The following is a 115,343-nucleotide window of genomic DNA, read 5'->3' as shown; positions in this document are numbered from 1 at the left end:
TGCTACTGTACTGGCTCAGGCCATCTACACAATTGGTGTAAAGAACGTAGCCGCTGGTGCTAACCCAATGGACCTGAAGCGTGGTATTGACAAGGCTGTTGCTACTATCGTAAGAGATCTCGAAGGTCAAAAGAAAAATATCTCTACTTCTAAGGAGATTGCCCAGGTGGCAACTATCTCTGCCAACCATGACGAAGAGATCGGTCAGATGATCGCTCAGGCCATGGAGAAAGTAGGTAAGGAAGGTGTTATCACAGTGGAAGAAGCCCGTGGTACCGAAACCGAAGTGAAGACTGTAGAAGGTATGCAGTTTGACCGTGGTTACCTGTCACCTTACTTCGTAACCAACACTGAGAAAATGGAAGTTGAAATGGAGCGTCCTTTCATTCTCATCTCTGAGAAGAAAGTATCTTCCATGAAAGAACTTCTTCCTGTATTGGAGCAGGTAGCTCAGACCGGCCGTCCTCTGCTGATCATTGCTGAAGACGTTGACGGTGAGGCGCTGGCTACCCTGGTTGTTAACAAGATCCGTGGTGCCTTGAAAGTGGCTGCCGTGAAAGCTCCTGGCTTTGGTGACCGTCGTAAGGCTATGCTGGAGGATATCGCTATCCTGACCGGCGGTACAGTGATCAGCGAAGAGCGCGGTTTCAAATTGGAAAACGCTACGCTTGACTACCTCGGTACCAGCGAGAAGCTTATCGTTGACAAAGACAACACTACTATTGTTAACGGTAGCGGTAGCACTGAAGACATCCAGTCACGTGTGAACCAGATCAAAGCTCAGATCGAGAATACTACATCTGACTACGATCGTGAGAAGCTGCAGGAGCGTCTGGCTAAGCTGTCAGGTGGTGTAGCTATCCTGTACATCGGTGCTGCTACCGAAGTAGAGATGAAAGAGAAGAAAGACCGCGTTGATGATGCTCTGCACGCAACCCGCGCTGCCGTTGAAGAAGGTATCGTAGCGGGTGGTGGTGTAGCTCTGATCCGTGCTGCCGCTTCTCTGAATGATCTGAAAGGTAACAACGAAGACGAAACTACGGGTATCAATATCATCCGTCAGGCTATCGAAGCTCCTCTGCGCACCATCGTATCTAACTCAGGTGGCGAAGGTTCAGTAGTGATCCAGAAAGTGAAAGAGGGAACTGGTGCCTATGGTTACAACGCCAAGGACAACACCTTCGAAGACTTGCTCGAAGCGGGCATCATCGATCCTAAGAAAGTAACTCGTCTGGCTCTCGAAAACGCGGCTTCAATTGCCAGCCTTCTGCTGACAACTGAGTGTGTGATTGCTGATGAGCCTGAAGAGCACAGTGCTCCTTCTATGCCTCACGGCGGTGGAATGGGCGGCATGATGTAATACCAGCATCTGTTCATAGAGAAAGCACGGGCCTGGCCCGTGCTTTTTTTGTTTGTACCCCTTCTCCCCTTCCCTTATAAAATTCTTCCTAAACTATTTGCTTTTTGTACCAGTTTATGCTATTCTTAACAATAATTTAATATTGAGATAACATTATAGTAATATAGATATGAAGAGAGCGTTGGTACGAAAAAGTCTGGCAGCACTGGTAGTTGCTCTGATCGCGTTGGGAAACAGTACAATGGCTCAGCAGGTGTCGCTACCGGCTTTACTGGAACAAAAGCAGGTGTGGAACGAAAAGCTAGTCATAGTATATGCTCCCCAGGAACAGCAGCACCTGGTTAAGCAACAAATGGATGCCCTGCACCCCTACGTACAGACCTTACGTCAGGAGAAAATGGTAGTGGTACACATTCCTACCCGCCTCAGCAAAGCCGACCGTACCTACCTCAATCACAAACTACACTACCAGCCTGAGCGCTTTAATATCTGGGTGATTGACGAAAAAGGCACACTGCGTATGTCGGGTACCAAACCCGCACAGGCCAGTCAGCTATTACGGATAATCAATGTACAGGAACGCCCCAATGCGGTGGCCAAAGCACAGCTTTTCTGGTAAACTGCTACCTGATCCCATAAAAAAGAGCCGCCTGAACAGTCAGGCGGCTCTTTTTTTGCTACGATACCCACCACTGAACCCAACAAAACTCCTACTTTTGAGCCAGGAGTTCACCAATCCAGTGTAACTAGGAGGCTTCCACTACTCCTGCATACGTGATTAATACGAGTTTTTCTTTTTGAATATTAATGAATAGCCTGCTGATTAACGACGATTTTGATGTGATGCACTTTCAATCCATTCTGGAAGAAATTAAAGGAGTGATTGCCGGGGAACAGCCGGAAGGACAGGTAGCTCAGTACATCCCTGAGCTTGCTAAGGTTAACCCCGATAAGTTTGGTATGCACCTGAGCTGTCTGAGCGGCGAGCAGTTCTGGATTGGTGATAGTGACGAGAAGTTTTCGCTGCAGAGTATTACCAAGGTACTTACCCTTACCCTGGCTATTTCGCTGATTGGGGATAAGGTATGGGACCGGGTTGGGGTGGAGCCATCCGGTAACGCCTTCAACTCCCTCACGCAGCTTGAGTTTGAAAACGGCAAGCCCCGTAACCCACTCATCAACTCTGGCGCTCTGGTGATTGCCGATATACTGGTAAGCCACCTGTCAGACCCCAAGAAAGATTTCCTGCACTTCGTCCGAAAGCTAGCCGGTAGTGCCGACATCCACTATAACTACCAGGTGGCTCATTCAGAAAAAGAATGGGGCTACCGCAACGCGGCCCTCCTGAACCTGATGAAGTCTTTCGGGAATGTAGATAATGACATTGATACCGTACTGGACCTGTACTTCCACATGTGCTCCACCGAGATGACCTGTGCCGAGCTGTCACGTACCTTCCTGCTGTATGCCAATGGTGGCAAACTGGTGGATTCGGAGGAGCGCATTCTATCCGGCAGTCATACCAAGCGTGTCAACGCCATCATGCAGACCTGCGGGTTCTACGACGAAGCCGGCGAGTTCTCGTTCAAAGTAGGACTACCCGGTAAGAGTGGTGTGGGTGGAGGTATTGTAGCTATTCATCCCGGGCAGTATAGTGTAGCCGTCTGGAGCCCCCGGCTCAACCGGAAAGGCAACTCGGCGCTGGGCATGCTGGCGCTCGAGCGCCTTACCTCGCTCTCCGGTCTGTCGATATTTTAGATGTTAGGTATCTCCCCTTCCATGAGTCCGTCCCGCATGGTCAGGCGGCGGTCGGCCATTTCGGCCAGGTGCTCGTTGTGAGTGACGATGACAAAGGTCTGATCCAGTTCGTCGCGTAGCCTGAAAAACAGGCGGTGCAGGTCCTCGGCATTTTTGGAATCTAGGTTACCACTGGGTTCGTCGGCCAGTACCATAGCCGGCCGGTTCATCAAGGCGCGTGCAACGGCTACCCGTTGCTGCTCTCCCCCCGAAAGCTGGGAAGGCAGGTGATCCATGCGGCCGGGTAGTCCCAGGAGATCCAACAGCTCGGCGGCCCGCTTCCGGATGGCCTCTTCGCTTTCTTTCCCCCCTATAAATGCCGGCATACATACGTTTTCTAACGCTGTAAACTCAGCTAACAGGTTGTGAAACTGGAAAACAAAGCCAATACGCTCGTTTCGGAACTGAGCCAGCGCCTTGTCGTTCAGTGATGATATATCCGTTCCCTGTATCCTGACGGTACCTTTATCCGGACGATCCAGGGTACCTATGATATGCAGCAGAGTACTCTTTCCCGCTCCCGAAGCCCCCACAATAGCGACGATCTCTCCTTTCCGGACTTCCAGATCTATTCCTTTCAATACTTGTAATTCACCGTATTTACGGGCTATTCCGTTGGCTTGAAGTAAGGTCATAGTCAAATATAGTAAGCGTAACGCCGCCGCGGTATCAGAAGCCCCTTAGGTACTTCCATTAGATAATAAGACAACCCCGCCAGACTCCTCGGTACAGGGCTGGAACTCATCCGGTTTTGCTTCAATAAATTAGTTGCGCCGGCTTTTGTTTACGAGTCGGCAAAGGCTTTCTCGACAAAAGCTTTGCAAAACTACCCGGCGTTTTGAATAATTCGTTAATTTGCCGTGAAAATACCAATTTACTATAACACTCATGAATATTCACGAATACCAAGCCAAAAGCATCTTAAAGAAATACGGCGTACGTATCCAGGAAGGAGTCGTGGCTGATACGCCCGATAAAGCCGTAGAAGTGGCACGTGAGCTTAGCTCTCAGACCGGTACCAAATGGTACGTGGTAAAGTCGCAGATTCACGCGGGTGGACGCGGTAAGGGTAAAATAGTTGGTAGCGAACAGCGCGGTGTAGCCCTTGCCAAGTCGGTAGAGGACGTACGTACCATTTCAAAGAATATTCTGGGAAAGGTACTTGTTACGCACCAGACTGGCCCTGAAGGCAAGCGCGTAAACAAAGTACTTATAGCAGAAGACGTGTACTACCCCGGCGCTAGTGAGCCAAAGGAGTTTTACCTGTCTATTCTGCTTGACCGTGCTAAAAACTGCAACGTGATCATGGCCTCTACCGAAGGAGGTATGGATATAGAAGAAGTAGCTGAGCATACTCCTGAGAAAATCATGAAGGAGTGGATCGACCCAACCGTAGGCTTACAGGGTTTCCAGGCCCGCAAGATCGCTTTTGCACTTGGTCTGGAAGGTGAAGCTTTCAAGGAGATGGTGAAGTTCGTATCGGCACTTTACAAAGCATACATTGAAAGTGATTCGTCGATGTTCGAGATCAACCCGGTTCTGAAAACATCTGACAATAAGATCCTGGCGGTAGATGCCAAAGTAAACCTGGACGACAACGCCCTGTTCCGTCACTCTGAACTGGCCGAGATGCGTGATACCAACGAGGAAGATCCTCTGGAAGTAGAAGCAGGTGCCAGTAACCTCAACTACGTAAAACTGGACGGTAACGTAGGTTGTATGGTGAACGGTGCGGGTCTGGCGATGGCTACCATGGATATCATCAAGCTGTCGGGTGGTGAGCCTGCCAACTTCCTGGACGTAGGAGGTGGAGCGAACGCCAAAACCGTAGAAGCTGGTTTCCGTATCATCCTGAAAGATCCTAACGTTAAGGCCATCCTGATCAACATCTTCGGAGGTATTGTACGTTGCGACCGCGTAGCAGCCGGGGTGGTTGAAGCTTACAAAGCCATTGGTGAAATACCTGTTCCGATCATCGTTCGTCTGCAGGGTACCAACGCCGAAGAAGGAGCTCGCATCATCAACGAGTCAGGTCTGAAAGTATACTCAGCCATCGAGTTCAAAGAAGCAGCCGAGAAGGTATCTCAGGTACTTAAGGAGCTTGGATTGTAATATTCAATCTGTATATATTCTAAAGGCGGCCCAATGGGTCGCCTTTTTTACGTATAGATCTGATAAGGTACCTCAGACAGAGCGTCTATTTCATCAATATAAATGGACGTTGATTATCGCCTGTCCATTTGTACTTATAGAGTGTACATTGTTGTTGTCCGTCTTTGTCCTTGCTATTATGAGATATATAAAAGGATCCATCGCCCAAAGGACACAACCCGGTAGCTCCCCACTTAAAGTTCCAGCCCCGAATACCTGTTGCAGGATCTTTGGGACCGGCTTCCAGCAAAGAGAGTGTCTTGACTTTAACCCTCTTATTGTCAGACGTTATATACCCTTCTGTGGGCTTCTTTTTGCCATCAATGACAAACAGGTCATAGTTAGGAAAATGCGCTTTCGCTCCCCGGTATACAGCCGCAAACAGATTTCCGGTGGATGGATCATAAGCCAGATTCTGGATGCCATACCGCGTGCTGCCCGTTTTTACAAAGTATTTTTCCAACGGCTTTTCCGGTCCGGAATGGTGCAGGCTATCCTGCGATAGTTTCTGTGCATACCTGTCCCAATCGCTTACATCGTATTTCAAGATAACCTGATGGTCATTATCCGTTCTTGCCGTATCACCATACACACCATAGGCCACGTAAAGAAACTTCCTGGTACCCTGTGAGCTTCCCATAGCGGGTGCAAAGGCAACTCCGTCTATTCCTGAACAGGCAAACCGGTGCGGCCTTTCTTCATGGCCATCTTTCACCTTTGCGGCATAATCAGTTACGGCCTCCCGGATATACACCGTACGTAACACATCTTCTTTTTCCGCATTCATATCCGGACGTACAATCCGGGATCCATCGAATATGGCTATATAAAACCCATCCTCATTGCTAGTCTTAACTCCCAGCTCTTTATGTATGCCCTTACCTATTGCATCATTTTTATATTCTAATGATCCATATATCTTCCCATCGTCCGTAATAGCCAAATCGCCAAGATGCCCAACAAAGCCGGTTACACTACCTATCAACTTACCCGAAAGATCCGTTTTTACCAACCTATCAGTAAAAGAAAAGTAGACATATGCGTTTGCTTTATCCACCACAACGCCCTGCACATGCAATCCACCTTGTTTACCTGAATAAATAGAATCAGGAAGGCTAACCTTTTGAGACTGGGACGGCAGTGATAGTAACGTAAAAGCAAGGAGGCATATAATGAATTTATTCATCCTTTGTATAGCTAATTTGAATTAGCCAAATATACTTGTTCCTGGATTAAACACTGTGGATGGAGTAAAAGCAAAAGTATTTAAGTATCTGTAGTAGTATCCTTTCCATAGAGAGTCTCATTCTTATATAGTTTGATTCTCTACTCATTCTGCCAATGCCCTTGAAAAGCCTACTGTCTCGCGGTAAAGCTGGGGGGATACATCCGCCCTGTTTTTGAAGAAGCGGCTGAAATAGTACTCATCCTCGTAACCCAATTCCCAGGCAATCTGCTTTACGGGCTTGTCGGTCAGATACAGCTCCCGCTTGGCTTCGATGACAATACGCTCAGCTATCAGGTCGGTGAGGGTTTTATTAAAATGTGTTTTTGCCAGCTTTGCGAGTGCTTTAGGCGAAATATTCAGGAGCCCGGCATAATCGCTGGCCGTATGGAGACTCTTGTAATGTACTTCAATGTAATTTTTTAGGTTTTGTAAAATGAAAGGCTCCTGGAGTTCCTGCTCTTCAACCGCCGCCCCTTGCTGTTGACCTGTTTTCTGACGGGTAGCGGTAATCAGAAAAATCTTCAGGTACGAAATCAACAGGTCGTGATGGGCCAGAGCCGGAGTTTGCATCTCGTCACGGATTTGGGAAAGTACCATTTCGAACGTTCGTTGGGTATGCTCATCTACCGAAATATAAGGCGCCTGATAGATATTGTTGAACAACACCCCATGGCAGGCTATTTCCTGCTGGTGCTTATGGATGCAAAAAAAATCAGGATGAAACTGGAGTACCGTACCGCTTACTCCGCCCTCCATCTGAAACATAAACGGCTGGTAAGGTGAAAAGGCAAATAGCATTTGGTCACCTACCGGATAGTCAGCAAAATCGGCCGTAAGGGTACCTTTTCCCTCTTTTATCCAGATGAGCGAATAGTAGTTGAGACGCTGCAGATGATCAAAATGGCCACCGTCATTAAACGAAAACAACTTGAAAGCCAGGTGGCCCGTCTGTTTGTTTATAAGCGTAAAAGTAGTAGAGTGAGTCATGGAGGGAGCGTATTAGTGCAGCTTTCGTTCATTTTCCAGAATGGGTAGATCATTGATACTGGCGTAGCGTTTGGTCATTACCCCCTGCTCATCAAACTCCCACAACTCATTGCCATAGCTACGGTACCACTGCCCGTCGGCGTCATGCCATTCGTATTCAAACTGAACGGCCATTCGATCATTCCGAAAACCCCACAACTGTTTCTTTAGTTTGTAGTCCTGTTCTTTCTCCCACTTCCTTTTCAGAAAGCTTTTGACCGCTTCCCGTCCGTTTATAAACTCCGCGCGGTTGCGCCATTCCGTATCAACAGAGTAAGCCAGACAAACCCGCTCAGGGTCACGGGAGTTCCAGGCGTCTTCGGCCAGTTTGACTTTTTGCAGAGCGGTTTCTTCGGTAAAAGGAGGAACAGGAAATCTTACTTCAGTAGCCATACGTGTAATGATATAGTGTAGAAAGGTGCATCCAGAACCAAAAGGTCCGGATGCACCGAATAGATTTAAGAAAGTGTTGGAGCCAGGGGGAAATCTACCGGAACCTGGGTCAGGTTGTGAAGGTAATTCATGGCTATTTTATCGCTGATCTGTAGGATGAGGTCCACCAGGTGTTCCCGGGTATATCCTTGCTCAAAGAAAGCGGCTACCAGCTCAGGCGATACATAGCCCCGGCTTTTTGTTACATCAGCGGCCAGAGCCATCAGCGCGTTCAGCTTAGAGTTTGCGCTTTTACCCCGGCGTATATCCAGAAGCTGCTCATCGGTAAACCCGTTCATCTTGCCGATGACGGTATGGGCGCTCTGGCAGTACACACAGCCATTCACCTGGCTCACCACCAGGTTGATGGCTTCTTTCTCCCGGTTGGAGAAGGAGGTTTTTGCATTTTGATACGCCAGGTACCGTGCCAGGCCATTGCCAGAATAGGCAATGGTGGCGTACAAATTAGGGACGAATCCCAGAGCACTTTGCAGATTGTCGAAGATAGCCTGATTAGCGGGACTTACTTCCTCACGGGTGGGTACTGAAAAAGTGATACCTGGTGTTTTGGTTAGATGATCCATGTTTTCGATTAACTTGTGATGTCAATATTGACATGACAAAGGTGGGCTGATTAGGCCCCGGCTAACATGGAAGATTCACGCCATCAGATAGACGATTTTTCCCTCACACCTATACTACACTACAGTACTCCCAGCACCGCCTCATCTCCCTGTAGCGCATTGGCCGGACGCGGATGAGCCTCATCGAACACCGCCAGTACTTTCCGGTCCAGTACCTGCACCCGGCTTTCATCCACCTGCTTCTCATCCAGCTTGAGGTACTTTGCCATGAAGGGGTACATAGCAGCCCGCTTGTTGGGGCCGAAGTCGTGCTTCTCATTAGCCAGGTGAACATTCGAGACTTTATCCTTGGCATTATATAGTGTATATATATTCTGGATGTGGGGGTACTCTACCTGGGGAGTGTTCTTGGTCCAGTCGCCACCGTCGGAGATCAGCAGCATAGGGCGGGGAGCGGCCAGAGCGGCTATCTCCACGTTGTTGGTCTGGAACTCGCCTTTCTTATGGATAGGCATGCCGCTCTCGCAGGTACAGCCCCCAAAGAAGTAAGACGACACCATCACAGTAGGCGCCGCCACCTTCACCCGTGGGTCCAGAGCCGTAAGTACAAAGGTCTGGGTACCTCCACCCGATTCACCTACTACCGCGACCCGCTCAGGATCTACACTGGGTAAGGCCAGCAGAAAATCCAGCGCCCGGATGTTGTTAATGGTCTGCAGCTTCAGCGCCTTGCTCAGCTTATGCTCACACTGCTTCGAGTCGCCCTGTCCGATCATATCAGGAGCAAATACAATGGCTCCCATTCGGGCCAGGGTACCACAGCGCTTCTGAGTCTGCTCGTGGAAGCGCATGTCAGGACCGTGCCCGTGAGGACTCAGGATGACCGCATACGACTTTAACTTCTGTGCAGGCCGGTACAGATTACCCGTTACATAGATACCGGGCATACTTTCGAAAGCTACATTCTCTACCGTATATCCGTCCATCTCCCGACGGCTGTGGATGATCGGAACCGAGGTAGGCCGAGCGGGCATAGAGCGTAGTTCCATCCCATCCAGAACCCGGTCTTTAACCAGCTTTGACCGGCTTTGCCAGTCCGCCAGCGACTTAGGTACCTGACTTTGCAGAAAGGTTCGCCCCTGCTCTTCCGTGAAGTAAGGCCCCTGACAAAGCTCTTCCTGGGCAAAAAGCGATGTATTTAACACTGTCAGAAAATATAACAGTAATAATGGAGTGTGTTTCATAGTAGTGCTGTTTTTAAAAGCTCTCAGAGTAAAGTACAGACGGCACTTCTACTACTTATTCGCTGTCAGCTAATTGTACAGCAGCTCACTTCTACCTTTCTGCTCATTCTTCACAATTTTTTAAAACTGGAGGTACAATGAAGCCTACCAACTAAATTCGCCGCTCGAAACTTGTGTTTATTCTATGCGTAAAAGTTACAAAATGATTATTTGGGTGGCTTTGGCTCTGTCTACTCCAGTGGGGGCGCAGACCGTACCAGACACTGCCCAAAAGCGTGACAGTATTCACCGCGACGGTGTTCACCGGGACGGCGGTACCTTTAATGAAATAATTGTATCGGCTTCGCGTACGGCGGAGCGGGTGATGGAAACACCCGTTACCGTTGAGCGTATCAGCGGAGTAGAGATACAGCGCCTGCCGGGCACCGAGCTAATATCCAGTCTCTCCCGCTACAAAGGCGTTGATGTCAATCAGTCGAGCTGGCTCATTACCAGTTTTAGCACGCGTGGCTTTAACAGCTCCAAGGCTGAGCGCGTAGTACAACTGATCGACTACGTAGATGTTACCTCCCCCACGGCTTCCCTGTACTACGGCAACTGGATGGGCGTACCGGAGCTTGATCTGGAAAGTGTAGATATCATTCACGGAGCCAACTCGGCCCTCTACGGCTCCAATGCGATCAATGGCGTACTCTTACTTAATACCAAAGATCCTTTCAGGACTCCCGGTCTGGCGGTGTCGCTGCGTGGGGGAAGCCGTAGTATGCTGGATGGTCAGGTACGCTACGCCAAAGTATTGGGCGACCGGCTGGCCTTTAAACTTAACGCTAACTACTTCACCGCGGATGAGTTTATCGCATCCAGCGAAGCAGCCATCAAGCGAGTTACTGCGGGCGGACTGGCCGGAGCTGACCCTATCAATAACCCAACCGGCTCCCCGCTGGGCTGGAATGCCATCAACCGCTACGGCGATGCCGGTTCAACGGTTACCAACCCGGCACTAACGGCGTTAAATAACGGAACGCCCTACCGAATCTACGCTCCCGGCTATTCTGAGGCCGAAATGCTCTGGGCCAATGCTCCCGGCGACCTGTTCAGCCTGGGTGGCAATCAGTACAAAGCCGGCAACTTCCGGGTCAATCCATCGCTGCACTGGAGGATCAACGACCGCATGAAGGCCGTGTACGAGTACCGGTATTCGTTCAGCAATGGCGTATTCCAGAGCAGCAGCCGCTACGCCCAGCGCGCCATGCAGTACGACCTGCACCGGGCCGAGCTCAGCGGCAAAGGCTGGTTCCTGCGCGCCTATACCATGTTTGACTATGGCGGCAAAGCCTACGACCTGAGCTCCCTCGGTAATGGGATCATGGGCGCACCGATAGCAGCCGGTACCCAAGCCAATGGTACCCGCTACCCTACCTTCTCGCAGAACTACTTTACCCTCTGGAACCAGCTATTCAGCGCTGCCCGTACCGGCGGACTACCCTCGGGAGCATCGGTAGCCGGTGTGTACCTACCCAATCCTAACGGTGGTCTGCCTTCTACCTATACCCTGCCCCAGGCGGTACCCGGAGGACTGGGTATCGAGGAAGCGCAGCGCCTGGCGTCGCAACTGGCCGCCGGTGTACAACTACCGGCCGGAAGTCCGCTCTTCAACCAGATGCGTGAGCAGATCGTGAGCGGTGTAGGTACTATAGATGTCAACGGTACCCGCACGGTACGTGGAGCAGCCTTTGCCAACACGGCCCGTTTCTGGGATATCAGCGGTCAGCGGGAGTGGCAGCTTACTCCCAAAACCAATGTAGTAGCGGGAGCATCCTACCGTACCCATTTTCTACAATCGCAGGGTACTCTGCTGGCGGACGGTGATAAATCACCCATCAAACCGGGTACCGGCGAAGTACAGCGTCGGGATAAGATCGTCAACTGGGAAGGGGGCGCCTACGCGCAGGTACGTCAGGACCTGCTCAACGACCGCCTGCGCCTGGCCTTCGCCGGACGCTACGACCAGTTCCGTAACTTTGGTGCCCGCTTTTCACCCCGTATTTCGGGAGTACTGTCGCTGGGAGAGAACCGTGAGCACAACATCCGTCTGAGCTACGCCCAGGCGTATCGTCAGCCGGCCCAGCTGGACCAATTCATCTACCTCGACTTTGGTACGCTGCTGGTACAGGGCAACATTGACAACGGCTACGAAGGATTGAATGCCGTTTCGACCCTACCCAACGGACAGCCCAACCCCAACTTCCTGAAACCACAGCGAATCAACAACCTCTCTCCGGAAAAGGTAAATACCTGGGAAATAGGATACAAGGCTCAACTGGTTAAAGGACTTTATGTAGATGCCAGCTACTACCGCTCCAGCTACCGCGACTTCATAGGTACCCTGCGCTTCTACGGACGCGAAGATGGACTCCCCGTGACGGGTGCGCCTCTGCCTACCCCCACGGGTGACTTTGCCAAGCCGGCTACGGACCGTACCCGCGGACGACTCATTCAGGTATGGGCCAACGCCGACCAGCAGGTACAAACGCAGGGCGTAGTACTTTCGACGGAGTACTTCCTGACCAGAAGCCTGCATCTGTATACCAATTATACTTGGTCGCACATCAACGAATCAGATGTACCGGGGCTGATCCTCGGGTTCAATACCCCTGAGCACAAGTTTAACGTGGGGCTGGATGGTCAGCACAAGCAATTAACGTATAGTATCAACTACCGCCGCCAGACCGGCTACACCTTCTTTATGCCTTTCGACGAAGGCCATATTGGGGCTTTCGGGACGGTAGATGCCCAGCTAGGGTACCGGATCCCATCGCTGAAGAGTACCCTGAAGCTGGGAGGTACCAACCTCACCAACTCCAACGCTATCTACGCCTACGGCTCGGCCCCCATCAGCCGGGTAGTATACGTAGGATGGGTATATGGATTGTAGTATATACCTATACGTTTATATCGAGAGCCGCTCCTCAGGGAGCGGCTCTCGCTGCTTTAGACCATCGCTATCACCGTTAAATGCTACTTTTAATAGGGGTATAGTACTTGTGGCTAAAAAAAAGCCAATTTTATCGCATTTTTTTATTGAAAAAACGTTAGAATGTGGAATATCCTTCTTTACTTAGTAAATAAAATATTTTAATAAATCGATGAAAAGAAGATCAGCCCTTAAAAGTATGGGTTTGGCTTTGGGCGGTTTAGTAAGTTTGCCTGCCTGGGCTACTAACTGGACACCCGAATCCATTGGCCGTACGTCTACCCTTTCCGAAAATCAGGAAGTCCTCCTGTCCGAGATTGTTGAAGCCATTATTCCAGAGACTACTGCCGCGGGAAAAGTATCACCGGGTGCCAAATCTCTGAAGGTGCACCAGTTTGCGGCACGCATGATCAATGATTGCTATCCGGCCACCGCTCAGGCAACCTTACAGAAGGGGCTGGTCGCTATTGACGAAGCATCGAACAAGGCCTACAGCAAATCATTTACAGCGCTGGCCCCTACAGAGCGTGTAGCCGTACTAACGACTATGAGCAACGCATCTGACACTACCGAGAAGCAGTTCGTGAATATGATCAAGAACCTGACTATTCAGGGCTATACCAACTCGGAGTACTATATGAACAATGTACTCAAGTACAACATGGCTCCCGGCTTCTACCACGGCTGTGTACCCATAGCATCATAAGTGATCATTGAGTGATTGAGTGAATGTATGATTGAATGAAAATTAAAACAATCACCGCATTTGCCGTTCATCGCTCAATAGATTATTCCTAATTCAATATTCCTAACTCAGCATTAAGAATTCAAAAGACATGTCTTATTTCAATATAGATTCAATCAAAGAGCGCACGTTCGATGCCATTGTGATCGGCTCGGGAATCAGCGGAGGCTGGTCGGCCAAAGAACTGTGCGATAAGGGACTCAAAACCCTGGTACTTGAGCGTGGCCGCGATGTACGCCACGTAACCGACTACCCTACTACCATGATGCAGCCCTGGGAGTTTGAGCACAACGGACAGATCACCCGCGAAGTACGGGAGGCAAATCCGATTGCTACCAAGTGCTACGCTTTTCACGAAGGTTCGCAGCAGTTCTTCCTGAAGGACTCCGAGCAACCTTATATTCAGGACAAGCCTTTCGATTGGATCCGGGGTAATCAGGTAGGTGGTAAGTCACTGATGTGGGCGCGGGGTACCCAGCGCTGGTCACAGTACGACTTCGACGGTCCCGCGCGGGATGGCTACGCGGTAGAGTGGCCCATAAGCTATAAAGATATTGCGCCCTGGTATAGCTACGTTGAGAAATTTGCGGGTATATCTGGTAATAAAGACGGCCTGGCCCAACTACCCGACGGTGAGTTCCTGCCACCGCACGAGCAGTCGTGCGTAGAGAAGCACTTCTCTAAGGAGATGGCGAAGCACTACAAGGGTGCCCGCCCAGTGATCATAGGCCGGGCAGCGCACCTGACCAAGCCGCAGCCTATCCACCTGAAGCAGGGCCGTGGTCAGTGTCAGCATCGTAACATCTGCGAGCGGGGCTGTCCTTTCGGAGGGTACTTCAGCAGTAACTCAGCCACCCTACCCTGGGCTGAAAAGACTGGAAACATGACCCTTCGCCCCCACTCGGTAGTACACTCGATCATCTACGATGAGCAGAAAGGAAAAGCTACGGGTGTACGGGTGATTGATGCCAATACCAAGGAGATGACTGAGTACTACGCCAAGATCATTTTTGTAAATGCTTCTACGCTGAACTCTAACCTGATCCTACTGAACTCGATATCGAACCGCTTCCCTAACGGGTTGGGCAATGACAATGGTCTGCTGGGGAAGTTTGTCGCTTTCCATAACTTCCGGACTACCATCTCAGCGGAGTATGAAGGCTTCCTTGATACGACCACGGCGGGTATTCGTCCTAACGGTAGCTACATTCCACGTTTCCGCAACATGTTCAAGCAGGATGAAAATGCTGACTTTATCCGTGGCTATGCCGCCGGATTCAGCGGTAGCCGTATTACCTACAACGACCGCAATGGCTTCGGTGAAGAATTAAAGTCGAACCTGATGCAGCAGAAGCACGGCAACTGGCGCGTAGGCTCACACATGATGGGCGAAACCATCCCGAAGGAGACCAACTTCGTAGCGCTGGATAAAGATCTGAAAGATCCGTACGGTCTGCCGCAGCTCCGCATTAACGTAGGCTACGACGACAACGACGAGAAGATGATCAAGGACTTCCACGAGCAGATGACCGAGATGCTGACGCTGGCGGGCTTCAAGAACATCAAGACCCACGATAAGCCTGATAAGGCTCCCGGTCTGGATATCCATGAAATGGGTGGTGTACGTATGGGTAAAGACCCTAAGACGTCGCAACTGAACAAGTGGAACCAGCTGCATCAGGTAAAGAACGTATTCGTAACGGACGGGGCCTGTATGACTACCAACTCCACTCAGAACCCGTCGCTGACCTTCATGGCTATCACAGCCCGTGCGGCTAACCATGCGGTGGAAGAACTACGCAAAGGAAACCTATAAGACCTGAGCTATAAATACAAGAAAGCCCTGCGACTACATCGCAGGGCTTTCTTGTTAGAAGTACTACTATTACATCCCCCCTTTACGAGTAGGAGCACGTTGGGAAGGCCAGGACATGGGCGCTCCGTTAGGTCCGAGGGGTACCCGCACCTCCTTATTGGTCGCTTCGTCTTCACTGGCCATATACGTCAGTATGGCGGTCAGAATTACATTACTGCGTACATCGTCGAAGACAATTTTATCATAGGTATCCAGGTTTGTATGCCAGGTGTAGGTAGAGTACGCCCAGCTCAGTGAACTCAGTGAAAAAGCCGGTACTCCCGCCGCCAGGAAGGAAGCATAGTCCGAACCTCCCCCACCCGGATTACCGGGGAAGGTATACTTGATATCCTTCGTAATCTCATTAGGTACTTTGGCTAACCAGCGCCCCAGGAAGTCATAGGCATGCACAAAGCCCTGACCCGAAATATTGGCTACCCGACCGGTACCATTGTCCTGATTGAACAGGGCCTGTATCTTGGGCATCATCTCAGGGTGGTCCTGCACAAAGGCTCGTGAGCCATTGAGCCCCTGCTCCTCACTTCCCCAGTGCCCGACGAGTATAGTCCGCCGTGGATTGGGATACACCTTTTTCAGGATGCGCATGACCTCCATCATCATGATGGTACCGGTACCATTGTCGGTGGCTCCCGTACCACCATCCCACGAGTCAAAATGGGCTGAAAGCATCACGTACTCATCCGGTTTCTCACTGCCCCGGATCTCGGCGATGGTGTTGAAGGTAGGTACCATTCCCGTTTCTTTGGACTCAGCCACCAGATTAATGGTCGGCTTCTTTCCACTCTCGGCCAGTCGGTACACCAGACCATAGTCTTCCAGACTGAGATCAATGGTAGGTACTTTTTTGGTGGTGGCGTTGAAGATCTTATTGGCCCCGAAGCCCTGCGACCAGTAGCAAGTCACAATCCCCACAGCTCCGGCCCTCTCCAGGGCTAGTGGCAGCGTCCAACGGTCTTTACCGGTTTTCCGCAGGCGCTGCGCCCAGGCCTGGTTCATCTCCTCCCTTTCCTTTCTCATTTTGGCAAAAGACTCCTCCGTGGCGTACTCCTTCCAGTTGTAGTCGGGGCGGCCGGTGGGCTGATTCATCGAAATCATGACAAACTTGCCCCTGACTGTAGGCAGCCACTGCTGAAACGCCAGCGAATCAGCAAACTCGGGCAGTATCACTACTTCGGCCTTAACGCCCCCCTTTGGGGTAGCCGGACTCCACGCCAGTTGGGTACCCGACAAGGTTCTTACCCAGGGGCTGATGAGATCAATGTGGGTGACGCCCCGCTGCCACCCCCGCCATTCGCCCCACTTCTCGTTACGGGCGGGTATGCCCCAGTCTGCGTACTTCTGCACGGCCCACTCGTGGGCTTTCTGCATCTGCGGACTGCCCACCAGCCGGGGACCAATGCCGTCCATCAACTCGTGCGCGATGGGTTCGAGTTGGGAGTTAGCGTTAGCCTCTTTGATGATGTTGTTGATAATTTCATCCTGCGCCTGGATTGTAGCCGTCTGCCAGACCAGCAGGAGGAAGAGTAGGATATTTCGTTTTATCATGGGTTAGAGTTATTTGAAGAGTTAAATATATCTGCTCCTCGTGAGACTACCATATTTTCCATGGATTTAGACTATGCTGCTGGCCTGTTCATCCTTACTTTCAGCCTCAGACCGGTGCCACGCTTGTAACCGTGGCACCGGTGGATCCATTCTTTTAGTTTACGATTTCAAAGCTGAAAATATGCGTGGCTTCTCGAAAAATTTGTACCTTCAACCCATTAAAATCTCTCTGTAACATACAATCCTCCGGCGGCCGTACAGGCTGCCCGCGCTTTTACTCCAAAAAGCGCTGTGAATCTTTATATCATTATTTCAGAGAGAACAATGAAACAACCTACTACGATTGCCGTACTGGGTGGTGGAGGTAAAACCGGCACCTACCTGGTACAAGAGCTCCTCCACCGCGGTTACCAGCTCAAACTACTTCTCCGCCAGCCGGACACATTATCCATCAGTAGTCCTTCCATCTACATCTGTAAAGGTGATGCAATCCACTACGAAGACATACGAGCATTGGTCCGGGGCTGTGATGCCATTATTAGTACCGTAGGCCAGCGCCCCAATGAGCCCCTGGTAGCCAGTCAGGTTACGAATCATCTACTCCGGGTGATGGATGAGTTTCAGATCCGACGGTACATATCCGTAGCCGGGCTCAACCTGGACACCCCTACTGACCAGAAAAGCGCCCGAACCCAAATGGCTACCGACTGGATGAAGGCTACCTACCCGACTATACACGAAGATCGGCAGAAGGCTTATAAAGTCCTGGCACAAAATCCGGTGGACTGGACGCTGGTCAGGGTACCCTTCATAGAATTTACGGATAGTAGTGGGGCTACTGAGGTGGATCTGGTGGATTGTCCGGGGGAGAAAGTCCGGGCCACGGACCTTGCCTCCTTTCTGGCAGACCAGCTAACAGATACCCGTTATTACCGGCAGTCGCCTTTTGTGGCTAGTCTATAAAAAAACAGTCCCCGGTGAAGCTACCTGGCCTCTCTTACTTTGAATAGGCAAATTGGTAGTTCAAGCCACAGGGGGTTGTAGTATGGACCGGTGCCACGGTTGAAACCGTGGCACCGGTAGTCACATACATTATAGTCCTGCCACCAACCCTCTGGTGAACTAACTACCACGCATACTCAGGTAATTATATTTTGTGACCCATTATTCAAAAACAAGCCTCCATTAAAGCAGCTGTTTTAATGGAGGCTTGTAATTTTCTGAAGATCAATTACTAAGCAACTCACGTAGCCCCACTACACACCGTTCCACTTCCTCCCGGGTATTGTAGTGGGAAAGACTGATGCGGACTACACCATCGTTCAAATCCTCCACACCCATGGCTTCGAGCAGGCGGTAGGCGTAGAAATGACCATTCTTGGCAGCGACATCATACTGTGCCAACCCATCCGCCAGGGCTTTTGAGCTTACGGTGGATGAAGTAAACACAATATTGGCTTCACGTTGTTCGGTAGTAGGTCGACCAAATATCCGGACGGGTAGCTCGCGCAGGTGGTCCAGCAGGTAATGGCATAGTTTCATTTCGTGCTGGTGCATCAGGTCCGCTACTTTGCGCGCCTTCACATGCAGTGGTACCGCCTCCGCTCCGAAATGATGCTCATATACGGTACTGAAGTAGTCGCCTAATCCCGCCAAGGCAGCAATCGCCGCGTGATCGGGACCGGCCGCATCCAGGCGCTTGTTCTTGTAAGGTACATTGAAAAAATGGCTCTGCGGCTCGAGCTCTTCCAGAAAATCCTCCCGTACTACCATCACCCCCTGGTGGGTTCCGTAGGTCTTGTAGGTACTGAATACGTAGGCATCTACATCCAGCTCATCCAGGTTGGGCCAGTAGTGCGGAGCGTAGGATACGCCATCTACTACCACCCGGGTATTAGTACGGCGAGCCAGCGCGGCAATATCATTGATGGGGTTAAGGGTACCAATGATGTTGGAGCTTTGGGTCACGCAGAGTATTACCGTCTGAGGAGTCAGTAGTGCCTCCAGATCATTCAGATCCAGTTCACCGGTCTTGGGGTCCACCTTCCAGAATTTGAGCGTAGCCCCCTGCCGCTGACACAGCCTTTCCCAGCCACCTATATTCGACTCGTGGTCCTGCTCCGAAACGATTACCTCTGTCCCCCTTTTCACCAACGGCGTACAGGCTATGGTGAGGGTATTGAAGTTCTGGGTGGAGGAAGCCCCCAGCGTAAGCAGATCCGACGGTACATTCAGCAGGGCCACCATGGTACTTCTCCCTTCATCCATCGCCACCCCGGCCCTGTTAGAAATGGGATTGGCGCCGTAGGGCTGTACTTTGTAGTTGGTATAAAAATCAGTGAGGCGGTCAATAACGGCTCCGGCTACGTAACTACCCCCGGCATTATCCAGAAAACCTACTTTACGCCCTAAGTCGGTATTGAATACCGGAAACTGCTTTCTGACAAAATCTATGTCTAATTCTTTCATGCGATGCTGGCTCTTGGTTTATCGATGAGCAATGAAGCGGCCAAAATAGTAAAAGATTGTCTACTGCTACTACTCAATTTTTTTGCCTCCGATTATACTATATATAATTTATTTATATATTAACAAAAACTTTATCTCTCACCCTTACTCCCACTGCACCTATGAAAGCCAACCTACAACTCCACGTTGCCTTATGTATCAGTCTCCTGCTTATTACTTCGTGCAGCCGCATACAGGACACGTTATATGACGGAGATGCTGCTGCCGTAGAGGTAGACTTAATGAGAATCCCGCCTCAGGAAGCGAGTGAAATGGTCATACATCCCCCGCAGGAAGAAGCCATGCCCGCCTCACCCGCGCAAGGTCCACGAAAAATAGAACGGAAGATCATCCGGAATGGAAGAGTGTGGTTTGAGACAAACGACGCCACCCGTACCCGTCAGCTCATCGAAAAGAGTATCAGAGACTACAAGGGCTATATCTCAAATGAAGAAGTTGATAAAAGGGAGGATAAGGTCAACTACTCCCTGACGGTCAGGGTACCGGCTACTAACTTTGAGGCTTTTTTTGCATCCATTTCAACAAGTACCTCTCTGTTTGTGAGTAAGAGCGTAGACGCAAAGGATGTCACAGAAGAGTACATCGATGTAGAAGCCCGACTCAGGACGAAGAAAGAACTGGAAAGCCGGTATAAGGTACTTCTTCAGCGGGCCGGCGATGTAAAGGAGGTCCTGGCCATTGAAAAGGAAATGGGTACACTGCGCACCGAGATAGAATCCATAGAGGGGCGCTTCAGGTACCTCAATGACCGGATTGCTTTCAGTACAGTGCAGATCGAGTACTACGTAGTAACCGGACAATCCCTGGCCTTCCTATCTCAGGTAGGATCAGCGTTTGGTGAAGGCTGGAACAACCTCCTGACGTTCCTGCTGTCCCTGATCAGTGTATGGCCTTTCGTGCTGGCCGGACTGGTACTGGTGATCACTTTTATCAGTTACAGAAGGAGTAGTCGGGCTAAGCAAGCTATTCAGGGTTTACAATCGTAAGCTTCTGAGTAGTTGTATTTTCCTCCGTCGGTTTGTGATAAGCAGGTATAAGAAGTCTGGGATATAGCTGGCGGTTACCTACCTTTGCCAGTCGCTACCTGATCTATCACCTGTAGATTCGTTAACGGCCCTAACATCGTGTAGTAAACCCCAACCATAACACCCATGGAAGTAAAGGATAGTAACGGCAACCTGCTCAAAGAAGGCGATTCGGTAACTCTGATCAAAGACCTGAAGGTGCGAGGCTCATCGGCCGTACTCAAAAGAGGTACCCTGGTCAAGAATATACGCCTCACTGATAACGAGGAGGAAGTAGAAGGCAAGGTAGAGCGTACCGTGATGGTACTTAAAGCGGCTTTTCTGAAGAAGGCCTAACACTTTACATCGTTAGTACCACTACAAAAGGAGAAGTCCGGGCCTCACGACCCGGACTTCTCCTTTTAACTTATCTAAGAGTAACTACTGCTTCCGCAGGCTTGAAAGGAACTCCACCACATCGCGGATCTCACGCTTGGACATGATGTAGCCCATTGGAGGCATACTTGATGGCATGTTCTCACGCTTGGCAATACGAGATACCGCTATTTTCAACGGCTCGGCTTCGGATGTCTTCAACTCAAGCTCCTTATCCGACTCGTGTATCAGCGTACCGGTGACGGTTTGTCCATCTTTCAGCGTAAGTGTAACCGTACCAAATCCGGGGGCCAGACGAGCACTCGGCTCGATCAGCGCCTGCAGGAGCTGATCACGGGTCAGCACATCGGCAACGGAAGACAGGTCAGGTCCTACGGCGCCACCACGTCCACCAATCGCATGACAGCGCACACACTGCCCGGTAGAGTTGGTGAAGAAGTACCGGGCTCCCTGCTGCCGATTCCCTCCGAAAAGGGCCTCCTGAAACTCCGCCACTCCAGTACCGGCCGGCTTGAAGGCAGCCAGTCTAGTTTTGAGCGCTTCCGAATGCGTAGAATCTACCGCTTCGGCCAGTTCCAGGTTCAGGCTGGGCGAAAGCTCCTTATTACCCATCCGGGTCACCAGACCTTCCAGGATACGTTCTGTCTTGGCAGCCGGCATGGTACTAAGTACCCGCAGCATCTGCTGCTGCTCCTTGACGGTACCTTTGTCAAAGATAGTTTTTACTACTTCACCCAGCGTCTCCTGCGAAGGATTCAGACCACTAACCAGACCCAGAGCCGTCGTACGTACATCTTCGTCCTGATCGTTCATGCCTTTCTTGATCACCGTCTCCATATCGCTGTACTTCTGCTTGTACAGGGCAGTCAGCAGGGCTGAGCGTACTTCGGGCGCCTTGTGCTCATTAAGTACCCGCACCAGGCTGGTGTTGCTCTCTGGAATGTTGAGCTCTCCCAGCATCTGGGCCGTAGCTACTACTACCTCGTTGTTCTTGTCCTGCAGCAGGTCATTGATGTGCGGCATTACCTTGGCTCGTACGGCCACGGGATCGCGGGTGATCACCCCACGGTAGCGACCATCAACCCGGTCCAGTACCGAAGGATTAGCCCAGGTACCCAGGGTAGCCAGTGCCTCGGCACGCAGTTCTTTGGATACATCCGTACGCTTGGCAAAAGCAACCAGGTCATTGAGCTGCTCTTCACCACCTACACGCAGGGCCGCGTTGATCGAACGACGCAACAGCGGCTCGGAAGTGAAACGCTTCTCTTTGAGCGTGGCGGCCAGAGCCGGTAGTGCAGTAGGGATAGACTCATCGTCATTGATGGCGCGAGCGGCTTCGGCAACGATGTACTCATCCTTATCCTGCAGGAACAGGGAGATTCTATCATTCTTGAGCTGACGCAGTACCAGTACCCCAGCCAGACGAAGTGCCTTATTGGAATTAGTAGCCAATGCTACTATAGGCTCTACTTCACCGATGCGAGCCAGCGCCGTTACACCCGCGTGACGCAGGTATACATCCTCATTGTTGTTGGTTTCAATCATTTGCAACAGGGGATTTACCGCATCCTTGTAGCCAATACGTCCCAAAGCCTGCGCACCGAAGAACTTCACCCTGGGGTTAGGGCTTGTTAGCAAAGATACCAGTACCGAACCTGCTTCCTTGATGTCGGCATCGCCGATCACTTTAGCTGCCTGAGCTACTATTTCCGGATCAGAATCTTTTAACAGGGGAAGTAAGGTACCCGCGTAGGATTTATCCTGACGGGCCAGCTGCCCCAGCCCCCAAATACCATGAATACGAGCCATCTGATCACCGGTCTGAGCGGTGGCTTTGCTCAAGATCAAAGAACCTTTCTTGCCCCGCTTCGCCAGTTCAAACTGAGACTTCTGACGGATGCGCATATCCGGGTAGGAAAGCAGAGTGAGTAGCTTGTCCTCTGACTGTGTCGAATAGTCCTGCTGCATCAGTTGTTTGGTCTGGGCACGCAGGTCCTTCAGATCGTTTTTGTTATCCGTTACATCCAACCGCCATACGCGACCGGCATCTTTAGTACCCCAGCCGTTGATCCAGTCGGCTACGTACAGGGCTCCGTCCGGACCAAAACGAATACCGGTAGGCAGTATACCTGTCAGTACTTCTTTCTCTTTGTCCAGCACAAAGGAGGCTCCTTTAGGCTTCAGGCTAAACGACCAGATGGGCGAACGAGCCGGGTTACCCACGAACTCCACCAGGAAGAACTTGTTCTTCCACTCAGAGCCAAGGGCGGTACCGGGGTTGTATACCATACCGGTAGGTCCATTATGGAAGTTCTGAATGGGAGGCAGTATGTAGGCAGCCTGGCCTTCCCAGCGCGGCGTGTACAGCTTTTCGTCCATCCATACCTTGTACGAATTGTTACGGGGATCGGTGTACTTACCGAACTGCCAGTTGGTACGCCAGCCGGTATCGGAGCCATCCACCAGGTGTACCAGACGCTCGCTCTCGCCGGGGTGGTCACCATCGTTGTCAGAAGTAATCAGGTTGCCGTACTCATCAAACACAAATTCGTGGGTATTGCGCAGGCCGTGGGCAAATACTTCAAAGTTGCTACCATCTGGGTCTGAGCGAACTATGACCCCTTCGTTAGAGTACTTATGGTTGACACCTTCCTTTGTAGTGATGTTGGCACCGATATCACCAATACCCCAGTAGATACGTCCATCGGGACCTTCGATGGCACCGGACATACCGTGTCCACCAAAACCAATGTGTACCCCGTAGCCATGGCTGATGGAGGTTTTCTGATCCATCACTCCGTCGCCGTTGGTATCCTTGAGGCGCCAAAAATCAGGCGCAATACCTACAAACATATCCTCCGCACGTACCAACAGGGCACCGGCTACGTCAGTCACCTCAGTGAAGAAATCGCTCAGGATACGCATGGATACATCGGCCAGGCCATCGCCATCGGTATCATCCAGGCGCCATACCTCGTCTTTCTCTACGGCCAGGTCGCGCCAGTCGTGCGAGCCGTCTTCGTTCAGGTCTTTGACCCACTCATTCTCCTTACTCTTTTCAGGAGCGAAGGTACTGCGCAGAAAAGCCCGGCGGTCCTCTACTGACTGCAGACCAATGGAGGGCGTCATCCAGTTGCTGTGCCCCCGGATATCAAACTCGGAGTTTTTCTGGCGGTTGGTACGGGTCAGGTATACCCTGCCCTTGTCATCGATTGACATAGCGATCGGGTCCGGAGCCAGTGAGTCAGTCGCCCACAGGTCCAGTTTGAGTCCATCCGCTAGTTTGATAGGTGTATTATCCCTTATCTCTTTGGCCCGTTGACGCGCCTGAGCGGGATCTTCCTTGACGATGAGCGCCGAAGATTTGGATCCCGAAGGCGAAAGCTTCATACAGGATACCACAACCATGGCCGTTAAAGCCATAATGGGTATCGGTTTTCGTAGTACTTTTTTAGAAATCATGGATGATTACTTTAAAACCGGAACGTTACAGATAAACAGAGCGAAAATATGTGTTTTTTTACTATAAAATCGGCAGATTTTACCTTTCTACCTATCTGAAAATTCCTGAAAGACTTGCCCTATCTCAAAGTAGACGTATTTTTGAGTCTCTTACCTCTCTGCTGGTTACTAAGGAGGGCTATAAAGACAGGAGCATTAAAGAAATGGGGCTAAATGCTCAATAAATCATTGTTTCTACCATGGATAAAATAACTATCGCTGATAAACTGGCTCTGTTCTCCGATCATTGGAACCCTCGCCTGGTAGGCGAGCTCAATGGACAACACGTGAAGCTGGTGAAGTTCAAGGGGGAGTTTGTGTGGCATAAGCATGACCACGAAGATGAGCTCTTCTACGTACTGGAAGGTAGCTTTCGTATGGAGTTCCGGGACCGGACAGTCGAAGTAAATAAGAACGAGTTTCTGATCGTCCCCAGAGGAGTCGAACACCGGCCGGTTGCTGAGCAGGAAGTATCAGTAATGCTGTTTGAACCGGCCACCACGGTGAATACCGGAGACACCCGGGGAGAACTGACCCGAGAAACACTGGAAAAAATATAGTACTGGGGCTACCGAGCTAAACTGTCTGCGGCTCTGGTATGGCTATTGACAGGAGTTGGGGGACCATCTGTGCCGTTACTTTCCGGACCTGTCCTTTGTATTCGCCATCAATCTGAAAGTCCACCTCCTGGTCCAGACATTCGATTTCGGCGTAGGTCACCGAAAACATAGTCACCACCTCCGGATCAAACTCCGTACTACCCGCTATGAGCTTGACCAACTCGATCACATCCCACCGCTTGGCTATAACTACCTCAAACAATCCATCAAGGATATTTCCGTAGGGATTGATCGTAACGCCGGTACCATACTTCTGGGCGTTAGCAATAACTACCATAACGGCCTCCGTTTCCAGTACTTCCTCTGCGGTACGGATCCGGACTCTGAATGTTTCGTGCTCAGTTAAAGTCTTGATGACCTCCTTAGCGTAGCCCATTTTACCGCGGGTATCCCCCTCTTCAAAGTTCTTAACCAACAGAGCATTCAACCCCAGATCACTCAGGTGCAGACTGATTTCACCGTTAATCCTTACGCCATCAATACGGGCTACATTACTGCTAAGTGCCACTTCAAGGGCTTCCATAAAATCAGCAGGGACATTGAAGCTGGTAGCCAGTCCGTTGGATGAACCAGCCGGTAAGATCCCCAGAATAGCCTCTTTGCCTTCAAGAGCCTGGGCAACCATAGTAATAGTACCATCACCACCCGCTACCAATACCCGCGTTGGTTTGTATTCGTCCAGTAGTTTCACGATGGTCTGCAGGTCGTTCTCTCCGGTGGTTGAATATACTTCCAGCTTCAGTTCGGAAGCTTTACATCTATTTTCGATCAAATCTACTACATCCGCTTTTTCAAGACTACCCGAAATAGGATTGACAATCAGCAGTACCCTCTCTTCCGATGGCATATTCTTTTTCGATTATGTTTGTTATCAAATAATGACTGGTATACATGAAACAAGTTGAACTCAAACTTTACCGTGGTTACGCTAATCCAAACGAACTGGTGGTCTTTGGACATGCTTTTCGGAGATACCCTTCTGCCAAGGACCTGTACGACCGGAAGGGGTTCAAGTACATTAATTCTATTCTACAACTGTTTACTATAAAAACCATTGCCAACGCCCGCGTCATTCTTCATTATGGTGATATGACAGTAGAAACACGTACGCTCAGCGATGGTTTTTTTGAGTTTAATATACCCCTTCAGAAGCCTCTTGACTGCGGATGGCATACCTACGAAGTCAGTATTGATCATCAGTTAGAGGGCAATCACTACAACTTCACCCGTACCGGCGAATTTCTGGTACCTTATGAAGGTGCTTATACAATAATCTCCGACATAGATGATACGTTCCTGATTTCGTACAGTGGTCATCTGTTGAAAAAACTCTACGTAATGCTAACGAAAAATGTGGAGTCACGTATGCCCTTTGAGGACGTTGTTAAACACTACCGGCTCCTTAGTTTTGCCGGACGGGATAAGAGTACTACCGAAGGCAATACATTTTTCTTCGTATCGAGCAGTGAGTGGAATCTGTACGAATTTATAGTCAGGTTTACGCACTTTAACGGTCTACCGAAGGCGGTACTCAAGCTCAAAAGCGTCAAGGACAGCCTGGGGGACTTTCTGATGACGGGCCGGGGGTCTCACGATCACAAGGAGCGGAAGATCCGGAATATCATCAAGTTTTATCCGCACCTGAAGTTCATCCTGCTGGGTGATGATTCGCAGCGCGACCCGCACATCTACGAAGTAATCTGCAAGACGTTCCCGATGAGTATTCAGGCGGTATTTATTCGCCAGACCGGCTCTTCGCAGAATCACGAAGCCCTACGACTCATGGAAAACATGAGCGGACTGGGCGTCGATACCTGCTACTTCCGCCACAGCAGCGAAGCTATACTACACTCCGTGAAGTCAGGAATCATTACCCAGGATCAGGTGATGGAGTTTGAGCGAAAGGAGGCTGAGCTGCAGATGTAATACATCACACGCATTTCCTTAGAGTTCACTACGAAGATTATATCAGGCTTGGCTATCTTGCAGACCGGGGAGTCGCTGGTACGGCTCCTAAACCTGTTAACCACTAACTCTGTCAGCACCTATCCGGCATGGACCTTTCGTATATTATCAATGAACTGGGCGAAGACCGCTCCAGCTACTTCAATGCAGTGGCCCCACCTATTATCCAGACCAGTAACTTTACCTTTAACTCCTTTGCGGATATACGCGCGGCATTTCAGGACGAAATGTCGACCTATCTGTATTCAAGAGGGGTTAATCCTACCGTAAATATACTCCGTAAGAAACTGGCGGCCCTCGACGAAGCCGAAGACGCGCTGGTGTTTAACAGCGGAGCCTCTGCCATATTCTGCGCCGTGCTGGCCAATGTCAAAGGGGGTGATCATATCGTATCGGTACAGAAACCCTATACCTGGGCCTACCGGATGTTCGATAACATACTACCCCGCTTTGGCGTAAGTACTACCTACGTGGATGGTACCCGCATCGAAAACTTCGAAGGAGCCCTGCGTCCCGAAACACGCCTGATCTACCTGGAGTCGCCCAATACCCTTACCTACGAGCTACAGGACCTGGAGGCCGTAGCTAGGCTGGCAAAGAGCCGGGGGATCATCACCATCATTGACAATAGCTACTGTACGCCTCTGTACCAGAAGCCCCACCAACTGGGTATAGACCTGAGCCTGCAGTCGGCCACGAAGTACATTGGTGGCCACAGCGATACCGTCGCGGGAGTGCTGACGGGTACCAAAGAGATGCTGGCGAAGATATTCAACGAGCAGCTGCTCAACACCGGCTCGGGCATCATGCCCTTTAACGCCTGGCTGCTCCTGCGTGGCCTCCGTACCCTCCCCATGCGCCTGGACCGCATCAGCCAGACCACCCAGAAGGTACTTACCTACCTCAAGCAACACCCCAAGATTGAACGAGTATTCTTCCCGCTGGATGACGATTTTCCGCAACTCGAACTGGCCCGCAGGCAGATGACAGGTGCCTGTGGGTTGCTAACGGTGCAGCTAAAAGCAAATAGCGCTGAGCAGATCGAGAAGTTTGCCTACACGCTGAAGCACTTTCTGGTGGCGGTATCCTGGGGTGGTCACGAGTCGCTGATCCTGCCACAGGCGGCGGGTATCTCTCCCGAGGAGTTTGATCCGGCCAATGAACGCCACCGGATGGCCCGCATCTACATCGGTCTGGAAGATGCCGACTACCTGATCAGAGACCTGGAGCAGGCCCTGGAAACGCTTTAGAAGTACCTGCTGAACCTGCGTCAAACAAAAGTTACACTTCTGTAGTTTTGGTGCTACTGTAAACAACACCACCGAGAATACTGAGTAATCAGTCCATAAAAAGTCGAGCTGCTCAGATCAGGTACCTTAAACATATACTATGAAAATAACTATACATCTGCTTTAACATCATGACCAGATAAAGAGGGGGCAACAAGCTCTTTGTTACTCATACCATCCTTTTTTAGAGCTTGGCCCACTTAAAGTATCCGTTACGGAGCCATCCGGAGCGCCATATCCCTATCGCCCCTGAGTAATCTCAGAATATACTAAGAAGCGAAAGCCGGGGCTTTCAGGAGAGGTGCAGGACCATTTTGAATTGTCATAAATACATGTAACTTTACTATAAACTTTAAACTTTGCATCATCAACAACTAGTAGCCAGTACCCCGAATATGCCTAACCCTATTACCTGTTTATTGATTGATGACGATCAGGACGATCAGGAAATCTTTGCCCTGGCTCTGAATAAGGTGGACCCGACCATCCACTGCGTAACCGCAGATGATGGCCTGGATGCCCTGCAGAAGCTGAACAGGAATTCTGATTTCGTGCCGGAGTATATCTTTCTGGACCTGAACATGCCACGTATGAACGGCAAGCAGTGCCTGACCGAGCTTAAGAAGATTGAACGCCTGGACCAGACCCCGATTATTATCTACTCCACCTCGTCGGAGCCCAGGGATATACTCGAAACCAAGCAGCTAGGCGCTACCGACTTTATGACGAAACCTTCGTTTATAGATGCCCTGACTGCCTCACTGGCCAAGGTATTTGTTGATTATCCTACATCGTAGGTAGTGAATAAAACTATACTAGCTTACTAGATATACCGGACCGGGGGCTGTTAACGCATAGCCTCCCGCACCTCCGCCAGAAATCGGGGTATCTGCACACGCGGATCCCCCGAAAGCGTTTCCAGGGGTATGTAGCCCCGGTACCCTGCATTTCGAATGATCTGAATGATCTTTTTCAGATCCGTCTTTTCCTCCTTGCCGTACCGATACACATTCTCCTTGATTTGCCAGGTATAGGCATACGGAGCTAACTTAGCTACCTCCTCATACGGGTCTCCTGCCCGTAGGCTCCCGATATCCAGGTTGATACCCAGCCAATCAGTAGCGATCTTGTTTCGGATATAAAGTACCTGATCCACGGTCTTGAGTAGCTCGTTGTGATTCTGCAGTACGATCATTACGCCTTTTTGCTTGCCGTACTCCACACACTGCCGTATACTGTCCACCGCCCAATCCATCACCTCCCGCTCGGCGTGTCCCTCCGGTACTCCTCTACCGGCATATACCCTCAGTACCGGTGCATCCATTTTGGCCGCTACGTCTACCCACCTACGTACCAGCTCTACATCGGCGGCTCGTTTGGCTTTATTAGCGGCTGAGAAGTCCGTCCGGACCCCAGTACCACTGATATCCAGCCCCAGCAGGAAAGCCTGCTTCTTGATTTCGTACACGTACTCATCCTGAGGTACTTCAGGATAGCCGGGAAAGTAGTACCCGGTAGGATCTACCGCATCAAAGCCCAAATCCGAGCAGAAACGGAGTACCTCGGCCAGCGTCATCTCTCCCTTTCTGAGGGGATCATTGAATGAGTACAGGTTACAGCTGAGTTTGATGTGGGCAGAGCGGTTGGCACTGTAAGTCAAGGGTACTTCTGCGGACTTACCCTGTGCGGCTGACAGAGCCACTGCTCCTAAAGGTACTGCTTTCAGAAATTTTCTCCGGTCAAATTGCATAGACGGTCAGTTGTAAAATTAAGGTAGTGCAAAGGCCACGTATTTATCGCCGGACCTGGTTTTCAGTTTCCCTCCGCCGCAGGCTATTACCACGTACTGCTTACCGTTGACGGAGTAAGTACTTGGGGTAGCATAACCCGCCGCGGGTAGCGGTGCCTGCCAAAGGGTCTTGCCGGTGCGGCGATCAATGGCACGGATCTGCTCATCGCGGGAGGCGGCAATAAACAGGAGTCCGCCCCTGGTGACTACCGCCCCGCCGTAGTTGTCAGTACCCGTAGGTGGTACTCCCTGCGCCGTAAGCTCGGGGTACTCACCCAGAGGTACCTGCCAAAGGTGGTCGCCGGTATGCATGTTGATGGCCGTGAGGGTACCCCAGGGCGGCTGGCTTATGGGATACCCTTTGGAGTCGTACCAGCGATTGTAGCCCGTGTGTGAATAGGGTACCGTAGTACGGGCAGGCCTGTCTTCGGTGGCTACGGCTGATTCTTTACCAAACAGGAAATCAACAATCGCTTTCCGCTCCGCTTCCTTCAGCTGCGTAAAGGCTGGCATCATGCCTCTCCCTTTTGCCAATAGCTGATGCACCGCCGGTTCGTTGCTACGTACTGATAAGTTCAGTAGAGAGGGGTATGTACCATCATGGCTCCCCTCGCGGGTAGCTCCGTGGCAGGCACCGCAGTTGGCTTCATACAGTTTTTTGCCCGTCACCGAGGCCGTAGTACCCTGCTGTTTTGGAGCGTCTTTGATGGCCGAGTACACCGGATTCTCCTTCGCCGGCACGTACAGGATACTGTTTTCATCCACCGCGGCCCCTCCCCACTGGGGACCACCGTCGGTACCGGGGAAAAAGATGGTACGCTCCCAGCCCAGAGGTATAAAGGGTTGCCCGGTTTTGGCCTTCCGGATCTCGGCCACTATTTCCTCCCGCTCATTACCTGTTATATAAGGACTTAGATCCTTTTCGGTAAAGCTCTGTCGCGTAAAGGGCGCAGGCTTTAACGGGATAGGCTGCGTAGGCCAGGCCTGTTCCCCGGGTATATCCGATGCCGGAAACGCCCGCTCTTCGATGGGGAACAGCGGCTTCCCCGTCACCCGGTCAAATACAAACAAGAATCCCTGCTTACTCAGTACCGATACGGCGTCAATCTTTTTACCACCGTGAACTACCGTAAAGAGATTCGGTGGAGCCGGTATGTCGCGGTCCCAGATATCGTGGTGTACCGTCTGGAAGTGCCACAACCGCTTGCCGGTACCCGCATCCAGCGCCAGCAGGCAGTTAGCAAAAAGATTGGAGCCGGGCCGGTTGCCTCCGTAGAAGTCAAACGCCGCCGAACCCGTAGGTGCGTATACAATCCCCCGCTTTCGGTCTATGGCCATGCCCATCCAGTTGTTGGCGGCGCCTACATTCTTATAGCCGTCTTTGGGCCAGGTATCGTAGCCGTACTCGCCGGGTCGAGGTACGGTCCGGAACGCCCACACGACTCTACCAGTCCGGACGTTGTAGGCGCGGATATCACCCGGAAGGGCGGCGGCGCTTTCGTTGACGCGGGTGCCCATAATGATCAGGTCTTTATAGATTACTCCTGGGGTATTGGATATGACATAGTCATCAGCACCGGGACGTTCAAGGCCATCCCTGAGGTTGATCTTTCCTCCATTCCCAAAGGTGGCAATGGGCTTACCGGTGCGGGCATCCAGAGCGTACAGGTAAGAGCCATACCCGAAGAAAATGCGACTAGCTTTGCCGTCGGTCCAGTGGGTGACGCCCCGGCTGGTCATGCTGAAGGTATCGTCGGTGAGGTTAGTCTTCCAGAGTTCTCGTCCCGTGGCTGCTTCCAGCGCAAAGGCCTGCGAACCGGCCGACACCCCGTAGAGTACTCCGTTGATGACAATGGGGTTGCACTGCAGCTGGGTAGTATTCCGAACAGTATCCGCTCCGCCCGATGCGTACTCCCAGGCTACTTTTAGCTGGGACACATTACCAGTATCAATCTGAGTAAGCGGAGAATAGTGGTTCCGGTCGGGACCGCCGTTGTACTCGGCCCAGTCTTGGTCTAATTTATCAATGTCCGCTAGCGAACCCTTTTCGGGAGGCCCGGAAGAAGTACCTATCAGTGTTAGGACAACTACCGCCGGACTTAGTACATATAAGATATATCGAAACATGAAACAGGGTCAAGGGGTCGTAAAGGAGCTACTCAACTAGTAGTATATAAAGGAGGAGGATCGTCAAGTCTACCACAATATCTTTGAGGATGATAGTAGTACCGGGCCATACCTAGCTTTGTTAGACATGTTCATTCTCAAGAAGACCATCATGAATAATTTTGTAGTAACTGCCTCCGTCGTGGCAGCCCTTTTTTTCACCTCCGTTTCCACGCTTCAAGCCCAGACCAAAAGCCTCTTCAACGGCAAGGACCTCAAAGGCTGGCATGCCGATGTACCCGAGCACGATAAGAACCCTAATGCCATCAATCCCTTTCTAGTGCGCAATGGCATGCTTGTCAGCCTAGGTACTCCCGGTGGGCACCTGATTACGGATGCTTCCTACCAAAACTACCGTCTGGAAATCGAGTACCGCTTTGCCGGTAAGCCCGGTAACTGTGGCGCTTTGGTACACGCCTCAACGCCCCGCGCCCTGTATGAGATGTTTCCCAAGTCTATAGAAGTACAGATGATGCACCAGAATGCCGGTGATTTCTGGTGTATTCAGGAAGATATTGTAGTACCGGATATGGAGAAACGTCGCGGTCCCCGTGAGAAATGGGGGGTTAACGGTGATAAGCTCCGCCGTATTCCTAACCTCACCGATGGCTCCGAAAAGCCCGTCGGTGAATGGAACAAGATGACTATCGAATGTCTGAACGATTCGGTGAAAGTGTGGGTGAATGGCGATTTCGTCAACTTCGGCTATAACGCCACCGCCCGTAAGGGACAGATCGCCCTGCAGGCCGAGGGCTCAGAAGTAGAGTTCAGGAAGGTACTTCTAACACCGATAAAAAAGTTAAGCGAGTAATAAGTACCAAAGTGGTTGGTCGTAGCATTGCCTGCAATGCTACGACCAACCACTCTGATTATAAGTTCATAAGTGCCAACTATTGACTACTCCGTTACCTCCACCCCTTTCCAGAAGGCTACCATGTCTTTGAGCGGCTTGGCCTGATCCATGGGATTAGGGTAGTACCAGGCGGCATCCTTATTCACCTGCCCATCCACCTCGATGTCATAGTACGAAGCGGTACCTTTCCAGACGCAGGCTGTGTGGGTATCTGATTCCTTGAAGTATTCCTTATTAACGGACTCAGCCGGGAAGTAGTGGTTGTTCTCAATCACCATAGTTTCGTTGCTCTCGGCTAATACTTTGTTATTCCAAATAGCTTTCATAGTAGATACTAGTAAGTTGTTGAATGCAATGGTTTGTACTTGTCAGGCATTGGGCTAAGGTGTGGCATTGGCCCTCCCTTCATCCACCTGCACCTGCTTATACCCTATAAGCTATAATTCTATGCCAGGGTTTTGGCTATATTTGACGCTGACAAGCTACCCCTACTTTACTATTCTACTTATCACTTATCTTTCCATGCTCAGCCACGTACACCACATTGCTATTATCTGCTCCGACTACGCCCGCTCCAAGGCTTTTTATACTGACGTACTTGGGCTCACTATCGTACGAGAAGTATACCGTGAAGCCCGGCAATCGTATAAGTTGGACCTGGCGCTGAATGGTCAGTACATCATTGAGCTGTTTTCCTTTCCTGCTCCCCCGGCCCGACCATCGCGCCCCGAAGCGGCCGGACTGCGTCACCTCGCCTTCGCGGTGGAGGATCTGGAAGCATCCATTGCTACACTGAATAGTCAGGGAGTCGAAACTGAGCCCATCCGCACGGATGAGTTTACGCAGAGGCGCTTCACCTTTTTTGCTGATCCTGATGGGCTCCCCATCGAGCTCTACGAGAAGTAGCGACCTGGCAGTATTAGATAAATACAATTTTACATATACATTATATAGCTATCTTTCAGGCTAATATAGCTAATTTTGCAACGGTAAAAATTGTTATTTATCCACATCAACAAACGCATGAGCAAGAAAGAACTAAAAAAAGTAATATTGCTCCTGGGGGTACTATCCGCATTAGGTCCTTTTAGTATAGATATGTACCTGCCGGGCTTTCCGGCTATTGCCAAAGACCTCAACGTGAGCATAGCCGATGTAGGTCTCTCATTAACCAGCTACTTTATCGGGATTAGCGTAGGGCAGCTGTTCTACGGGCCCATTATAGACCGTTTTGGTCGTAAAGCTCCCCTACTCTTTGGTCTGTCGCTCTATACAGTGGCAGCGATTATCTGCGCCATGGCGCCCACGGTACACTGGCTGATCGCCCTGCGGGCGCTGCTGGCTCTGGGCGGATGCGCCGGTATGGTAGCCGGGCGCGCCATCGTACGGGACCTGTTTCCCCCGGCCGATACCGCCAAAGTATTCTCTACGCTGATGCTTATCATGGGTGTAGCTCCGCTCATTGCCCCTACCATGGGTGGCCTGATCGTAGCTTCACTGGGCTGGCGGTACATATTCGGCTTCCTGGCACTAATCAGTGCCCTTATGCTGGCGGCCGTCTATTTCTTCCTGCCCGTAAGCCGTCAGCCTGACCCTTCCGTCACACTTCGTCCATCGGCCGTACTGCGTGACTACTGGGTAGTACTCAAAGAGCCGACTTTCATGATTTATGCCATGGCCGGAGGCTTTGCCACCGGAGGCCTGTTTGCTTACGTAGCCGGTTCACCTTTTATTTATATGAACCTGCTCCACTTTACTGATGCTCAGTACGGATGGTTATTTAGCTTTAATGCATTAGGCTATATAGCGGGCAGCCAGGTCAACCGCCTTTGCCTGCGTACCTCTACCAGCGTCCGCGTGGCCGAATTATCATCGCTGTGTATAAGTATAGTAGGTTTTGTGATGGTAGCCGGGGTAGTGACCCAGTCCCTGCCGTGGATGGGGTTCCTGACCCTGTTATTCCTGTACCTATTTGCACTAGGCTTCCTGACCCCCAATACTTCGGCTCTTACGCTGGAGCCCATCACCCGGAATATCGGTAGCGCGTCGGCTTTTATGGGTTTTATTCAGCTGTTGTTCGGAGCCCTGGCGTCGGCCGTGGTGAGCTACCTACATAATGGCACGGCCATACCTATGGCCGGTGTAATGGCCTTCTGCGCCATTGCCAGCTTTACCCTACTACTGGTTCAAAAGTTCAGAACCTCGGACCGGAACGTAGAAGCCGCTGCCTAACTAGACGAGCTAGTAGTACCTCATAAAAACAGGCCGCTCTGGATCAGAACCCGGAGCGGCCTGTTTTACTTTTTTGCTTGAGTAAGGCATTCCTAGTACCCTAACCATCAACCCATATACCGTAGTGTTGGCACCAGGAAGGTGGACTCAGGCTCCTGCTATCCGTTGCCTATCTACTGCCCATATGCTAACTTCCAATTCCATTCCGGCCAAATGGGCACGAAATGTGCGTATATTGAAGCCGTAATACCTTATACCAATCTTTACTTCCAATGCTTGGCTCATTACTCATCTGGCTTTCCCGACACCGCTGGCCCGCCAGGCTCTGGACGTTCCTGATCATGGTAGCCTGTACCTGGCCCGGCAAGGAACTACCGGATGCTCCGGTTACCTACTTTGATAAGATTGTACACGTAGGCATGTTTGCGGGCTGGACCCTGCTCTGGACCCTCCTGAAGCCAAGACAGTCTACACTAGTGGCGGTGGTTGGAATCCTATTCGGCGTTTTTATTGAATTTTATCAGCAGATGCTTCCCTTTGACCGGAGCTTTGACTGGTGGGACATCGTAGCCGATGCGGGAGGGGTAGTGGTGGGTTACCTGCTATTCGTGCTGGTAAACAAATACGCTGACCTGTCTCAGCAAAGAGTCTAGATCAGCGTATCGTTTATTTTTCATCTATGAATCAGCACAGGCCTCCCTCTGCTGATTTTTTTCTTGTAGGTACCAGTAGTTTCTTCCGTATTCTGCTCATTGGATTGTAGCCAGGCGTAGGGGTAGTTATCCTCTTCCTCCTGGGCTTCTTCGGCCCAGGAGGAACGACTCATTTAACGCTTTCAGATTGACACACATGGTATTCCGGGTGTTTATCAGAAAACGTTACAACGTGACATTCGGTCTCTTGACTTATCTACCTCCAGCGCTTGTACTGGTTGATCAGTCCGTTGGTAGAGCTGTCGTGATCCGATACCGGCCAGTCGTTCTGGAGCTCAGGATAGATTTTGTTAGCCAGCTGCTTGCCCAGCTCTACGCCCCACTGATCAAAACTGAATATATTCCAGATGACCCCCTGCACAAATATCTTGTGCTCATACATGGCAATGAGGCTACCGAGTACCCGCGGATTGATCTTCTTTACCATAATGGAGTTGGTCGGGCGATTGCCTTCGAATACCTTGAACGGTGTAAGAAAATCTACCTCCTCCTTGCTCTTGCCCGCGGCTACCAGTTCCTCTTTGGCTTCGTCATAGGTCTTGCCGTTCATGAGGGCTTCGGTCTGGGCGAAGAAGTTCGACAGTAGCATCTTGTGGTGCTCACCAATCGGGTTGTGGCTGTTGGCAGGTGCTATGAAGTCACAAGGGATCAGCTTGGTACCCTGGTGGATGAGCTGGTAGAAAGCATGCTGCCCGTTGGTACCGGGCTCACCCCAAATGATAGGTCCTGTCTGATAATTGACGGGTTGGCCGTCTCGTCCTACCGACTTGCCGTTGCTTTCCATATCGCCCTGCTGGAAGTAAGCGGCAAAGCGGTGCAGGTACTGATCGTAGGGCAGAATGGCGTGTGACTCGGCTCCGAAGAAGTTGTTGTACCAGATCCCCAGCAGGGCCAGCATCACGGGTATATTCCGCTCAAACTTGGTAGTACGGAAGTGGTTGTCCATATCGTGCGCACCGGCCAGCAGCTGCTCGAAGTTCTGGAAGCCTATGTAGCAGGCAATCGACAGACCAATGGCTGACCACAGGGAGTAGCGCCCTCCTACCCAGTCCCAGAAGCCGAACATATTCTCAGGGTCTATACCGAATTTCTCTACTTCCTTTCGGTTGGTCGAGATAGCGACGAAGTGCTTCTTTACGTGCTCGTCGTTCTTAGCCTTTTCCAGGAACCACTCACGGGCCGAATGCGCATTGGCCATGGTCTCCTGGGTAGTAAAGGTCTTGGAAGCGATCATGATCAGGGTCGTCTCCGGATTCAGGCCTTTCAGCGTTTCGGCAACGTGAGTACCATCCACATTGGAAACAAAGTGTACGTTCAGGCCTTTCTTTCCGTAGGCTTTAAGCGCCTCAGTCACCATTACCGGCCCCAGGTCACTACCACCGATACCAATATTGACCAGATCAGTAATCTCTTTACCGGTGTAGCCTTTCCATGCTCCCGAACGCACGCTGGTCGAGAAGCTCTTCATCTTTTCCAGTACCTCATTCACCTCCGGCATTACGTCCTTTCCATCCACCATGATGGGCGTGTTAGAACGATTGCGAAGCGCAACGTGCAGTACGGCACGACCTTCGGTCCGGTTGATCTTTTCGCCGGTAAACATTTGTTCGATAGCCTCCTGCAGACCACACTCCTCCGCCAGTTGCACCAGGTACGCACGGGTACGGCTGTTGATCCGGTTTTTGGAATAATCTACCAGAATATCTCCCAGCCTGATCGAAAACTTTTTGAATCGGTTTTCATCCTCCTCAAAGAGCTCGCGAAGATGTTTCTTCGCCAGGGTCTTATGATGGGTCTTGAGTTTCTTGAAAGCAGCTGTCTGGTCAAAAGGAGTAACTGAAAGCATGGGTATTATATCGATGAGTTTTTATAAATAGTCTATGAGTACAACCTGGGCATCGGGCGATTGCAGATTACAAAAGTAGCTCTTTACAGGATTTATTAGGAGCTTTTCGCAGATTTTGTATATTCGCACCCACCTTATACACACCTGTAGTCTAAATGCATACTCCCGTCAGGCTTCCCTGGTTAGTTTGGATGTTGGCGTTCCTGAGCGCCGGGCTTCACCTCATTTTCTTTCAGAACCTCGAGTACCACCGCGACGAGCTGCTCTATTTTTCCCTCGGCAAGCACCCAGCCCTGGGCTACGCTTCGGTACCTCCGCTGATAAGTTTACTGTCGTGGCTGATCCAGTTCGTAGCGGGCGATTCCCTCTTTGCGGTAAAGCTACTCCCCTCCCTGATGAGCGGGGTCATGGTAGTACTGGGGGCATTACTGGCCCAGCAACTGGGTGGACGCAAGTACGCCATGAAATTAGCCGCGGTCGGTATGATCATCCCTCCCCTGATGCTCCGGGCGTTCTTTCTGTACCAGCCGGTATTTTTGGATATCTTTTTCTGGACCCTTTGCTACTACTGGTTTATCCGGTACCTTAATACCGACGCCCCCCGGTACCTGTACTTCCTGGGAGCTACGGCCGGGCTGGGCTTCCTGAACAAGTACCTGATCCTGCTCCTGATCCTCTGTATTATCGCCGCCCTGCTCCTTTCGCACCGGCGCGTCATACTACAAAGCAGGCACTTTGTGGGAGCCATGCTGCTGGGGTTTATCATTGTGCTTCCCAACCTGATCTGGCAGCTTATCCACGGCTTTCCACTGACTCAGCACATGAATGCCTTGGAAACCACCCAGCTTACCCACGTAGACCGGGTGGCGTTTCTGGTCGAACAGGTACTGATGCCCTTTGCGGCCATGCCTCTGGTCATAACCGGCGTGGTGTATCTGCTGCGTATGAACCGCTTCAAAGTGGTAGCCATGAGTGCTCTGCTGGTGGTGGCGGTGCTGTTTTCGGTGCAGGGCAAAAGCTACTATACAGCAGGTATATTTCCGGTACTGATTGCCGGCGGGACTATCATTTGGGAAAGGGTACTTAGAAGCACGTATACGCGTATAGGTTTTCCTGCACTGATGGTACTGTTTACGCTCCCCCTCCTACCACTGGGTTTGCCGGTAACCCATACCAAGGGCTTAGTAGCTTACTTCAATGGCCTGGAAGAGAACTTCGGGATAGACTTTGGCCGCCGCTTTGAAGATGGCACGGTACACCCCCTCCCGCAGGACTACGCCGACATGATTGGCTGGGAGGAACTGACCGCTATTGTAGATAAGGCCTATCGCCAGACACAGGACAAAAGCAAAACGCTCATCTACTGCGAAAACTACGGACAAGCCGGTGCCGTCACCGTGATAGGCAGCAAGTATGGCCTACCGGAGCCCATGTGCTTTAACGAGAGCTTCCTGTACTGGGCCCCCAAACACCTGGATAAAGACATTCAGGAGTTTATCTATGTCAATGACGAATTGGGTGATGACATACCCGGTCTGTTTGCCGACATTAAAGAAGTAGGCCGCATCACCAACCCCTACGCCCGTGAGCGAGGCACGCAGGTGTACCTGTGCCGTCAGCCCAAAGTCAATATCAGCCAGTTCCTCCGTGAGCGTATAGCCGAAGAAACGCCTTTTTAATGGTGAGTGAGAGATTGAGTGAGTGGTGAATGAGTGATTGAGTGGCAGCGGTGAAAGATAGAATGTACCTACAGTTTTCAACTTTCCTCCCTTTCTCCTTTCATCCTTTACTCCTTTCCCCCTACCTCCTCTTCAGGATTACCTGGTAGGGGCCCACTTCCTTTTCTCCGTTGGATAGGGATACCTGCAGATCGGTTTTTCCGGCGGGAAGAGTGATGTTCGGGATGGTACCTTTAGTACCGTCTCCGGCTACCGATCCTCTGAATGTTTTCCCACTACCCGACATACTAAGCTGCCAGCCGGGATGAGGCTTATCGAGGATGACTTCCGCATCAAAACTGGCGGGCTTTGCCACCTCTACCTGCCATAGCCCCTGCTCCCCCCAGCCCTGGCCCCGCGTAAGTATCCAATCCTGCTGGCTCAGGCGGGTGGTGGTTTCGTGGTCGGTACCCAGTACAATGCGGGGTTTGGCGTAGTTGTTGGGGCGGGTACCGGATACATTCCGGTACCACGTCATATACCCGGCCTTCATCTTCTCCACTACTTCGGGTAGTTGATCCGCCAGGTTTTGCTTTTCGCCGGGATCGTTCAGAACATCGTATAGTTCAAATTTCTCCCCATTAGGACTAAGCAGCTTGTACCTTGGAGCCCGGGCCGCAAAGGCGACAAAGGGTTTGGGTTCATCGCCCCGGTGCCACTGCATATACAGCGTCCGGTCCGGCCACTCCACCTGTTTGCCTTCCACCAGCGGCAGAAAACTCCTTCCGTCTATGACCCGGTCTTTAGGGAGTGGGGCTCCGGCGGCATCCAGCAGCGTAGGCATGATATCAATATGAGCCACCGGCCGGTCGCTGACGGCACCGGCTTTCAGACGCCCGGGCCAGCGCATGTAGTAGCAGGTACGTATGCCCCCTTCCCACACCTGCCCCTTACCTCCCCGGAACGGACCGTTGTAGCGGGTGGTCTGCGGCCCGTTATCCGTCATAAATATGAGGATGGTATTTTCGGCCAGATCCCACTCGTCCAGCTTCTGTAGGAGCTTTCCTACATTCTGATCTACGTTGTCCACCATAGCATAGATTCGGGCCAGGTCTTCAGCCCGTTTTTCGGGATTCGGGAAGTCGCCCCGTAGCGCCGATGCTACTCCTTTCTTTCTGTACTTAGCCAGCAACTCCTCCGGTACATCATGGAAGGGATCGTGCGGCGCGTTGGTAGCTATGTAGGCAAAAAAAGGCTTCCGCTGCTGTCGGCTTTGCTCTATAAACGAGAGGGCCCTATCAAAGTACACATCGGTGCAGTAGCCTTTGGTCTGTACTTCCTCCCCGTTGTGATACAGTATGGGATCGGTGTAGCGGCGGTTGTTGTGCAGCGGTTCGGAGGGCTGAGCCAGTCCTCCGCCAAAATGCACCAGCGCCTCCTCAAAACCCTGATCGTTGGGACGCATGGGATAGGTATCGCCCAGGTGCCACTTACCAAATATCCCTGTCCGGAAACCCCGGCCTTTAAGTACCTCGGCCAGGGTCACCTCTTCGGTATCCATCATGGAGCGGCCCTGGTAGGTATCCACTACCCGCGTACGATAGTTGTAGCGGCCCGTCATGAGGCTGGCGCGGGTAGGGCTGCATACCGGACTCACGTAGAAGTGACTCATGCTGACGCCCTGCCGGGCCAGCGCGTCGATATGGGGTGTTTCGATTACCGGATTGCCCGTCACGCCCAGGTCACCGTAGCCCTGGTCGTCGGTCATGATGAGTATGATATTGGGAGGCGTACCGGTAGTACTCTGTACGGAGCCGGACGTACTGCGGTGGCAGCTCAGGTGTAGAAGTCCAGCCAGAAGGGTGAGTATAATAGAGGTAGCTAAACGCTGCATGAGACCTGGTTTGTTCAACCTTGAAAAGCAGAACCTACCCGAAAATTACTGAACCCGGTCAGCTTAGTCTAGTACAGGTACCAGCCTGAGCTGTATACTTAATCATACGCTTCCAGATCGTCTTCCCGTTGGTTTGACAGGTAGGAGCCTTCCTCGGTTTTGGTCGAGCTGGCTACCATCCGGTTGATCTCTTCCATTTCGGCCGCGGTGAGGTTGCGCCACTTCCCTACTGGTAGGTTGTGCAGGGTTACGTTCATGATACGGACCCGCTTCAGGCGCGTAACGTTATAGCCCAGGTACTCACACATCCGACGGATCTGACGGTTGAGGCCCTGCGTCAGGATAATGGTAAATACGTAGCTGCTCTCTTTCCGGACGTAGCATTTCCGGGTAACGGTATCCAGGATAGGTACACCATTACTCATGCGGTTGACAAACTCTGGCGTGATGGGCTTATCCACCGTCACCACGTACTCTTTTTCGTGGTTATTACCCGCCCGCAGGATCTTGTTGACGATATCGCCGTCGCTGGTCAGGAAGATGAGGCCTTCGGAAGGCTTGTCCAGGCGACCGATGGGAAAGATTCGCTCCGGGTGTTTGATGTAGTCAATGATATTACCCTTGATGTGCCGCTCCGTAGTACAGGTAATACCAACGGGTTTATTAAAAGCAATATATACCTCAGCCTTGCGCCTGGCCTTCAGAGGCTTCCCGTTGATCCGGACATCATCCTCATCGGTGGCCTTATCACCCAGCACGGCCGGCCGGCCATTGATCGTTACCCTACCCTGTTCAATGAGTTTATCGGCTTCGCGTCGCGAACAGAATCCTGTTTCGCTGATGTATTTGTTCAATCGGGTTGATGATGCGCTTTCGTCTGCCATTGTACTTCTTATTAGTTTTTTCCTACTACCCCCCACGTTTCCACATCATGCAGGTACACATTAAAATCAACGTACCCCTTTACACCATCTACCCACCCTTTTTCGCTGTGTTGCCAGAACAGGACATGCGCATTTTCGGCCAGGTCGTCGAGGTGGGTGCGGGAGTAGCCAGCCAGCCAGAGCGGGTACTCGTCAAAATTACCGGCTATGTACTTCTGATAAAAGTGTTCGTTGGTATAGATAATAGGCTTCACCCCGTAGTGCTTCTCTACAATGGTGAGCCAGTTGCGTACACCTTTAATAATGATATCAACCGGCTTACCGGCTTCTATTTCCAGATCCAGTACCGGGGGCAGGTCCCCGTCCTGCATTTTTACTTTCCTGATAAAATTATCAGCCTGCAGGCTAGAGTATACCCGCGGATTATAAAAATGGTAGGCCCCCCTGCGGATACCTACCCGACGGGCCTCCTTCCAGTTGCGCTCGTACTGGCGGTCGGCGTGGGTAGCTCCTTCGGTCGCCTTGATGTACACGAAATCAATCCTGACTCCTTCTGACTTCACGGCTTTCAGCTTGTCCCAGTCAATAGTGGCGTTGTGATGCGAAATATCAATACCGTGTATAGGGTAGCGCATAGGTAGCCTGATCCCGAACCGCTGGATGTGCGTCCACTGGTTCTCGTTCCGGAAGCTATTCCACCAGATGATCCCACCGATGAGCAACACTACTCCTGCGATAATGCCCCACCCTATCAGCGGCAGGGGTTTCTTATCGGGTTCTTTCTTCGTTTTAAATTGTTGTGCTTTACGCGCCATACCACCACAAAAATACAAAGAGCCCACAAATATGATTGACCGGAGCCATAAATCATCGTAGTGACTATAGTACTTAAGTAAAAAGGCCCTTCCCGATGTAGAGAAGGGCCCATTATATAAACAGGTAAGTACCAGAAGTACCCTTACTTATTAGGCTGTGGCGTGTAGCGCAGGTAGGGCTTCACAATACGCAGTCCTTTGGTAAACTTCTTCTCGGCATCTTCGGTACTAACGGCAGGCACCACGATCACATCTTCGCCGTCTTTCCAGTCAGCCGGAGTAGCTACCGAGTGATTAGCGGTAAGCTGTAGCGAGTCAACCACGCGGAGCAACTCGTTGAAGTTACGACCCGTCGAAGCAGGGTACGTCAGCGTCAGCTTGATCTTCTTGTCAGGACCAATGATGAATACCGAACGCACGGTTGACTTTTCGCTGGCGTTGGGGTGGATCATATCATACAGCTGGGCTACCTTGCGGCCTTCGTCTGCAATGATCGGGAAGTTTACATCCGAGCCGGTCACCTCGTTAATATCGGGTATCCAGCGATTGTGCGACTCCAGGTCGTCTACGCTTACGGCTATTACTTTAACGTTACGTTTTGCAAACTCACCCTGAAGAAGAGCTGTTTTGCCTAGCTCAGTAGTACATACAGGTGTAAAATCGGCCGGGTGAGAGAAAAGCATACCCCAGCTATCGCCGAGCCATTCATGAAAACGGATAGGTCCCTGGGTAGTATTGGCCTCGAAATCAGGGGCAACATCTCCTAAGCGTAGTGACATAGTTGTGTAGGTTTGAAGTTTGGAAACAATAATCTATTAAGCTTATAGACTTTATAAACGCAAATATAGAAGATATGATTCAATACGAAAGTGTCTTTTTCAGGACCGGCCCCAGCTCTGAAATATCTGAATGACTATATCACTTAGTATAATGGTATCATGCTGATTCTTTCCGGGCAAAAACCAATAAAGCCGAAAAAAGTACTGTTCATCGAATATTTTTGCGGTAGCATAGCTTAAGTCTATACATTTAAGACTGCATAATTATAGGCTGCCCACACCACCCGAGTCCTTATTACCACTGAGGGTGTGGGTAAGGCAACATGCTCCATGGAGACAACTAATATACATACACTCGGACTACTGGAAAACGCAAGCGAGACGCTTTCCCTGCTTTTGGAGGGCAGCAATGCGGGCGTATGGAAGTGGGATGTACTGACTGGTCAGGAATGGTGGAGCAAGCGTCTGTATGAAATGCTCGGTTATGAAGACCAGGAGATTGAGGCTTCAAACGAAAACTTCCTGACTATACTCCTGCACCCCGATGACCAGTCAATAACCAGTCAGGCTCTTAACAATCACATCCATCACCACCAGCCCTATAAGCATCCCGTCCGGCTGAAGCATAAGGATGGCGGCTACCGCTGGTTTGAGACGACGGGGCAGGCCCAGTTTAACCCGGCGGGTGAGCCGGTATATATGGTAGGTACTGTCATCAACATTGATCAGCAGGTACAAAGCCTCGAAGAGCTGGAGCGTAGCAAGCAACTCCTGGAAGAAACCCAGACCCTGGCCCGGGTAGGTGGATGGGAGTATTACCTGGACCGGCACGAGCTATTCTGGACCAGTACCATGTACGATATCTTTGGCTTACCCCAGGGCCAGCCAGTGCAGGTAGAGGATATCGCCGGGTATTTTACGGAAGCATCGCAGCAGACGATTCAGGAGCAGCTTGTAAATGCCATCGCGGAGGAGGCTCCCTTTGATCTTGAGCTGCAGCTTATAACCGCACAGAAGAATAAGATATGGGTACGACTGACAGGCAAGCCCATTAGTACTACCGGGGGCAAGGTAGCCGGGCTCAGGGGTGTTCTGCAGGATATACATACGCAGAAGCTGCGGGAAATTCAGTTTACGGACTCCCTGCATACCATCACCCGACAGAATAACCGCCTGCTTGACTTTGCCTTCATCGTTTCGCACAACCTGCGCTCGCACGCTGGTAATCTGGAAATGATGCTGGAGGTCATGAAGATCAGTAACAGCGAAGACGAAAGAAACAGGATCCTCTCGTTTATTGAACATATATCGGCCGAACTTAACCAGACCATCGGCCAGCTCAACGAGGTCATATACGTACAGCAGGATATTACACAGGACAAGCAGAGCCTCGATGTAGCTGACTATATACAGCTCACCCGCGAAGCCCTCCAGGACGACCTCCAGTCGCATCAGGTGCAGATCGTGGAGGGCCAGCTTGAGTGCAACACTATTGTTACCAATCCCGCCTTTTTACAGAGCATCCTGCTGAGCCTGGTGCTGAACGCCATCAAGTACCGCCATCCCGACCGTACCCCCACCGTCCGGATCAGCACCTCCCTCGAAGACAACAGACCTGTACTTACCGTAACGGACAATGGTGTAGGAATAGACCAGTCGAAGTTTGAGACGGATCTGTTCAGCCGCTACGAGACCATCCATGCCCATCCGGCCGCGCGTGGGATCAGCCAGTACCTTACCAGGGGCCAGGTAGAAGCTCTGGGAGTAAGCATAGATGTCCAGGCTGTTTCTGCCAGCGGATCTACATACAAAATCACATTCTGATGAAAAAGATTGACACAGCCTATATCATTGACGATAGCCACATTTATGTGTTTGGGTTGTCCAAAATTATAGAGACCTACAAGCTGTGTAATAATCTGCTGGTTTTTGAAGACGGAGAAAAAGCAATCCGTCATATCCTGGAAAATATCCATGACGACAGTGCCCTGCCCGAAATCATACTACTGGATATCAACATGCCCGTCATGAACGGCTGGGATTTTCTGAATGAGTTTGTGAAGCTGAAGGAGAGCATCAGCAAGGACATTACCATATACATGGTGAGCTCGTCCATCGACCCGGAAGACCTGGAAAGGGCCAAAAGCTACAAGGAAGTATCGGAGTATATCACCAAGCCCATCTCCATCAGCCGCCTCAAAGACCTACTGAAGGTGGCCTAGTGACCCAGCAATAACCTGAAAACAACTATACATCTACTGCAGAATTAAGGGGTACCGGAAATCCGGTACCCCTAACTGTTTTACTCCTCTCTAACTCTACGTTTACTGCACCCTCAGGTTGACAGCAAAATCATTGACCGGCCCCAGTACGGTTTCCAGCCGGAACTTTACCTGATTACCCGAAGTACTTCCGGTACGGGCCTGGACGGGTATCCTCAGTTTTTCGCCCCTCTTAAGTGTAAGCGGAAACTTCGGCAGCTTCACATCAAACTGCTCCAGCTCCTTACCGATTAGCTCGGCCGCTATGAGCTCCACCTCCTCACCCTTGTTCTCGACTTCGATGGTCTGTGCGCCCTTTTCCGAGATCTGTATATCCTGGCGGGTACTTACCAGCCTGGGCTCCCCCTTCTGCTGGAACTGGATGGGACGTAGTTCGATATCTTTCAGGAAGTGCTCAGCACCTTCGCTCTGGAACTGGATCTGGCCGCTGGTAGTCTGCTGCTGCAGATCAGCCCGGTAGATGTTATACAGGCGGTTCACCACGAATCCATTGACGATAAATACCGCGTCGGCTCCGCGGGCCACCAGCTCACCGGTGGTCCAGTCGTCGGGTCTGCTCTCAAAGTTGCCCGAGCGGAACACCCGCTTATCGGTAGGCCGCAGGGGTGCAAAAGGGTCGTATTGGTTGACATCGTCGGTATCGTCTTTGGACGGCGAAAAGGCCAGCAGTGGCACCCCCGCTCCTACGTTGTGGTAATCACCGATGTCGGTTTCCTGAATCTGCATCTCAATACTACGCATCCAGCACTTGGAGCCGTAGTCGTACGGCAGTGAGCAGTGAAAGAGCAGACCGCCGTCGGCTACCGCGTTTTCGCGGGGGGGCCATTTCTTGGTACCGAACTTCACCTGGTACCGGAGGTGGTAGTTGCTGTACGATTTATCCGTAAACACTCCGCCCCAGTCCTGACCGGATACGTGGATCATCCCGTCGGTCACTTTGAATACACCGTGCGGGTCTTTGTTGAGCCCGATGGGCGTCTGGTCGGCGGCCGATTTGGACGGAACCAGGTAGGTCCCCCACCCGCTGAAGTCCTTGCCATTGAACAGGCTCTGCCACTTCGCCGCACTCTGGGCCTGAGCGTCTCCTCCATTGATGAGCAGGAGGGCTGTGAAAGCAGCTGCAAGAAGATTGATTGGTTTTTGCATCATAGGAATAGTTAATGTGCCGGTACTGCTGATACCGTATTGGTAGTAAGATTGATTGGTTAGTCAAAAGTAGAGAAGCGATGTACAAGCCTTATTGTACAAATCCATTGTAAATTGGTAGATACCTATTATGAAGCGCTATATCCAGTACGAGCCGTTCAATATCTATGTATTTGAAGCCAGTGAGTGGCAGCATCCGGTCCATAATCACAGCTACTTCGAGATCATCTTTATCCGGGATGGGCGGGGCCGGCACTGTATCAATGATAACATTTTCCAATACGCGGCCGGGGATGTGTTCCTGCTGGGGCCCGACGACTATCACTACTTCGACATCCAGGAGCATACGCACTTTTGCTACATACGCTTTACCGAAGTATTCCTGGAAGACCACAGCCAGCCCAAGTCCCCCAACTGGATCCGTACTGTGGAGTCGCTGCTACATTCGCCCTACCAAGCTACTGGTTCGGTAGTAGCAGACAGTCAGCAGAAAGCACTCCTCGAGCACCTGCTCACGGTGCTGATCCATGAGTACACCCACCGCGAGGAAGGCTCCTACGAGCTCATCATGAACGGTATCATGAAGGCCATTCTGGGTATACTGGCCCGAAATATGGTGCGACAGGACCTGGTACGGCGGAAAGATACCCGCAATCAGAAGCTCATTGAGGAGGTGGTGCTGTACATCCGGCAGCACATACGGCAGCCCGAGTTGCTCCGGATCGAGCAGCTGGTAGCCCGGTTTAACTACTCGGCCAGCTACCTGAGTACCCTCTTCAAGGATCAGACTGGCGAGTCACTGCAGCAGTATATTATGAAGTACAAGCTCAAGCTGATCGAAAACCGCCTCCTGTACAGTAGCCTCAGCGTGTCGCAGATAACCTACGAGTTTGGCTTTACGGATGGCAGCCACCTCAACAAGCTATTCAGGAAGTACTATGGCATGACGCCCAATGAGTTTAGAAATTCCATTCTCAGCAAGCCCAGTGAGCAGGATCAGGCGTAGCTACGGCTGGCATTATTTTTATAATATGTATGAATATAAGTACATAACTTAGTTTTCATATCCTTATTACACTCATTGTATGGAACAGAAACTCAAAAATGCATGGAACAGAATAGTTCTGTTTTTTGCCGCTATGCTAGGACACGCTGTAGCCTTTGCCCAGGAAAAAGAACTTGATGTAAACGTTGATATCAATAGTGGTGGTGAAGCCGCCTGGTACTCCAACCCGGTAGCCTGGGTGGTCGGTGCGGCTATTTTCATCATCCTGCTCGTAGCAGTTTCAAGAGGTGGTGGTCGTACAACCGCGGATCGTTAAGTAGGTAACTATATCCGGAAAGCCTTCACCCGCATTGGGTGAAGGCTTTTTTGTTTTCGGCCCTTCATCCTTCCCCTCCTGCTCTTCTGCTAAGTAGGTCAGGTCAGCCGCTGCCTTACCATGGTAGTACCCTATTCCTAACCACCTGCACGTACAAACCATTTATTCCGCTCATGGTACTGCTACTGGGCACTTGCACCACCGTAGCGCAATCCTGGCGCAGTGAGTTATAAATCGGGGTCCCGGGGCAGCCGGTAGTACTCCATTTGGCCAAAAAAAGAGAGGCATTCGGGGGATACCCCTGAGTGCCTCTTGTATTACTAGCTTCTTGTATGTATCAATTAATACTGATTACCAGTTACTAACGGTACTCAAATCGTAATCTACATTCACAGCGGGGTTCTCTTTGGTTTCGACCTTGTTAGTACTGATAGTACTGCAGGCCGCTACAAATGCTACAAGCGCAACTAATAGGATCAAAGAAAGCTTCTTCATAATAAGTAGTTGTTTGGGAGGGACTTAAAGATTCATTTTACACAGATATGTAACTTATTAGCAAGTGCCGTGCCAACTTTTATCGCCGTTGATTATTTACATCGAAATTATTTTCTCTGGCATAATCCGCTTAGCAGAAAGCACTTATTGAAAATACGCTCAGAATCATTTCTTTCCGGAACGCGCGTATTTTTCAGGTGCCGGAGGTACCCTAAAGCCATTTTAAAGTGTATACTGGCCACTGCACTGCTTGCAGACGATGAAGTTGGTTACTTTCGGCTCGAAAAATCACAGCCCCAACCTATTGAGAGGCGGGCAGTAAAGCGTTGACTGCCAATCAACAGGTGAAGTAGATGCAGACATTTTATAGTAGTGGCAGTAGATGCTTAAGGAGAGGTAGATGAGGGTGGAATTTCGAATGATTACGGAAAGGAGTAACTTGTAGCCCTTTTAGTACAGATTTCATAGATTAACGTTACGATGATTCAGAGAATAGTTACATGGTATACGATCGAAGAGAAGAAGCCATGGAATATGGAGCTGGTTATCGTGATCAACAGAACAGGTATGAAATTCGAGCCGGCTATCTACTACCACGATAAGTATGAGGGCGGCTTCTTCCGATTGATTGATGAACTGGGCGACGAAGAGCGGATACCCTTTGAAGTAGCCTACTGGTCTCCCCTAAACTTCTTTCCCATAGATTAGTAGCAAGTGTAGTTACCCATACAGGTGGCTGGGTCTCAAATTTCTTCCTTGAACTTATAATTTAGTAAAGAGCCCAACTTTTGATTTCAAAGACTAATTCAGCGATCAATAAGTAAGTCGTTTCATATACCTGTTGCTCGATACAGGTCACTCTACGTTTCGACGCACCGGATGAGGAACTCAGGATAAGGTACATTCTTCAAATGTAAGTGCCACCGAATGTGCCTACAATAGAAGAAAGGGGAAGTGCTTTTTAGAGCTTGTAAGCATAAAAAAACGCTACTGGTATCAGTAGCGTTTTTTATTGGAAGTGGTGGAGAATATCGGATTCGAACCGATGGCCTCTACAATGCCATTGTAGCGCTCTAGCCAACTGAGCTAATCCCCCGGGCTGTGCTTGGTGTCCCAAACGGAGTGCAAATATGTTCGGTACTTTTTAAATACGCAATACCTGAGGCTATTTTTTTTAATATTTTTTTATTCCCGCCTCAGCCCTACCTACCCCCAAACAACGGCCCAAAGCGACTTTATACCGGTTATTCGAATTTAAACGTTACATTTGAAGTTGGCTTTCAGGTAGGTAGGTTCGTTCCGAGTTTGTTCATTCTATTTGTCTATTGCCTCGCTCAAAATGAACAACTAACACGATAAGCACCCTGCATGAAACTGAAAGGACAGGTAAAATTTGTCAGCAAAGACAAAAATCAATTTTTTAATACGCTTCGCAAACGCGTCGATCAGCATTTTGCAGATACGGGACAGTCCAAGCACGCCAATGGTACCATGTACCTGAAGTCGGCAGTGCTGGTGAGTGCCTATGTGCTGCCTTTTATAGCTCTTCTGGCCTTTCAGCCCCCACTGGCACTCAGTATGGTACTGTGGTTTGTGATGGGCCTGGGAGTAGCCGGTATCGGTATGAGTGTCATGCACGATGCCAACCACGGCGCCTACTCTGACAATACCCGCATCAACGAGCTCATGGGTTACACCCTGAACCTGGTAGGTGGCGGGGTGCTCAACTGGAAACTACAGCACAACATCCTGCACCATACCTATACCAATGTAGTACCTATGGACGAGGATATCCAGGACCGGCTGGTGATTCGGCTTTCTCCGCATACCACTACCCGCTTTATCCATAAGTTCCAGTGGATCTACGCCTTCTTTTTTTACGGTATCCTTACCCTGTACTGGGTACTGCTGAAAGACTTTATCCAGTATGCCTCTTTTATCAAATCAGGGGTCAATACCCAGTCGCAGGCCGAAAACCGGTCTTTACTGGTAAGGCTGATCGCCCTGAAACTGGTCTATCTGACGGTTATGTTTGTGGTACCGGTCGTGTACTTCTCCATACCGTTCGCCGAAGTACTTTGGGGCTTTCTGCTGATGCACTTTACGGCGGGTATTATCCTGACGGTAGTTTTTCAGCTGGCCCATACGGTGGAGGGTACTCACCACCCGCTCGCCAATGACCAGGGCATTATCGAAAATGACTGGGCTATTCATCAGCTGCAGTCGACGGTTAACTTTTCCCGTCAGAACAGGTGGCTGTCCTGGTACGTGGGTGGCCTTAACTTCCAGATCGAGCACCACCTCTTCCCGCGCATCTGCCATGTACACTATCCGGCCATAGCGCCGATCGTGAAGCAGACCGCCGAAGAATATGGGCTCACTTACATGGAAAACGAAACATTTGGGGAGGCACTACGCTCGCATATAGCTACGCTGCAGCGCTTTGGCACGCTGCCCGATATCAATGAAGCCATTGGCTAACCCGGCCGCAACAGACCGTACTACCCGAGTAGAGATCAGGCTCCCTTACACATAAGGGAGCTTTTTTTATGGTAGGCCCTGCACCGGATGTCCCGGGCCGGCCGGTACCTGTTACCTCTTGCCTCCCATAAACTTGGCAAAGAGCCACACGACGGCTACGATCACCACGACGACCATGATGGCTCCCACGTAAACACCGCCTTTGAATACCGAGCCAATAAAGTCACAACTGGTTAAGCTCAGGGTAAGTAACAGAATGATCAGTAAATTCAGGTAAGATTTCATAGTAAGGATGAATGGTTGGTGTGAAGCACTAAAACCTTAAAAAATCATTCCAATACGTCTTTCAAAGCCTTTTTATGTACCGGATCAGGCAATATTGGTATAAGTATTGCGGTCAGGGTACGTGTACTTCTCATCACTTCGGGTAGTACCTGCTATATCCACTACCTACCATTTTCTTTTTTCTGGATTCCAACCTTTTAAATGACTTTATAGGGGGCATTCGGCCTTGACTGGCACCCATACCCCAAAAAACGGTACAGTTATTGCTCCTCTATGGGCGCATACCTGCCAGTACGCATACCCACTAAAAATAGGATTACACACACAACTTTCTAAAATCGTGGCAGACCATAGCCTTTTCACAGCAGACTACTACCACTTCCCCCTGTTCAGGTCCACACCCTGCGATCCGGAATCCAATGGCTGCAACTCCATCCGGAACCATCCCACCAGCTACCAGTACCCTTTATCATATTCTGATTTCCCATACCAATGCCCATAGCGTCGTAAGCCCTCTTATGCCCCGCTTTTCTATCTAACTGAATGACCAGTAAGTAAACCCACATGAAGAAATTCTACCTCTTTTTACTTCCTCATCGTTATCTCTCTCTTTTCCTGTCAGGAGCCCTTGGCTTACTAACCCATCAGGTATCCCAGGCTCAGATCCTCCAGAATGGGGCCGTCAGAGCCAACTTCGGCGTAGATGCCGGCTTATATTCCGGTATTATTGAGTACGGTGCCGGTACACCAGCGGCTGGTACCGTTGACTGGTTTAAAGGCCCTACCGGCCGGGGAGCCATTGATGAAGCCAACCCCTCAGCTATTACTACCCTGCTGCAGGCTGGCGGCAATCCTACGTATGAGCGCCGTATGAATGGCAACATGAGCAGCTACGTGGATGCATCAGGTACTAAAAGACAACTACTGATCGATGGTGTATGGGCGAGGGACCTTTTTGGCGGAACCGGTGGAATAGATCAGACTTCGTACACGTCGGCCAGTAAAAACGGGGAAGACCCGGCCATATGGAGCCCCGGCCCCGCTAACGTACTGGGCAAGAACGACCTACTGGACATTGGAGGGCACATGGTACGGGATATTGACACCGGCACCAACAAAGATGACCTCTGGTTTTTTGGACTTATCAACCGGGCCGAACCGGGTGGGGATGCCTACCTGGATTTCGAGTTTTTTGCCAGCAGCATTGCCTATACCCCGGGCAGCGGCTTCACATCCGGTGGCCCCGACCTGGGTCACACGGCCTTTCAGTTCGATGCGCAGGGCAACATTACTAAAGTAGGTGACTTCATATTCAACGTTTCGTTAACAGGCGGAGGCTCAACGGCCAATATCGAAGTGCGGGTATGGGTAAGCCGGGCTGCCTATACGTCCACCACCCCCAAAACCTTTACCTGGGGAGGCAGCTTTGATGGCCCTTACAACGGCTCACCATTTGGATACGCTACCATTGTGCCGCTACCCGGTAATACCGACGCGGTAGGTATTGTAAACGTGGATGGACAAAACCCGGCGGCTCCGCCCTGGGGTACCAAGGGTACCAAGTCCAACACCTGGGGTACTACCTACATTCCTTTCTCGGTAGCTGAGGTAGGTATCAACCTGACCAAATTCGGTATGGACCACGCCACCCTTTCCGGTCTGGACCCCTGTTTGTTCCCCCTGCACACCTTTATTGTAAAGTCACGTGCGTCTTCGTCCTTTACGGCTCAGCTCAAAGACTTCGCGGGTCCTTATAAGTGGGGACAGCCTACCATTGACCCTATCATCGTAGGTAATTCTCTGCTATCCTGTAATAACCCCACCTCTACCCTCTCGACGGACATCGACCGGTCTGACGTGACCTATACCTGGTCTACAGTAGACGGAAAGATTGATACCAATCCTAACCAGCGCACGATTACGGTAAGTAAGCCGGGCACCTACTACCTGGATGTGACCCTGCCTAACACCTGTCATGTTCCGAAGAAAAGCATTACCGTCACCTATGACCCCACCAGGCCTTTCCTGAACACGCCTACATTTACAACCCAGGTAGCCTGTAATACGAATGACGGTGCCATCAAACTAAACGTCACCGGCGGCACCGCCCCTTATAGCTATGCGTGGTCCAATGGGGCTACCACCCGGGATATCAGCGGCCTTGCGGCTGGTACCTACAACGTCACCATTACCGATGCGGTAGGCTGTTCGATCACGGGCTCGGCCACCGTAGGCAGCCGTACACCTGCTACCATTACCCCTACCGTTACGGATGCTTCGTGCTTCGGCTCCAGGAATGGCTCCATTGTATTGGGTATAACCGGCAAAACTCCGTTTATCTATACCTGGTCCAACAGCAATACCAGCAAGGATATCATCAACCTGACGGCGGGTACTTACACAGTTACCGCCAGGGATGCCGATGGCTGTACGACAGTACTTCCGGTCACCGTATCACAGCCAGCGGCCATCACCGGTACCATCACCAAAACCGACGATACCAATCCCGATCCGGGCATAGCCACCGGAACCGCTGACCTGACTGCCTCAGGAGGTACCCCCGGCTATACCTACTTGTGGAGCAACGGAGCTACTACCGAAGACCTCACCGGCCTGGCCCGCAACACCTATAGCGTCACCATCACGGATACCCGAGGCTGTACGGGTACGGCATCCACTCAGATATGGGAACCCGAGATCTGTAACGACGGCATCGACAACAACGGAAACGGTCTCACCGACTGTGAGGATGGCAACTGTACCCCAGCTACGCCGGCGGGTATCAGCGCGAGCGATCCTAAGCCCTGCGTTGGTGAAAATGTCACTTATTCGGTGACCAGCTCCTCGGCCTCACTGGTGTACAACTGGACGGTACCTGCCCACGCTACTATCGTAAGCGGACAAGGTACGGCCACCCTGACCGTACGATGGAACTCCACCGCCCCCGGACAGGTATGTGTAGCGGCTAATAATGTAGGGTGCGAAAGCGCCGCTACCTGCTACTCGGCCACTCCCAAAGAAGCACCCGCAGCACCCAGCCTTATCCTGAAAAACTAAATTGAGTGGGGCTACCCTTCTAACCCTCCTGAAGATGTTAAAAGCACAGCATTTGATGAATATTTCTACGCCTATATCAACCCCGCAAGGGCAACACATACTACCACAACGGAGCTTCATTCAACTGGTGGCCTTGCTGGCAATCCTGCTGCTCAACTCAGCAGATCTGTTTGCCCAGACGGTCAATAAACAACTCTATTTCCGAAACCCCTCCCAGCTGAGCCGTACGGTTCCTACGGCGACTACTTCTACCCCTACCGTGGAGCTGGTCAAGAATACGGCCCAGGTGACGGCAAGTGGTACCTTCCTGACCCACAACAGTGGATCTTCAACGGGTACCATGTCGAGTACGGGTACCTTTACCCCCACCGGAGCCAACCGCATGATCCTGGTTACGATCGCCTCAACACCCGGAGCCAATAACGCCATATCGAATGTGACGTTCGGTGGAGTGCCACTAACCAAACTCAGAGACCTGACCACCGGTACCGATGCCAAGGCTGAACTGTGGTACCTGGTAAACCCGTCGACTACCGCCGGTACTGTCACTGTCAACTGGCCCAACGGTCAGACTCTTGAAGCCGTAGTGGGGGTGACCCTCCTGAACAACGTGGATACAGCGGCCCCCTTTGGTATAGTAGCAACCGCTACGGGTACCACTACCCCAGCCTCGGTATCCGCTCCATCTTCGCTTGGGGATATTGTGGTGGACGTTGTGGGTACCCGGGCCAAGAGTAACACCATCGGGGCCGGACAAACCTCCATCTTTAACAGCAGTACCAACAGTATCGGTGCGGTATCCAGTTACAAATCGGCTACGGCGGGTACCACCAGTATGACCTGGACTCTCTCAGGAGGTCAGAGCCAGGCCTGGGCGCACATAGCGGTAGCCGTAAAGGGTATCTCAACGGATGCAAGCTTTACCCTGACTCCTGCTCTTTGTAGTGGTTTTACCATTCCGGCCAATCAGACTATCACCGTAACGGCACACGCCAGATTCACGACGAGTAGTGTTGCCTCCACTAATACGCTTCCGTTTATCGCCACACTGCGGTACGGTAGTACTACCTTCTTCACGCAGAGTGTAGCGAACTGGAACACTACCACCGGTGTAATCACCCTGACCGGTACACTAGCCACCCCGGTCACCATTCCGGCCGGAGAAAGCATCGTACTGGACCTTTCCAATGACCTTTTGGGAACAGGTATTACCGTCGACTACGACGCGACCAATAGGTCCTCTCAACTGGTACTCCCCACCAGCACCTACATCAACATCAACAGCCTCGATGCCTACAATGCCGCCTTTGCTTCGGGGGGCTCAATAGTAAGCCAGCCATCGGTAGGTGGTACCGTATACATCCGCTCCGTAGTAAGCGATCCCTTCGGCCCCAACGACATTACGGGTATGAGCCTCCAGATCAGCCGCTCGGGTGGTGGCAGTACCACAGTAACCCCTACGTCGGTGGCTACTGCCGGATGTACCCGTACCTACGAGTACGCCTGGACGCCATCCGAAGCAGGTACCTACACCATCCTGGGTACCGCCCGGGAAGGTACTGAAGGTACAGTTACCCATACCTCTACCAAAAACTATACGGTAGTAGCGCCTGCCGTATCGGTGACCAAGACACGTACCTCACCGGCCTCCGGTCCCATCACGCTGGGTAATACCGTAACCTACAACATCGCTATTGCCAATACCGGGCAGTCAAACATCACGACCCTCCCACTCAAGGATATTTACACTACTACCAATCTGCAGTATGTAAGTGCATCGGTAACGCCTAATAACATCTCAGGAGGTACCATTACCTGGAACAACCTCGGCACGCTGAACGCAGGGAGTACCCGCAATATTACGGTTACCTTTAGGGTCATTGGCAATGTTGACCCAGCCACTAACACCGCTCGGGTAGAAGGCGCCGTCGATAACCTGGGCACTCCAGTACCTACCCTCAACAGTACGGTTGAATTCAATGTGGAGGAACCACCGGTAGCCAATAACGACAGGGCCTGTGTGCAGGGAACTACTGACATTAACGTACTCGCCAATGACACCGATCCCGATGTGGCAGGCTTCCTCTCAGCCCACGCCGGCTCATATAATGTTGAGATAGTAGCAGCATCGGTTCCTGCCACAGGCAAGGCTACTCTGACGGTCAACCCAGATAAAACTATTCGATTTACCCCCGGCGGGGCACTGACCGAAAATGAGGTAGTGACCTTTACGTACCGGGTTACTGACAATGCGGGCTACTCGTCTACCGCCACGGTGACGGTACTGTACTCGACGGTGAATGATGCGCCGGTAACCCAGAATGACGTAGCCACTACTACCACCGAACGCCCCGTGGTAATAGCGGTACTGGCTAACGACAGCGACGCCGATGGTACCCTTCAGAAGCCAACCATTGCCGTCAAAGCCAGGTATGGTACCGCAGTGGTTAATTCAGACAATACCATTACCTATACGCCCAGCCCCGGCTTTACCGGTACCGATGAGTTTGAGTACCAGGTATGTGACGATGGCTGCCCTACCCCATCCAAATGTGCCACGGCCAAGGTAACCATCACCGTAGATTTTGCCCTGTATGTATGTACCTCCGGCCCCAGTACGCTACGAGTACCGGCCGTTCAGGATGCCATCAGCTACACCTGGAACCTGCCCGCCGGAGCCCAGATCGTAAGCGGAGCCAACACCAACGAGGTGACCGTCAACTGGAGCAACGTGGCTCCCGGTGCCTACAACGTGTGTGTGACGGCGGTGAATGATTGCGGTCAGAGTGCGCAACAGTGTGTAAATGTAGTCGTGAATACCCTACAGCTAGCCTTTACTCCTAAAAATGCTACCTGCTTTGGCATTAGCAACGGCTCCATTGATCTAAACATTACCGGTGGTATTGGCCCCTATACTTACGTATGGTCCAACGGCGCTTCGGTACAGGATCCGGGTGGTCTGGCCCCTGGTACCTATACCGTAACGGTAACCGATAAATTTGGCTGCACCGCTACCGGACAGGCTACTATTACCCAGCCTGCTACGGCCATCAGCCTCAATGGCAGTGTTACCCACGAAAACCCCTTCGGGTCCGCTAACGGAGCCATCACCCTTACCGTAAGCGGTGGAACCGGCCCTTATACCTACCTGTGGTCTAACGGTACTACTACGAAGGACCAGACCGGACTGGTAGGTGGTACGTACACCGTAATCGTAACGGACGCGGCAGGTTGTACCAGAGAAATGAGCTTCACGGTGAACCGCATTGGCGGTCCGCTGGCAGTAAGCTCCATTACCAAGACGGACGTACTCTGCTTTGGTGGTAGTACGGGTAAAATTGACCTGGAAGTAATAGGTGGTACTGCCCCCTATACCTACACCTGGTCCAACGGAGCCACTACCCAGGACCTGACCAACATCCCTGCCAGTACCTATTCGGTAACGATCCGGGATAATGCTGGGGCTACGACTACCGCAAGCATCACCGTTAATCAGCCGGCTACTGCTCTTACCCTGTCCAGAACCTTCATTAACTCAACCTGTAACGGAGCTGACAACGGCAGCATCGATCTGACAGTAACCGGTGGCACGGCCCCTTATACCTACAAATGGTCCAATGGTACCATTACTGAGGACCTGAGCGGTCTTGACGCGGGTACCTATTCGGTAACCGTGACCGACGCCAACGGATGTACTTCTACCATCTCGGCTACTATTACCGAGCCTGCCGCCCTGGCCCTATCGGGTGTTGTAACCAACACCTCCTGCAGCCAGCCTAACCAGGGATCGGTCAACATCACCGTTACGGGTGGTACGGCCCCTTACAGCTACTCCTGGACCAACGGTGCCACTACCGAAGACCTGAGTGGTCTGGCTCCCGGTAAGTATGCTGTTACCGTAACTGATGCCTCAGGTTGCAGCACCGTACTGACCTTCATTGTTGAGAATGTATGCATCGGGGTTGCCAAGACTATCAGCAGCGCTCCGGTCAACAACAAGAACGGCTCTTACACCCTGACCTACCAGATCCGGGTGAAGAACATGGGTACTACCAACCTCTCTAATGTACAGGTTGTGGAAGACCTCACCGCCACCTTCGCGGGAGCAACCTCTTTCACTGTGAATAATATTGCCAGCGCGAGATTTACCATCAACCCGTCCTTCAACGGAAACTCCGACAAGAATATGCTGGCTGCTTCGCAGAGCCTGGTAGTGGGTGAGTCAGGTATTGTGGAGTTTACGGTTACGGTAGTACCGGGAGCCGTACTGGGTGAATATAAAAATAGCGCGGTAGGCTCGGGTAAGGACTCCGGCACTGTGACTACGACGGACAAATCACAGGATGGTACTGACCCCGATCCCAATAAGAATGATACGCCTAACGATAACGACGTAGAAACGCCCGTAACCTTCACCGAAACACCCGTTATAGGCATTGCGAAGGCCCTGACCACCCTCCCCGTCAGCAACGGCAACGGCAGCTACAACCTGGCCTTTACCTTCACAGTACGTAACATGGGTAATGTACCCCTGAAGAACGTACAGGTAACCGATAACCTGGCGGAGGCCTTCAATACATCGGCTGTGACCATCACCAGCCTGACCGCCAGCTCGGGACTCACCGTAAATCCTGCCTACAACGGTACCAGCAACCTCAACCTCCTGACCGGAAACGACGGACTGCTGGTGAATGAGATCAAGACCATTACCCTGAACCTGACCGTCACTCCGGATGGCCTCGGTCCTTTTGAGAACTTTGCAACCAGTACGGCCACAGGCCCCGGCGACACCCCTACCACCGATAAGTCGCAGGATGGTAATGATCCTGACCCCAACAAGAACGATGACCCCAAGGATAATGATGATAAAACCACCATTACCTTCCCCGAAAATCCGGGTATAGGTCTGGCCAAGCAGGTGGTAAGTACTCCGGTCACCAACACCGACGGCAGCTATACCTTTACCTACCTGTTTACGGTGAAAAACACCGGCGATGTAGGGCTCAAAAATGTACAGATCACCGACAACCTCGCTACTACCTTTAACGGCAATCCGGTAGTGGTGAGCAGTATCAGCAGCGACAATCTGTCCATCAACCTCGCCTACAACGGTACCACCAATACTAACCTGCTGATGGGTACCAATACCCTGGCCGTAGGTGAGCAGCAAACCGTACAGCTGACCATTCGGGTGTCTCCGGGCGGAAATCTGGGACCTTATAATAACCTGGCAGTTGCTACCGCCACTAGTCAGTTCAACACGCCGGTCAATGATACCTCTACCGATGGTACCGACGTTGACCCCGAGAACGACGGCCCCGGCGATAACGATGATCCTACTCCGGTGACGTTTACCGAAGCCCCCAAAATAGGAGTAGCCAAAGAAGTAGCCAGCGTAGTCAATAATCAGAATGGTACCTACTCACTGACCTACAGCATTAAGGTGGAGAATACGGGTAATGTACCGCTGAATGCTATTCAGGTAACGGACAACCTGGCCGCTACTTTCAGCGGTGCTACCGGCTTTACCGTCACAAGCCTGAGTGCTACACCTGGTCTGGTGGTAAACAATGCGTTCAATGGTACCTCCACCACCTCCCTCCTGGGCGTCGGAAGCTCACTGGCCTCCGGAACTGCCGGTACCATTACCCTGACTGTACAGGTAACTCCGGGCAACAAACTGGGCGTGTACTACAATTCAGCAACCGGAACGGGTGTATCACCCGGAGGTACTACCGTTACCGACAAGTCGCAGACCGGTAATAAGGTAGACCCTGACGACGACGGTGATCCTACCAACAACAACGAAGACACCCCCGTAACCTTTACCGAAGCTCCCCAGCTCGGCCTGGCCAAGCGGGTACTAACCGCGCCGGTCAGCAACGGCAACAACACCTTTACCTTAACGTACGAAATACGCGTGGTGAATGCGGGTAACGTACCGCTGCACAACGTACAGGTAGTCGATAACCTGAGCGAAACGTTTGAAGATGCCACCTCATTTACGGTGGATTCATACAGCATCGTACAGCAGCCCACTAGCACTACACTGGCTACCAATCCGGCTTACAGCGGTACCAATGCAAACCCTGAGCTACTGACTGGAACCGGCTCGCTACTGGTCAATGAGTTTGCCCTGATTCGCCTTACCGTGACCCTTACTCCCGGTGCCGTGGGTGGTCCGTTCGAAAACTCGGCGATAGGTACAGCCCAGAGCCCCGGTCGCCGATACGTCATTGACTACTCAGAAGACGGCACGGATGTAGACCCCGACAAAAACGATAAGACCTCCGACAACAGCACCCCTACCAAGATTACGCTTTTTGAGAATCCTAAGATTGGTATTGCCAAGAGTGTAGTAAGTGTAGTGGACAAGACCCCTACCACAAAGGAGATCACCCTGCGCTTTATCCTGCAGAACTTCGGTAACGTAGAACTAAAGGACCTCAAGGTATTCGATGATGCAGCCACTCAGTTCAGCTCGGTAGCACCTACCGGCTACACGGCCATTGAAGGTAGCTTGTTTGCCAATGGCAGCTGGGATGGTACCGCTACTTCCAATATCCTGGCGCCCAATCAGGCTCTGGCCGTAGGAGCCGTTGACTCGGTATTCGTAAGCTTTGTGATTACCCCTGGAGGTACGGCTACCCTGTACAACATCGCCACCGCCGAAGGTACCGGTCCGCTGGGAGGCAAAACCACCGATAAGTCCACCGATGGTACCGATCCGGATCCGGACAAGGATGATGATCCGAAAGAAGAAGTACCTACCCCCGTTAATCTCTATGGCTCCTCTATCGCCGCTACCTACGATTACCTGGGTAAGCTGACCCTGGGCGGTACCATTACTTACCCGATCCTGGCCAACGATACCCTCAATAAGGTTAGTCCCGTTGATCCGGCGCTGGTTACGATCACGATTACTACACAACCTACCAAAGGTACCGTCAGCATCAACGCTACTACCGGTGAGGTTACCTATACCGCCGGTACCACCGCTTCGGGTAAGGATACATTTATCTATACCCTCTGTGAAGCGAAAAACGGGGTGGTGTGTGATACAGCCCTGGTAGAGGTATTCATTGATGCTCCGCTCAAGTACCAGCCCCGCGTGTACCTGCAGGGAGCGCTGTATGGCGTGACCTACACCGATGCTCCGGCCAATACCACGGTAGACTCGCTCATGCGCGACGACCTGCGCGTGAAGGGACTAATCCCGCAGACTACCCCGTACAGCAGCTGGAACGCTACCCTACCCGCCTCAGCGCTTGACCCGGCGGTACTAACGGTAACCGGCCGCAACGCCATTGTCGACTGGGTATTTGTAGAACTCCGCAGCGCCGCTGATCCGACGCAGGTGGTACAGAGCCAGTCGGCCCTGGTGCAGCGCGACGGGGATGTGGTAGATCTGGATGGAGTATCGCCGCTGGAAGTGGTAGCTCCCGATGGTACAGGCTACTACATCGCCATCCGCCACCGCAACCACCTGGGAGCCATGACAGCTTCGGCCCTGCCACTGACCCCTGTTACCAGCCTTGTTGACTTCCGCGCTCCGGCTACTGCTACCTATGTCAAAGTGGCCTCCAACCCCATTCACCAGGCGCAGGCCGTGGTGGTACAGGGAAGAGCCCTATGGGCAGGTAATGCTCAGCAGGATGACAAAGTAGTGTATCAGGGTACCGGCAACGACCTGGAGCCGATCAGCAACCTGGTAATGGGCGCCGCAGGAAACCTCCTGAAAGTACCTTACTACAGGCTGACGGGCTACTTCGGCGAGGACATCAACCTCAATGGAGAGGTCATCTACCAGGGTAATAAAAATGACCTTGAATTTATATATCAGAACATCATAAAAAATCATCCCGGCAACACATTACCAGCGAACAATTTCATCATACAGGAACAACTTCCCCGATAACCATTGCCGGGGGGAAGTGCCATAGTACCCCCTGCATACCAAACATGAAAACTAACTCTATGCAATACCAAATGAATGTCAAACAACTCACCTCAACTTATTAAAAGAAAACTACACACAACCTATTTATTATGAAACACCTCCGACTGTGGCTGTCCTTTGTAGCCCTCCTCTTCTTAATGACCACAACAGTATGGGCTCAGACGTCTGAGACTTCAGCTAATACTGTAAAGTACCGGGTTACGTATGCCCCTGGCACATCCGTGTATACGGTGTGGGTAGTACCCCAGTATTCAACCCCAAGTAGCCATAATAGCAGCGAGAATGAATACGGAGCAACAGCTCAGGTAACCATTAAAGTACCTGCTGACTTCAACATCCTGGCTATAACCGACATCAAAGGCACCTGGGACAAGACTCCGATCAAACTGGGCGACCAGCCTAACTTTGCTCCGGCCGGTACGTCCCGCTACTATACGATAGGCAAGTCGCCCGAAGAAACCAACTACGGAAAATTCACGGCCGGTGAGCCCGTAGCTATTTTCTCGTTCACGGGTAGTGCCTGTGCCGGTGCGGTGGAGATTATGCCCTACACTGACAGCTTTATTACCAAAGCCCTGACTGCCTACCAGCTCAATATCCAGGGAAGCTTTTACTCACGGTCAGGACAGCCGGCCGGTGGTAACGTAGTACCGCTCGAGCAGTACATTGGTGTAGATGGCAAGCCTGCTTACTGTCCGCCAGTGGCTACTGATGACCTGCTCACGGGTATAAAGCCTGGTGCCAATGCGGTGGTATCCATTCTGCCCAACGACAAACTTAGCGACAGCCAGGTTCCTGAGCTTGACTCGGTAACGATTGCTATGTCAGTAGTTATAGGAACAGGCCCTAACGCTGTTACATATAACAGTTCAGTAGTAGGAGGAAAAGTGGTAATGGAAGTACCTGGCGAAGGTACCTGGACGTACGATCCTGCCACGGGTGAGCTTACCTTTGATCCTAATGTAGGTTTCAATATCAACCCTACCCCGATTACATACAGGCTGACCGAGAAGGCGTCCGAGCTATTTGATGATGCGATTGTAACAGTGGAATACGACAAGCTGCCACCTGTTGCGGCCAACGATACCAACGCTGCTGATCCTACCGATCAAGCTCAACTTGCTAAGCCTGGTGAACCAGTAGTACTGGCTATCCTTAGCAATGATAAGCTGGCTGATGAAAGTGCGGCTACTCCGACTCTGGCTGATGTGGATCTTGACTCAACTACTGTTGGTTCTCAACATGTGCTGGTTGTTGCCAACGAAGGTACCTATACCTACAACCCGGCTACCGGTGAGCTAACCTTCCAGGCACTGGCTACCTTCACCAGCGATCCTACTCCAATCGTGTATACGCTGATTGAGAAATCTACTTTGCTAACCAGCAAGGCTACGGTAACTATCTATGTTAACGATCCGCCGGTGGCTGTGAACGATGCCTACGAAACCGACGAAGATACCAAACTGGTCGTTAATGCACGCGGTATTCTGCTCAATGACACTGACAGTGATACCCCTGCTAACCTGCTGAAAGTAGTTAAGATGGTGTCAGCTCCTGCTAACGGTACCGCTACTGTTAATGAAGATGGTTCGTTTGAATACATGCCTAACCTGGACTACAACGGTACAGATACCTTTACGTACTTCATTACCGATGGAGTATCAAATAGTGACACAGCTACCGTTACCATCACGATCAAGCCAGTGGATGACATACTAAGCGTGCGTCCGAAAGTATACCTGCAGGGTGCTCTGTACGGTGTTACTACCGGATCGCTGATGCGTGATGACCTGCGTACCAAAGGTTTGCTGCCTACTGCCTCACCATACGCTGCCTGGGCGCCTAAGCAGGGCAAAGGTGCTGCTGCCGAAAGCGTAACTTCTGCCGCTGTATTCGATGCTACTGGTGACGATAACGATATCGTTGACTGGGTATTTGTAGAGCTTCGCGATGCTACCAACCCTGCTACGGTAGTATTCAGCCGCTCGGCGCTTCTGCAGAGAGACGGTGACGTGGTAGCCGTAGATGGTACCTCAGCGGTTGAGTTCGTAGCCGAAGAAGAGGGTAGCTACTTCGTGACTATCAAGCACCGCAACCACCTAGCTGTTATGACTGCCACCGCGCAGGCACTTTCACCGGTAGCGACTGTAGTTAACTTCACTCTGGCTGGTACACCTACTTACGTAAAAGAGGCTAACGACGCGATCCACCAGTCGCAGGTAACTGTACTACAGGGTAAAGCCATGTGGGCTGGTAACACGCTCAACGATGGCAAGGTAGTATTCCAGGGTACTGGCAACGACGTTGAGACAATCTATAACCAGATTATCACCGCCACCGACAATACTGAGTTCAAGTTCCCGAACTACGTACTGAAAGGCTACCACAACGGTGACGTCAACATGAACGGTGAGGTGATCTTCCAGGGTACTAAGAATGACGTCGAGTTTATCTATCAGAACGTCATTAAGAACCACCCGGGTAACACCACCCCTGAGATTAACTTCGTAATCCAGGAGCAGTTACCTAATAACTAATAGCTTGCTGAATGGGGGCAGCCCTTATCCGCTGCTCCCATACTTTATGTATATTGACCACCTAATGTTGTGTACTTTCTTGTGGAAGATGCACAAAACGCGAAAGAGAGTCGGTACGAGTAGTGCAGGCTCACAATATATCCAGCAGAAATGAGAAAATTCACCCTTATCATGGCACTTGCCGGCTCTCTGCTACTGGGAGCATTCAGTTCGTTTGCTCAGGAGCTATCAACGAATCAGGTGAAGTATCAGATAACCTTTGACCAGGCTACTCAGGCGTATACCGTGTGGGTAATTCCGCAATACAATACTCCCAACGCCAATAACCCTAGTACGGACGAAATGGGAAGTACGGCACAGGTTACGCTGAAAATACCCAAGGACTTCGTGATGAAGAACCTGACCAGCATCCGCGGAAGCTGGCGTAAGCCGCTGACGATACTGGGTAATCCCGCAGTTCAGACAAAGTATGCCAACTACACCTACGACAAGAACTTCTACTATTGCTCCGTAGGGAAAGAGCCAGGTGAAACCAACTATGGGCAGTTTAAGGCCAACACGCCGGTGGCCCTGTTTTCATTTCAGGCCGAGGCTTGTACCGGGCGTGTAGAAATTCTGGAAAAGGGCGATCCATTTATAGAAGCTGCTTTTAAAGCTTACTCTCTTAACGTGGAATGTAGTTTCTACTCCCGCTCGGGCCAGCAATCCGGCGGTAACGGACAGCCTACCGAACAGTTTGTACAAATGCTCGGACCTGCGGCTCAGTGTCAGGAAGCGCCCAAGAAGATTGACCTGGTGCTGACTACATCGCTGGACAACAAGCTGCCGGCGGTAGGTGACAACGTCAAGATTACGGTAGTGATAAAAAACAACGGTCCTGACGATGCTACGGGTGTTGAAGTAAAAGATGCGATGCCTTCGGGCCTGGAAGTGATGGGATCTACCTCCACGCAGGGTAGCTACTCCAACGGTACCTGGGTGATCGGCTCCCTGCCCGTTGGTGACTCAGTAGTCCTGACGCTTACTACCAAGGTGGTAGCTACCGGTGTACAGTACTATGTAGCTGAGGTATCCAAGGCGGATCAGGAAGATATCAACTCTACCCCTGACAACGGCATCCCCGACGAAGATGACTACGGCCAGACCTGTGCGGGAGCTCCCATACTGCTTTGCGCCGGACAGGCCATCGAGTTGAGTATTGCCAGTACCTACACCAATGTTCAGTGGTTCAGAAACGGTACTCCAGTTACCGGGGCCAACAGTACCATCCTCAAGGTCACTGCACCAGGTACCTATACCTTCACCGCGGCCAATGCCGGTTGTTCAACCGGTGCCTGCTGTCCGATTATCGTGGAAGAAGGAAATTGCTGCCCGGCTGAGATATGCGTACCGGTGACGATCAAGCGGGTACGTACGGCTGCTAAAAAGTAGCTAACAACAAGCCAATAATTGAAGAAGCCTCCCCGGATCGGGGAGGCTTCTTTTTTATGGGTAGAATGTAGGTTCCGTATTCTTCGGGATCAAACTCTGATTATCGTGCTGGAGCAGCATCTCAAAAAGCGTTACCGTAGCTGCCGCATCGCCGCTGGCCCGGTGCCGGTCGTTCAGCTCTATATCCAGACTCTGGCAAAGATTTCCCAGACTGTACGACTTATAGCCCGGCAGCAACCGGCGACTGAGCCGAATGGTGCAGAGCTGCTCACGGTGAAAATGCTCGTCAAGCCACAAAAACTCCTTCTTTACGAAGTTATAGTCAAACTGCACATTGTGGGCCACAAACCAGGCATCCTCGGTAATGGAACGGACGGAGTCGGCTATCTCGGCGAAGAGGGGCGCGTCCTGTACCATCTTATCATCAATACCGGTAAGGCGTGAAATAAAAGGGGGAATACTCGTCAGAGGATTTACCAGAGAATGAAAGGAGTCTACTACCTGCTGACCGTCGTGTCTGTAAATGGCTACTTCTATAATACGCGTAGGCCCTTTTACACCTCCGGTCGTCTCAATATCCACAATGCAATACATGTATCTAAAAAAGGGTATATCTTGTGCGGAGTGCTTCCGCGGTCATTCCGCCACTCTCCTTGTTATTACTTTTCAACCTTGAACACTACAAAGAAAGAAAAAAATCCAGGGGACATTCAGGAATCAGGATGGGTATTTTTTGTATGGTAGAAAAAAGGGCCGTAGCCCCAGAAAATCCGCCTCCGGACTACACGAAGAAATACTTGAAGAGAGCCGGCAGCATGAAGATCATCCAGAACACCAGCACCCCCAGCACCGTAGCCATCGTGACATGGCTCGGGTACTGACGACGCAGTACGTACGCTCCGTAAAGACGGTTCCGATTTTCAAATACGATATCCGTCAACGATGCCTCCGATACCATCATATGCTTATGTTCGATCTGCAGATGCTTCAGCGTATGCGGACTGGCCTCATCAAAAAGGTCCTGCACCACCTGCTCAAAGGCCTGTCCCTCCCACAAGCGCTCCTCCGCTTCACACGCCATATGATCAAGCAGCTCGGGCATAAGCCCGCTCTCGATACCGCTCTTCTCCAGATGACGGCGAAGTTCACGAAGGCGTTGCTCGTTAAGGGACTTCATAGGCTGTAGCTTAGTAGTGAGATGGTAGTTTGATGTAAAGGTACCCTAGCCCTATTCAAGGGCCAGCTTGGAGGGCTTGATCAGCATTTTCATGGCTTCCATGAATCGCTCCAGCTCGTGGGTCTTGGTGTGGGCGGTCTGAGAGCCCTGGGTAGTGAGGGAGTAGTATTTTCGGAGCCGGCCGTCCACCGCCTCCGACTCCGTCAGCAGCAGCCCCTCCTGCTCAAGCTTATGAAGTACCGGATACAGAGCTCCGAAGGTAAGGGTAATGCTCCCATCTGTACGATCCTTTACTTCCTGGGTTATTTCATAGCCATACATTCGCCCCCGCTCTGCCAGTAGGTTCAGCACTATGGTTTTCAGAGTGCCCCGTACATACTCGTTACTTCCGTTGTTTTCCATATTAGGTCTACCTGTTACTACACAAATATATAAGAATTCGGTATATATCAACTATATTCTGCAAAAAGATTTACCTACTGCTCACCATCCAGCGGAATAGACCGGTTGATCCGCTCTTCGAGGGAGATGAACGTTTCGGTGCGCTGGATGCCCTGCACCTTCTGTATCTTATCGTGCAGCACTTCCCGCAGGTGTTCGGTATCGCGGCAGACGATCTTGGCAAAGATGCTGTAGTTACCGGTAGTATAGTGAATATTGACTACTTCGGGAATCCGCTCGAGTTGCTCGGCCACGGCTTCGTACAGCGAGCTTTTATCCAGGTATATGCCCAGGAAGGCACTGATGTCCCAACCCAATTTGGCAGGATCAATGATCAGCTGCGAACCTTTCACAATACCCATCTGTTCCATTTTCTTCATCCGTACGTGTACCGTTCCCCCCGACACAAATACTCTTTTTCCGATTTCGGTATAGGGCAAACCTGCGTTTTCCATCAGCAAAGCCAGAATTCGAAGGTCGGTATTGTCAATTTCTAAATTTTTGTTCATTTTTGGACCCTGATTTAGATATCATCTAACAATGATGCGCAAATTTTAAAAATTATCTAAATTTTAAGAAATTTTGCTGCAAATATTTTAATATTCCAGAGAAGCGCTTTACATTTGCATTATCAATTCAACAAAAGGACAACGGTTCTGACGAGAATTGAAACGTTTTTTGACTACAATGTAGGATGATGAAACTGGCAGCCATGCCCTCCTGTCTCGGGGGTGGTGAATCAGGGATAAACGCGGTATAATGCCGGCCTCAAGTCGACTGGGGTTGACCACCAAGCTTTTGTACCGTAGCTAACCTCACCGTGGGTGGTTCGAATCCCCCTCCTACAGCTCTAAAAAAAACTTGACAAGCGATCGTAATCGCAATAGTTTTATTTGGTTTTTAGTTTGTTGATGAAGTGTAATTTGACACGCGGGTTCATTTTGAAACCTGCGTGTTTTCTTTTGTAGTCCCTCCTGCTTCTCTATTTTCGGTCAGAGGTCGCTCCACAGGTCCTACCAAGTGTATTCACACCAAGTCTATTTCTTTAACTATCTTGCGCCTTTACCCGCATTTACCACTATCCTTTCATGATTCAGAATGACGCTACGGTACTGGGTATCCTGATGCTCGTACTCGCGCTGGTTTTTTATACGGCTTCTCTGCCGCAGCGCGGATGGCAGCGCTTTTATGGTATTGTGCCGCCCCTGTTGCTCTGCTACTTTATACCGGGGGTACTCAATTCGCTGGGTATCATCAATGGAGCTACCTCGCAACTATACCCGGTCGTATCCAGGTACTTCCTGCCCGCCTGTTTGGTACTATTTACCCTCGGCATGGACTGGCAGTCGCTGTGGAAGCTGGGCCCGCAGGCACTCATCATGATGCTGGCCGGTACGGTAGGTATCATGATTGGCGGCCCCATTGCGCTCTGGATCGTAAGTACCGTAAGTCCCGAGACGGTAAGCGGTGAGGGCCCCGAGGCCGTATGGCGCGGGCTGGCCACCATTGCGGGCAGTTGGATCGGCGGCGGAGCCAACCAGACGGCCCTGCGGGAGGTATTTACGCCCAGCGACCGGTTGTTTTCGCAGGTAGTGGCCGTAGACGTACTGGTGGCTGAGCTGTGGATGGCCGCGCTGATCTACGCGGCGGGCTACACGGCCCGCATCGACGCCAAGCTCCGGGCCGACAGCAGCCACATTGGTACCATTCAGAAACGGCTGGAAGAAATAGAACTCAACAACCAGCGCATACCCGCCACCCGTGACCTCATATACCTGGGCGCCGTAGGACTGGGCGCGACCGGCCTGGCTCACTGGCTAGCCGAGCAGATCACGCCTTACCTGTCTGCCAACTACCCTGACCTGGACAAGTACAGTCTGACCTCTTCCTTCTTCTGGATTGTAGCCTTGGTCACTATCATAGGTATACTACTTTCGCTGACGCCCCTGCGCCGGCTCGAGTTTGTGGGAGCTTCGCGGCTGGGCAGTGTATTCCTGTATGTACTGGTAGCTACCATCGGGATGCAGATGGATCTGGGCGCCGTAGCCGATAACCCGGGCCTGTTTGCCATCGGGCTGGTCTGGATGCTGGTACACGCGGCCTTTATTATAGGAGTAGCCCGACTGTTCCGGATTCCGTTCTTCTTTGCGGCGGTAGGCAGTCAGGCTAACGTAGGAGGTTCGGCCTCCGCGCCGGTGGTAGCGGCAGCCTTTCATCCATCACTGGCTCCGGTGGGGGTACTGCTATCCATACTGGGCTATGCTATAGGTACCTACGCCGGCTACCTCACTGCCCTTATGATGCAGTGGGTAAGCCAGATGTAACACGGAGCCGCCTTCGAGCGTTATTGCACTTTGGGATGGGTGAGTCGTATAAATTATACACCCCCTCTATAATAATCCACGTAAGGCTTGTAATTTTGTATCATTAAAATAGGTACCCCCTGTAAGTACTCTTAAAACTTTCCCCCGGGGGTGGGGACAACAACATACATGAAAAATATTCGCAATTTTTGCATTATAGCTCATATTGACCACGGAAAGAGCACCCTGGCCGATCGACTGCTGGAATTTACCAAGACGGTAACCAACCGCGAAATGCAGGCGCAGCTACTGGACGACATGGATCTGGAACGCGAGCGGGGAATCACCATCAAGAGCCACGCCATTCAGATGGACTATATGCTGGATGGTGAGAAGTATACACTCAACCTGATTGACACCCCCGGCCACGTAGACTTTTCGTACGAGGTATCACGTTCCATTGCGGCCTGTGAGGGAGCCCTGCTACTTGTAGATGCGGCTCAGGGTATCGAAGCCCAGACCATCTCCAACTTGTACCTGGCCATCAACCATAACCTGGTGATCATTCCGGTACTGAACAAGATAGACCTGCCCGGTGCTATGCCCGAGGAGGTAAAAGACCAGATCGTGGACCTGATCGGTTGCGAACGTGAGGAGATTATCCACGCCAGTGGTAAGGAAGGGATCGGTATTGAAGATATCCTGCACGCCATTGTACACCGGGTACCGGCTCCGCAGGGTGATCCCGAAGCGCCCCTGCAGGCACTGATCTTTGACTCGGTATTTAACTCCTACCGGGGTATCGAAGTAATATTCCGGATCAAGAACGGAAGTGTTCGTAAGGGAGACCGGGTGAAGTTTATGGCGACCGGTAAGGAATACATCGCCGATGAAATTGGTACCCTCCGCCTGCAGAAGCAACCCAAAGATGTGGTTGAGTGCGGCGACGTAGGCTACCTGATCTCGGGTATAAAAGTAGCCCGTGAGGTAAAGGTAGGTGATACCTTCACGCATATCCACCGTCCCTCGCCTACTATGATCAAAGGATTTGAGGAGGTGAAGCCGATGGTATTCGCGGGTATTTATCCTGTGGAGACCAGCGAATACGAAGACCTGCGCGATGCCATGGAGAAACTACAGCTCAACGATGCTGCTCTGGTGTGGGAGCCTGAAACATCGGCGGCCCTAGGCTTTGGTTTCCGTTGTGGCTTCCTGGGTATGCTGCACATGGAGATCGTACAGGAGCGTCTGGAGCGTGAGTTTGACATGACCGTAATCACCACGGTGCCTTCGGTACAGTTTAATGTCATCAATACCAAAGATCAGCTTCTGAAAGTAAGTGCTCCGTCCGAAATGCCGGAGCCGAATCATATCAACTGGATCGAAGAGCCTTTCATCAACGCTCAGATCATATCCAAGTCCGAGTACGTAGGGGCCATCATGACCCTGTGTATGGACAAGCGCGGTATGCTCAAGAACCAGATCTACCTGACCTCCGACCGGGTGGAGCTGCAGTTTTCGATGCCGCTGGCCGAGGTAGTATTTGACTTCTTTGACCGCCTCAAGACCATCTCCCGCGGCTACGCGTCGCTTGACTACGAGCTCAGCGGCTACGAAGAGTCGGACATGGTGAAGCTGGATATCATGCTCAACGGTGACCGCGTGGATGCCCTTTCGGCCATTGTACACCGTACCAAAGCCTACGAGTGGGGCAAGAAATTGTGCGAAAAACTCCGCGAGCTGATCCCCCGTCAGATGTTCGAAATCGCCATCCAGGCGGCCATCGGACAGAAAGTAATTGCCCGCGAGACCGTAAAGGCTATGCGTAAGGACGTACTTGCCAAGTGTTACGGGGGGGATATCTCACGGAAGCGTAAACTGCTTGAAAAACAGAAAAAAGGAAAGAAGCGGATGCGTCAGGTAGGTAACGTGGAGATTCCGCAGGAAGCCTTCATGGCCGTACTCAAGATTACCTAATCCATCGGCATATCGACAATTTTAACAGCAAAAGGACGAGCGTTCGTCCTTTTGTTGTATTTTTGGCTGACCAATAAATAAGAATTCTGAATTAAATATACTACTGAATTAATATGGCAGAAGCAATCCGTATGCCCAAGATGAGCGACACCATGGAAGAAGGTGTCATTGCCGAATGGCACAAAAAAGTAGGTGATCAGATAAAATCCGGCGATCTGCTCGCCGAAGTGGAAACCGACAAAGCTACCATGGACCTCGAATCATACGAAGAGGGGACCCTTCTTTATATTGGTGTAGAAAAAGGAGCTTCTGTACCCATCAATGGTATCATTGCAGTAGTCGGCAAAGAGGGTGAAGACTACAAAGCACTGCTGGATGGTGGTAGCAATGACAATAGTAATGGCAGCTCAGACCAGGAAGAAGCCGCTCCCTCCGTAGAACCTGCTGACACCGGCGCTTCGGCCAATGCACCTCAGCAGTCGGTAAAGCCGGCTCGTTCTGCTGAAAATATAAAAGCTACCGTTGTACGTATGCCCAAGATGAGTGATACCATGGAAGAAGGCACCCTGGTATCTTGGCAGAAGAAAGTAGGTGATAAAGTAAAATCAGGTGATATACTGGCCGAAGTAGAAACCGATAAAGCTACGATGGAACTGGAAGCCTACGAAGAAGGTACCCTACTCCATACGGGCGTTAAAGAAGGTGAAGCGGTACCCGTCAACGGTATCATTGCCGTAATCGGAGAAGAAGGCGCTGATGTTCAGCTGCTGCTGGCTCTGGAAAACGGTGAGGCTGACGCTATGGTAGAAGACATTACCAACCAGTCAACCAAGATTTCCGAAGTACCTACTGCCCCTCACTCTTCGAACGAAACGGTTTCAGCGAATGACTCGGATCGTGTTAAAGCGTCGCCGCTGGCTCGCAAACTAGCCGAAGAAAAAGGCATCGATATCAGTCAGATCAACGGCTCCGGCGATAACGGACGTATTGTAAAGCGTGACGTAGATAGCTTTGTACCCGCCGCCAGGCAGGCTGCTCCGGCTGCTGCCGAGGCTCCCAAGCAGGCCGAAGCCAAGGCTCCTGCCGCTACGCCCGAGCCGGTTGCCGCTGGTGACTACGAGGATATCCCCGTATCGCAGATGCGTAAGACCATTGCTCGCCGCCTGAGCGATAGCCTCTTCACTGCACCGCACTTCTACCTCACCATGGAGATCAACATGGATAAGGCCATGGCGCTGCGTCCGGTGCTGAATGGCGTTAGCCCGGCGAAGATCTCTTTCAACGACATGGTGATCAAGGCTTGTGCCTTGGCGCTGAAGCAGCACCCTGCCGTAAACTCGGCCTGGTTGGGTGACAAGATCCGTCGCTATAAGTATGTCAACGTAGGGGTAGCCGTAGCCGTAGAAGAAGGCCTGCTGGTACCTGTAGTACGTGACGCCGACAAGAAAACACTGTCAACTATTTCGGGTGAAGTAAAAGAGTTTGCCGGTAAAGCCAAAGACAAGAAACTGCAGCCTAAGGACTGGGAAGGCAACACCTTCTCGATCTCTAACCTGGGTATGTTTGGTATTGATGAGTTTACCGCCATCATCAACCCACCTGACGCCTGTATCCTGGCCGTAGGTGCTATCAAGCAAACGGCCGCTTTCAAAGAAGATGGTACTCCTTACCCGGTTAATGTCATGAAGGTAACGCTGTCGTGTGACCACCGCGTGGTAGACGGAGCTACCGGATCGGCCTTCCTGCAGACCGTGAAGAAGCTACTCGAAGAACCAATGAGCATGCTGGTGTAAGCAAAATAAATTCTGATAAAAAGAGGGTTAAACTACGTTTGACCCTCTTTTTTTGTAGAATAGTAAGTACATCTATTCCGGTACTTTTGAAGTACAACAAGGTACCTACCCTACCACCTTACCCGCTCCGGCCATGAACCGCCTCGACCGCATTACTGCCATCATGATTCAGTTGCAATCCAAACGGATTGTAAAGGCACAGGATATAGCCGACCGCTTCGGTATCAGCCTACGCACGGTATACCGCGACATCCGAACGCTGGAAATGGCTGGGGTACCTCTGATCAGTGAAGCCGGCATTGGCTACTCCATCATAGATGGATACCGGCTGCCACCGGTACACTTCACCAGTGAGGAAGCCATGTCGTTTGTTACGGCCGAAAAGCTGGTTGAAAAGCTCACCGATACCGCTACCCGTACCTCGTACCAGTCGGCCCTGTACAAGATCAAGGCGGTGCTGCGAACCAGCGAAAAAGAGATGCTGGATGATGTCAGCCAGCATATCAAAGTAGTCGAGAATCCGTACCTGCCCAGAGACCGCCACAAAAACCTCCACATTGAGCAGATCCTGAACAGCATCCTCCAGAAAAATGTACTCCGGATCAGGTACTTCTCAACCGCTCATCTGGATACGACGGAGCGGGACATTGAGCCCATAGGTACCTACGCCAATGGCTCCTACTGGTACCTTATTGCCTATTGTCGGCTTCGCCAGGCTTACCGCAACTTCCGTCTGGACCGCGTGGAGTCAATCCAGCGCCTTACAGAACGGTTCCAGACCCAGCATCCCAGCCTTCAGCACTTTATAGAAGAAACCTCGCGGCAGCAGGATCTGCATAAAGTAGTCCTCCGGATAGATAAAGGCTCCTACAAGTACCTGGGTGACCAGCACTACTACCAGGGCTTTGTTTCGCAAACCGACGCCGGTAAACAAATCGAGATGACCTTTCTGACCACCTGCCTGACTGGCATGGCGCACTGGTATATGCTCCTGGGCGAAGCAGCCGATATCGTAGAGCCTGCCGAGCTGAAACAGATGGTACTGGATAAGGTAGAAAAAGTACGGCTCAGAATTTCTGAAACCCTGCTGACATAGGGCTGTCACTCCCCTGCCTGATCTTTGAACCAACAACTAAACAAACGATCAGCTATGTTATCTTTTATCGAAGCCTACCAGAAAGAACTCGAACAGGAAGCCGTTCAGACCCGCAAAATGCTAGCCATTGTCCCTGCCGATAAAATGGACTGGCAGCCTCATCCCAAAAGCATGACCATCAAGGCGTTGGCTACGCATCTGGCCGAGATCCCCATCATGATCACCATAGCCATCAAGCAGGACAAATGGGATTTTGCCGGAAGCCCTTACAATCCGGCTGATTACTCTACCGCCACGGCCCTGGTAGCACGATTTGATGAATGCCTGTCGGAGGCGCAGGAGGCTTTGGCCAACGCCAGCGACGATATACTTCAGAAAGAATGGGTCATGTGCGACGGTGATGTTATCTACGGAGAATTTGAAAAGTGGGAAGCCATACGACATGCCTTTGGTCAGAATGCCCACCACCGCGCTCAACTAGGCGTATTTCTGCGCCTGCTTGACATCCCCATCCCCGGTCCCTACGGTCCAAGTGCAGACGAAATGCAAGCCGCTTACGCCTAGCCAGGGCGAATAATTTTCCTGAACCTAAAAGCGCTAATACTGAGCCCGAAACCTGTTGGGGAGGTGCATAGTACCTCCCCGGCCTGAACGCAAGCCCTCTGTTTATAGTTATACTTGCTGATTGACTTAGGCATTTCCTGGTTCAGAAATACGCTTTATTAGATATACATTTGTTCATGGAAAAAATTCACGCAACTACCGTCCTGGGTGTACTGCACAATGGTACCGTAGCCCTCGGAGCGGACGGACAGGCTACCATGGGAAATACCGTAGCCAAGAGTAACGTCAGGAAGGTACGTACCCTCATGGGAGGCAAGATCCTGGTAGGATTTGCCGGATCAACGGCCGACGCTTTTACCCTACTGGAAAAATTCGAAGAAAAATTGAACGGCTACGGCGGTAACATGAAGCGCGCCGCCATTGAGCTGGCCAAGGACTGGCGTACCGACCGCTACCTGCGTAAGCTGGAAGCTATGATGATCGTAGCCAACAAAGAAGAGCTACTGGTTATATCGGGAACCGGAGATGTACTGGAGCCCGAGAATGGCATAGCTGCCATCGGGTCCGGAGGTAATTTTGCTTTATCCGCGGCCTTGGCTTTACACAAGCACGCTCCCCAGCTGACGGCCGAAGAGATGGTGCGGGAAGGTCTCAGCATAGCCGCCGACCTCTGCATCTACACCAACCATAATCTGGTGCTGGAAAAAATTAGCTAACACCATTCCCTACCGATACCTCCGGGGCTAAGTTTCCGGAGGTATTTTTATAAGCTGGCCAGCAACGTCATCAGTTGCACCAGCTCCCGGCTGATCTGACGACTGTTCTCAGGCTGGTACTTGTGCGCGATAATGGTGAAGCTGAGCCGTTCGCCGGAGCGGGTAGTGACATAGCCTGCGAAGGCACGAGTACCTTCGATACTACCACTCTTGGCCCGGATATTCCCTGCCGCCCGGGTCCCTTTCCCCAGATTACGTACCGTCCCCGATTGCCCCATCACGGCTATACTCCTGTAGAAGTCGTCGAAGGCTTTGTCTTTGGCCGCCGCATTGAGTATATCGGTCAGGTTTTGGGTGGTCAGTGAGCCGGTAGGCGAAAGCCCGCTACCGTCCTTGATATAAAAGCCGCGCACATCCACGCCTTTGTTTTGCCAGTAGGTCGCCACCGCCCCAGTGGCACTATCAAAGTCAGAGCGGTTGGTCAACCGTTTACCCGTAGTTTTGAGCAGGGCATCCGCGAAGAGGTTGACACTCCACCAGTTGGTTTCCTGCGTAATGTCGCGCAGAGGGGGCGATGTGTACGTATTCAGCACCGTCCGTGTACTCTGTGGCCCCGGTACACTACCCCATACGACCGCGCCGCCCGCGACCATGATCGAGTCATTTAACAGGCTTTGCTGAAGCGCTGAGGCCACGTAGTAAGCCGCATCAGGTATAGCCCCTTTGACCGAAAAGGACGCCACACCCCGGGGGACAGTACCCGTCAGGACGGCTCCGTTGCCGATGGGACTGCTGTAGATAATCACCTGGTCGCCCGAGCCCGACTCGCCGGTAGTGACCCGGTTGGTAAAGGTCATGTAAGGCATGGAAGGCGAAGTACCAACCACCTCGGTTGGGTCGCCCATGTTCTGTCCCGGCCGGAAGTATACACGATACATATTTTCGTTGAAATTAAGACCGCGTACCCCGGCACCGTAGTAGTTGCCTACATCTCCCCAGATCCAGCTGTCGGCCAGCGGCTGCTCATCAAAGTAACTGGCATCCGCCACCACCTGTCCCTGTACATATCGTATGCCCGCATTCCTGACCGCCTCGGTCCAGCGCCGGATCAGGGCGGCATCGCCGGGGTACCCCTTAAACCGGTCACTCCCCAGGGTAGGGTCGCCGGTACCGCGCAGGTACAGGTTGCCTTTGAGGGTATCATTTTCTACCTGCCCATCGTACTCCAGGTAAGTTTTGTACGTAAAGTCACCTCCCAGCACCGACAGGGCCGTAGCCGTAGTGACCAGCTTAAGCGTAGAGGCCGACGGCAATGACTGCTGGTGGTTCATCGCGGTCAGTACCTTGCCCGTACTGACATTTTTTACGGAAACCGAAAGGGTACCGTGGCGCATCAGCTCGCTGTTCTGTAGCTCTACAACGGCATCCTTAAATTGATTCAGGGCAACCGAATCAATCGAGTCAGGTCGGGTTGCATCTATAATCAGAAGCCATATAAAAAGACTAAGGTGTTTCATCTTCGTAGGTTAGTAGTAGAGTGCTGTATTCCTCCGTTACACGATTTTATTGCCTCCTTCCCACAAACATGGGATAAACTGCGCCGTTTTTGGTACTTTTGTAGGAACCATCTTAACTTAACAAACGAATACCGTTTGATGTTAATGACATTTAAGTTTAGGTAAATCAGACCTATAACATTGAGTAACCATATATATGAAATTGACGTTTTGGGGAGCCGCCCGCCAGGTAACCGGTAGCATGTATCTGCTGGAAGTAGATGACTACCGCATCCTGATAGACTGTGGCTCTGACTTTGATCGTGATGAAAAAGAGAAAGACCTACTTTATCAACAACAAAAAAGCGTTTTCCCGTTCGATGCTTCCCTGATAAATACCGTACTTCTTACCCACGCCCACATTGATCACTCCGGTAATATTCCTAACCTGTTCAAAGAAGGATTTGAAGGAAGAGTAGTATGTACTGATCCTACCTATGGCCTGACGGCACTGCTCCTGAAGGATGCGGCCATGCTGCACCAGAAGCGCCTGAACACCCAGAATACCACCGCCAGCCGCAAGCGGGGCAGGAAAGCTAAGGTAGTACCGAAGGATTTCTTTCTGGAAAAACAGGTAAATGAGGCTCTTGATAACTTTGTACCCGTGGCCTTCGGCCAGCGCTACCGCATTGCTGACCACGTAGCGGTTACCTACATCCCGGCGGGTCACCTGCTGGGCGCGGCGCATATTTATATTGAGGTATGGGAAAACGGGGAGAAAAAGACCTTGTGCTTCTCGGGAGACATTGGCCGTAAAGACTACCCCCTGCTGGTAGATCCGCAGCCCGTACCACAGGTAGATTACCTTATCTGTGAAAGTACCTACGGCAACCGCCTGCACGAAGACAAGCGCAAGCCGGAAGAAGCCCTGGCCGATGTGATCAACCGCACCTGCGTAGAGATACCTGGTAGGCTGATCATCCCTTCCTTCAGCGTAGGCCGTACCCAGGCACTGCTCTATACCCTCAACCGCCTGTATGTTGAGCACAACCTGCCCCCCATTAAGGTATTCTCGGATAGTCCGCTGGCCTACGGCAGTACCAAGGTGTACCAGAAGCACGTGCGGCTGATGAACAAGGAAGCGCGGGTGTTCAAGGAGGACAATGACATGCTCTTCGACTTCGAAAACCTGATCTACCTGGAAAGTACCGATGCCAGCCGCGCTATCTCTAACTACAACGAGCCGTGTATCATTATATCGTCGTCAGGGATGGTGCAGGGAGGACGCGTAGAGCAGCACGTAGCGGCCAATATTGGTAATCCGTACGCCACTATCCTGATGATCGGATATGCCTCGGAAGGTACCCTCGGCTGGCGCCTGCTCAACGGACAGGACAACATCACCATCAAAGGCAAGAAAATGCCGGTCTTGGCGAATATAGAAAAAATTGACGTATTTAGCGGCCACGGAGACCGTGATGACCTTCTGACATTTGTAAAAAATCAGGATGCCAGCCGCCTTAAGAAAGTATTCCTGGTCCATGGAGAGCACCAGAGTATGATGGATTTCCAGGGCACTCTGCATACCTCTGGCTACCAGGAGGTAGTCATACCCGAGCGCGGGCAAACTTTTGAATTATAAACGGACTGTCGGACCTCAAAACGGCCGAACCTGTATATATAGGACGTAACCTAGATTATGAGAACGTATCTCGATTTTGAAAAACCTATTGCCGAGTTGGAAAGCAAGCTCGCAGAAATGAAAAAGCTGGCTGAGGAAAACAATGTTGACGTATCGTCGGCCACCTCTTCTTTAGAAAGCAGTATTATTACTCTCCGCCGGGAGATCTTTGAAAATCTCACCCGCTGGCAGCGCGTCCAGCTGTCGCGCCACCCCGACCGCCCCTACACGCTCGACTATATCAAGCTCATGTGTGACGAGTTTATAGAGTTGCACGGCGACCGTCAGATTCGCGACGATCCGGCCATTATTGGGGGTTTTGCCAACATCGGCGGCCAGAGCGTGCTGCTCCTGGGGCAGCAAAAAGGACGCAACACCAAAGAGCGTCAGCACCGTAACTTTGGGATGCCTAACCCCGAAGGCTACCGCAAGGCCCTGCGCCTGATGAAGCTGGCCGAGAAGTTTAACAAACCTATTGTTACCCTCATTGATACGCCGGGTGCCTTCCCCGGACTGGAAGCCGAAGAGCGCGGACAGGGTGAAGCCATTGCCCGTAACCTCAAGGAGATGTTTATGCTGAAGGTACCCGTGATCTGTATCGTGATCGGTGAGGGAGCCTCGGGTGGAGCGCTGGGTATCGCCATTGGTGACCGCGTACTGATGCTCGAGAATACCTGGTACTCGGTAATATCACCAGAAAACTGTTCGACCATCCTCTGGCGTAGCTGGGACTACAAAGAGCAGGCAGCCGAAGCCATGAAGGTAACGGCCCGTGATATGAAGGAAAATAAACTGGTTGATGGTGTCATTCCCGAGCCACTGGGAGGTGCCCACCTGGACCACGACCGTATGGCTGAGATCCTGAAAAAGGTGATCCTCGAAGAAATAGCCGAGCTGTCTAAGCTGAGTCCCGAAGAGCGGATTGATCAGCGCATCGATAAGTTCTGTTCGATGGGCGTGGTCATCGAATAGTAGTTAACCGTATTGTCAACCTAAGAAGAAGTACCTAGAGCTGTGCAAGAACAAATTAAGAATATCATTTTCGATCTGGGAGATGTAATCATTAACATAGATGTTCCGCTGGCAGCCCGGTCATTTGCCGAACTATGCGGGCAGGAGGAAGCCGAAGTCATTGAGCTGTTTAAGGAGAAGGACCTATTCCGGCAGTTTGAGACGGGTGAGCTTGATGAAGCCGCTTTCCGATCGTATGTACGCCAGATCCTGAAACAGGAAGACTGGGACGACGCGACCATCAACAAAGCCTGGAACACCCTGCTCCTGGACATCCCTCCGGCCCGCATAGAACTTCTTCAGAAGCTGCGTGAGCGTTATAACCTATTTCTGCTCAGCAACACCAGCCCAATTCATATCGCGGAGGTGAATCTTATTCTGGATAGAGTGTCGGGCGTACCCCGCCTCGATGAGCTCTTCGATAAGCTGTTCCTATCCTACGAAATGGGTGTCATGAAGCCCGATCCGGCTATCTACCAGAAGGTACTGGAGGAAGCAGGCATCAAAGCCGATGAGACGCTATTCCTGGATGATAATGCCGCTAACATCCAGGCTGCTTCTGCACTGGGCATCCATACCATCCACGTCCAGAAACCTAACACCATACTGGAGTATCTGAAAGACTATGTCGCCTAACACCCGAACCTACCTGATCCAGGGACTCCTGTTTGTTGTTACCGTTATCACAACCACACTCGCTGGAGCAGAGTGGATCTTCGGGAATTTGTTTGTGTATGTAGATAAACCTCTGAGCTGGTCGCATTTCCTGCAGGGGTTCCATTTCTCCATACCCTTTCTGCTTATCCTCACCGTACATGAGTTTGGGCATTACTTTACGGCCAAAGCTCATCAGGTGGGCGTTACGCTCCCCTACTACATTCCGCTGTGGTTCGGGATTACGCAGAGCATCGGTACCATGGGTGCCTTTATCCGTATCACCACCCTGGTACGTTCGCGCAAGAAGTTTTTTGACATTGGTATCGCCGGCCCACTCGCGGGCTTTGTAGCGGCCTTAGGGGTACTTTGGTACGGGTTTACGCACCTTCCCCCTCCGGACTATATTTTTACCATCCATCCTGAGTATGAGCGATACGGATTCAGCTATCCGCAGTTTGTGTACGAAAATGCGGCTGGTAACCTCCGCCTGGGCGACAATATTCTGTTCTGGCTATTCAAAACGTACGTAGCCGATCCGTCCCAACTGCCCCACCCTAACGAGATCGTACACTACCCGTACCTGTTTTCGGGCTACCTGGCGTTGTTCTTTACCTCGCTGAACCTTATTCCCATCGGTCAGTTGGATGGAGGCCACATCCTGTACGGCCTGCTGGGCCGGAAGCGCTTCAATACCATTGCTCCGGCGCTCTTTGTGCTATTTGCTACTTATGCTGGTCTGGGGCTATTTCGTCCCGAAGAATTCTCGGTACCCGACGATGAGGCGTTCTTTACGCTACTGGGCTACCTGTTCTTTTACATCTTCTTCCTGTACATCTGCCTCGGCCGGGTTGCCGACAATCCGCGCACCGCACTCATGCTGAGCCTGATGATTGTGCTGGTCCAGTTTGCTCTGGCCTATCTCCGTCCTGAGTGGGACGGCTATCCGGGCTTCCTGCCGTTTATATTTATTCTGGGTAGGTTCCTGGGCGTTTATCACCCTGAGACAGAGGTGAATGAGCCTTTGGGTAAGGCACGCGTCTTGCTGGGATGTCTGGCGTTGCTCGTATTTATCCTCTGCTTCAGCCCCAAGCCCTTCGTGATCATATAGTCAGTACTACCCATTTACCGTAAGCAAATAGTTTATTGACTGTACATGCTACGTTCTCTGATCGCTTTTCTATTTCGTTTAGCCGGCTGGAAAGTAGTGGGTTCTGCTCCTGTTGGAGTACCTAAATCCATCTGGGTAGTCATCCCCCATACCTCCAACTGGGATTTTCCGGTGGGCCTGGGTACACGGGCTACGCTCAAAATCTGGATTGGGTACCTGGCTAAGCAGGAGCTCTTCCGCTGGTACTCAGGCTGGTTGTTCAGAGCGCTTGGAGGCTATCCGGTAGACCGCAGCAGGAATAACAACCTGGTGGATGCCGTGGTAGATACTTTCCGGAAGAATAACTACATGCACATCGCCATTGCCCCGGAAGGTACCCGTACCGATGTGGCCCGGCTCAAAACCGGCTTCTACTACATGGCTCTGGGCGCGGGAGTCCCCCTTATTCCAGTTGTTTTTAGTCATCCCACTAAAACGGTAACCGTGGGCGAAGCCTTGTACCTGACGGGAAAGTACCAGCAGGACATGAAGCAGTTGTATGACTTCTACCTGGCAACCGGCTGTGAAAAGAAAACATGGCTCAGAGATTACGAGCGCACGGGTATTATTCCTGAGCCGGGGCGCCCTGCCAGCGATGGGCTTCTACCATGACCGGAGTAGTTACATCGCCACTTTATTCCATTGGATAAATTTCTGCGTTGTTAAGTATCAGATAATTAACTTTTTAATAAGTTAAAGGAATAATTCGTAGGTGACGTTCAAGAAGTAGTAGGCCACTGCGGATTAAAGCCTTATTTTAGATTTTTGCCATATTTCACTTTACTCTTTTGCAGCCTTAGATAATGCTATGCTATACACTTTCACGAAGTGGTACTAATAGCAAACCAATACGGGGATTACGATTCGGACCAACACCGCCTACCTATTGAAAGAATCGAATGAAACATTTCTTCATCTTTTGTCTGCTTTTCTTTCCGCTGCTTGTGCAGGCTCAGCACGAATTGCCCTACAACAAAGGCTTTGAATTAGTACAGCCACAGGACAAGCTCTGGGGTTTCATTAACAACATGAAACTTTGCGAAATACGATTCACCAACAAGCACAGGAGAAGTGGCAGCTATGCTGTGGAAATGTATAGCACTACCGAACAGCGCTCCGCCGACATAGATGCTCCTTTCTTTTTTATTGAAATACCGAAAGCTATTACAACAGAGAAAAAGCAGATAAAAGTGGAAGGGTGGATTAAAACAGCCCAAAATACATCCCGTGCGGCCATCTGGATTATGCAATATGATGGTAAGAGCCTGAACAGCTCAAAGTATACGGTAGTTGATGCCGACAGTATACAAAGCAGTAAAAGCTGGCAACGTGTTTCTGTAACGGTACCGGTAGTTGAACAAACGGAATCTGTATTTCTTGGGGGTTTGCTGAATGCCGCCGGCAAAGCCTGGTTTGATGACTTTGCAATATACTTGGATGGGGTGTTGGTTAAAGATGTTGCCAAACGAACGGCGGAGCCAACAGCCGAAGATGTAGCATGGATAAACAGGAATGCTATTCAACTGCATGGAGTAACAAGTGGTACTACCACTAATGACCTCGACTCACTGGGCAAATGGATAGGAGAAGCTAAGGTAGTAGGCGTAGGAGAGCCCACGCATGGCACCAGCGAAGCCGCCCAATTCAAGCTCAGGCTTTTTCAGTACCTGGTAGAACGCAAGGGCTTTACCACATTTATGCTTGAAGATGAACTGCCTGAATGCGGCCGCATTAACCAGTATATTCTAAACGGAAATGGTTCAGCACAAAACCTTCTGAACCTGCTTTTCCGCATCAACCGCCATCAGGAGCTGCTGGATTTGATAGAGTGGATGCGCACCTACAACCAGACCCACGAAAAGAAGGTCTATTTCAGGGGTAATGATATGCAGTCCATTCGGGTGGCAGTGCCTGAGTATGTACGACTGTCCTCTTATTTTGATACTACCCTGATTTCCTATTCAAGGGAGCTGGAAGTTCTAACCAAGCCTTTTATGACGGCACTAACCGCATCCCAGCGCCCCACGGTATCGGCATCAGTAACGGAGTTACTAACCAGAATCACTCAACACATTGAAGGTAATAAAAAGGAGTACTACCAGAAAGCTCCTGCCGATACGGTACACTGGCTCCTGCAAAACGTGACCGTACTGAATCAATATCTTTTTTCACCTGATTTTTCGGACTGGAGCGTATCCTTCTATTACCGTGATAGCAGCATGGCAAAGAATACGGTGGATTACCTGCAGCTTTATCCGAACGAAAAAGTCATGCTATGGGCGCACAACAGCCATATCTGGAAACAGGATAAGAATATGGGAGGCTGGCTGGATCGCCTTCTGGGGAGATATTATTATCCAATTGGCATAGCTACCGCAACCGGCACCTACACTGCCCCTGCGGATGAGTCTTACACGGCATCCTTTAAGGCTTTTCCTTTATTTCAGCCTTTTGCCGGATCGCTGGAATATTATCTGCAGAAAGCAAAGTATAAAGATCTTATTTTATCGCTGAACCATGCATACACAGAAAATAGTAGCAGGTGGCTTACTCAGCCGCTTTATTTTAGAAATATAGGTGGGCTTTATGAGAAAGAGGACGCCCAGTTTTTGCATGGGTATAAACCGGTCCTACCCAACCTGCTGAATGCCCTTGTTTTTATTCGGAATACCACAGCTACAAAATCATTTATGCGCTGATGCCAGGCTATTTGCCGAAAGCCCTCATCCAATGGTAGTCCCATCATGAAGCTATCCTTAATTAACTAGCAACGGCAAAAAAAGTCTTCCTGAATCATCGCATCTGCGATTAACTTTCTCCGGGCTGTACATCAATGGTGAACTCGGTCCAGCCATCGGGCTTTGATTTAAGGGAGAAGACAAAGCCGTGGTTCAGGAGAATGTCGCGCGTAAGGGTAAGACCAATGCCCTGCCCGTCGGGCTTGGTACTGAAGAAGGGGTTGAACAGCTGAGCTTCCACCTCCGCCGGGATAGGACGGCCATTGTTACGGATTACTAACCTGCACTCTGATACCTCCACCCTTATTTCCATCCCACTCTCGCAGGCTTCCATAGCATTTTTAAGAATATTGACCAGTACCTGCTCTATTTGTCCTTTGTCCAGCGGCACCAGATTAGGCGTAAATATACTCGAAGTCTTTATGACAACACCGCGCAGCGCGGCCATGGGCTGCATAAACAACACCACATCTTTTATCAGCTTATTCAGATCGGTCAGCTCCTTCCGGGGCAACGGCAGGCGTACCACATCGGCGAAGTTCCGCATAAACCGGCTCAGCTGTCGGTTGCGTTCGGTGGCAATGCGTAGCGCCTCCATCAGCTCTCCGTACTCCTCCTGGGGCAGGTAGCTGAGGGTAGTCTGAATGATCGAATCCGTGGCTCCCATGGTATTATTCACCTCGTGGGCCATCATCCGGATCACCTTGCCGTAGGCCTTCTTCTCCGACTCGAGTATATCCGCGGTCAGCTCCTCCACCATCAGGAACGACCTACGGAACCCCCGGTCCATGAAGTGCGACCGCTGTACCTTATAGGTTTCCACACCATTGTTCTTGATGGTGCGTGACTGTCCATCCTGTAATTCGTTAAGTTGAGTAAGAAGCGGCACATCCAGGTCCACCAGCCGTTTCCCTTCGCAGTCGATGGTACCTATACCCAGCATAGTGCGGGCGCGGCTGTTCACAGTCGTAATCTTTTCGTCAAAGTCCAGGATGAGTATGGCGATGGGAGAAGCCTCAATGAGCTTTTCGAGAAAGTAGTGCTGCTCGTTGAGCTTGGTACGCTCCAGCCGGAGCTGGTCGATCATCAGGTTGTACACGTTGATAAGAACATCTACCTCACTCTTACCCGAAGGCACAAACTTGATGGTAAAATCACGGTCCTTAATGGCCTCGATACCCGCCCGTACAAATTCAATGGGTTTCAGGAAATCACGGTAGATCTGAACGGAGGCAATAATAGAAAGTACCAGCAGTACCTCAGAGGCGATAAAGAGCAGCTTATCCTCCCGGAGCCAGTTGAACGTCAGAAAGATCAGCGCTGAGTGCAGGAAGACTACGAACAGAATGTAACGGGTACGGAGGGAGAGCTTCATCAACTTTCAGAGTCGTAAGAGATACCGAACTTCTCGAGTCGGCGGTACAGGGCAAAGCGGGTAATACCCAGCGAGCGGGCTACCTTGGATACTTTATTGTGGTGAAAATCCATGGCCCGACGGATCATCTGGTACTCTATTTCTTCGAGCGTCATGGTACCTACCTCGGGCAGGGACTTCTGAACGGAAGGTACCGGACCAGAAGTAAGGTTACGCTGAAAATCTGTCGCTTCCAGCAAGTCCTGGTTGGAGAGTAGTACCGTCCGCTCCACGATGTTCTTCAGCTGCCGGATGTTGCCCGGTAGCTGCAGGGTAGCCAGCCACTTCATAGCCTTATCGCTGATCCGAAGGCTGGGGCGGTCGTAGATGGCCTTTAGGTTATTAACAAAGTGCTCCGCCAGTACCGGTATGTCGTCCGGGCGTTCGCGCAGAGCGGGTAATTTTACTGTAATGAGGTTAATCCGATAAAAGAGATCTTCCCGGAAGGTACCCTGTGTTACCATTTCTTCCAGATTCCGGTTGGTAGCGCACACCACCCGTACATCCACCGTCCGGCTTTTGCTGCTTCCCAGCGGCTCGAAGGTACGCTCCTGCAACACCCGCAGCAGCTTCACCTGACTCGACAGGTCCAGCTCTCCTATTTCATCCAGAAAAATAGACCCTTTATGCGCCATCTCGAACCTTCCTATGCGGTCGGACTTGGCATCGGTAAAGGCGCCCCTAACGTGGCCGAAGAGTTCGCTCTCGAACAGCGTAGATGATATACCGCCCAGGTTGACCTTGATAAAGGGCCGCTGGCGACGCTTGCTGTTGAGGTGAATGGCTTCGGCGATAAGTTCTTTACCCGTACCGCTCTCGCCCGTAATCAGTACCGGCGCTTCGGTATTTGCGATGCGGCCGATGGTCTCGAGGATGTCGAGCAGCTTCGGGTCCTTGCCTACGATGTGCTCAAACTGGTACTGCTTGTCCAGCCGGGCGCGGGTAGCTGATTGGGGCTTCTGATTTGCCAGGTTCAGCACCGTCCGCACCGACTGCAGCAGGTGTTCATTTTGCCAGGGCTTCGTAATAAAGTCCCGGGCTCCGGCTTTCATACCCTGCACCGCCAGATCTATACTACCCCAGCCCGTAATCAGGATAACGGGTATAGCAGGATATTGGGTACGGATAACACCCAGCAACCGCATCCCCTCCTCCCCTGACGTCTCAATGGAGAAGTTCAGGTCCAGGATAATGAGTTCGGGAGTCTCCTTACGCAGAAAGTCCAGAGTTTCGGTGGGGGAGCCGCAGCTCTTCACCTCAAACCCTTCCTTCCTGAACAACAGCGTCATGGAGGTACGGATCGCTATATCGTCATCAACTATGAGGAGCATTGGGTTTCAATATATAATTGATAATGTAAAATGTATAATGGAAGTATAAACTGCCCCATTATACATTCTTCATTATTCATTTTAAATTAGTTACTTACTCTTCGTGCAGCGCCACCGCCGGGTGGATCCGCGAGGCCTGCTGGCTGGGGTACCAGGCGCAGAGGGTCACGATGAGGTACACGACTCCCATGGCCAGTGCCATGGCTACTAAGTAGATTCCGCCCTCTATATCAAATACGTTGAGCAGCGGAAACTGTACTGCAAATAGCAGCCCCAGCAACATACTGATGGTAGCCAGTACCCATATTTCGCCCAGGAACTGACGGGTTACGGCCTTCTCGGTCGCTCCCATAGCCCGACGTAGCCCAATCTCATCCCTGCGCTTGGCTATGTTGAGGTTCAGAATTCCGAATAGACCAAGGGCTACGTTTACCAGCAGAAAGCTACAAATAACCAGGAATATTACCACCGGTACCAGCGTGAGCGAATGCTGATTTTTACGGGAATCGGTCATGTACGTGACCTCCACGTTCCAGTCTTTGACCATACCGGCTATGTCTTTCACCAGTTTGGCTTCAAAGTTAGCATCGGTACCGGGCTTTACTTTCAGGATAAATTCTTTTTCCCAGGCATTCTTGTCTTTGATGAAGGTAAACAGCCCTGGTTCGTCACTCATAAACTCGCCTTTGGCTTTGAAATTATCCACGATTCCCACGACCCGCCAATACAATTTATCATCCCGCTTGACCAGCTTACCAATGGGATTTTCAGCACCAAAAAGCTTTTCGCGGGCGGCATCGTTGATCACAATGGCTTCGTGCTTAGATACCGCGTCGGCTTTGTTAAACCAGCGCCCCGCTGTGACGGGCAGATTCATGGTCTGTGCGTAGTTTTCATCTACCGGATAAAAGTTCGTCAGTACCTTGGCATCCTTATAGCTGACCGAGTTATTCATCGTATTCATGGAAAAAGGGGTGTTGGAGCCCGTACGGGTCACCTCCTCTACTTCCGCGTACTGGTTCAGGCGTTGGTAGATGCTGGCTACCTTGTCGCCCACGGCCAGAGTATCCTGGTTGTTGGACAGGTTAAGGATCCAGCGGTCTTCGTAGTCAAAGCCAATCGGCTCCACGTAGTTGCGGACATTGTACACGATCAGGGAAAGTACCCCGAATAAGACCATAAAAGAAGCCCAGATCTCCACCATCAGCAGCGAGTGTGCCTTCTTTTTATTCCATATTAATTTAAATAAATGACGTAACATAGCTGTTAGTAGTTAGAGGTTAGCTATTAGCTCTTATGCTTTTTAATGTTCTGATATTAAATAACTTACGCTTTTAGCGCGTCGACGATTTTCATTTTGGACATACGCATGGCGGGTAGTACTCCTGACAGTAAGCCGAACACCAGACACACCCCCATACTTACCGCAAAGACGTTGAAGTTGATGGTCAGGTCGGCGTAGGCGATCCAGCCGCTGGTATTGATGAGCAGAATAATCAGGAAGGATAGCAACAGGGCCACGAGACCACCGATAAACGTGATGAAGATGTTCTCAATGATGAACTGCCACAGCAACGCACGAGACGGCGCACCGAAGGATTTGCGCACGCCTATCTCCGAGGCCCGTTCGAGGATACGGCTCACGTTTACATTGACCAGGTTGATGGCGGGCAGCCCCATGATCATAAGCATAATAAATCCAATAATTGAAAAGAATATAGTTCGACGGGTTTCTTCACCCTGTAAGAAATTACCCAGAAAATCATCCAGATAGGTATTTGCCCCCACCTTAATGGTATGAAACTTGAAACCATTTTCGGTCCGGGGTAGTGAAATCCGGCTAACCGCACTGTTAAACTCCTCCTGAATGGCTGGTATATCAGCCTTGTCTTTGGCTAGTACTATACCCACATACATACCCCGCAAGCCTTCGCTCTGGTAGTTACTTTTAGGCGCTGTGTAGGGGAAGTATACGTCACTGTACGTATACGGGCGAGTGGCAGGGCTTCCCTTGGTCACCCCGATTACGCGGTACTTGATATTCTCGATGTCGATGTACTTGCCAACTACCGACCCGTCGCTGTCTTCGAAGTACTGCTTCCGCAGGTCGTCGGTAATCACTACTACATTCTCGCCATTGGCAATATTCTGCTCGTTGTAGGGCTTACCTTCCAGAAACTGGAAGTCTGTTACGTACCAGAAGTCAGCATCGGTGTACTTGGTGTTTAGTTTAATGCGCTTACCATTGATGTAGGTATTGGCAAAGCCCATCATGGTAGATATACCGACCCGCTCGGGTGTCTTGAGCGTCTTAGCATAATCACGCAGGAAGTTGAAGCTCACCGGACCCATATTCCGGCCATTCTGGGTAGTATCCATCTGCATCATACGGGTGATGTACAGGGAGCGGTCGCGCTTGCCTTCGGGGTAGTGCGTCCCGAACAGGTGGTCCAGGAAGGAGGTCAGCACCATGAGTACCGTAAGGGTAAGGCTGATGCCGAACAGCGTAATAAATGTATAGAAGGGGTGCCGTAGCAGTACCTTCCAGGCTATTTTTATATAGTTTAAAATCATGGCTTTGTTAGCTGTTAGGTAGTAGTTGTTAGCTAGTAGCTTTTTGTTTTTCTTGCTTCGTTGAGTCCGTGGCTTAACCTTGGCCTGTGTCCCCACAGGCCCCAGGCACCGCTGTATTCGGTCTGTGGAGACACAGACCACGGTGAGGGCTTTGCGTCCCGATGCTTATAGTCAACTTTTTAGGAGTTACACACCGGTAGCCAGGTTAGTGGACAGGATAGAATCCGTTACCTGGGTACCGTCAAAGAGGCGGATCAGGCGGTGGGTTCGTTTAGCCATGGATTCGTCGTGCGTTACCATCACAATGGTGGCTCCTTCCTTATTGAGGTTCTGCAGGATGCTCAGGATCTCATTCCCCATGGCGCTGTCCAGGTTTCCGGTAGGCTCATCGGCCAGGATGATCTCGGGCTTACCTACAATGGCCCGGGCTATGGCTACCCGCTGTTTCTGTCCGCCCGATAGCTCCTTAGGGAAGTGCTTCATGCGGTTACTAAGTCCTACTTTTTCCAGGGCCTGTTGTGCCAGCTCGCGGCGCTCCCGGGCGGAGGTGGAGCGGTACAGCAGCGGTATCTCCACGTTGTCCAGTACCGACAGGTCATTGATGAGGTGAAAGCTCTGGAATATAAATCCCAGCTTCTCGTTGCGCAGGCGCGCCAGCGCCTTATCGTGGTACTGGTCTACGGTTTTGCCGCCTATCTCTACGGTACCCTTGGAAGGCTCGTCGAGCAGCCCCATGATGTTGAGCAGGGTACTCTTGCCGCAGCCCGAGGGGCCCATGATGGACACAAACTCGCCTTTGCGGATGTGAATGTTGACGTTGTTCAAAGCGAGTGTTTCGATGGAGCTGGTCCGGTACACTTTCTCGATGTTCTGTAGTTTAATCATGGCTAGTACTTGATTTTTTGGTTTAGTTCAAAGTCGTATAGAGTTAGTAGTCGCAAGGTATAGTAAGCCTGCCAGTAGTCGCGCAGGGCCAGTATGTAATCGCGCCGGGCGCGGTCTTTTTCCTGCGTAGCTATGCCCAGGTCTGTCACGCTCAGGTTACTCAGTATAAAGCGCTCCTGCGCAATCTGGTACCGGTTGGCAGCGATCTGGTCGGCCAGGTGGGTGAGCTTTACCTGCTTTTGCAGCATCTGTAGAAGCGTCACCTGGGTGAATATCTCCTGCTCAAAGGTCAGCTTGTTCTGAGCTACCGACTGCTGGGCCAGCTCCTGATTGGCCTTGGCTACCTCGGTGCGGGCCTGGTTGCGCCCCCACGTCATGATAGGTACCGTAAACTGCACCTCCACAAACTCCCGGTCCTGCGGCCGCTGGTATACGTCGGTCGGGCGTGCTCCGCGGTTAGAGAGTCCAAAGGCCACGTTAAGCGAGGCGTTAACACCATTTTCTTTCTTAGCCCGGTTCACGTCGCGCTCCGCTTCCAGCAAGGTCCGCTGAAAAAGTATCGCATCAGAACGATTAGCGAACGCCTCCGCCAAAGCTTTCTGGGGATCCACCTCAATTTCATTCATTTCTTTGGGAATTTCTAGTTCCAATTCCCGCTCATCGCGCGAGTTAAGGTACATTTTCAGGCGGAGTGAGGCTACCGCCGCCGCCTGTCGGGCCGACGCCAGGTCTTTCTGCGCGGTCAGTACGCCCATCTGCAGTTGCAGCAGGTCGTTCTGCGAGATCTTGCCGAGCTCCAGGCGCTGCTGGGCTATCTTGTAGAGCGTATCGTTGTTGCTCAGGTTCTTTTCGGCGATCTGTAGATTTACCTGCGCGACCAGTAGTTCAAAATACAGGTCAGTGGCTGTGAGGGCTACCTGCTCGAGCGACTCGATAAACTGCTGGTTGCCTTCCTGAAATTTCAGAGGCTCGATCCGGCGCTCCCACTTCATGGGGTTGAAGCGCAGCAACGGCTGGTTCAAGCCAATGGCGAAGGGAATACCGTTGTAGAGCGTGTTGTTCCGGGCAAAGTCATCGAATCGCTGCAACTGCTGCTGTACGAATACGGTACCGCCCGTCATGGGCAGGCTCTGGCTCAGCGCCAGGTTCAGCATGGAATTGTTGTTGGAAACTGGCTGAAACGATATGGTACCATCGGGCTGCATGACCTCCACAAACGAGCGGGTAAAACCAGGCAGGGTACCATTGAGGCTAAGCTGGGGCTTGTAGTCGGCCAGGAACGAGCGGTACTGCCAGTAGTTGTTTTTCTTCTGGGTCGTGGCTTGCTTGGCCGCAATGGACTGCTCACGGGCCAGGTCAACGACCTGCTGCAGGCCGAGGTGCTGGGTCTGGGCCAGGAGTGGTGCGAAGGCGCCCAGCCCCATCAGCACCGAAATCAGGAGTAGAAAGTTTTTCATGGTGGTGACGGGCAGTTTAGATAATGTCCAGTTCTGACAGGTGCTCATACTGGCTCAGATCGGTCAGGATCACCTTATCGCCCGCCTGTACTCCACTCTTGATCTCTACGTAGTCGAAGTTGGAGAGCCCTACCTCTACCTCCCGGCGCTGGGCCTTGCCGTTGTTAAGTACATACACAAACTGCCGACGCTTGCCCTTGAAAGCTGGTCCGTTGGCTACCCGCAGGCTGCGGGCACTCCGATCCGTCACCACAAATACCTCCACCTTCATATTAGGGCGTAGGGAGGCATTCTGCGCGTCATCCAGCTGAATCACAAACTCCACTACCCCGTTCTTCACCACCGGCTTGATCTGCGTGATGGTACCGCGCAGGGTAGTCTCGTTGAGCTTGATGATGACGGGCAATGATGCCTTCAGCTGATCCGAGTAGACATCCGAGCAGGAGCCTTCGATGCGGAAGCTACCGAGGTCAGCTACCTTAGCCAGCATCTCACCTTCGTTGACCGACGAACCAATGTTTTCATTCACCCAGGTCAGTACGCCCTTGCGGTCGGCGACGATGTCGGCCATACGCAGCTTGTGCTGCATTTCTTTCAGGCTCTTCTCCTCGATCTGGGCGCTGAGCTGGGTTTCACGCAGGCTGGATCCCATGGACTCGCGGTTGTAGCTGAGGTCGTTTTCGAGCTGTTTCTTTTCCAGCTCCGCGATGCGCAGCGCGTTCTCGGCCCGGGTCACATCCTCGGCGGTACCTCCACCTACCTTCTGCAGGCGTTTGGCATCTTCGTAGTCAGCGCGAAGCTTGTTGATGTTCAGTGATTTGATCTTGTCGTTGATCTCGGCATCGTACAGGTTTTTGTTGAGCTTCATCCGGAGCTGATCGATGCTGTTGCGCTTGAGGGCCAACTGATCCTGCATTTTTTCAAACTCGATCAGGGTAAATGACTTGTCCAGCTCCACGATGGCCTGGCCGGGAGCTACCTGCGTGCCGGGCGTTAGCAGGATGCGCTTGATGCTGGCCTTGATGGGGCTGGTGATAGTCTGCTCGAAGGCGGGTATCACTTCCCCCGAAGCCGTGAGGGTATTCTCCACGTCACCCACTTCCACCGTAGCGGTGCGGATGCGGGAGGCTTCGACGGAGCTGCGCAGGGAGTTTCGGAAGGCATATACAACGGTAAGCAGGGCCATCAGGGCGACGGCGCCCAGCAGCCAGCGCCGACTTTTCTGTTTTTTAAGGTACTCGGGGGCAATTTCTCGATCCATGGCTAAGGCGGGGGTATTTCGTGAAAATTTTCATGGCTAATACCCTTATAGATATACCATTGCCGTGCCAATTCATAACATACTATATTTCAGCATATTACTAATTTTAGGTAAAGAAAAAACCGTGCGGAACCGCACGGTTTGTGTGATTTGGAACGGCGGCAGATACCTTAGCTTATTAATGGAAGTACCAGTAGCAAAAAGTACCGTTGGATAAAATTAGGCTGGCGAAGTACCTGTCAATGATTCTTTTTTTGTAAGTTACCTGTGTCTTCCATATGGGGCCGTAAAATCACCTTTAATCCGTTCATTGTTACTATATTGTCTATATTAAGCGTGGCGCCTCACTCCTACAGATAGGATCTACCACAAAGGCAATGTGGAAGTAAAGTCAACCACTACATTCAAAAATGAATGAAATAAAAATGGAACGCAAAATCAAACATCTTGAATTCATTCAAATTGTTATTTCAAGAATGAATTCAAATTCTTTCCTAATTAAAGGCTGGACAATTACTCTTATGTCTGCACTTTTCGCACTTGCAGCAAAAGATACAAATTTTAATACATTTTGGTGTCTTACATAGCAATTCTGACATTTTAGGTACTTGACGGGTTTTATATTTTTCAAGAAAGGCAATACAGAGATTTATATAAGGGTGTTGGGGCAATTGCCAAAGATGAAGAAATTAACTTTAGTATGAATGCTTCTACCTATAACAACAGTTGGATTTGCGTTTTTTTTAACTCTTATTTCTTTTTACTTGATTGATATTGTAGCGACCTTAATAATTATGGTTTTTATAAAAAAATAAATTGAGGCAAATGGCATCAGAATTAATCATACAACTTCAAACCCAGCACGGAACTTTCAGTTGTGAAAAGTTTGACAATTTCCCTTCTCCAAAATCGGCTTATGTAGCAATTTGCTTTACTGATAATACGGCTTCTGAGCAATTAGCAATTCATTTAAAAACTGAATTGATTAGGTCAATTGCAAACCTTAATAACAATTTTATTATTTCTCAGCCTCCATGCGGTGGGCTTGCAGTGAGGTTTAATGGTTGTCAAGCGCTAGGAATCCCTGATAATTTAAAACTGTTGATTGTAGTTAGTGATGGGATGAGCAGTAGTCTTGCTGAACCAACTCTTTTAAGTTGGCAACATACTGTTTTGCCAGTTCTAAAAATAGGCAATCCATATAGTTTACCACATCCTTTTAATATTCCTAATGCAGTATTTTGGAAAGCGAATATTGATGAAGTAATACCAACAATTTTTGGCTTAGTGGGAATTAGCGAAGAAGACCAAAAGATTTTTATTAGTTATCGTAGAAGCGATACCTCTGATTTTGCTGAACAACTTTTCGATAGGCTCAATCATGAAGGTTTTGACGTATTTCTTGATAGATTTAGCATCAATCCTAGCGTTAATTTTCAAAATAGGTTATATCAAGAACTTGCAGATAAAGCAATGGTTCTTCTTATTGAATCACCTAACTACCAAAATTCTCAATGGGTGCAATATGAAATTGATTTTGCTAAAAAATATCGGTTGGGGATATTAGCAATAAATGTAGATAATTCTCCAAAGGTGCTTTCGATCGACGATGAGTTTAGACGGAATATAGTTCTTAATACCTCAAAAAAAATGAATGCCAATTTATTAGATACTCTTATAATTGACATCAAGCAACAACACTCAATTGCATTATATCGAATGAGAAATTATTTAACTACAAATATTATCGCTGCTTTGCAGAATGTTGGAGCAAATTCAAATGTTGATGGGCTTGGGTTTATCACAGTAACAAATAAAAAAGGAAATCATACATATAAAATTTGGGCAACCCCACGACCGCCAAGAATAGATGATTATCACTATTCTGATATTTCAAAATTGCCTGGAGATAAGATTATAATTGGCCCTGAATTTATGGAAGAAAAAAGAGAAATGATCAATAGATGGCTCTCACAAAAATCAGTTGTTGATTTTTATACAGAAGGAAGAATTCTCGATTTATGTAACATAGTTTATCCTTAACAAATAATATATGAGTTATTACCGATTTACAATACTTCTTTCAGCAAGTGTACCTTCAGAAAGGAGAAGTAAAAAATATGAAGAAAATTACATTAAGATAAAAAATGCGCAAATTCAAATTGAAGAGGCAATAATTGGATTATCAAGGAATATTTTTCAAGCGAATGGCAAAATTGTATTTGGTGGTCACCCCTCAATTTCGCCTTTAGTTGCAATGATTGCAACAGAGTTTAGAATCAATATGGAAATTGAAAATATAAGTCGAAATGAAGGGAAAGAAAAGCCAATTACTATATTTCAGTCAAGGGCGTATGAAAAAGTAATTCCAAATGAAACAATAAACTTGTTTACTCTCGGCTACACAAATATAGTTTGGACTGATGCAGTATCAGGAGAAGAATTTAATCCAAATATTCAAGGAGAATTACAATGCGAAAAGAGTTTGGAATTAATGCGAGATAAAATGATTAACGAGCAAATTGATGCTCTTGTCTGCATAGGCGGTATGGAAGGAGTAGAGAGAGAATTTGAAATGTTTAGAGAATATCATCCACGTAAGCCTGTATTCTTATTAAAATCCACAGGTGGTGCTACTAAAATTTTAGCAGATAATTACTCAAACAGTGACAATATAAGAATAATAGACAACATAGATTATGTCAGACCCGTTAAGGAACAAATCGGCGAAGAAGTATCGGAGAAGTTTAATATTATTCCGTATTCGTTTATAACCGCAATGATTGTTAGAGATGTGATTTCTGAAAATAATCGATAGAAAAGAACTGTAATCAATTAAGACAAAACACGAACCGCCAACAGGAGTATTGCCAATAGTGGAGCTGGACGTTGGAGCAATCGGCTGCAGTTGGCTATTTGGCTTTGGTTCCGGCTGTACATTATCTATTTAGCTTTTAGTTATTATCTTCAGAAAAATATTTTCAATTTTGCTTCGTTCGTCCAGGCTGGAGGTTTTTCAATTCCCCCACCATCGGTAATACCTCTCCGTTAGTAGCATTATTGATTCGTGAATTAATTTGTCATAAAAGCTATTTCTTTTTTATTGAAGAAGGCTTTTACCAAATCAGGATCTTCTTCTAAATGCTTGACTTGTTCAAGAATTGCTGCTGTTAGTTCTTCCAGGTTGGTAAATACTCGATTCTTCAAACTTCCTTTCATTTGACCCCAGACCAGTTCGACTGGATTAAGCTCTGGACTGTAGGCCGGTAAGCGTTCTAAATGAATCCGACCTGGTCGTTTACGCAGGAACTGCTTCACTGGCTCACTGCGATGGATAGCTGCACCGTCCCAAATAATTAATATATTCCGCTTACGATAGCGTCCACAGAGTTTCTCCAAAAACCAGACGATGTCCTCACCGGTAAAGGCCTGATCTTGGCCAGCGACATAAATACGCCCGTTCGGAGCGATTGCGGCAATCAAACTTAAATGGGCCCGGCCTGCTTGCTCAACGAGAACAGGTGTCTGCCCACAAGGAGCCCAAGTATTGGCTAATAAGGGCAGCAGATAGCAAGCTGACTCATCTACATACAGAATCACTCGTCCCTCATCCTTGGCTTTTTTTAAGCGTTGGGATAAGTTCTTGCTGCCACTGAGCAACTGCTCGAGGGTCTTGTTGCCGTGCTTTGCGCTGCGGTTTTTGGCGACTCCAGCCTAACTTCTTCAGAATTCTACCTATCTGGGACGGGTCATAACTTACACCGAATAGCTTCTTGATGACTTTGTTAATACGAGGACGTGTCCAGATCGCCCCGTTGAAGCCATGGTGCTCGGCTCCTTTGTTGAGTTCTGCTACTAGTTGATGAAGTTGTTCGGCCGATAAGCGAGTAGGGGCTCCTGTTCGTTTACCTTCCTGCAAGGCCATAGGCCCCAGTTGATTATATTTCTTCAACGTACGACTCACCCAAGGTTGTGTCAGGCCAAATGCTTGGGCAATTGCTGCCTGCTTCCAACCCGCTTCATGAAGCTCAACACAGCGTCGGCGCAGGGCTTCGTAGTCACTTTGCTTATAATTTGCCATCAAACAACAAAGACCTCAATATAACAAACTTACTCACGTATCAATAAAGTGGGGCGTCCCCTGCTACACGTTTCAGAAAGGTAATGTAGTATTGATCCACCAATTCAAAGAGTACTGCGCACTCCTGTTTGTCAAAGGTGCCCTGTACAGGATGCAGGGGGTATTCTAGTCCAGCAAACGGAGAATGTGCAGGCCGCGCGCCAGGTCCGGTTTACCAGTGTTGGGGAGGTCATGGAGAGGGAGGCCTTCCTGAATGCTTACATTTACGAAGCCATCAAGGTAGAAAGGGGCGGTTTGAAAGTAGATTTCAAAAAGACAGCAGAACATACTATACCCGAGGAGTTTCAGACCAAGCTGGATAGAGCCCCGGCTCTGAAAACAGCCTTCGAGGCCCTGACGCCGGGCCGGCAGAGAGCCTACCTCCTCCACTTCTCGGCACCCAGGCAATCCAAAACCCGCGAGTCAAGGATTGAAAAATGAAAGCCACTGATCCTGGATGGGAAGGGACTGAATGATTAGGCTCCTTTCCTCTACATACTAGGAACAAAGTGCTAGTCCCTCCTGTGAAAAGGCACAGGTACCCAAAGGCTGAGAACTCCAGACAATACTATATCTTCGCCACTACGTTTGCTCCCAAGCGTCAGCAGTCCGCTTCTACTGCTTCAACAGTTTCGGAGCCCTTTTAGTAGAATGTAACATGAAGATTAGAAAAGCAGATAAGGCAAAGGACTACGACCAAGTTTGGAGCATATTTTCAAAGGTAATCCAAACAGGAGACACCTATGTATTTGACCCGAACACTCCGAAAGAGCACCTGGATAAACACTGGTTTGCAGACTACATGGATACGTTTGTCGCCGTAGATGAAGATGATACGGTATGGGGGACCTACATCATCAAACCCAATCAGATTGACCTGGGCAGCCACATTGCCAATGGCAGTTATATGGTCTATCCTGATGCGCAGGGTAGAGGAGTTGGAAAGCTGTTGTGTGAGCATTCCATCGACTTCGCCAGGCAAAAAGGGTACTTGGCCATTCAGTTCAACATCGTCGTCAGTACCAATACAGGGGCCGTAAACCTCTGGAAGAAGTTTGGCTTTGATATCATCGGTACCACACCCAATGGATTCAGACATCAGACATTGGGACTGGTGGATACCTACATCATGTACAAAAGCTTATAAGCAGGGTGGGCAACCTCCACTACCTGCAGCAGCATGCTGATGGTAGTACTAAAGCTCTGCTATAGACAACATAATGCTTCTCTCCTTTCTCGTCCTCAGGTCGTAGACTACATGCCTGCAGTATGAGGGAGCATAAATAATCGTAGCATGATTCATCCCGACACCCGAAAGGCCTGAGAGGGCAAGAGGCTATGCTATGAAATCATTCCCCTTTTTTAAATCGGTAGCCCCAGGTCTTCTCCACGTACTGTATGTGAGCTTGTAACGATGTAAGCGTTCGAATAGGCTCACTCCAAATTGCACAATCCACTAGCAAGGCAGGCACCCGTTCCAAACAAGGTTGATGCTATACAAGTTGCTGTTATAAGAGGTTGATTTGTATTCCCTCAGCTAAGAGAAAAAGTATGGCTGCGGAGTAAAAAGTACACACAGCCAGTGATCCGCTGGACTCATGAATCGAGCTGAAACTTAGTTTTTAATCAGGTACAACCCTTTGAATAGCTTTCCAGGTGTATCTTTGCTTTCCTGCTGACAGTGACTAAGAAGCAATCCAATAATTTGAAACAATATTGATCGGCACCTCCTTTAATCAACAAGAGAACGACGAAGAATTCAGATGACAAAAAATAGTTTGCGGAACCAGGAAGAGCTCCACTTTCTGCAGGGCGGAGGAGAGATGGGTAATTTGATCCGTCAGTACGACTGGACTACCACTCCTCTTGGACATCCCCAGGGCTGGCCAAGAAGTTTACAAACCTCCATAGGTACCATGCTGGGCTCTCCTTATCCGATGTTTGTCTGGTGGGGAAGGGAAATGATCATGTTTCATAATGATGCGTATGTTCCTGTTTTGGGCAAAAGACATCCGGAGGCTCTGGGAAAATCAGGCCCGGTCGTCTGGGCTGACGTGTGGGAATTTATCGGTCCGCTCATGTATGATGTCCTGGATCATGGCAAAGCCTGTTATTTTGAGAGGCAGTTGTTGACCCCTGAGCGTAAAGGGTTTAGAGAGGAGACCTATTTCACCTTTTCGTATAGTCCTATACCCGATGATGAAGCCGGAGTGGGTGGTGTTTTCTGCGTATGTTCAGAGGATACCAGGCAGGTACTGAGCCAACGGCGCCTCGCCACATTAAGCCAGCTTTCCGAGCTTACGGCGTCTGAGAATACCAGGGAGGTCTTCCGAAAATCTTCCGAGATATTATCGGCCAATCTGAATGATATGCCGTTTGGATTATTCTACCGGATGACCGAGGATGGCAAAGCAGCCACGCTGGAAGGAGCATTCGGCGTGGATAGCGGCGCCCCCGTTTCACCTTCATCCATTCATGCGGAAAGTAACGGCCTACAGGCCTGGCCCCTCTTTCACAGAAATACTGCGCCGGGTGTACCTGTATTGATCAATGATCTGGGTCAACGGTTTTCATCACTTCCTGCCGGTCCCTGGGAAGAGGCGCCCCGGCAGGCAATGATCATTCCAATCCTGAAATCCGGTCAGGAACAACTGGTCGGCTTCTTTATCTCCGGCATTAGTCCAAGACTGGAGTTTGACGACGACTACCGAAGTTTTATTTCCCTCGTCGGTGGACAGGTATCAACAGCCATAGCCAATGTATCGGCGCATGAGGAAGAGCGGATACGTACCGAAAAGCTGATTGCACTTAACAAAGCCAAAACGGATTTCTTCAACAATGTAAGTCATGAGTTCAGAACTCCGATCACCCTAATGCTGGGGCCATTGGAAGAACTACTTAACGAAGGGGAGAATACCCATACGAAAAAAGACCTCGACAGGCTGACCACTGCCTACCAGAATTCACTGAGGCTGTATAAACTGGTGAATAGTTTACTTGACTTTTCGCGTGTGGAAGCAAACAGGGCCCAGGCTTCTTTCCAGCCCATTGATTTGTGCCAGTATACATCAGAGTTGGCCAGTGCTTTTCAATCCGCCATAGAGAAAGCTAATCTTACTTATGAGATCGAGTGTGGGCCTGTTTCAGAACCCGTTTATGTGGACCCGCAACTATGGGAGAAAATCATACTGAACCTTCTTTCCAACGCACTCAAGTTTACCTTTGAAGGAAAAATAAGGATTGAGCTGGTGGAAACAGAAACGGGTCCCAGGCTTTCGGTACAGGACACAGGTGTGGGCATACCCCAAAAAGAATTGCCGAACCTGTTCAAGCGGTTTCACCGGATAGAAAATATCCGCTCACGTTCTTATGAAGGTACTGGAATAGGACTTGCCCTGGTTAAAGAGCTGGTGGAATTGCACGGGGGAAGGATCGAGGTACAAAGTACTGAAGGCAAGGGAACCACTTTTACCATCAACCTGCCTAAAGGGAACGGTCATCTGGATAAGAATAAGATCAGGGAAAAAAATGGCTCCCAGCCGTCAGGCACAACTGCAGAGGCATTTGCTCAGGAGGCCCTACTCTGGACCGCCAATGATGCTGGTCATACAGCCGGAGAAGGTCCGCAAACAGAACAGCAAGAAACTATCATTCAGGATGATAACATGGTCAGCATTCTGCTGGTAGATGATAACGCCGACATGCGCAGTTACCTGAAAAGAGTCTTAGGCCCTTACTGGAAGGTGACCACTGCGAAAGATGGTCTGGAAGCACTGGAACTGGTAAAACAGGCAAAGCCGGACCTGGTGGTAAGCGATATCATGATGCCCCGGATGGATGGTTTTGAATTACTGACCCGGATCAGGCAGGATCACACGATCAGCCATATTCCGGTTATTCTGCTTTCTGCCCGTGCCGGTGAAGAGGCCACGGTGGAAGGTCTGGAAAAGGGGGCGAATGATTACCTGGTGAAGCCTTTTTCATCCCGGGAACTGGTGGCAAGGGTAAAGACCCAGCTGGATCTGAACAGTACAAAAGCATTGGCAGAAAAACTGGAAAAGCTGGTGGAAGAACGTACGCAGGAGTTGCAGCGGTCTAACCAGGACCTGGAGCAGTTTGCGCATGTGGTGAGCCACGACCTGAAAGAGCCGGCCCGTAAAATAAAGATCTTTGGTGGTCTCCTGACTCGGGAAATGGGTGATGAGTTGCCTCCTACCGCAAAATCATATCTCGAAAAAATCGAAAGTTCAGCAGACCGTTTGTATGCCCTGATCGATGGGGTACTGCAATACTCCTCTGCTGGTGCGTCAGAATTGAAGTTCGATCGTGTCAGCCTGTCGGAGATTATGGAAAGTGTAGAAAGTGATCTTGAAATTGTGATCCAGCAAAAGGGTGCAACTATTCACTATGAAAACCTGCCGGAGATCAATGGCTCCCAAGTCCTGTTCCAACAGTTGTTCTACAACCTGATCAACAACTCGCTGAAATTTTCAAGGCCTGGCATTCCACCCTTCATTCAGATCACTTCCGGAATGGCCGATAGAGCAGAAGTAATCAGGAAAGGTCTTTCGGTGAATAAAACATATACACGGATCTGTATCCAGGACAATGGGATCGGTTTCGCCCAGACCCAGGCAGATAAGATATTTAAGTCATTTACCCGCCTTAACCCCAAGGACAAATACGAAGGAACCGGTCTGGGTTTGGCTTTGTGTAAAAAGATTGCGGAACGGCATGGAGGCACTATCTATGCAGAAGGGAAGGAAGGTGAAGGAGCGAGCATTATTTTACTAGTACCTGAGGATTAGCCTTTAACCATGCCCGGTATAAAGGCAGCCCTGGGATATCACTGATAACACCAACATAGGGGCAGAGCGTTTATCTAACTAAAGTAAAAGCACGCTGATTATCCCCTACCCATTTGTAGGTGTAGATGGTACTTTGCTGTTGCCCGTCTTTATCCCTGCTATTGTGCGATATGTAAAATAATCCATTGCCCAAAGGACACAGACCGGTAGCTCCCCACTTAAAGTTCCATCCCCGAATACCTGTTGCAGGGTCTTTGGGACCGGCTTCCAGCAAAGAGAGTGTCTTGACTTTAACCTTCTTATTTTCAGACGTTATATACCCTTCTTCGGGCTTCCTTTTGCCATCAATGACAAACAGATCATAGTTAGGAAAATGCGCTTTCGCTCCCCGGTATACAGCCGCAAACAAATGCCCTGTGGATGGATCATAAGCCAGATTCTGGATGCCATACCGCGTGCTGCCTGTTTTTACAAAATATTTTTCCAACGGCTTTTCCGGTCCGGAATGGTGCAGGTTATCCTGCGATAGTTTCTGTGCATACCGTTCCCAATCGCTTACATCGTATTTCAAAATAACCTGATGGTCATTATCCGTCCTTGCCGTATCACCATACACACCGTAGGCCACGTAAAGAAACTTCCTGGTACCCTGTGAGCTACCCATAGCGGGTGCAAAGGCAACTCCGTCTATTCCTGAACAGGCAAACCGGTGCGGCCTTTCTTCATGGCCATCTTTCACCTTGGCTGTATAATCAGTCACGGCCTCCCGGATATATACCGTACGTAACACATCTTCTTTTTCGGCATCCATGTCCGGACGCACAATCCGCGATCCATCAAATAGGGCAATATAAAATCCGCTCTCATTCCTGGTTTTGGCTCCCAATTCCTTTACTATGCCCTTCCCTATTTCATCATTTTTGTATTCCAATGAACCATATATCTTCCCGTCATCGGTAATATCCAGATCGCCAAGATGCCCGACAAAGCCTGTTACACTCCCTACTAACTTGCCCGATAGATCCGTTTTAACCAACCTATCCGTAAATGAAAAGTAGACATACCCGTTTGTTTTATCCACCACCACGCCCTGTACATGCAATCTGCCTTGTTTACCTGAATAAACAGAATCAGGTAGGTGTACAGTTTGTGAATGTGACGGCAGTGCCAGTGATATAAGAACAATAAGGCATAAAACGAATCTATTCATCTTTTTTAGAGCTACGTTAGATTGGGCAAATATAATTATCATAAGAATATCCCCGCCGGAGGTGTAATAGTAGAAGCCTATAAGATGGATAAAATATTGCCCTGCTGACCATCCGCCGTCAGGCGAAGAGAACTACCTTCCGCGGATCCTGGGATGGAAAGAGCTTAGTGATTAAACCCGTGCATAAGTACGCTTTTTAAAGCGAAAGACCTAAATGAAGCATTCGATCAACAAGCTATGACTCAGGGAACAGAACATGTCTCGCCGGTGACGTCAGCCATTGCCCGACTGAGTCCCTTATCAGCTATAGAGGTGGAAGCCCTCGAGAAGATCATACATCGCAAGCAGCTCCCCAGGAACACCGATCTTCTGAAAGTAGGCCAGGTCTCCTACCATATGTACTTTGTGAACATAGGACTGGTTAGGGTGTATTATCATCGGGATGACCTGGACGTAACGGATTATTTCGCCATAGATCAGCAGTTTATAGGGGGCGTGGAAAGCCTGTTCACCCGCCAGCCTTCCAGGAAAGCAATTCAGCTCATCGAGGACTCTGACCTCTACTATTTTTCAGCTACCGACTTTGAAGCCTGCTGCCTGAAGTACCATGGCATCGAGACGGCGGCCCGCAAGCTGGCTACCTTTGCTTTTCTGGAAGGCCAGCAACGGATAGAAAGCATACGGTTCTATTCGGCCAAAGAACGCTACGACGAGCTGGAACGGAAGTACCCTGGCATCAGTAATCGCTGTCCCCTCAAGTACATCGCCTCCTACCTCAACATCACCCAGGTTAGTCTGAGCCGCATCAGAGCAGGTACGCAATAATTAACATATGTAAAATCTATTCTGATGATTTCCGCTGACCTTTGTGAGGTAATCAGATACAGCACACATGAAAATTGGAATCACAGGTGGCGGCATAGCAGGACTTACGACCGCCATCGCTTTGAAAAGAATAGGTATACATGCCGTCGTGTACGAGGCAGCACCCACAATAAAAGCCGTGGGAGCTGGTATAGGCCTGGCCGCCAATGCCATGAAGGGTTTCCAGAAACTGGGGATCGATCATGCTATCATGCAGGAGGGCCGGCTGTTGGATGCGCTGGTCATCAAAGACGAACGGGGTAGACAGATCACCAAAACGGATACGCTGGCCTCCAGCCAAAAGTACGGCGCCGATAACTTCACCATTCACCGGGCCAGGCTTCACCAGGTGCTGATGTCGTACCTGGACGACGCAGACGTACATACCAACAAACGTCTTCTCCACTTCGAGAGAAGCGGAAGTAAAGTTCAGCTCCACTTTGCGGATGGCTCCCAGGAATGGGTAGATTACCTCATCGCCGCAGATGGCATCCACTCGCCCGTACGGCAACAGCTATTACCCACAGCTACTACCCGATACGCCGGATATACCTGCTGGCGCGCGGTGATTGACTACCCTGCCGATCACCTTCGGGAAGCCAGCGAAACCTGGGGCCCTATGGGACGCTTTGGGGTAGTTCCGCTCAAAGACAACAAGCTGTACTGGTATGCCTGTGTCAAAGCCAGAGAGAATGATATCCGGTATAAAAACTTTAAAGTTGATGACCTGCTCCAGACTTTCGGTAGCTACCATCCCCCCATACCGGAGGTACTCCAGAATACCCGAACCGAGCAGCTGATTTGGAATGACATTGCCGATCTTGCTCCGTTGCCGCAGTATGCTTTTGATACGATCCTCCTGATCGGCGATGCGGCCCACGCCACCACGCCCAACATGGGGCAAGGTGCCTGCCAGGCCATCGAAGACGCGGTGATCTTGGCGGATGTAATACAAAGAGCTCCTACCCTACCTGATGCCTTTCGGGAGTTTGAAAGGCTCCGCATGGCCAGAACGCAGTACATCGTAAAGCAGTCGCGACTCATAGGGGTAGTGGCACAGCTACAAAACAAGCTGATCGGAGGGCTCCGCAACAGGCTGATGCGTGCCCTACCGGCCAGTGCTCAGCAGAAGCAACTTGATAAGGTACTAGGTGTGGAGTTCTGATCTTTGGGTACATACAAGGTACTTGCTAAACACTTCCATTACGTCTAATTCCCTCAGCCTTTCATTCCCTCAAGAAGGGTCACATTTTCAGGCTTTAAAATAGGGTTTAGTTGACTAACCTCCTGAACTTTTATATTTTACCTCCAAAATATAGATACATAGAAAGTACAAAGTATGGCAATGGAAAAAACAAAGGAGCTGTCACCCGAAGAGCAGGAAGAACTCCTCCGCACGTTGAAAAGCCGGTTTAACAAAAACAAACATCGGCATGAAGGTCTGGAATGGGGCGAAGTACAGACCAGGCTGGAAGCTGATCCTGAAAAAATGTGGTCTCTCCACATAATGGAAAGCACCGGTGGCGAACCGGATGTGGTAGGTCAGGCTACCAACACGGGTGAATACCTTTTCTACGATTGTTCCGCCGAAAGCCCTAAAGGGCGCCGAAGTGTTTGTTACGACCTTGAAGGGCTAGAGTCCAGGAAAGACCATCCACCAGCCGATAATGCTATGGATATGGCGGCTGCCATGGGTATTGAACTCCTGACGGAAGAGCAGTACCGGGAGCTGCAGCAGTACGGAGAGTTTGATCTTAAAACATCGAGCTGGCTTCAAACACCTGCTGCTATCCGGAAACTTGGTGGGGCCCTCTTCGGTGACCGTCGCTACGACCATGTCTTTGTGTACCACAATGGAGCACAATCGTACTACGCCGCCAGAGGCTTCCGCGGCTTGCTTAGGGTCTAGCTTTAAGTCACTGGTGTAGTATTGGTTCTGACAGTTGCCTTTTCAGCAATAGGTACTCTGCGAGCTGTTGTACTTCAAATTCTTTACCATCGCGAAACCGTGGAAGGATTTGTAAATATTCTTCATCAGTATTTTATACTTCTGAAAGCAGTAACTTTGTAAGCAATACTAGCCAAAATGAGCCCACTCGATCAATATAGCAATATCATAAGATCTTTGTGCGAGACACATAAGGTGAAGCGGCTATATGCCTTCGGGTCAGTATTAACGGATAAGTTTACCGACCAAAGCGATATTGATCTTATAGTTGACTTTGAGCCCGTGGCCCTACAGTACTACGCGGACAACTACTTCAGCCTCAAATTTGCTCTTGAAGACACCCTTCATCGGCCTGTGGACTTGCTGGAAGAAAAAGCCATAAAAAACCCATACTTCAGAAAAGCTGTTGAACAACAGCGCCAGCTAATCTATGGAAGTTGAGATCAAAGCCTGGGCTTACGACATTCTTAGTGCAATACATGAAATAGAAATTTTCCTGGGTACTGAAGGGGACTTCACTTCTTTCAAAGAGGACTTGAAGACGAAAAGAGCCATTGAGCGAAATCTGGAAATTATTGGTGAGGCTATGAGCCGCATTCTGAAAAAAGACCCTGAGGTTAAGTTTACAGATTCCCGCAAAATTGTTGAAACACGCAACAGGATCATACATGGTTATGACTCCGTTTCTGATGAGATTATCTGGAGCATAATTACTACTAATCTGCCAAAGCTCAGGGAAGAAGTAGAGCGGTTTTTGGACGAATAACCTACTTTAATCTCTGTTCCATTGCTCTTAGCTGCCTACCCTTTACAGGCAGGTTTGAAATTAACAGCCTATACCTAAGAGGCATCAACGTACGCAAATAGGTATATAACGCTCCCAGGTGCTGCAATGACAGGACAATAGATGTCTGAAAAACAGCTTAAAAGCTTACTGATAAAAACGCCAGCTTTGGCTAAAAGCTGGCGTTTTTATCATTTATAAGTCATAGTAAATGATCCCGCTAATCCACCGAAACAAGATCAATCTTAAAGATCAGGATCGAGTTAGCCGGTATACCCTGTTGGGCCTGCGCTCCATAAGCCAGACTGGGTGGTAGATACAGCGTAATACTTCCACCGGGACTAATGAGCGGAATGCTCTGCTGCCAGCCGAGAATGAGCCGGGATAAGTTGAAGCTTACATCATCAGCAGTCTCGAAGGTACTCCCATTCGTCAGCGTACCCGTATAATTAACCGTTACATCAGAGCATAAAGTAGGTTTGGGACCTGTGCCGGGGGAATGAATGGTGTAATAGAAACCCCTTTCGTCAGCCGTGGCATTGATTCCAGCCGTATCAATAAATTGTTTCAGAGCAGCTACTTCGCTCTGAGGTGCCTTTGTGGTAGGGATAGTCAGACTGCACTCAGCCGGATCAGTCGAATCGTCCTTCTGACAGCTACTAGCCATTAACATACAGGTAAGTAAAAGCAAACCATTCCATTTCATTCCCATAATCGTCGTTGATCAAGTGGTCGTACCTAGTCTTAACTATCCGGATGCATAATAGTTCGCCGGCAGTAGTTCGATAGCGGGACAAGTTGATCCATAGCCTTACTAAATTATATCATATGGAGAGTTGAGGAAATCGCAAGATTTCCCAACTCTATGTAGGATACCTTGAACTTTACCCCATGTGATTGCTCCTATCCCCTATCCTTTACTAGCCGGTCTAAACTTCTCTACCTTCTGTTTGATAGGCTTCAACGTCCGCAGGTAAGCATACATCGCTCCCAGATCCTGCTCGGACATACCGCTGTAGAACGTCCAGGGCATGATGGTATTGAAGCCATCGTGTACTTCAAAAGGAACGAATGTACCAGGTTGATACGATTTGAAGCGGGAGATGAAGGATTCTTTGGTCCAGGAGCCTAACCCGGTTTCAATATCAGGCGTAAGATTGGCGGAGGTGAGGGTACCAGCTGGCATTTTGAGGCTTACCCCTCCCGCGAAGCCCTTGCTCTTGATGGGCATACCCATGCGGCGCTGGGTGTGGCAATCGTAGCAGCCGGCTGCACCTACCAGGTACTTTCCATACGCTACGGTATCCTGAGGCGAGGGCATGGCCTGGTGCTCGGCCCTACGGGTCATCTTCTTGAAGACGGGTTTGACCACAGCCATCGGCCTGGATTCAGGTACGTCATTCGTAACGGCGGGAAGTGTACGCAGGTAAGCAATGATGGATTTTACATCTTCGGAGTCCATCTTTCCGTAAGCCAGGTAAGGCATCATGGGCATGAGGGCTTTGCCATTCTTTGATACCCCGGAGGTCATAGCGCGATAGATCTCGCCATCCGTCCAGTTGCCGAGGGCGTGGGGCGTGATGTTCTTGCCGTAGAAGGTACCGGGCAGCCCCATCTTCTTGTCGAATACCTCTCCCCCGCCTCCGAAGGTACCTGCTTTGGCCGGACCGGAGAATCGGGTGTAGTCGCGCTGGGAGTGGCAGTCCATACAGACCGCTACATTATTGGCGAGGTACTTGCCGCGTTCTACGCGTTTGGGAGTGATTTCTACTTTGAGGTCGGGAGCTGGACCGATTCGTTTCTGATAGCTGGTGCAGCTAGAGGCCGCGACAAGGCAGCCCATCAGGATTAATGAGTGTACACGTACTTTTTTCATGGCTAAGTATTGATTCTACTAAGCCACAAAAGTAACTGATCTACCTTTTGATTGAATTACCGCTCATCCACCCGTTTCAGCCATTCAACAGGTACTTTACCATAAGGGCACCGGCCCGCTCGGAGGCACCGGGTCTACATGCAAAAACAAAAAGAATATTTATATATATTGGACAACAGAACTCTTGATACCCTCTCTGTACATTGGTGTCTACCATTGGCAAAGATTTTTAGAGCTTTATTGTAACGTATGAAATATAACCTGTATGGCATCAGCAAACTTAAACGACATACTTTCTCAGGTAAAACAGCTTGACAAGGAAGACCAACTCACGCTACTGCAACGGATGGCTTATCTGCTCAAAAGAGGAGAAGCGACAAAAACCACTCCTATGCGACTGACTTCACTCTCAGGCCTGGGCAGCGAGATCTGGAAAAATACAGATGACATTGATCGCTATATTGACGGAGAAAGGGAATGGTAGTTAAGGATTTTGCTTCTAAAGTAGTCTTTCTTGACACTGCTCCCTTGATTTACTTTATTGAAGGCAACAGTACCTATCAGTCGATTCTTAAAAAACTTTTTGACTTTAATGATAAAGGAGCCTTCACGTTTGTCACTTCTTCCGTTACACTTCTTGAAGTGTTGGTAAAACCTTTACGGGAGGGACAGACAGCGATTGCCAAACAATACAGAGACATCCTGACCAATGCACCGAGCATAGAGGTACTTGATGTTACTTCTGCAATCGCCGAACACGCCGCACGGTTAAGGGCCAAATACAATGTAAGAACACCGGACGCTATTCAACTTGCAACCTGTATTGAAGTGGGAGCAGACTACTTTTTGACAAACGACTATAGATTAAAAACAGTGAGTGAAACAGTAGTTGTGACAGTCATGGAATTGCAATAGTGGAACGTCAGCCATTCAACAGGTACTTTACCATCAGGGCACCGGCCCGCTCGGAGGCACCGGGTCCACCCACCAGCTCCTGGAGCCGGGCGTAGTCCTGTAGCTGCTCCTGACGCTTGATACCATCCGGTAGTATAGCCCGTAGTTCGTCTACCAGTTGTTGGGTATTCAGTTCATCCTGAATCAGCTCCCGTACCACCTCCTTATTCATGATCAGATTGACCAGCGAGATGTAGGGTACCCGGATCAGTCGCTTGGCAATGGCATAGGAGATGCCACTGGTGCGATAACACACTACTTCGGGTATGTTGAGCAAAGCCGTCTCCAGCGTAGCGGTACCTGAGGTAACGAGTGCCGCTTCGGCCACCGAGAGGATATCGTAGGTAGCTTCAAAGACGACCTGTACATGGGGCAGGGCCTGGTACTTTTCGTAGAGTGAAGCGGGGAGGTTACGTACTCCTGAGATAATAAACTGGTACTCCGGAAAATGGGGCTGCACCGTCAGCATAGTGTCCAGCATGTTGACGATCTCCTGCCGGCGGCTCCCGGGCAGCAGCGCCACTACCGGCTTATCTGATGGTATACTGTGCTTAGTTCTGAAGTCCGGATCAGGCTGGAAGGCGGCAATGGCATCCATCAGCGGATTGCCTACGTAGTCCACCTTGTAGTCGTAGGTGCTGTAAAAGTCGGTTTCGAAGGGGAAGATCACGAACATGCGATCTACGTAAGCCTTGATCTTAAGGGCTCGCTTCTGATTCCAGGCCCATACTTTGGGCGAGATGTAGTAGTATACCTTGATGCCGCGCCGCTTGGCAAAGGAAGCGATGCGCAGGTTAAAGCCGGGGTAGTCGATCAGGATCAGAGCGTCGGGCTTCTGCTCGAGGATATCTTTCTTGCACTTCTTCAGGAAGCCCGAGATCTTCCTCAGGTTAAGTACCACTTCCAGAAAGCCCATGAAGGCGGTATCTTTATAGTGAGTGACCAGCTCCATACCCGCCTCCGCCATCATATCACCTCCCCATCCTCTAAACTGCGCCTGCGGGTCGTGCTGCTTGATTCCTTTGATCAGATTGGCTCCGTGTAAGTCGCCCGAGCGCTCACCGGCTATGAGGTAGTACTTCATTATTAGTTAAGAGTGATAAGCGAAAAGTGAAAAACGACTTGCAGCCGTATTGGTAATTAAAACTTTTAAAACGAAAAGATAGAAAAGCTTTTTCACTCTCATCCAGAGACGGACCATTTTTCGTTTTTCATTTCTCACTTTTCACTGCTGCGGCAGACCGTTTCTATTCCCCGTAATACTCGACCCAGTTTTTGGGAGTTTCGATGAGCTTGATGTAGTGGAGCTGGGCGTTGGGGGCCGCCTGGGCAATGGCCGGTGCCAGTATCTTCCAGATCTCCATGACAAATATTTCGCAGGAAGCCATCTTGCCCTGCATGAAGTCTACATCAATATTCAGGTTCTTGTGGTCTACCTTCTCTACTATCTCCTGCTTGATAATATCACCAAGTACCTTCAGGTCTATCACAAAGCCCGTCTCCGGATCGGGCTTACCTTTTACTGTTACTATTATCTCGAAGTTGTGTCCGTGAAAATTGAGATTGGCGCACGGACCGAATACCTCCCGGTTTTTTTCGTCCGACCAGGCCGGGTTATACAGCCGGTGAGCCGCATTGAAATGCTCTTTTCTGGTTACATATATCATGATACTCTTTCCTTCTAAATCAGCCACAAAATTACACCTTATCCCGTTAGTTCGGAATTGTTTAAGCCATCAGACTAAAAAAAATCCTACTTTTCAGGTACAAGTATGGTAGATTGATAGCCGTAATTATTTTAACTTTACCATTTGAACCAATTAGCCGTTCTTACTATATACTCATAAACTACACGTATGATCGTTGTCACGGGTGCTGCCGGTTTCATAGGCAGTTGTTTAATCAGTAAACTAAACCAGGAAGGTTTTAATTTCATCATTGCCGTTGATGATTTCTCCAAGATTGACAAACTGGATAATCTGGAGGGAAAAACTATTCAGGAACGCGTTGAGCGGGATCAGTTTTTTCCGTGGCTCGATCAGAACCACGAAGATGTAGAGTTCATCTTCCACATCGGAGCCCGCACCGACACCACCGAGTTTGACCGGGATATCTTCGAAGAGCTGAATGTCAGCTACTCCAAGGAAATCTGGAAGCGGTGTGTGTCTTACCAGATTCCGCTCGTATACGCCTCATCGGCTGCCACTTACGGATTAGGCGAACTGGGCTACGATGATAACGAATCCATTATCCCCCAGCTCAAGCCCCTCAACCCCTACGGCGACTCCAAGAATGAGTTTGATCAGTGGGCGCTGGCGCAGGAGGAGAAGCCTTTCTTCTGGGCGGGTCTCAAGTTCTTCAACGTATACGGTCCCAACGAATTCCATAAGGCCCGTATGGCTTCGGTGATCTTCCACGCCTACAACCAGATTAAGGCCACCGGTAAGATGAAGCTGTTCCGCTCCCACCACCCCGACTTCAAAGACGGTGAGCAGATGCGTGACTTTGTGTACGTAAAGGATGTAGTGGAAGTATGCTCATTCCTGATGCACCACCGCAAAAACTCCGGTATCTATAACCTCGGAAGCGGCAAGGCCCGTACCTTCCTGGATCTGGTGAAGAATACCTTTTATGCCATGGACATGGAGCCCGACATTGACTTCATTGATACACCGGCCGATATCCGCGACAAGTACCAGTACTTCACGCAGGCCAACATGAGCAAGCTACTGTCGATTGGCTACTCACGGCCGTTCCATACGCTGGAAGAAGGTATTGAAGACTACGTCAAAAACTACCTGATTCCGCACAAATACTATTGATTCTCAGTCCAGGTACATTTAACGTCCTTAACTATTCCAAATTTTTACGTAATTTTGGCATAGTCCAAAACTCAAGTCACATACTCTTTGTTATCTTTTTGAGCAAATGTAGGTGACAATTATTACTATGAGCAAAGAAGCAGAATTATTAGAAGAGATCACCAGTTCGGAATATAAGTATGGCTTTGTTACGAATATAGAAGCTGACGAAGCCCCTCCCGGCCTGAATGAAGATATTGTACGGTTCATCTCCGCTAAGAAAGAAGAGCCCGAGTGGATGCTGGAATGGCGTCTGAAGGCTTTCCGTCTGTGGATTCAGATGGTAGAACCCAAATGGCCTAACGTTACTTATCCGCCGGTTGATTTCCAGGCTATTAAGTACTATTCCGCGCCCAAGAAGAAAAAGAAGGTTGAGAGCCTTGACGATATAGATCCTGAACTACGTAATACTTTTGAGCGTCTGGGTATCTCCCTGGACGAGCAGAAGCGTCTTTCGGGTGTAGCGGTGGACGCTGTAATGGACTCTGAGTCTGTATTTACTACGTTCAAATCCAGTCTGAAAGAGAAAGGAATTATATTCTGTTCCATTGCCGAAGCTGTACGTGAGCATCCTGAGCTGGTAAAGAAGTACCTGGGATCGGTAGTACCAACTAAGGACAACTACTACGCCGCGCTTAACTCGGCCGTATTCTCGGATGGTTCGTTTGTATATATTCCCAAGGGTGTTCGTTGCCCGATGGAGCTTTCTACCTACTTCCGGATCAACGCTTCGGGTACCGGTCAGTTTGAGCGTACGCTTATTATTGCCGACGAAGGCAGCTACGTAAGCTATCTGGAGGGATGTACCGCTCCTATGCGTGACGAGAACCAGCTGCACGCGGCTGTAGTAGAGATCTTCGCCCACGAAAGTGCCGAAGTGAAGTACTCAACTGTACAGAACTGGTACCCTGGTGACGCCAATGGTAAAGGTGGTATCTACAACTTCGTAACCAAGCGTGGCTTGTGTGACGGTGCCAACTCCAAAATCTCCTGGACTCAGGTAGAAACCGGTTCAGCCATTACCTGGAAGTACCCCTCGGTAATTCTGAAGGGTGACAACTCCATCGGTGAGTTTTACTCAGTAGCCGTTACCAACAACATGCAGCAGGCGGATACGGGTACCAAGATGATCCACATCGGTAAGAATACCAAGAGCCGCGTGGTATCCAAAGGTATCTCAGCCGGAAAGAGTCAGAACTCGTACCGCGGTCTGGTGCAGGTATTCAAGCGCGCCGAAAACGCCCGTAACTTCTCGCAGTGTGACTCGCTCCTGCTGGGTGATCGCTGCGGAGCTCATACCTTCCCGTA

Annotated in this window: 96 protein-coding genes and 1 tRNA gene (2 of these 97 only partly in view); 56 read left to right on the top strand and 41 right to left on the bottom strand. The window is 50.5% G+C overall.

Going from position 1 to position 115,343, the window contains the following annotated elements; genetic code table 11:
* The 3 genes from groL to JTN23_RS10780 form a co-directional block, all read left to right on the top strand.
* Positions 1-1,360, top strand: the 3' portion of a protein-coding gene (gene groL / locus JTN23_RS10790; protein WP_247234771.1) for a chaperonin GroEL. Its footprint begins 269 nt before the window's first position; the window shows 1,360 of its 1,629 coding nt (coding positions 270-1,629); its start codon lies beyond the left edge, outside the window; it ends in the stop codon at positions 1,358-1,360.
* Positions 1,361-1,529: 169 nt separating this feature from the next.
* A complete protein-coding gene (locus JTN23_RS10785) occupies positions 1,530-1,979 on the top strand; it encodes a DUF4174 domain-containing protein (RefSeq protein WP_247234769.1) in 450 nt (149 codons plus the stop codon).
* 188 nt (positions 1,980-2,167) lie between these two features.
* A complete protein-coding gene (locus tag JTN23_RS10780; RefSeq protein WP_247234767.1) occupies positions 2,168-3,118 on the top strand; it encodes a glutaminase in 951 nt (316 codons plus the stop codon).
* Here JTN23_RS10780 and JTN23_RS10775 read toward each other — a convergent pair.
* Positions 3,115-3,792 (bottom strand): ABC transporter ATP-binding protein, encoded by a 678-nt coding sequence (locus JTN23_RS10775; protein WP_247234765.1) that lies wholly within the window; start codon positions 3,790-3,792, stop codon positions 3,115-3,117. The genes JTN23_RS10780 and JTN23_RS10775 overlap by 4 nt on opposite strands.
* 253 nt (positions 3,793-4,045) lie before the next feature.
* Here JTN23_RS10775 and sucC point away from each other — a divergent pair, with 253 nt between their 5' ends.
* The gene (gene sucC / locus JTN23_RS10770; RefSeq protein ID WP_247234763.1) at positions 4,046-5,269 is read left to right on the top strand and encodes an ADP-forming succinate--CoA ligase subunit beta; all 1,224 of its coding nucleotides are present in this window, start codon (positions 4,046-4,048) and stop codon (positions 5,267-5,269) included.
* 85 nt (positions 5,270-5,354) lie between these two features.
* On the opposite strand, the gene JTN23_RS10765 is transcribed toward sucC, so the two are convergent.
* From JTN23_RS10765 to JTN23_RS10745, 5 genes are all read right to left on the bottom strand, one after another.
* Positions 5,355-6,494: a hypothetical protein gene (locus JTN23_RS10765; protein WP_247234761.1), complete on the bottom strand. Its 1,140-nt coding sequence runs from the start codon at positions 6,492-6,494 to the stop codon at positions 5,355-5,357.
* 144 nt (positions 6,495-6,638) lie between these two features.
* Positions 6,639-7,523: a helix-turn-helix domain-containing protein gene (locus JTN23_RS10760; protein ID WP_247234759.1), complete on the bottom strand. Its 885-nt coding sequence runs from the start codon at positions 7,521-7,523 to the stop codon at positions 6,639-6,641.
* Between the two features lie 12 nt (positions 7,524-7,535).
* A complete protein-coding gene (locus JTN23_RS10755) occupies positions 7,536-7,955 on the bottom strand; it encodes a nuclear transport factor 2 family protein (RefSeq protein ID WP_247234757.1) in 420 nt (139 codons plus the stop codon).
* Between the two features lie 65 nt (positions 7,956-8,020).
* Positions 8,021-8,578, bottom strand: coding sequence for a carboxymuconolactone decarboxylase family protein (locus JTN23_RS10750; protein WP_247234755.1), 558 nt, complete (start codon positions 8,576-8,578; stop codon positions 8,021-8,023).
* A 119-nt stretch (positions 8,579-8,697) separates the two neighbouring features.
* The gene (locus tag JTN23_RS10745) at positions 8,698-9,822 is read right to left on the bottom strand and encodes an alpha/beta hydrolase family protein (protein WP_247234753.1); all 1,125 of its coding nucleotides are present in this window, start codon (positions 9,820-9,822) and stop codon (positions 8,698-8,700) included.
* Positions 9,823-10,006: 184 nt separating this feature from the next.
* Here JTN23_RS10745 and JTN23_RS10740 point away from each other — a divergent pair, with 184 nt between their 5' ends.
* From JTN23_RS10740 to JTN23_RS10730, 3 genes are all read left to right on the top strand, one after another.
* Positions 10,007-12,757, top strand: coding sequence for a TonB-dependent receptor (locus tag JTN23_RS10740; RefSeq protein WP_247234751.1), 2,751 nt, complete (start codon positions 10,007-10,009; stop codon positions 12,755-12,757).
* 211 nt (positions 12,758-12,968) lie between these two features.
* The gene (locus JTN23_RS10735) at positions 12,969-13,502 is read left to right on the top strand and encodes a gluconate 2-dehydrogenase subunit 3 family protein (RefSeq protein WP_247234749.1); all 534 of its coding nucleotides are present in this window, start codon (positions 12,969-12,971) and stop codon (positions 13,500-13,502) included.
* Positions 13,503-13,632: 130 nt separating this feature from the next.
* On the top strand, positions 13,633-15,357 hold the full coding sequence (locus JTN23_RS10730; protein WP_247234746.1) for a GMC oxidoreductase: 1,725 nt from the start codon (positions 13,633-13,635) through the stop codon (positions 15,355-15,357).
* A gap of 69 nt (positions 15,358-15,426) precedes the next feature.
* Here the strand turns inward: JTN23_RS10730 and JTN23_RS10725 are convergent, their stop codons facing one another.
* Complete coding sequence (locus tag JTN23_RS10725) at positions 15,427-16,962, bottom strand: M20/M25/M40 family metallo-hydrolase (RefSeq protein ID WP_247234744.1); 1,536 nt, start codon at positions 16,960-16,962, stop codon at positions 15,427-15,429.
* Positions 16,963-17,286: 324 nt separating this feature from the next.
* On the opposite strand from JTN23_RS10725, the gene JTN23_RS10720 reads away from it, so the two are divergent.
* The gene (locus tag JTN23_RS10720) at positions 17,287-17,925 is read left to right on the top strand and encodes an NAD(P)-dependent oxidoreductase (protein ID WP_247234742.1); all 639 of its coding nucleotides are present in this window, start codon (positions 17,287-17,289) and stop codon (positions 17,923-17,925) included.
* Positions 17,926-18,189: 264 nt separating this feature from the next.
* On the opposite strand, the gene JTN23_RS10715 is transcribed toward JTN23_RS10720, so the two are convergent.
* Entirely contained in the window at positions 18,190-19,431 is a 1,242-nt protein-coding gene (locus JTN23_RS10715; RefSeq protein ID WP_247234740.1) for an aminotransferase class V-fold PLP-dependent enzyme, read from the bottom strand.
* A 161-nt stretch (positions 19,432-19,592) separates the two neighbouring features.
* On the opposite strand from JTN23_RS10715, the gene JTN23_RS10710 reads away from it, so the two are divergent.
* Positions 19,593-20,477 (top strand): DUF4349 domain-containing protein, encoded by an 885-nt coding sequence (locus JTN23_RS10710; RefSeq protein ID WP_247234738.1) that lies wholly within the window; start codon positions 19,593-19,595, stop codon positions 20,475-20,477.
* Positions 20,478-20,642: 165 nt separating this feature from the next.
* Entirely contained in the window at positions 20,643-20,852 is a 210-nt protein-coding gene (locus JTN23_RS10705) for a zinc ribbon domain-containing protein YjdM (RefSeq protein ID WP_247234736.1), read from the top strand.
* A gap of 84 nt (positions 20,853-20,936) precedes the next feature.
* Here the strand turns inward: JTN23_RS10705 and JTN23_RS10700 are convergent, their stop codons facing one another.
* Positions 20,937-24,314 carry a DUF7133 domain-containing protein gene (locus JTN23_RS10700; protein WP_247234734.1) on the bottom strand — a complete coding sequence of 1,126 codons (3,378 nt, stop codon included), beginning with the start codon at positions 24,312-24,314 and terminating at the stop codon, positions 20,937-20,939.
* A 278-nt stretch (positions 24,315-24,592) separates the two neighbouring features.
* Between JTN23_RS10700 and JTN23_RS10695 the strand changes: the two genes are divergently transcribed.
* A complete protein-coding gene (locus JTN23_RS10695) occupies positions 24,593-24,952 on the top strand; it encodes a cupin domain-containing protein (protein WP_247234732.1) in 360 nt (119 codons plus the stop codon).
* Between the two features lie 16 nt (positions 24,953-24,968).
* Here JTN23_RS10695 and JTN23_RS10690 read toward each other — a convergent pair whose 3' ends face one another.
* Complete coding sequence (locus tag JTN23_RS10690) at positions 24,969-25,859, bottom strand: diacylglycerol/lipid kinase family protein (protein ID WP_247234731.1); 891 nt, start codon at positions 25,857-25,859, stop codon at positions 24,969-24,971.
* Positions 25,860-25,903: 44 nt separating this feature from the next.
* On the opposite strand from JTN23_RS10690, the gene JTN23_RS10685 reads away from it, so the two are divergent.
* The 3 genes from JTN23_RS10685 (at position 25,904) to JTN23_RS10675 (ending at position 29,063) form a co-directional block, all read left to right on the top strand.
* Positions 25,904-26,938, top strand: coding sequence for an App1 family protein phosphatidate phosphatase (locus JTN23_RS10685; RefSeq protein ID WP_247234729.1), 1,035 nt, complete (start codon positions 25,904-25,906; stop codon positions 26,936-26,938).
* 128 nt (positions 26,939-27,066) lie between these two features.
* Positions 27,067-28,227, top strand: coding sequence for a trans-sulfuration enzyme family protein (locus JTN23_RS10680; protein ID WP_247234727.1), 1,161 nt, complete (start codon positions 27,067-27,069; stop codon positions 28,225-28,227).
* Positions 28,228-28,661: 434 nt separating this feature from the next.
* The gene (locus tag JTN23_RS10675; protein ID WP_247234725.1) at positions 28,662-29,063 is read left to right on the top strand and encodes a response regulator; all 402 of its coding nucleotides are present in this window, start codon (positions 28,662-28,664) and stop codon (positions 29,061-29,063) included.
* A gap of 50 nt (positions 29,064-29,113) precedes the next feature.
* On the opposite strand, the gene JTN23_RS10670 is transcribed toward JTN23_RS10675, so the two are convergent.
* Both JTN23_RS10670 and JTN23_RS10665 read right to left on the bottom strand, forming a co-directional pair.
* Positions 29,114-30,016 (bottom strand): sugar phosphate isomerase/epimerase family protein, encoded by a 903-nt coding sequence (locus JTN23_RS10670; protein WP_247234723.1) that lies wholly within the window; start codon positions 30,014-30,016, stop codon positions 29,114-29,116.
* 18 nt (positions 30,017-30,034) lie between these two features.
* Entirely contained in the window at positions 30,035-32,182 is a 2,148-nt protein-coding gene (locus JTN23_RS10665; RefSeq protein WP_247234721.1) for an outer membrane protein assembly factor BamB family protein, read from the bottom strand.
* A 127-nt stretch (positions 32,183-32,309) separates the two neighbouring features.
* On the opposite strand from JTN23_RS10665, the gene JTN23_RS10660 reads away from it, so the two are divergent.
* The gene (locus tag JTN23_RS10660; RefSeq protein WP_247234719.1) at positions 32,310-33,032 is read left to right on the top strand and encodes a 3-keto-disaccharide hydrolase; all 723 of its coding nucleotides are present in this window, start codon (positions 32,310-32,312) and stop codon (positions 33,030-33,032) included.
* A gap of 86 nt (positions 33,033-33,118) precedes the next feature.
* Here JTN23_RS10660 and JTN23_RS10655 read toward each other — a convergent pair whose 3' ends face one another.
* Positions 33,119-33,400 (bottom strand): DUF427 domain-containing protein, encoded by a 282-nt coding sequence (locus JTN23_RS10655; protein ID WP_247234717.1) that lies wholly within the window; start codon positions 33,398-33,400, stop codon positions 33,119-33,121.
* A gap of 196 nt (positions 33,401-33,596) precedes the next feature.
* Here JTN23_RS10655 and gloA2 point away from each other — a divergent pair, with 196 nt between their 5' ends.
* The 3 genes from gloA2 to JTN23_RS10640 all read left to right on the top strand — a co-directional run bounded on the left by gloA2 (position 33,597) and on the right by JTN23_RS10640 (position 35,959).
* Complete coding sequence (gene gloA2 / locus JTN23_RS10650) at positions 33,597-33,980, top strand: SMU1112c/YaeR family gloxylase I-like metalloprotein (RefSeq protein ID WP_247234715.1); 384 nt, start codon at positions 33,597-33,599, stop codon at positions 33,978-33,980.
* A gap of 117 nt (positions 33,981-34,097) precedes the next feature.
* Complete coding sequence (locus JTN23_RS10645) at positions 34,098-35,306, top strand: multidrug effflux MFS transporter (RefSeq protein ID WP_247234713.1); 1,209 nt, start codon at positions 34,098-34,100, stop codon at positions 35,304-35,306.
* A gap of 272 nt (positions 35,307-35,578) precedes the next feature.
* Positions 35,579-35,959: a VanZ family protein gene (locus tag JTN23_RS10640; RefSeq protein ID WP_247234711.1), complete on the top strand. Its 381-nt coding sequence runs from the start codon at positions 35,579-35,581 to the stop codon at positions 35,957-35,959.
* 20 nt (positions 35,960-35,979) lie between these two features.
* Here the strand turns inward: JTN23_RS10640 and JTN23_RS10635 are convergent, their stop codons facing one another.
* Positions 35,980-36,132 (bottom strand): hypothetical protein, encoded by a 153-nt coding sequence (locus tag JTN23_RS10635; RefSeq protein ID WP_247234709.1) that lies wholly within the window; start codon positions 36,130-36,132, stop codon positions 35,980-35,982.
* An 83-nt stretch (positions 36,133-36,215) separates the two neighbouring features.
* Complete coding sequence (gene pgi / locus JTN23_RS10630) at positions 36,216-37,865, bottom strand: glucose-6-phosphate isomerase (RefSeq protein ID WP_247234707.1); 1,650 nt, start codon at positions 37,863-37,865, stop codon at positions 36,216-36,218.
* 155 nt (positions 37,866-38,020) lie between these two features.
* Between pgi and JTN23_RS10625 the strand changes: the two genes are divergently transcribed.
* Positions 38,021-39,544 carry a glycosyltransferase family 39 protein gene (locus JTN23_RS10625; RefSeq protein ID WP_247234705.1) on the top strand — a complete coding sequence of 508 codons (1,524 nt, stop codon included), beginning with the start codon at positions 38,021-38,023 and terminating at the stop codon, positions 39,542-39,544.
* A gap of 121 nt (positions 39,545-39,665) precedes the next feature.
* Here the strand turns inward: JTN23_RS10625 and JTN23_RS10620 are convergent, their stop codons facing one another.
* From JTN23_RS10620 to JTN23_RS10605, 4 genes are all read right to left on the bottom strand, one after another.
* Positions 39,666-41,417 (bottom strand): arylsulfatase, encoded by a 1,752-nt coding sequence (locus JTN23_RS10620; protein ID WP_247234703.1) that lies wholly within the window; start codon positions 41,415-41,417, stop codon positions 39,666-39,668.
* A 98-nt stretch (positions 41,418-41,515) separates the two neighbouring features.
* Complete coding sequence (gene rluF / locus JTN23_RS10615; RefSeq protein ID WP_247234701.1) at positions 41,516-42,301, bottom strand: 23S rRNA pseudouridine(2604) synthase RluF; 786 nt, start codon at positions 42,299-42,301, stop codon at positions 41,516-41,518.
* Between the two features lie 11 nt (positions 42,302-42,312).
* Entirely contained in the window at positions 42,313-43,116 is an 804-nt protein-coding gene (locus JTN23_RS10610) for a glycoside hydrolase family 25 protein (RefSeq protein WP_247234699.1), read from the bottom strand.
* Positions 43,117-43,259: 143 nt separating this feature from the next.
* A complete protein-coding gene (locus JTN23_RS10605; RefSeq protein WP_247234697.1) occupies positions 43,260-43,895 on the bottom strand; it encodes a peroxiredoxin in 636 nt (211 codons plus the stop codon).
* Positions 43,896-44,225: 330 nt separating this feature from the next.
* On the opposite strand from JTN23_RS10605, the gene JTN23_RS10600 reads away from it, so the two are divergent.
* Positions 44,226-45,719 (top strand): PAS domain-containing sensor histidine kinase, encoded by a 1,494-nt coding sequence (locus JTN23_RS10600; RefSeq protein ID WP_247234695.1) that lies wholly within the window; start codon positions 44,226-44,228, stop codon positions 45,717-45,719.
* Positions 45,719-46,117: a response regulator gene (locus JTN23_RS10595; protein ID WP_247234693.1), complete on the top strand. Its 399-nt coding sequence runs from the start codon at positions 45,719-45,721 to the stop codon at positions 46,115-46,117. Before JTN23_RS10600 ends, JTN23_RS10595 begins: the two co-directional genes overlap by 1 nt.
* A 102-nt stretch (positions 46,118-46,219) precedes the next feature.
* Here JTN23_RS10595 and JTN23_RS10590 read toward each other — a convergent pair whose 3' ends face one another.
* Positions 46,220-47,326, bottom strand: a complete 1,107-nt coding sequence (locus tag JTN23_RS10590; RefSeq protein ID WP_247234691.1) for a 3-keto-disaccharide hydrolase — start codon at positions 47,324-47,326, stop codon at positions 46,220-46,222.
* A 127-nt stretch (positions 47,327-47,453) separates the two neighbouring features.
* On the opposite strand from JTN23_RS10590, the gene JTN23_RS10585 reads away from it, so the two are divergent.
* The 3 genes from JTN23_RS10585 to JTN23_RS10575 all read left to right on the top strand — a co-directional run bounded on the left by JTN23_RS10585 (position 47,454) and on the right by JTN23_RS10575 (position 49,848).
* Positions 47,454-48,329: an AraC family transcriptional regulator gene (locus JTN23_RS10585; protein WP_247234689.1), complete on the top strand. Its 876-nt coding sequence runs from the start codon at positions 47,454-47,456 to the stop codon at positions 48,327-48,329.
* Between the two features lie 79 nt (positions 48,330-48,408).
* Positions 48,409-48,645, top strand: coding sequence for a hypothetical protein (locus tag JTN23_RS10580; RefSeq protein ID WP_247234687.1), 237 nt, complete (start codon positions 48,409-48,411; stop codon positions 48,643-48,645).
* Positions 48,646-49,620: 975 nt separating this feature from the next.
* A complete protein-coding gene (locus tag JTN23_RS10575; RefSeq protein WP_247234685.1) occupies positions 49,621-49,848 on the top strand; it encodes a hypothetical protein in 228 nt (75 codons plus the stop codon).
* A gap of 311 nt (positions 49,849-50,159) precedes the next feature.
* Here the strand turns inward: JTN23_RS10575 and JTN23_RS10570 are convergent.
* Positions 50,160-50,236, bottom strand: a tRNA-Ala gene (locus JTN23_RS10570).
* Positions 50,237-50,508: 272 nt separating this feature from the next.
* On the opposite strand from JTN23_RS10570, the gene JTN23_RS10565 reads away from it, so the two are divergent.
* Positions 50,509-51,621, top strand: a complete 1,113-nt coding sequence (locus tag JTN23_RS10565) for a fatty acid desaturase family protein (protein ID WP_247234683.1) — start codon at positions 50,509-50,511, stop codon at positions 51,619-51,621.
* 111 nt (positions 51,622-51,732) lie between these two features.
* Here JTN23_RS10565 and JTN23_RS10560 read toward each other — a convergent pair whose 3' ends face one another.
* The gene (locus JTN23_RS10560; RefSeq protein ID WP_247234681.1) at positions 51,733-51,906 is read right to left on the bottom strand and encodes a hypothetical protein; all 174 of its coding nucleotides are present in this window, start codon (positions 51,904-51,906) and stop codon (positions 51,733-51,735) included.
* 564 nt (positions 51,907-52,470) lie between these two features.
* Between JTN23_RS10560 and JTN23_RS10555 the strand changes: the two genes are divergently transcribed.
* The 4 genes from JTN23_RS10555 to JTN23_RS10540 all read left to right on the top strand — a co-directional run bounded on the left by JTN23_RS10555 (position 52,471) and on the right by JTN23_RS10540 (position 66,891).
* The gene (locus JTN23_RS10555; RefSeq protein WP_247234679.1) at positions 52,471-54,963 is read left to right on the top strand and encodes a PKD domain-containing protein; all 2,493 of its coding nucleotides are present in this window, start codon (positions 52,471-52,473) and stop codon (positions 54,961-54,963) included.
* Positions 54,964-55,018: 55 nt separating this feature from the next.
* Entirely contained in the window at positions 55,019-62,881 is a 7,863-nt protein-coding gene (locus JTN23_RS10550) for an Ig-like domain-containing protein (protein ID WP_247234677.1), read from the top strand.
* A gap of 131 nt (positions 62,882-63,012) precedes the next feature.
* On the top strand, positions 63,013-65,460 hold the full coding sequence (locus JTN23_RS10545) for a cadherin-like domain-containing protein (protein WP_247234675.1): 2,448 nt from the start codon (positions 63,013-63,015) through the stop codon (positions 65,458-65,460).
* Positions 65,461-65,610: 150 nt separating this feature from the next.
* Positions 65,611-66,891, top strand: coding sequence for a DUF11 domain-containing protein (locus JTN23_RS10540; RefSeq protein ID WP_247234673.1), 1,281 nt, complete (start codon positions 65,611-65,613; stop codon positions 66,889-66,891).
* A gap of 54 nt (positions 66,892-66,945) precedes the next feature.
* On the opposite strand, the gene JTN23_RS10535 is transcribed toward JTN23_RS10540, so the two are convergent.
* From JTN23_RS10535 to JTN23_RS10520, 4 genes are all read right to left on the bottom strand, one after another.
* A complete protein-coding gene (locus JTN23_RS10535) occupies positions 66,946-67,485 on the bottom strand; it encodes a 3'-5' exonuclease (RefSeq protein WP_247234671.1) in 540 nt (179 codons plus the stop codon).
* A 187-nt stretch (positions 67,486-67,672) separates the two neighbouring features.
* A complete protein-coding gene (locus tag JTN23_RS10530) occupies positions 67,673-68,068 on the bottom strand; it encodes a hypothetical protein (RefSeq protein ID WP_247234669.1) in 396 nt (131 codons plus the stop codon).
* 51 nt (positions 68,069-68,119) lie between these two features.
* Positions 68,120-68,470, bottom strand: a complete 351-nt coding sequence (locus JTN23_RS10525) for a PadR family transcriptional regulator (protein WP_247234667.1) — start codon at positions 68,468-68,470, stop codon at positions 68,120-68,122.
* Between the two features lie 74 nt (positions 68,471-68,544).
* On the bottom strand, positions 68,545-69,018 hold the full coding sequence (locus tag JTN23_RS10520) for an Lrp/AsnC ligand binding domain-containing protein (RefSeq protein WP_247234665.1): 474 nt from the start codon (positions 69,016-69,018) through the stop codon (positions 68,545-68,547).
* A gap of 579 nt (positions 69,019-69,597) precedes the next feature.
* Between JTN23_RS10520 and JTN23_RS10515 the strand changes: the two genes are divergently transcribed.
* The 6 genes from JTN23_RS10515 to hslV all read left to right on the top strand — a co-directional run bounded on the left by JTN23_RS10515 (position 69,598) and on the right by hslV (position 76,958).
* Positions 69,598-70,833, top strand: a complete 1,236-nt coding sequence (locus JTN23_RS10515; RefSeq protein WP_247234663.1) for a DUF819 family protein — start codon at positions 69,598-69,600, stop codon at positions 70,831-70,833.
* Between the two features lie 168 nt (positions 70,834-71,001).
* Positions 71,002-72,789: a translation elongation factor 4 gene (lepA, locus tag JTN23_RS10510; RefSeq protein WP_247234661.1), complete on the top strand. Its 1,788-nt coding sequence runs from the start codon at positions 71,002-71,004 to the stop codon at positions 72,787-72,789.
* Positions 72,790-72,902: 113 nt separating this feature from the next.
* Positions 72,903-74,582 carry a pyruvate dehydrogenase complex dihydrolipoamide acetyltransferase gene (locus JTN23_RS10505; RefSeq protein WP_247234659.1) on the top strand — a complete coding sequence of 560 codons (1,680 nt, stop codon included), beginning with the start codon at positions 72,903-72,905 and terminating at the stop codon, positions 74,580-74,582.
* A gap of 133 nt (positions 74,583-74,715) precedes the next feature.
* Positions 74,716-75,678 (top strand): helix-turn-helix transcriptional regulator, encoded by a 963-nt coding sequence (locus JTN23_RS10500; protein ID WP_247234657.1) that lies wholly within the window; start codon positions 74,716-74,718, stop codon positions 75,676-75,678.
* A 54-nt stretch (positions 75,679-75,732) separates the two neighbouring features.
* Complete coding sequence (locus JTN23_RS10495) at positions 75,733-76,242, top strand: DinB family protein (protein WP_247234655.1); 510 nt, start codon at positions 75,733-75,735, stop codon at positions 76,240-76,242.
* A 176-nt stretch (positions 76,243-76,418) separates the two neighbouring features.
* Positions 76,419-76,958, top strand: coding sequence for an ATP-dependent protease subunit HslV (hslV, locus tag JTN23_RS10490; protein ID WP_247234644.1), 540 nt, complete (start codon positions 76,419-76,421; stop codon positions 76,956-76,958).
* 47 nt (positions 76,959-77,005) lie between these two features.
* On the opposite strand, the gene dacB is transcribed toward hslV, so the two are convergent.
* A complete protein-coding gene (dacB, locus tag JTN23_RS10485) occupies positions 77,006-78,475 on the bottom strand; it encodes a D-alanyl-D-alanine carboxypeptidase/D-alanyl-D-alanine endopeptidase (RefSeq protein ID WP_247234642.1) in 1,470 nt (489 codons plus the stop codon).
* A gap of 196 nt (positions 78,476-78,671) precedes the next feature.
* Between dacB and JTN23_RS10480 the strand changes: the two genes are divergently transcribed.
* From JTN23_RS10480 to JTN23_RS10455, 6 genes are all read left to right on the top strand, one after another.
* The gene (locus JTN23_RS10480) at positions 78,672-80,096 is read left to right on the top strand and encodes an MBL fold metallo-hydrolase RNA specificity domain-containing protein (RefSeq protein WP_247234640.1); all 1,425 of its coding nucleotides are present in this window, start codon (positions 78,672-78,674) and stop codon (positions 80,094-80,096) included.
* A gap of 57 nt (positions 80,097-80,153) precedes the next feature.
* The gene (locus tag JTN23_RS10475; protein ID WP_247234638.1) at positions 80,154-81,107 is read left to right on the top strand and encodes an acetyl-CoA carboxylase carboxyltransferase subunit alpha; all 954 of its coding nucleotides are present in this window, start codon (positions 80,154-80,156) and stop codon (positions 81,105-81,107) included.
* Positions 81,108-81,149: 42 nt separating this feature from the next.
* Positions 81,150-81,782 carry an HAD family hydrolase gene (locus JTN23_RS10470; RefSeq protein ID WP_247234636.1) on the top strand — a complete coding sequence of 211 codons (633 nt, stop codon included), beginning with the start codon at positions 81,150-81,152 and terminating at the stop codon, positions 81,780-81,782.
* Positions 81,772-82,911 (top strand): site-2 protease family protein, encoded by a 1,140-nt coding sequence (locus JTN23_RS10465; protein ID WP_247234634.1) that lies wholly within the window; start codon positions 81,772-81,774, stop codon positions 82,909-82,911. Before JTN23_RS10470 ends, JTN23_RS10465 begins: the two co-directional genes overlap by 11 nt.
* 45 nt (positions 82,912-82,956) lie before the next feature.
* Complete coding sequence (locus JTN23_RS10460; protein WP_247234632.1) at positions 82,957-83,562, top strand: 1-acyl-sn-glycerol-3-phosphate acyltransferase; 606 nt, start codon at positions 82,957-82,959, stop codon at positions 83,560-83,562.
* 287 nt (positions 83,563-83,849) lie between these two features.
* Entirely contained in the window at positions 83,850-85,649 is a 1,800-nt protein-coding gene (locus JTN23_RS10455) for an erythromycin esterase family protein (RefSeq protein WP_247234630.1), read from the top strand.
* Positions 85,650-85,758: 109 nt separating this feature from the next.
* Here the strand turns inward: JTN23_RS10455 and JTN23_RS10450 are convergent, their stop codons facing one another.
* The 7 genes from JTN23_RS10450 to JTN23_RS10420 form a co-directional block, all read right to left on the bottom strand.
* Positions 85,759-87,063, bottom strand: coding sequence for a sensor histidine kinase (locus tag JTN23_RS10450; protein ID WP_247234628.1), 1,305 nt, complete (start codon positions 87,061-87,063; stop codon positions 85,759-85,761).
* On the bottom strand, positions 87,063-88,433 hold the full coding sequence (locus JTN23_RS10445) for a sigma-54-dependent transcriptional regulator (protein WP_247234626.1): 1,371 nt from the start codon (positions 88,431-88,433) through the stop codon (positions 87,063-87,065). Before JTN23_RS10445 ends, JTN23_RS10450 begins: the two co-directional genes overlap by 1 nt.
* Positions 88,434-88,527: 94 nt before the next feature.
* A complete protein-coding gene (locus JTN23_RS10440; protein WP_247234624.1) occupies positions 88,528-89,694 on the bottom strand; it encodes an ABC transporter permease in 1,167 nt (388 codons plus the stop codon).
* A 65-nt stretch (positions 89,695-89,759) separates the two neighbouring features.
* On the bottom strand, positions 89,760-91,007 hold the full coding sequence (locus tag JTN23_RS10435; RefSeq protein ID WP_247234622.1) for an ABC transporter permease: 1,248 nt from the start codon (positions 91,005-91,007) through the stop codon (positions 89,760-89,762).
* A 186-nt stretch (positions 91,008-91,193) separates the two neighbouring features.
* Positions 91,194-91,892 (bottom strand): ABC transporter ATP-binding protein, encoded by a 699-nt coding sequence (locus JTN23_RS10430; RefSeq protein ID WP_247234620.1) that lies wholly within the window; start codon positions 91,890-91,892, stop codon positions 91,194-91,196.
* 2 nt (positions 91,893-91,894) lie between these two features.
* Positions 91,895-93,349: a TolC family protein gene (locus JTN23_RS10425; protein WP_247234618.1), complete on the bottom strand. Its 1,455-nt coding sequence runs from the start codon at positions 93,347-93,349 to the stop codon at positions 91,895-91,897.
* Positions 93,350-93,365: 16 nt separating this feature from the next.
* The gene (locus JTN23_RS10420; RefSeq protein ID WP_247234616.1) at positions 93,366-94,610 is read right to left on the bottom strand and encodes an efflux RND transporter periplasmic adaptor subunit; all 1,245 of its coding nucleotides are present in this window, start codon (positions 94,608-94,610) and stop codon (positions 93,366-93,368) included.
* Positions 94,611-95,435: 825 nt separating this feature from the next.
* Between JTN23_RS10420 and JTN23_RS10415 the strand changes: the two genes are divergently transcribed.
* Both JTN23_RS10415 and thcA read left to right on the top strand, forming a co-directional pair.
* Positions 95,436-96,653, top strand: coding sequence for a toll/interleukin-1 receptor domain-containing protein (locus tag JTN23_RS10415; RefSeq protein ID WP_247234614.1), 1,218 nt, complete (start codon positions 95,436-95,438; stop codon positions 96,651-96,653).
* Positions 96,654-96,663: 10 nt separating this feature from the next.
* Positions 96,664-97,428 carry a Thoeris type III anti-phage system protein ThcA gene (thcA, locus tag JTN23_RS10410; RefSeq protein ID WP_247234612.1) on the top strand — a complete coding sequence of 255 codons (765 nt, stop codon included), beginning with the start codon at positions 96,664-96,666 and terminating at the stop codon, positions 97,426-97,428.
* 254 nt (positions 97,429-97,682) lie between these two features.
* Here the strand turns inward: thcA and JTN23_RS25815 are convergent, their stop codons facing one another.
* Positions 97,683-98,270 carry an IS630 family transposase gene (locus tag JTN23_RS25815; protein ID WP_262918498.1) on the bottom strand — a complete coding sequence of 196 codons (588 nt, stop codon included), beginning with the start codon at positions 98,268-98,270 and terminating at the stop codon, positions 97,683-97,685.
* On the bottom strand, positions 98,218-98,691 hold the full coding sequence (locus JTN23_RS25810; protein WP_262918497.1) for an IS630 family transposase: 474 nt from the start codon (positions 98,689-98,691) through the stop codon (positions 98,218-98,220). The genes JTN23_RS25815 and JTN23_RS25810 overlap by 53 nt, the downstream gene beginning before the upstream one ends.
* Here JTN23_RS25810 and JTN23_RS26005 point away from each other — a divergent pair.
* The 4 genes from JTN23_RS26005 (at position 98,690) to JTN23_RS10390 (ending at position 103,538) form a co-directional block, all read left to right on the top strand.
* The gene (locus JTN23_RS26005) at positions 98,690-98,860 is read left to right on the top strand and encodes a DUF1801 domain-containing protein (protein ID WP_409049444.1); all 171 of its coding nucleotides are present in this window, start codon (positions 98,690-98,692) and stop codon (positions 98,858-98,860) included. The two genes, JTN23_RS25810 and JTN23_RS26005, sit on opposite strands and share 2 nt — an antisense overlap.
* A 17-nt stretch (positions 98,861-98,877) precedes the next feature.
* On the top strand, positions 98,878-99,171 hold the full coding sequence (locus tag JTN23_RS10400; RefSeq protein ID WP_310586715.1) for a YdeI/OmpD-associated family protein: 294 nt from the start codon (positions 98,878-98,880) through the stop codon (positions 99,169-99,171).
* Between the two features lie 217 nt (positions 99,172-99,388).
* On the top strand, positions 99,389-99,877 hold the full coding sequence (locus JTN23_RS10395) for a GNAT family N-acetyltransferase (RefSeq protein ID WP_247234610.1): 489 nt from the start codon (positions 99,389-99,391) through the stop codon (positions 99,875-99,877).
* Positions 99,878-100,493: 616 nt separating this feature from the next.
* Positions 100,494-103,538, top strand: a complete 3,045-nt coding sequence (locus JTN23_RS10390; RefSeq protein WP_247234608.1) for an ATP-binding protein — start codon at positions 100,494-100,496, stop codon at positions 103,536-103,538.
* Between the two features lie 70 nt (positions 103,539-103,608).
* On the opposite strand, the gene JTN23_RS10385 is transcribed toward JTN23_RS10390, so the two are convergent.
* Positions 103,609-104,640 (bottom strand): hypothetical protein, encoded by a 1,032-nt coding sequence (locus JTN23_RS10385; protein WP_247234606.1) that lies wholly within the window; start codon positions 104,638-104,640, stop codon positions 103,609-103,611.
* Between the two features lie 345 nt (positions 104,641-104,985).
* On the opposite strand from JTN23_RS10385, the gene JTN23_RS10380 reads away from it, so the two are divergent.
* The 5 genes from JTN23_RS10380 to JTN23_RS10360 all read left to right on the top strand — a co-directional run bounded on the left by JTN23_RS10380 (position 104,986) and on the right by JTN23_RS10360 (position 108,326).
* Positions 104,986-105,573, top strand: coding sequence for a Crp/Fnr family transcriptional regulator (locus tag JTN23_RS10380; RefSeq protein ID WP_247234604.1), 588 nt, complete (start codon positions 104,986-104,988; stop codon positions 105,571-105,573).
* Positions 105,574-105,640: 67 nt separating this feature from the next.
* Positions 105,641-106,777, top strand: a complete 1,137-nt coding sequence (locus JTN23_RS10375) for an FAD-dependent monooxygenase (RefSeq protein WP_247234602.1) — start codon at positions 105,641-105,643, stop codon at positions 106,775-106,777.
* 174 nt (positions 106,778-106,951) lie between these two features.
* Complete coding sequence (locus tag JTN23_RS10370; protein WP_247234600.1) at positions 106,952-107,521, top strand: DUF4256 domain-containing protein; 570 nt, start codon at positions 106,952-106,954, stop codon at positions 107,519-107,521.
* Positions 107,522-107,698: 177 nt separating this feature from the next.
* A complete protein-coding gene (locus tag JTN23_RS10365) occupies positions 107,699-108,001 on the top strand; it encodes a nucleotidyltransferase family protein (RefSeq protein ID WP_262918496.1) in 303 nt (100 codons plus the stop codon).
* On the top strand, positions 107,991-108,326 hold the full coding sequence (locus JTN23_RS10360) for a HepT-like ribonuclease domain-containing protein (protein WP_247234596.1): 336 nt from the start codon (positions 107,991-107,993) through the stop codon (positions 108,324-108,326). The genes JTN23_RS10365 and JTN23_RS10360 overlap by 11 nt, the downstream gene beginning before the upstream one ends.
* Positions 108,327-108,564: 238 nt before the next feature.
* Here the strand turns inward: JTN23_RS10360 and JTN23_RS10355 are convergent, their stop codons facing one another.
* Positions 108,565-109,011 carry an FKBP-type peptidyl-prolyl cis-trans isomerase gene (locus JTN23_RS10355; protein ID WP_247234594.1) on the bottom strand — a complete coding sequence of 149 codons (447 nt, stop codon included), beginning with the start codon at positions 109,009-109,011 and terminating at the stop codon, positions 108,565-108,567.
* A gap of 243 nt (positions 109,012-109,254) precedes the next feature.
* On the bottom strand, positions 109,255-110,220 hold the full coding sequence (locus JTN23_RS10350) for a c-type cytochrome (RefSeq protein WP_247234592.1): 966 nt from the start codon (positions 110,218-110,220) through the stop codon (positions 109,255-109,257).
* Positions 110,221-110,485: 265 nt separating this feature from the next.
* Between JTN23_RS10350 and JTN23_RS10345 the strand changes: the two genes are divergently transcribed.
* Entirely contained in the window at positions 110,486-110,704 is a 219-nt protein-coding gene (locus JTN23_RS10345; RefSeq protein WP_247234590.1) for a hypothetical protein, read from the top strand.
* Positions 110,698-111,135 carry a type II toxin-antitoxin system VapC family toxin gene (locus tag JTN23_RS10340; protein ID WP_247234588.1) on the top strand — a complete coding sequence of 146 codons (438 nt, stop codon included), beginning with the start codon at positions 110,698-110,700 and terminating at the stop codon, positions 111,133-111,135. Before JTN23_RS10345 ends, JTN23_RS10340 begins: the two co-directional genes overlap by 7 nt.
* Before the next feature lie 7 nt (positions 111,136-111,142).
* Here the strand turns inward: JTN23_RS10340 and lpxB are convergent, their stop codons facing one another.
* Together lpxB and JTN23_RS10330 are read right to left on the bottom strand one after the other, a co-directional pair.
* Positions 111,143-112,258, bottom strand: coding sequence for a lipid-A-disaccharide synthase (gene lpxB, locus JTN23_RS10335; RefSeq protein WP_247234587.1), 1,116 nt, complete (start codon positions 112,256-112,258; stop codon positions 111,143-111,145).
* Between the two features lie 163 nt (positions 112,259-112,421).
* A complete protein-coding gene (locus tag JTN23_RS10330; protein ID WP_247234585.1) occupies positions 112,422-112,841 on the bottom strand; it encodes a 6-pyruvoyl trahydropterin synthase family protein in 420 nt (139 codons plus the stop codon).
* A gap of 189 nt (positions 112,842-113,030) precedes the next feature.
* Here JTN23_RS10330 and rfaD point away from each other — a divergent pair, with 189 nt between their 5' ends.
* Together rfaD and sufB are read left to right on the top strand one after the other, a co-directional pair.
* Complete coding sequence (rfaD, locus tag JTN23_RS10325; RefSeq protein ID WP_247234583.1) at positions 113,031-113,996, top strand: ADP-glyceromanno-heptose 6-epimerase; 966 nt, start codon at positions 113,031-113,033, stop codon at positions 113,994-113,996.
* 127 nt (positions 113,997-114,123) lie between these two features.
* Positions 114,124-115,343 carry the 5' portion of a Fe-S cluster assembly protein SufB gene (gene sufB / locus JTN23_RS10320; RefSeq protein ID WP_247234581.1) on the top strand. It continues 226 nt past the right edge of the window, so 1,220 of the gene's 1,446 nt are visible here — the first part of the coding sequence; its start codon is at positions 114,124-114,126; its stop codon lies beyond the right edge, outside the window.

It is taken from the genome of Telluribacter roseus (assembly GCF_017355915.2).
Lineage (GTDB): Bacteria > Bacteroidota > Bacteroidia > Cytophagales > Spirosomataceae > Telluribacter.
Note: the sequence above shows the minus strand (reverse complement) of the source record. Positions and strands in the feature narration are given on the sequence as shown.

Bases quoted from the DNA above. Each gene is read 5' to 3' on its own strand.
- JTN23_RS10785 (WP_247234769.1), top strand. From the start codon at position 1,530: ATGAAGAGAGCGTTGGTACGAAAAAGTCTGGCAGCACTGGTAGTTGCT.
- JTN23_RS10780 (WP_247234767.1), top strand. From the start codon at position 2,168: ATGAATAGCCTGCTGATTAACGACGATTTTGATGTGATGCACTTTCAA.
- JTN23_RS10775 (WP_247234765.1), bottom strand. From the start codon at position 3,792: ATGACCTTACTTCAAGCCAACGGAATAGCCCGTAAATACGGTGAATTA.
- sucC (WP_247234763.1), top strand. From the start codon at position 4,046: ATGAATATTCACGAATACCAAGCCAAAAGCATCTTAAAGAAATACGGC.
- JTN23_RS10765 (WP_247234761.1), bottom strand. From the start codon at position 6,494: ATGAATAAATTCATTATATGCCTCCTTGCTTTTACGTTACTATCACTG.
- JTN23_RS10760 (WP_247234759.1), bottom strand. From the start codon at position 7,523: ATGACTCACTCTACTACTTTTACGCTTATAAACAAACAGACGGGCCAC.
- JTN23_RS10755 (WP_247234757.1), bottom strand. From the start codon at position 7,955: ATGGCTACTGAAGTAAGATTTCCTGTTCCTCCTTTTACCGAAGAAACC.
- JTN23_RS10750 (WP_247234755.1), bottom strand. From the start codon at position 8,578: ATGGATCATCTAACCAAAACACCAGGTATCACTTTTTCAGTACCCACC.
- JTN23_RS10745 (WP_247234753.1), bottom strand. From the start codon at position 9,822: ATGAAACACACTCCATTATTACTGTTATATTTTCTGACAGTGTTAAAT.
- JTN23_RS10740 (WP_247234751.1), top strand. From the start codon at position 10,007: ATGCGTAAAAGTTACAAAATGATTATTTGGGTGGCTTTGGCTCTGTCT.
- JTN23_RS10735 (WP_247234749.1), top strand. From the start codon at position 12,969: ATGAAAAGAAGATCAGCCCTTAAAAGTATGGGTTTGGCTTTGGGCGGT.
- JTN23_RS10730 (WP_247234746.1), top strand. From the start codon at position 13,633: ATGTCTTATTTCAATATAGATTCAATCAAAGAGCGCACGTTCGATGCC.
- JTN23_RS10725 (WP_247234744.1), bottom strand. From the start codon at position 16,962: ATGATAAAACGAAATATCCTACTCTTCCTCCTGCTGGTCTGGCAGACG.
- JTN23_RS10720 (WP_247234742.1), top strand. From the start codon at position 17,287: ATGAAACAACCTACTACGATTGCCGTACTGGGTGGTGGAGGTAAAACC.
- JTN23_RS10715 (WP_247234740.1), bottom strand. From the start codon at position 19,431: ATGAAAGAATTAGACATAGATTTTGTCAGAAAGCAGTTTCCGGTATTC.
- JTN23_RS10710 (WP_247234738.1), top strand. From the start codon at position 19,593: ATGAAAGCCAACCTACAACTCCACGTTGCCTTATGTATCAGTCTCCTG.
- JTN23_RS10705 (WP_247234736.1), top strand. From the start codon at position 20,643: ATGGAAGTAAAGGATAGTAACGGCAACCTGCTCAAAGAAGGCGATTCG.
- JTN23_RS10700 (WP_247234734.1), bottom strand. From the start codon at position 24,314: ATGGCTTTAACGGCCATGGTTGTGGTATCCTGTATGAAGCTTTCGCCT.
- JTN23_RS10695 (WP_247234732.1), top strand. From the start codon at position 24,593: ATGGATAAAATAACTATCGCTGATAAACTGGCTCTGTTCTCCGATCAT.
- JTN23_RS10690 (WP_247234731.1), bottom strand. From the start codon at position 25,859: ATGCCATCGGAAGAGAGGGTACTGCTGATTGTCAATCCTATTTCGGGT.
- JTN23_RS10685 (WP_247234729.1), top strand. From the start codon at position 25,904: ATGAAACAAGTTGAACTCAAACTTTACCGTGGTTACGCTAATCCAAAC.
- JTN23_RS10680 (WP_247234727.1), top strand. From the start codon at position 27,067: ATGGACCTTTCGTATATTATCAATGAACTGGGCGAAGACCGCTCCAGC.
- JTN23_RS10675 (WP_247234725.1), top strand. From the start codon at position 28,662: ATGCCTAACCCTATTACCTGTTTATTGATTGATGACGATCAGGACGAT.
- JTN23_RS10670 (WP_247234723.1), bottom strand. From the start codon at position 30,016: ATGCAATTTGACCGGAGAAAATTTCTGAAAGCAGTACCTTTAGGAGCA.
- JTN23_RS10665 (WP_247234721.1), bottom strand. From the start codon at position 32,182: ATGTTTCGATATATCTTATATGTACTAAGTCCGGCGGTAGTTGTCCTA.
- JTN23_RS10660 (WP_247234719.1), top strand. From the start codon at position 32,310: ATGTTCATTCTCAAGAAGACCATCATGAATAATTTTGTAGTAACTGCC.
- JTN23_RS10655 (WP_247234717.1), bottom strand. From the start codon at position 33,400: ATGAAAGCTATTTGGAATAACAAAGTATTAGCCGAGAGCAACGAAACT.
- gloA2 (WP_247234715.1), top strand. From the start codon at position 33,597: ATGCTCAGCCACGTACACCACATTGCTATTATCTGCTCCGACTACGCC.
- JTN23_RS10645 (WP_247234713.1), top strand. From the start codon at position 34,098: ATGAGCAAGAAAGAACTAAAAAAAGTAATATTGCTCCTGGGGGTACTA.
- JTN23_RS10640 (WP_247234711.1), top strand. From the start codon at position 35,579: ATGCTTGGCTCATTACTCATCTGGCTTTCCCGACACCGCTGGCCCGCC.
- JTN23_RS10635 (WP_247234709.1), bottom strand. From the start codon at position 36,132: ATGAGTCGTTCCTCCTGGGCCGAAGAAGCCCAGGAGGAAGAGGATAAC.
- pgi (WP_247234707.1), bottom strand. From the start codon at position 37,865: ATGCTTTCAGTTACTCCTTTTGACCAGACAGCTGCTTTCAAGAAACTC.
- JTN23_RS10625 (WP_247234705.1), top strand. From the start codon at position 38,021: ATGCATACTCCCGTCAGGCTTCCCTGGTTAGTTTGGATGTTGGCGTTC.
- JTN23_RS10620 (WP_247234703.1), bottom strand. From the start codon at position 41,417: ATGCAGCGTTTAGCTACCTCTATTATACTCACCCTTCTGGCTGGACTT.
- rluF (WP_247234701.1), bottom strand. From the start codon at position 42,301: ATGGCAGACGAAAGCGCATCATCAACCCGATTGAACAAATACATCAGC.
- JTN23_RS10610 (WP_247234699.1), bottom strand. From the start codon at position 43,116: ATGGCGCGTAAAGCACAACAATTTAAAACGAAGAAAGAACCCGATAAG.
- JTN23_RS10605 (WP_247234697.1), bottom strand. From the start codon at position 43,895: ATGTCACTACGCTTAGGAGATGTTGCCCCTGATTTCGAGGCCAATACT.
- JTN23_RS10600 (WP_247234695.1), top strand. From the start codon at position 44,226: ATGGAGACAACTAATATACATACACTCGGACTACTGGAAAACGCAAGC.
- JTN23_RS10595 (WP_247234693.1), top strand. From the start codon at position 45,719: ATGAAAAAGATTGACACAGCCTATATCATTGACGATAGCCACATTTAT.
- JTN23_RS10590 (WP_247234691.1), bottom strand. From the start codon at position 47,326: ATGATGCAAAAACCAATCAATCTTCTTGCAGCTGCTTTCACAGCCCTC.
- JTN23_RS10585 (WP_247234689.1), top strand. From the start codon at position 47,454: ATGAAGCGCTATATCCAGTACGAGCCGTTCAATATCTATGTATTTGAA.
- JTN23_RS10580 (WP_247234687.1), top strand. From the start codon at position 48,409: ATGGAACAGAAACTCAAAAATGCATGGAACAGAATAGTTCTGTTTTTT.
- JTN23_RS10575 (WP_247234685.1), top strand. From the start codon at position 49,621: ATGATTCAGAGAATAGTTACATGGTATACGATCGAAGAGAAGAAGCCA.
- JTN23_RS10565 (WP_247234683.1), top strand. From the start codon at position 50,509: ATGAAACTGAAAGGACAGGTAAAATTTGTCAGCAAAGACAAAAATCAA.
- JTN23_RS10560 (WP_247234681.1), bottom strand. From the start codon at position 51,906: ATGAAATCTTACCTGAATTTACTGATCATTCTGTTACTTACCCTGAGC.
- JTN23_RS10555 (WP_247234679.1), top strand. From the start codon at position 52,471: ATGAAGAAATTCTACCTCTTTTTACTTCCTCATCGTTATCTCTCTCTT.
- JTN23_RS10550 (WP_247234677.1), top strand. From the start codon at position 55,019: ATGAATATTTCTACGCCTATATCAACCCCGCAAGGGCAACACATACTA.
- JTN23_RS10545 (WP_247234675.1), top strand. From the start codon at position 63,013: ATGAAACACCTCCGACTGTGGCTGTCCTTTGTAGCCCTCCTCTTCTTA.
- JTN23_RS10540 (WP_247234673.1), top strand. From the start codon at position 65,611: ATGAGAAAATTCACCCTTATCATGGCACTTGCCGGCTCTCTGCTACTG.
- JTN23_RS10535 (WP_247234671.1), bottom strand. From the start codon at position 67,485: ATGTATTGCATTGTGGATATTGAGACGACCGGAGGTGTAAAAGGGCCT.
- JTN23_RS10530 (WP_247234669.1), bottom strand. From the start codon at position 68,068: ATGAAGTCCCTTAACGAGCAACGCCTTCGTGAACTTCGCCGTCATCTG.
- JTN23_RS10525 (WP_247234667.1), bottom strand. From the start codon at position 68,470: ATGGAAAACAACGGAAGTAACGAGTATGTACGGGGCACTCTGAAAACC.
- JTN23_RS10520 (WP_247234665.1), bottom strand. From the start codon at position 69,018: ATGAACAAAAATTTAGAAATTGACAATACCGACCTTCGAATTCTGGCT.
- JTN23_RS10515 (WP_247234663.1), top strand. From the start codon at position 69,598: ATGATTCAGAATGACGCTACGGTACTGGGTATCCTGATGCTCGTACTC.
- lepA (WP_247234661.1), top strand. From the start codon at position 71,002: ATGAAAAATATTCGCAATTTTTGCATTATAGCTCATATTGACCACGGA.
- JTN23_RS10505 (WP_247234659.1), top strand. From the start codon at position 72,903: ATGGCAGAAGCAATCCGTATGCCCAAGATGAGCGACACCATGGAAGAA.
- JTN23_RS10500 (WP_247234657.1), top strand. From the start codon at position 74,716: ATGAACCGCCTCGACCGCATTACTGCCATCATGATTCAGTTGCAATCC.
- JTN23_RS10495 (WP_247234655.1), top strand. From the start codon at position 75,733: ATGTTATCTTTTATCGAAGCCTACCAGAAAGAACTCGAACAGGAAGCC.
- hslV (WP_247234644.1), top strand. From the start codon at position 76,419: ATGGAAAAAATTCACGCAACTACCGTCCTGGGTGTACTGCACAATGGT.
- dacB (WP_247234642.1), bottom strand. From the start codon at position 78,475: ATGAAACACCTTAGTCTTTTTATATGGCTTCTGATTATAGATGCAACC.
- JTN23_RS10480 (WP_247234640.1), top strand. From the start codon at position 78,672: ATGAAATTGACGTTTTGGGGAGCCGCCCGCCAGGTAACCGGTAGCATG.
- JTN23_RS10475 (WP_247234638.1), top strand. From the start codon at position 80,154: ATGAGAACGTATCTCGATTTTGAAAAACCTATTGCCGAGTTGGAAAGC.
- JTN23_RS10465 (WP_247234634.1), top strand. From the start codon at position 81,772: ATGTCGCCTAACACCCGAACCTACCTGATCCAGGGACTCCTGTTTGTT.
- JTN23_RS10460 (WP_247234632.1), top strand. From the start codon at position 82,957: ATGCTACGTTCTCTGATCGCTTTTCTATTTCGTTTAGCCGGCTGGAAA.
- JTN23_RS10455 (WP_247234630.1), top strand. From the start codon at position 83,850: ATGAAACATTTCTTCATCTTTTGTCTGCTTTTCTTTCCGCTGCTTGTG.
- JTN23_RS10450 (WP_247234628.1), bottom strand. From the start codon at position 87,063: ATGAAGCTCTCCCTCCGTACCCGTTACATTCTGTTCGTAGTCTTCCTG.
- JTN23_RS10445 (WP_247234626.1), bottom strand. From the start codon at position 88,433: ATGCTCCTCATAGTTGATGACGATATAGCGATCCGTACCTCCATGACG.
- JTN23_RS10440 (WP_247234624.1), bottom strand. From the start codon at position 89,694: ATGTTACGTCATTTATTTAAATTAATATGGAATAAAAAGAAGGCACAC.
- JTN23_RS10435 (WP_247234622.1), bottom strand. From the start codon at position 91,007: ATGATTTTAAACTATATAAAAATAGCCTGGAAGGTACTGCTACGGCAC.
- JTN23_RS10430 (WP_247234620.1), bottom strand. From the start codon at position 91,892: ATGATTAAACTACAGAACATCGAGAAAGTGTACCGGACCAGCTCCATC.
- JTN23_RS10425 (WP_247234618.1), bottom strand. From the start codon at position 93,349: ATGAAAAACTTTCTACTCCTGATTTCGGTGCTGATGGGGCTGGGCGCC.
- JTN23_RS10420 (WP_247234616.1), bottom strand. From the start codon at position 94,610: ATGGATCGAGAAATTGCCCCCGAGTACCTTAAAAAACAGAAAAGTCGG.
- JTN23_RS10415 (WP_247234614.1), top strand. From the start codon at position 95,436: ATGGCATCAGAATTAATCATACAACTTCAAACCCAGCACGGAACTTTC.
- thcA (WP_247234612.1), top strand. From the start codon at position 96,664: ATGAGTTATTACCGATTTACAATACTTCTTTCAGCAAGTGTACCTTCA.
- JTN23_RS25810 (WP_262918497.1), bottom strand. From the start codon at position 98,691: ATGGCAAATTATAAGCAAAGTGACTACGAAGCCCTGCGCCGACGCTGT.
- JTN23_RS10395 (WP_247234610.1), top strand. From the start codon at position 99,389: ATGAAGATTAGAAAAGCAGATAAGGCAAAGGACTACGACCAAGTTTGG.
- JTN23_RS10390 (WP_247234608.1), top strand. From the start codon at position 100,494: ATGACAAAAAATAGTTTGCGGAACCAGGAAGAGCTCCACTTTCTGCAG.
- JTN23_RS10380 (WP_247234604.1), top strand. From the start codon at position 104,986: ATGACTCAGGGAACAGAACATGTCTCGCCGGTGACGTCAGCCATTGCC.
- JTN23_RS10375 (WP_247234602.1), top strand. From the start codon at position 105,641: ATGAAAATTGGAATCACAGGTGGCGGCATAGCAGGACTTACGACCGCC.
- JTN23_RS10370 (WP_247234600.1), top strand. From the start codon at position 106,952: ATGGCAATGGAAAAAACAAAGGAGCTGTCACCCGAAGAGCAGGAAGAA.
- JTN23_RS10365 (WP_262918496.1), top strand. From the start codon at position 107,699: ATGAGCCCACTCGATCAATATAGCAATATCATAAGATCTTTGTGCGAG.
- JTN23_RS10360 (WP_247234596.1), top strand. From the start codon at position 107,991: ATGGAAGTTGAGATCAAAGCCTGGGCTTACGACATTCTTAGTGCAATA.
- JTN23_RS10355 (WP_247234594.1), bottom strand. From the start codon at position 109,011: ATGGCTAGTAGCTGTCAGAAGGACGATTCGACTGATCCGGCTGAGTGC.
- JTN23_RS10350 (WP_247234592.1), bottom strand. From the start codon at position 110,220: ATGAAAAAAGTACGTGTACACTCATTAATCCTGATGGGCTGCCTTGTC.
- JTN23_RS10345 (WP_247234590.1), top strand. From the start codon at position 110,486: ATGGCATCAGCAAACTTAAACGACATACTTTCTCAGGTAAAACAGCTT.
- JTN23_RS10340 (WP_247234588.1), top strand. From the start codon at position 110,698: ATGGTAGTTAAGGATTTTGCTTCTAAAGTAGTCTTTCTTGACACTGCT.
- lpxB (WP_247234587.1), bottom strand. From the start codon at position 112,258: ATGAAGTACTACCTCATAGCCGGTGAGCGCTCGGGCGACTTACACGGA.
- JTN23_RS10330 (WP_247234585.1), bottom strand. From the start codon at position 112,841: ATGATATATGTAACCAGAAAAGAGCATTTCAATGCGGCTCACCGGCTG.
- rfaD (WP_247234583.1), top strand. From the start codon at position 113,031: ATGATCGTTGTCACGGGTGCTGCCGGTTTCATAGGCAGTTGTTTAATC.